The following is a 93871-nucleotide window of genomic DNA, read 5'->3' as shown; positions in this document are numbered from 1 at the left end:
GGGACTGTGGAATTAACGGTGTATCCGGCTCGACACGCCAGGCGGTAAGCCTGGCGGGAAGGAGCCCGATATGGCCGCAACACTTGAGGCTGTGCCGAGTACGAAAACCGCTGAGAAGAAGACAGAAATATCCGAGGTCGATGCTGCCCGCGAACTGGTCAGGATGGCGAAGGAACAGGGCCTGTCCCTGACCGGTCCGGACGGGCTGCTCAAGCAGCTCACGAAGACCGTCATAGAGACCGCGCTCGACGAGGAAATGACCGAGCACCTCGGATATGAAAAGCACGGCGCGGCCGGGAAGCAGACCGCGAACTCCCGCAACGGGGTCCGCCCGAAAACGGTGCTGACGGAGACGACCGGCCCCGTGGAGGTGGACGTGCCGCGGGACCGGGCCGGCACGTTCGAGCCGGTCATCGTCAAGAAGCGCCAGCGCCGCCTGACGGGGGTTGATGAGATGGTCCTCTCGCTCTATGCCAAGGGCCTGACCACCGGGGAAATCAGCGCGCACTTCGCCGAGATCTATGGTGCGTCGGTGTCGAAGGAGACGGTCTCGCGGATCACCGACAGGGTGTTGGACGAGATGGCGGCCTGGCAGAACCGGCCGTTGGACGAGGTCTACGCTGCGATCTTCATCGACGCCATTGTCGTGAAGATCCGCGACGGGCAGGTCGCCAACCGGCCGATCTACGCCGCCATCGGCGTCACCCTGGACGGGGAGAAGGACATCCTGGGCCTGTGGGCCGGGACCGGCGGCGAGGGCGCGAAGTTCTGGATGAGCGTGCTCACCGACATCAAGAACCGCGGCGTGAAGGACACGTTCTTCCTGGTCTGCGACGGACTCAAGGGCCTGCCCGAAGTCGTGACGAATGTGTGGCCGCTGACGACCGTGCAGACATGCATTATCCACCTGATCCGCAACACCTTCCGGCTGGCCTCGAAAAAGGACTGGGACGCGCTCAAACGCGATGTGAAGCCCATCTACACAGCCCCGAACGCCGCGGCCGCCCGGACGGCACTCGAGGAGCTCACGGAGCGGTGGGGCAAGAAATACGGGGCGATCGTCCGGCTCTGGGAGAACGCGTGGGAAGAGTTCAYCCCGTTCCTGGACTACGACGTGGAAATCCGCCGCGTGATCTGCTCGACCAACGCCATCGAATCCCTGAACGCCAGGTACCGGCGCGCCGTCAAGGCCCGGGGTCATTTCCCGACCGAGCAGGCCGCGCTAAAGTGCCTGTATCTGGTCACCCGATCCCTCGATCCGACCGGTGCCGGCAAGACCCGATGGGCTGTGCGTTGGAAGCCCGCTTTGAACGCCTTCGCCATCACTTTCAGCGACCGATTCCCGGCAGCTGAAAACTACTAAAGGAAATTGCCGGATACACCGTTAATGAGACAGTCCTGCATGCGGCCGGACGAAAGACCAGCACCACCTCCCTGGTCGCCCAGTACAAGCTGGACGACGAGCGATTGCCTGTTGTCGGCGACCGCGGTGTGGTCGTGGATTCGGCTGATCGGCTTGTCTGCATCGCAGAAGTAACCGGCCATGGCATCCACCAGGACTGGGCGCCATCCGTCGTGCCCCGCGGTGCTCTTTCGGGTCTGATCATCCGATGGGTGGTTCTGGCGGGTGTATCCGCGGAGGGCTCCCACGGAAAGTATTCCGTGGGAGCCCTCCGGTTCGGATGGGGCGGCTGCTAGCGCTGGGGGAGCGCTTTGGTTCCCTCGATCTGTACGGCCTGGAGTTTGTTCGGGTCCAGGCCGAGAGACTTGAGGATGGTCGGGGCGATCTGAGTGGTTTCGACGGTGGTGTCCACGGTGCGGGCATGTTGGTCATTGCCGCCGGAGACGACGAGGGGGACGTCCCGGTCGTCGGCGGAGGCCCCGCCGTGTTCGGCGATTTTGGATTTGCCGCCGGTATATACGACGCCGGTCTGCGCTATGCCCAGGATGTCAGGGTAGCGTGCGTCGCTGGTCTTCGTGCCGAAGTATCTGGCGACCTCGCTGCCTGCGTAGATTTTGCTGAGCCCGGAGGTCGGCACGTTCCTGGTGGCGCCGTTGATGTCGTTGCCGGCGGCCGGGTGGGATGCGAGGTAGTCCTTGGCGAACTGCGCTGCGCCTTGGGAGTGGTCGGAGAGCCAGAGCTGCATGATGTCGTCATCGGTGGAGAATGCCACCAGATCAGCGGCCGCGGGATGGGCCGCCTTCCAGGCCGCATTGAGTCCGTCGATGACCGCGCCGTCCGGTACCCGGGTCAGTGCAGCGGGATCCATGGGTGACTGGCCATGCTTCGCGGAGAGAATGACGGTCGTGTCCTCGGCGTGTCCGGAGGCAGCCAAGGCCGACTCCAGCTTTCCGACCGACGTGTCTACGTAGTCGAGAGCCTTGCTCAGCAGGGGGCCGGGAACGGTACCGCCGGTGAGGTAGCCGCCGGTGAGGCCGTCCGACGTCGGCAGCTTCTGGGCGGTGGAGACGGATTGGAAGTTCAAGCCGAAGATGGCCGGCACGGCCGCGGATTTGCTCCCGGAGTGGTCTTTGCCGTTGATTTCGTTGAGCACGGCCTGGACCTTGTAACCGTCGTATTGCTGGGTTGCGGCGTTGTCCTGGGTCCAGTCACCGGTGAACGGTGCGGGCGCCTTGCTGTTGATCTCGGGGGTGAAGAGGTCATCCACTCCCTTGCCGGAGGGGCCGTTGAGGATTTCGTACGCCGGGTGTTTGTCTGACCAAGCGGTAGTCAGGCCCGCGTTCTTGGCGACTTCGAAGACGGTGTTGACCTTCAGATATTGATGCGGGTAGACGGGCTTGCAGGTGGCGGGATCCACCGGGAGGGCCGCGGGATTGAGCAGCGATCCCGGCTCGCCGGTCATGTTCATGATGCTGGCGGGCAGGCCATTGAGGCCTTGTCCGGCGTCGAGCGCATTCGGGTCCTTGTCCGCCGCCTCAGTCAGTGCCACCTCGGTTCCGGGGGAAGTGTTCTTGCAGTCGGTGGTGCCGGCGGGCAGGAGCGCCCGGTTGAACGTGTCGTCGTAGTAGATCCCGGTCGTTCCGGGGTTGCCGCCGGTGAATTGCCCGACCATGCCGGGGAAGGAATCGGAAGGCACGGGAGTTTGTGCGTGCGTGTAGCTTGTGCCATGGGTCACCAGCGCGGCCAGCGCCGATTGCGGATGCGACGCTACGTACCCGTCGAGGTCCTTTTGATGCAGGCCGTCCACCGACAGCAGCAGGACATGCTTGGACGTCTCGCCCCTGCCGCCGCGGCCGTCGTTGCCATGCTGCCCGCCGTCGGCCAGCGCCGGCACCACCGCCGAACCCGCAATCATGACTGCGCCGACAGCCGCTGCTGCGGCTATCCCGTTTCTCTTCGCTGACTTCATCAAAATAAGTCCTTTCGCCAAAGTGGATCCCACGTATGATTTTTCTTCCCCTCGTGGATTCTTGCCTGCGGCAGGTCCTGGCCTTCTAGGTTTTCGAGCGATCCGGTGAAGGTTCACCGTAGGTTCAACCCTGCGTCACGAAGCTTTCTGCAAATTCACAGGCTCCGGCCTTGACTCTCACCTCCGGTAGCTGCCGGCCAGGGGCCGGCCATACCGGTCCGCTGGCGGGGGAGTCTTGCGCGGAACGGCCATGCTGCGCCCGAAATGCTAAGTTCACTTTCTGTCTTGGCTCCCTTGGCCTCACGTTAAGTCCGCATGTTGAACATGGCCGGGTGACTTCACCATGCAAAGCCCACGAGGCGAACAATTCCCCCCTGTCCCCATCCCGGCGGGGCTTCCTTGCTGCCGCACTTACCGGCGCGGCCATCACCCTGGCACCCATGAGCTTCGCCGCCGCAGATAACGGCAGCACCAAGACGAAGACCATCACCGGCCACTTCGACCCGGGTGCCGCGGACTTCGTTTACCTGCCCGTTGAGGTTCCGGCCGGTGTCAGTAAGATCAGCGTCTCCTACACGTACAGCAAACCGACGGTTGCCCCGGGACTCCTGAACAACGCCTGCGACATCGGGGTCTTCGATGAAAAGGGAACCGACCTGGCCGGGAAGGGATTCCGTGGCTGGTCGGGCGGATTCCGGACCGAATTCTTCATCTCCGCCGCAGAAGCCACCCCCGGCTACCTGCCCGGCCCGGTCGGAAAGGGCACCTGGAACGTCGCCCTGGGCCCGTACCAGGTCGCTGAACAGGGGATGGACTACACCGTCAACGTCACGCTGGAGTACGGTGCAGACGGCGCGCCTTTCCGCCCGCAGTACCCGGTGCAGCAGATCGCGGGCCGGGGCGCCGGCTGGTATCGCGGCGACGCCCACCTCCACACCGTCTACTCGGACGGCAAGCGCACGCCCGCCGAAGTTGCCGCCGGGGCCCGGGCTGCCCGCCTGGACTTCATGATCAGCACCGACCACAACACGCCAGCGGCCCACGGCATCTGGGGGCCGCTGGCCGGGAACGACCTGCTCATCCTGACCGGTGAGGAAGTGACGACACGCAACGGACACTATCTAGCGCTCGGCCTCGAGGGAGGGGAATGGATTGACTGGCGCTACCGGGCCCGGGACAAAGGCTTCGAACAGGAAGCCCAGCGGATCCACGCCTCCGGAGGTCTCGTGGTCCCCGCACACCCGTACTGCCCGTACGTCGCCTGCCGCTGGAAGTTCGGGTACGACGACGCCGACGCCGTCGAGGTATGGACCGGCCCCTGGACCGCAGACGACGAGTATGCCATCAACTCATGGGACTCGATGCTGGCACACTCAGTGCGGAGCGGCGGCCGCTGGCTGCCGGCAATGGGCAACAGTGACGCTCACAGCGCTCCGCAGGTCATCGGGTTGCCCCACAACGTTGTCAACGCGAAGGCACTGTCCCGGGACGGCATCCTCGAGGGTATCCGCAACGGCCGGAACTGGATCGCTGAATCGGCCGACATAACCGTCGACTTCAGCGTCACCTCCGGCGGCCGGAGCGTCGGCGTCGGGGAACGGCTCGACGTCGGCGCGGATGCCCGGGTCACGGTCACCGCGAAGATCGCCGGGGTTCCCAACGGTGTGGTCCGCTTCATCACCGATGAAGGACAGACTCAGCAAATCACCCTCCCGGCCTCAGGTGCGGGCACCAGCACCTGGATCACCACGCCTCAGCTCGCAGGTTACGTACGCGCCGAGGTACGCCATCCGATGAGCGACGGCACCCCGAGTAACGGCACAGAGATGGGAACGGCCCTTCTCCTGGGCCCGATGGCTGCCCTCACCAACCCGATATTCCTCGGGTCAAAGTAGGGCCGATCCAAAGGGCGGCCCCGCGAAGCTGGCGGGGCCGCCTCGGAATTCGCCAGCGTTCGGCCACTCTCCGCGCGCCAAGACCGTCCTAACTCGCTAGGCTCGGGAGTAAGCCCGGACCCGGGAGGCAGTCTGTAGGGACGATGACGAGGAAAGGCCAGATGAGCAGTGCTAAGGGCACCACAATAACGGGGGTCCGCGGGCTGTTGTTGCGCCGCGGGCTGCGCCTTGAATACGCGACGCTCGGCTGGAACCTGATCGGGCTTGGCGTCCTCGCCATTGCCGCCCTTGGTTCCGGGTCCCCGGCCCTGGCCGGGTTCGGTCTGGATTCCCTGATTGAGGTCTTCGCCTCCCTGGTCGTGGTCTGGCAGCTCAAAGGCGTCCACAAAGCCCGGGAGGGCCGGGCGATGCGGCTGATCGGGGTTGCCTTCGCAGCGCTCGCCGCCTACCTTCTCGTCCAGCTGGTTCTCGTGTTTTTCACAGGTGTCCGCCCCGCGACCTCCGGGTTGGGCATTCTCTGGACGGCCCTGACCTCAGTGGTCATGCTCGGCCTTGCGTGGGGGAAGATCCGCACCGGGCACGCCTTGGGCAACCCGGTGCTGCGCGCCGAAGGGAAAGTGACCCTGGTCGACGCATACCTGGCAGGCGCGGTCCTGGCCGGGTTGGTCCTGAACGCCCTCTTGGGATGGTGGTGGGCCGATCCGCTCGCCGGCGCCGTGATCATCTACTACGCTGTCCGCGAGGCACGCCACGCCTTCAGGCATTCCCCCTGAACGGGTCCGCGTAACCGCTGCCGCGGGGAGCGAACGTGCTTCTCGTTAGGCCGCACGTATTTTGGCTGACGACGATCGGGCGCCCCGGGCCTAGGATGGGCCCGTTAGAGCTGGCGGACCCGAGGCGCCGTCCGGAACGGAGAGTGCCATGGGACCGGCAGCGGTGCAAAGGCCGGCGAAGGCCGCATTGGTCCCAGCAGGGCTTGTGGCCGTGTTGCTGGCGTTCCTAGGTGCCTGCTCGGGTCCGGCGTCGTCGCTGCCGCTGGACCAGACCAGGACATAGCCCTGCCCGGGGCAGCGAGCAGGCTCGATTATCAGGCCCTCGACGCGGATGCGAAGCGGCTGTATATTGCCCACCTCGGCGACGGCACCGTCCACGCCGTCGATCTCGCCAGCGGCGCTGTCGCCGGGACCGTCCAGGGAACACCCTCGGTGCATGGTGTCACCCTCGCGGCCGACCGGCACCTTCTCTTGGCCGCCGTTTCGGGAACCAACGAGGTCGCCATTATCGACACCAACACCTTGACGGTGACCACCCGGATCCAGGCCGGGGACACGCCCGACGGGATCGCCTACGACCCGGTCCACGGCAAGGCGTACGTCTCCAACGAACACGGCCACGCCGAAACGGTCATCGACCTCGCTACAAATACGGCGAAGGCCTCGATCGAGATCGGTGGCGAGGCAGGCAACAGCGCCTACGACCCGGTCAGCAGGACCGTCCTGGTCAACGTCCAGGACCGCAACGAACTGGTCACCATCGACCCGGCCACCGACGCCGTCACCGGAAGGATCCCGATCCCGGACTGCGCCAGCAACCACGGCCTCTACGTCGACGGGGCGAACAAGCTTGCGTTCATCACGTGCGAGGGCAGCGCGAAACTTCTGCTCCTGGACCTGCAAACCAAACAGGTCAGCGCCCGGTTTGACACGGGTTCCGGCCCGGACGTGCTTGCCTTCGATCAGGGCTTTGGCCGCCTCTACGTCGCTTCGGAGTCCGGCGTCGTGAGCGTCTTCGACGAACAGAACCGCGACCTCACGCTCAAAGCATCGGGCAAACTCGCCGACTACGCCCACACCGTCGCCGTGGACCAGGCCACTCATCGGGTCTACTTTCCGCTCCAGGACATCGACGGGCACCCGGTGCTGCGCATCATGGACGCCAGGCAGTGACCCCGACGCCGAAAATCTGATTTATCGGCAGTCGCGGCACTTTACGCGGTCCTCAGGACTTGGCGGTCGCCAGCTTCGACCGAACCCGTACGAGGGGTGCATGCGGATTCTGGGGTTGGGGGATGGCGGCCAAAGCGAACTGGTCGATAACATCGGGCCGGAAGACGAGGCACTCCGTCGAGCCGCCGAACTGGAAGTAGCCCAGCTCGTCGCCCTTATCCACGTGGTGGCCGGGGACGATCTCCGGGCTGATGACGCACGACGAGACCTCGATCATGCCCACGGGGATCACCGCCATGAGACCGATCACGGGATCGTCGGCCTGGATCAGGATGATCGCCCGGGCCGAGACGTGGGCCAAATAGGATTGCGAGAGGGTCGGCTCGACGGCGTCGGCCCCCTCGGATTCCGCTTCGGAGAAGTACGTGCCGTCCTTAAGGTACGCCCGCACGATCGTTCCAGCGACGGGAGCGTGCCACCGGTGATAGTTCAACGCGCTCAAGAAGGCCTGGTAGACCGTTCCGCCGACAAATTGTTCCACCGACTCGTCCCGGGCGAGGAGGTCATCGAGTGAGTAGGGCTGGTTCTTGACCCAGAACCGGCTTTGCCGTTGAACGTCGGAGCTGATCTTGTAGGGGGTCGACTCGCAGGCGCTGACGATGACCTTGTCGTCTGCGGGGGCAGCGACCGGTCTGGACGTCGGCGTGAGGCGACGGGCGAAGAAATCGTTCCACGACGTGAAGCCCCAGTGCTCGGCAAGGGCATCGTGCTGGTAGTCGTCCATCCCGACGACCTGCCGGGCTTTCTCCGACATCCACCCGGACGGCGAGTCGTTTAACACATACAACGAGTCCTCGCTGGTCAAGAACACACACCAAGCATCCAGAATCTTGCGGAACATGCCGATGATCCGCGGATCCCGGTGGGCCGCGAACCCGGCCTCGGTCCCCATGGTCCAGTCGAGGATCGCCGTCAGCGGCGTGGTGACCATGCCGCCTTCGCTGAACTCCGGTGCCGTCGTCAGAATCTCGTTGATCAGCCGGAGCATCTGGTCGACGCTCGTGAGGTGCCGTTTGCGGTAGGGCTTCGACTTCGGAACCTGCTCGATCATCTCCGTCATGTAGAGACGGACAACCGGATCGGCGGCAATCAGTTCCTGGAACTCAACGATTACCGGATGCAGGGGAACATCTGCACCGCGCGCCTCCACCCGTTCCCGATGGCCGGCGATCCACTCCTCGAGGTCGTCCTGTTGCTCGGGCAGCCAGCCACCCAGTCGTCGAATACTGTCGGATGAAGAGTTAATGGTCATGATGCCGAGCCTACTCGCCTCATAGTCGGCGCCAGCGACATATGCACTTCCTCGCTGGCCGGATGGGGCCGTTCTGCTCAATCATCCGGGGGAGTTATGCTCACTCCAATGACCCGGGCGGTGGAAGACCCTTTTTAGGGTGGATTGCGTGGACGGCCGAGGGCACGACCAAGGAGAACCCATGATCACAACGAAGAGCGCCCTTGTACTCGCCGGCGGCGGCGTCGCAGGAATCGCCTGGGAGACCGGCTTTCTCTTTGGTCTCCAGGACGAGGCGCCCGGACTGGTGCAGCGACTCCTGAGACACTCGACGACGTTGGTGGGGACGTCTGCCGGGTCAACAGTCGCCGCCCAGATCGCCACCGGAAACAGTCTCCAACAACTTTTCGACCGACAGGTGGCGGCGATGACGGCAGAGCGGAACGCCACGATAGACCTGGCACAGATCGCCGGCATGATGACGGATGCTACAAAGGATGCAACCTCGCCCGAGCAGGCGCGGCAACGATTGGGTGTCCTCGCTCTCGCAGCGGATACGCCGTCCGCCGCCGTCCGCCGCGCCGTGATCGAAGCGCGTTTGACGACGCACGAGTGGCCTGACTGGCCGCTGCTCGTCCCTGCTGTAGACACGGGTACCGGTGAGATAAGAGTGTTCGACAAGAGGTCTGGAACGAGTCTGGTGGACGTTGTGGCTGCGAGCTGTGCTGTTCCGGCCGTCTGGCCGCCGGTGGACATTGGGGGCCACCTCTACATGGACGGCGGGACGCGATCGATGGCCAATGCTGACCTTGCTGCAGGGGCGGCGCAAGTCCTCATCCTCGTTCCATCAGCCGCGGAGTCACCCTTTGGCACCGCAGTTTCAGACGAGCAGCTGCGTGCTCTGGGCCCTGCCCGCGTCCACATGATCAACGCGGACTGCGCGTCGCTGGAGGCAATGGGGGCAAATCCGCTCGATCCCGAGTCCCGTATCCCCGCCGCTCGAGCTGGCCGAGACCAAGGTCGACGTCTCGCAGCGGAGGTCGACACCTTCTGGAACTGAGAGGTGATGGGGTGGGCAGGATGGGACCGGGGGCGTACAGGCTCGGAGCCGATGACGGCCCCGCTGCCGCCGTCAAGGGGCCGTAACGGCCGCGACGTGGGCGCCGAACCGATCACCACGGCCCCGATGATGCACGGCGTCACCGCCGAAGGGCAGTCGCAACTTATCCTCTTCTGGGCCGGACGACCCTGAGAACACCGGCTGACGGAGCCTTACCGCGCAGGCGTCCGGGAGAGCACCCATTGGACCTCCTCGGCTAGGAGACCGAGGCCGCTCCCGGCGGGTTGAACTCCGAGCTCACGTGCCGCCGTCGAGTCAAGAGTCATTCTCGTCTGCCAAGGGTGTCGTCCTCGGTCGGTTCCGGTGGGGACGCGCTCGATCGTCCCTCCCCAGGCGAGCTCGACGGCGATGGCGCCGACGATTTCCTCGGCTGTCGGCGTGTCCGGATCGGCGGCATTGAGTATGCGGCGCCCGGGACGGGCGGCCACCGTCTCAATCAAGGCGGCGGCATTCCTCGCGGCAGTGAGGTGATCGATCGTGTCGGCGCCGGCGAGCTCGATGGTCCGGTCGCCACGGAGCATCCTCGCGACGATGCCAGCGGTGCGGGCATTCCGGGCCCATCGTCCATGGACTTTCGACGGCCGAATTACCGTGACCGGGAGGCCTGAGTCCAGTGCAGCCAGCTCGGCGGCGACCTTGCAAGGTGCGTATCCCTCCCGGGTGAAAGGGTCGACGTCGTCCGCTGCGGGCGCCAGTGTCGGGCGGTCTTCGCCAAGCGGGCCCGTGAACTGCGGCGGGTCGTCCCCGTTGACGTGCCGGCCGGAATCGTCGACATAGACGGCCCGGCTCGAGACCAGGACCAGGCTTTCCACCGATGCCATGGCCGGCAGAAGTGCCCGCACGCCCGGAGCGTTGTAGGCCACGAGGTCGACAAGCAGATCCGCGCCGGCGCCGAGGAGCCCTTCGACGCCGCTTGTATCGCTGCGTTCAAGCTGGTGGAATCGCACACCGGATTCCGACAGTTCGCCCGGCATCCGGGAAGAATCACGACCGGTGACGTCCACGTCCCAGCCGGCCTGGGCAAGCAGCATCGCAGTCGCACCACCTATGGCGCCGGTCCCGCCCAAAAGAATCGCCCGCATGCCGACCTCCGAATCCTCGGTCAGCCTCGTACTCTACGCGTACCAGGGTGGAATCTCTCACGCCGAATCGCCGGGAAGGCGGGTGCGCGGGCTCTTGCCCGGCAGTGGAAATTCACGTCACCGACTCCTGAAATTCAGCGCCGGCCAATAGCCTCATCCGGGGATCCGGAGATCAATGACGAGGAGAGTTTCATGCGTTCTATGACAAGATTCGCGATCGCAACGGTCGGGGCCGTCTTGCTTTCAACGACGTTGCTGGCCCCGCCGGGGCTGGCGGCCAACAATGGAAACGACGGCGGCCAAACTAAAGGCGACGGCCACCAGGGCAACACCGATGGCTTCAGCTTCGGAGTGATCGGCGATGTGCCCTACGGAAATGCTGAAATCCAAGCATTCCCGTCCTATATCCAGGACCTGAACGCGCACAAGGAATTGAGTTTCGTGGCTCACGTCGGCGACATCAAGAATGGGTCGTCCCAGTGCACGGACCAGTACTTCGAAGACATCAAAAAGAACTTTGACAGTTTCACTGCGCCCTTGGTCTACACGCCGGGGGACAACGAGTGGACAGACTGCCACCGCTCGAATAACGGAGCCTACGACCCCTTGGAAAGGCTGGCCAAAGTTCGTGAGCTCTTCTTTCCCAAGCCGGGGTTCACCCTCGGTGCAGCCATGAAGGTGAAGTCGCAGGCCGAGGACGGCCTCCCGGAGAATGTCAGCTTCCGCAAACATGAGGTCGCCTTCGCTGCCGTCAACATTCCTGGCAGCAACAACTCGACGCTCCCGTGGACCGGGCTCGGCCAAACCCAGCCCACTGCCGCCCAACTGGATGAGGTTCAGCAGCGGACCCGGGCCGATATCGAGGAGTTGAAGGGCACCTTCCAGACCGCCCGGAACAACGGTGACCGGGCCGTCGTCGTGATGACGCAGGCCGATATGTTTGACCCGACCGTGGCGGCTCCGTCCCAGTCTGATTTCAGTGCTTTCAAGCCCCTGGTGCAGACCTTGATCGAAGAATCGAACTCCTTCGGGGGTCCGGTCTACTTGATCAACGGAGACAGCCACGTGTACAACCAGGACCGCCCACTCGCAGCCGGCTCAGCGTGGCTGGCCTTCTACGGCCAGGCCACAGCGGCCAAGAACCTGACGCGTGTCACTGTGGACGGCTCGAACAATGCAAAGGACTGGCTCAAGGTCACCGTCAATTCCGGCGACTCAGCGAACGTGATCTCGTTTGACCGGATTCCGTTCACGCATCCGGCTTCTTAAGCGTTAACGCCAGGAAGGCCACCCGTCCGCTGGACGGGCGGCCTTCCTGGCTTACTGGGGTGCTGCTCGTGAGAGCCGCAGCTTCTCCGCGCTTGTTAGACCCCGGCGTTGTACACGTCGAGCCCGAAGCGGTTTAGCCCCGGGGTCCCGGCGTAGCCAAGGTAGGGCAGCCCGAAGGTGTCTTCGATGCTGGCGAGCAGGCTGTAGTGGTTGTACGGGGTGGTGGACCAGGTGCCGCCCTTGGTGAACGGCGAGAGAACCAGCGCGCCGACCCGGCCGCCGCCCAACCCGGTAATGCCTGGCAGCGGCGAATTCGGCCCGGGACCCTCACCGCAGCACGCGCTGGCATCGGACTGCGGGCCGTCCGATTCGTCGAAGGTGATGACCAGGACGCCGTCCTGTTTGAACGCGGGGGAGGACGTGATCACCGGGACCCATTGTTTGAGCCAATCGTCGGCGCTCTTCAGTCCGCCGGGCTGCCCGTCGACGCAGGGGGAATCGTGACCGTCGTGGCAGAGATTGGGCGTGATCATGGACAGGTTCGGCGTGGTAGCGGCGGAGGCGAGGTCCGTCTTTAGGGCGGACAGGTCGACGTCCTTCTTCGCGCAATCAGGCGAGCCGGTGATCCCGGCGAAGTAGACGAACGGGTTGTGCCGGGCCGCATACTGGTCCCCGACTTTGGCCTTCTGAGTGTCATCCACGGCGCCCGGCGCAGGGTGCCGGCATGGCGTTCCCATGTCCTCCATGTACGCCTTCCAGCTCTTGCCGGCGTCCGTGAGCTGCCCGGCGACGGTCGGGACGCTGGCCGGGAAGACGCACCCGTCCCCGGCGGCCTGGCCCGGGCTGGCGGTTCCGCTGCCCGCGAACGGGGTATAGCTTTGGCAGTCGGCCTGCATTTGCGGGTTCGGCCCCTGCCCGGAAATCTGCGCCACGTAGTTGGGCTGCGAGTTGTGCGCGGTTCCGAAGTACTGGTTCAGCAGTACTCCTTGGCTCCTGAGAGTCTGGGAAAGGTACGGTGCGGCCGATGCCGGGCCCCACGTTTCGTCGTAGCCCTTGTTTTCGAGGTTGATGACGAAGACGTGGTGGGCGCCGGGCAGGTAGCCCTGGCCCGCGACGGCGGCCGCCGCGGCGCCGGGAACGGCGGCCGGGGCCGCGTTGGCCGGCGTTCCCGTCGTGGCGGTCACCGGACCGAAGCTCAGCACGGCGGCGGCCAGCACGGGCAACGCGATGACGGCGAGCCGCTTCGAGGTGCGGCGGTTGCCGCGCCTTTGATGGGCGCCGGCGGTTGCGGGATCCATTGGGGTGGTGGGGTTCATGGGAGTTTCCATCCGTCGGCGAGTGCTTTCTCTTTCAGCCCGGACCATTCCTCGGCCGGCGGCGGGCCTACCGGGGTACAGGCTGGGCCGGCCACGAAGGGCGGGACAAGGTACTTAGGTGCGGCCAGGTTGGCCGGTGTGCCGAAGTCCAGGACTTCGGCGATGTTGCGGGCGGCTTTGTCCCGCGGCGTCAAGGGCGGCAGGTTCCAGCGCCATTCGATCGCTTTCAGGACCGAGGTGTGGTCATAGACGTCGTGGGCGACGTACCGGCGCCGGGCACGGGGCGAGACCACCACGGAGGGAACCCGGAAGCCGCGAAGTGCGGTGTCGGGGCTGGCGTCCGGGGCGGTCGTGGGGGCGACGTGATCGTAGAAGCCGCCCCACTCGTCGTAGTTGATCACCAGCATCGTGTTCGCCCAGCCCGGGCCGGTTGTGACCGCGTCGTAGACCTCGGCGAGGAAGGTTTCGCCGGACCGGATGTCGGCGTGCGGGTGGTCGTCCCCGGAGGTGCCGGAGCCTTCGTCGGTGAACCGCGGGTCCACGAAGGACACTGCGGGCAGCGTTCCGGCGGAGCAGTCGGTGAGGAACTCGGAGTAGTGATGTGACATCCCGAGGTACTTGGTGCCCCAGAGCGCGGTGAAGGGGATGTCGCCGTAGTAGTACTTGCCGGTCACTCCGGCCGCCGCCAGCCGGTCCCAAATCGTTGGCAGGGTGGACGTGACTGTGGAGTTATGGAGCCGGTCGGTCGCGGCGGCGTGCTGGTAGAACCGGTTGGGGTAGGTTTCGGCCATGGTCGCCGCGAAGTACTGGTCACAGACCGTCCAGTCGGGACCGGCCTGCCGCCAGAAGTCCAGGTCGGCGGCGTCGTAGTACCCGACGGCGAATTCGTCGTTCTCGCCGGCCCGGAGCCAGCCGTTGTTCTTGCCGTTGTTGTATTGGATCCGGCCGCCCTCGTAGGAGTGGTCCGGGTCCGGGTGGCCACAGCCCTGGAAATTGGTCAAGTGATGAGTCGAGTGTGGAATACCGTAGCGGTCAATGTAGCTCAGCCCGGACTGCTTGCCGTTGGCCCCCGGCAGCCAGCCCAGGAAGTGGTCGAAGGAGCGGTTCTCCATCATCACCACAATGATGTGGTCAATTCCGGAGGCGCCGGGTGCCGGGAGCGGGGGCGTTGCGGCAGTCGCCGCGCGGAGCGTGCCGCCCGTGGCCAGGGCCGTGGCCGCAGCGGTTCCGGCCACGGCTAGGAAGTTACGTCTTGAAAAGTTCACGTCGAATTCCTTCATCGTCATGGCCGGCTTCCCGCGCCACCGGAGGAGACTCGGCCGGCCCACCCCAGCGGTAATCGCCCGCGGAGCCGGAAAAGTTACTCGTTGGCCGAAATGCAATGTTCACTGCGCGATTTCGGATGGGCCCGGCGCGCAACGCGCAGAGGACCGGCTCTCGGCCGCGCACCGATCGGGCCGGATGCGCGAGCCGGGTCCTGACACGCGAAGAGGGTCCCCCAAGGACCCTCCTACGCGCGGGCCGGTGTTCGGCCTGCCCGATCGCACGGACCAACCATAAGCATGCTGACTTTCGAAAGTCACGCCCTGCCCGGGAAGTTCACCGTCGGTTCACCTGGCCGGTCGGTCCCCCGGCAACATCGGACGATCAGGGGGAGGGCATTGGCCATCAAAGACGGCGGCGTCCCACCCATAGTCCATGCAGCAATGGAACCGCCGATGCGATCATCAGGATGTTGCCGAGCACCGTGTCGTCCGCTCGGACCACCGAACCGGCGATGAGCAAGGCCCCGAACACCAGTGCCGATGCGGACCGCTGTACGGTGCGGTCAAGCCGCGCCACCTGCCGCTCGAGACGAGGGTTGGGCACCGAAAAGGTACCGTCCTCAATTCTGGTGACAAGCCCATCCAGTCGTTTCGGCAGGCCCAGGGCGACGGTGGCGGCGCCGAGCGCCTGTTGTGCCGCGTCTTGGACGATGTTGCCCCGCTCGTCGCGCAGCAGCTGGGCTGCGTAGGGTTCGACCGAGTCCCATAGGTTGAATCGTGCGTCCAGTGAACTGCACACCCCCGACGTCAGTGACATCGCGCGGATGATCAGCAGGAAGTTTTCCGGCAGCTGGAACGGCAACGAGCGGACCACGTCACCGAACTCCACCGCGAAATCACGGAACTCCCGCGGGTCCACCTCGCGAAGCTCGGCAAAGCCCATTCCGCCAAACCGGGCAAAGAGGTGCGTCATCGCCCGCTCAAGCTCGACCGTGTCGGCCGAGGGAGACAGGACTCCCACGTCGCTGATCGCGGTCATCAACCCCTTACCGTCACGCGAGGCGGCCGCGATGAGCAGTTTCCGCAAGCCGCTGCGCGTGCTCGCCGGAACCTCACCCATCATGCCGAAGTCGATGAACGTCAGCTTCCAGGGCCGCTCCGAGGATGATTCGGTGACCGGGGTGACAAAGATGTTGCCCGGGTGCGGATCAGCGTGAAAGAAGCCGTTCGTGAACAGCTGGTCGAACATGACCGACGCGAAAACCGGGGCAACCTTGGACGGATCGATGCCCGCCGCGGCAAGCGCCGCCGCATCCGTGATCTTGATCGCCGTGACATCCTCGAGGGTGAGCACGCGCCGGGTGCTCCGTTCCCAGACGACGTCGGGCACGCCCACCCGGTCGTCGTCGGCAAAGTCAGTGGCGAACCGCCCCGAATTCGCCGCCTCGTTCAGGTAGTCGATCTCCTCGAGGCTGGTTTGCGCGAACTCCTCGACCAGGGCGGGCACATCGGCACGATCGGAGACCGGGCGCACGTGGCTGAGCCAGCCGCCCACTTTGCGCAGCGCCGCCAGATCGGTGTCGACGATGGCGCTGATGCCCGGCCGCTGGACCTTCAGCACGACGCGGTCGAGCCCGGTGTCGGCGGCGTCGCCCGGAAGAAGCTTCGCCCGGTGCGCCTGCCCGAGGGACGCTGCTGCCATCGGCGATTCGTCGACCGAGGCGAACAACTCATCCAACGGCGCGCCCAGCTCCGCCTCGGCGAGGGTACGAATCGCGGCGAAAGAAACGGGCGGCACCTCGTCCTGGAGTCCTTCAAGTTCCTTGGTGATCTCGGGCGGAAGCACGTCCAGCCTGGAGGACAGGAACTGACCAACTTTGATCATGAGACCGCCGAGGTCCACCGCGAGCGCATGGAAGCGCTGCGCAAAGCGCCGCATCCTCTTGGTCCTCGTGCGTTCGGCAATCCTGACCAGCCCGATGCGCGGGAGGAACAGCTCGAACCACCAGGTCAAGGCGAGATGCCATGCGGCGAACCGCAGGATGCGACGGTAACGGGCGCGCGTGTTCCCAACGCCGGGTATCGGATCTGCCCGGCCCCGGCGGACCGACGCCACCCCCGTCAGTCCCGGGCGAGGATTGCGTACAGCCGACGGCGGGCCTCGTCGAGCACCGTCACGGCCTCCTGCACCTGCTTCGCGGAGCCCGTGCGACCCACCAGGGATGCGGCCTGTGCGAGCTCGACGCCGGCCTTGGGAAGTGCCGTAAACCCGGTGCCTGTTGCCGGGCTCGTTGAATCCCAGAGCGTTGACGCATCGGCGCCCGCTACCTCTTCCCGGCCCGCCTCAGTCAACGAGTAAATCTTGCGGCCATTGGATTCCTCGGCACTGACAAGCCCCTCGTCGGCGAGCAGCTGCAGCGCCGGGTAGACCGAGCCGGCGCTGGGCTTCCAGCTGCCATGGCTGCGCTCCTCGATCTCATTGATGATCTGGTAGCCGTGCATCGGCCGCTCCGCGAGCAGGGCCAGGATCGCCGACCGCACCTCGCCACGACCGGCGCGAGCGCCCGAGCGCTTCTCAAATCTGGAACGGAACTCCTCGACGGCCTGCCACATGCCGTCGATGTTGGGGCCGCCAAATCCGCCCGCCGGGTACGAATTACGCATCATGCTCTCCTCTGCGAGTCGTGAACGATAGTCAACGATACATCCGAAATGCGCAGGCCCAACAGGGGAGGGCGGCGGCGCGGCGGCCTGTCACGCGGGCCCCTCCAGATACCCCCAGCGGCCGGGACCTTCGGCACTGTCTTGATGTCCTGGCCCGACGCATCGTGCCCATATGGCCAGCGCCGATCCACGCGCCGGGCGTCCAGGGCTGTCTGGGGGACGCAGGGCGCTTCTCGTCTGCGGAGTTGTTTCTTCGCTGCTTTGGCCTCTCACCAGCGAGGCGCTGGCAGCAGGGCTTTACAAGGGCTCCAGCTCTTTCTCCCAAACCATCAGCGAACTAACTTCCCTGGGGGCGCCGACCCGGACGCCGCTCATTGTGGAGGGCTTCATCTATGAGTCGCTCGTTATCGCGTTCGGCGTCGGGGTCTGGCAGCCAGCGCGGGGAAGGCCTTCCCTGAAGGTGACGGCCGGCCTGCTTATCGCTTACGGTGCGCTCGGACCCCTGTGGCTTCCGTTCCCGATGACGGCACGGACGGAGATCACGCCGACGGCCACGGCGGCTATCACCGATGTCATGCACCTTGTCCTGGGCGCTGTCGACGCGTTGCTCTACCTCGCAATTCTAGGGTTCGGGTCCGTTGCCTCGGCAAGGGTTTTCGCTACTACTCGATCCTGACTCTCGCCGTCGTCCTCACGTTCGGCGTCTGGACAAATTCGTTTGTCCCCCTGGTCGCCGCGGGGCAGCGGACGCCATGGCTGGGGGTTGTGGAACGCGTCATGATTGGGGCAGTCCTGTTGTGGGTGGTGCTGGCCGTTCTCCTGCTTCGTTGAAGCCGGCATGAACACGTGGAGAAGAAGCCAGATGAGCCGGCCGTATCGCATTGACACCCACCAGCACATCGTTCCGCCGGGCTATGCGCGCTGGATCCTTGACAAGGGCATCCGTCCAGACGGCTTGGGCCTGCCGCCGTGGTCAGAGCGCTCGGCGTTGAAGTTCATGGACCGTCACGGCGTCCAGGCAGCCATCCTTTCGCTGTCGACACCCGGCGTGTACTTCGGAGACGCGGCGGAGGCGCGGCAGCGGGCGCGGGAAGTCAACGAGTACAGCGCCGAGGTGGTGGCGGCCCGGCCGGAGCGGTTCGGGTTCGTCGCGACCCTGACGCTGCCGGACGTGGAAGGTGCCCTGGCGGAGGCCCGGTACGGCCTGGACACCCTGCACGCGGACGGGATCGTGTTGCTGGCCAACAACGACGGCCGCTACCTGGGCGATCCGGGCTTTGAACCTCTGCTGGCGTTCCTGCACCGCCGCCGTGCGGTCGTGTTCATCCACCCGGGTGAACTGCCCGCCCCGCCGGTGCCGGGTATCCCCACGTTTGCCGCAGATTTCATGCTTGACACCACCCGCACTGCTATCAGCCTGGTCCTGTCCGGCGCAGTGGAAAAGTACCCGGGCATCAAGTTCATCCTGGCCCACGCGGGCGGCTTCGTGCCGTTCATCGCCTCCCGGATCCTGCTGGCGATACTCAACGACAAGGACCTCGCGGTCGGCGCGCTGGCCGCACTGGCCGACAAAAAGCAGTCCGTCCTCCGGCGGTTCTCCTACGACGTCGCCCTGTCCGCCAGCCCTGCGGCGCTGCCCAGCCTGCTGGAGGTGGCGGACCCCGGCCGCATCGTCTACGGGACAGATCTTCCGTTAGCGCCCGCACCGGCCATCGATATCCTGAACATGCAGTACGAGAATTACCCCCTGGACCCGGGTATGCGCCAGGCGATAGACCGAGGCAATGCCCTGGCACTCTTTGCCCCCTGGCGCGGGATGAAGGCTAGAAGCGGGAGCGTCGGGACCCATCCGGGGGTGTCGGGACCCTCTCAGGATGCAGGGCGCCCAGGCCAGTCCCTGCCCGCCCAGGGGTCGTAGTCAGCGATGAGCTCCTCCTGCGGCGGCCGCATATTTTCGGGAACGTGCTGCAGGTTCACCCGCACCCGGTACCAAAGCGAACTCGATCCGCGCATTCCGTCGACAAGGATGTCGGCGGGGTGCAAGTCCGGGACGACGTCCGCGTGCCGGGTCTTCCATTCCTCGAGCCCTGCGAGCGCCTCGGGTTTTGTCTTGGTGCGTGCCACCTCAATAAGCGGCATCACCGACCGCCGGCGGCCGGAGCTGTCACCGCCGCGCGGCGGCTTCTCGGCCGGACCGAGCTCGGCGGCCAGGCCGAGGAGCCCGTCGAGGGAGCCCGCCGCGCCGTCGATCCCGCGGTGGGGGTCGCCGATGTCTGCGAAGCGCTCAAGCACCGTGGGCACCGTGAACTCTTCCGGCCGGGTGGAGCGGACCTCGTCCCAGCTCAGCGGCGTCGACACCCGGGCATCGGGGAGGGCCCGGATCGAGTATGCCGAAGCAACCGTTCGGTCCTTGGCATTTTGGTTGAAGTCTACGAACACGCTCTCGCCGCGTTCCTCTTTCCACCACCGCGCAGTGGCGAGGCCCGGCGCGCGCTTCTCGACCTCACGGGCGAGGGTCTCGGCGGCGAGCCGCACATCGCGGTAAGACCACCGGGGTGCGATGCGCACGAGGATGTGCAGTCCCCGCGAACCGCTTGTCTTGGGCCATCCCACCAGTCCTACATCGTCGAGCACCTCCCGCGCGACATAGGCGACATCGACGATCTGCGACCAGTCGACGCCCGGCATCGGGTCGAGGTCCACCCGCAGTTCGTCGGGATGTTCAAGGTCCTCCGCGCGCACCGGGTGCGGGTTGAGGTCCAGGCAGCCCAGGTTCACGACCCAGGCCAGGCCCGCGGCATCCCGGATGACGGCCTCTTCTGCCGAAGACCCCGACGCGTAGTGCAGCGTCACCGTGTCGACGAAGTCGGGGTGGTTTTCCGGCACGCGCTTCTGAAAGAACGGCTCTGCCCCGATCCCCTTCGGGAAACGCTTGAGCACCATGGGCCGTCCGCCGGCGCCGCGCAGCGCGCCATCCGCGACGGCCACGTAGTAGCGGACCAGGTCGAGCTTGGTCAGCCCGGGCTCGGGGAACACCACTTTGTCCGGACTCGAGATGCGGACCTCCGCGCCGCCAATGGTGAGAATCTCCGCGGCAGTCTTCGACGGGTTCATGCCGCCACGCTAGCAATGATCCGGGGCGCCAACCAGAGCAGCCGCCCGGCTTGGTCCAGGGATCAGCCAGCGAGAACCCCGCAGAGGGTTCAGGTGCGGGGGCAACAGTATTAGGGTGGGGTCCAAGACGGAAGACCGTCGCCCGACCCGGCGCAAGGGTCAGATGAGGAGGGCCAGCCATGTTGCGCCTGCCTGCTATTGAAAAGCCGCTGAATCCGTTCCCGCACTACGAAATGATGCGCAACACCGAGCCCGTTTTTCAGGACCAGGAGACCGGGCTGTGGCACGTTTTCCGTTACGACGACGTGCAGCGGGTACTTTCCGAGCACGCCACCTATTCGTCCCGGATGTCAGGCGGCAAACCTACCGGGACCGGCCAACTCTTCGCTGCCAGCCTAATCAACACCGATCCGCCGCGTCACCGCCAGCTCCGGTCCCTCGTCACGCAGGCCTTCACACCCCGGGCGGTGGAAGCCCTCGCCCCGCGCATCTCCGAGATCGCGGATGACCTGTTGGCCCCGGCCCTGTCGGTTGGGTCCATGGACCTGATTGAAGGACTGGCCTACCCCTTGCCGGTGATCGTCATTGCTGAACTGCTGGGAATCCCGGCAGCGGACCGGGACCGTTTCAAACAGTGGTCCGACTTCATCGTCAGCCAGACCAGGCCGACGTCGGACGAGTCCGGGCAGAGCGCGCCACCGGACCGCGGCTCTCCCGACGCGGAGATGGCTGAGTATTTCATGGGCATGATCGAAGCGCGTCGGCAGCGTCCCGGCAACGATCTCATCAGCAAGCTGCTGGCGGCGCAGATCGACGGCGAACACCTGAGCGCCGTCGAACTTCTCGGGTTCTGCGCGCTGCTGCTGGTCGCCGGCAACGAAACGACCACGAACCTGATCGGCAATGCGATCCTATGTTTCGCGGAAAATGAGGGAACCACCGAGCGGCTCAGCGCCGACCCGACGTTGCTGCCGCATGCACTGGAGGAAGTCCTCCGCTACCGTTCGCCGGTGCAGTCCATGTACCGAATCGCTGCCGTCGACTCAACGTTGGGTGCCCACCAGATCCCCGCCGGTGCGCCCCTCGTTGCCTGGATCGGATCGGCGAACCGCGACCCGCTGCAGTTCCCAAATCCGGACGCCTTCGACGTCGGACGGTCCCCGAACCGGCATCTCGCCTTCGGTCAGGGCATCCACTTCTGCCTGGGCGCACCGCTGGCCCGGCTGGAGGCCAGCATCGCGCTGCGGGCGGTCATTTCGCGGCTGCCCGGATTGGCGCTTGCCCCCGGCGCCCGGCTGGAGCGCATGGAAAGCTCCATAATTTACGGCCTCAAAGAGCTGCCCGTGATCTGGGCTGGCTGAACCTCGATATCGCGGTGCTGCCCGTGGCAGCTGGGGTCACGCGGCTGCTGTGGTCACGCGGCTGCGCCGGGCATGAAGTAATTGTGTGCGTCCAGATAGGTCACTTTCGGTGGCTCCGGGAACCCTGCTTCGGCCGTGATCGGTCCGATCTGCTCCTTCGCAAAGGTGTCGAAGAGTTCCTTCGTTTGCCAGAGATCGGTGACGATGATCCCCGTGTCGGTGGCCGCCACCCAGTGTCCCAGCGAGCCGGCTGGGCCGGGCTTTTCCGGTGTCAGGCCCATCTTGCCGATAACTTGGTCGTATTGCTCCAAGGTGGCACCAGTGAATTCCATGATGATCGCGACAGCCATGTCCTTCTCCTTACGGCGGCAGGCCGCGAGGCAGCAGCCCGCAATTGGTGATACCGCACGGTCTACGCCCAACCAACAAGCACGTCAACAGGTCGCCGATGCAGGCCGGGATTGTTCGCTCAGCGGCCGGATTTGATCGCTGCGAGGAGGGCAGTGCCGTCCGGGCTGCCGAGGCCGGTGCAGGGATCCCAGCCGGTGGCGGCCTTGTACGTGCCGTTGGTTCCGGTCGTCACGTCGTGGAACCCGGACGTCCGGCTATAGAGCAGCGGCTGGATTTGTCCGAACCGCCTTCCCGTTGCTTGGGCCAACAACGCGATCAGGGCTGCCCACAGGGGCGCGACAGCGCTGGTGCCGCCGATGACCATGTCCTTGCCGTCTACCCGGACCTTGTACCCGGTCTGCGGGTCGGCGACACCGCTGACGTCCGGTACCCCGCGGCCCTGCCCACCGGTCGGGGGCTTCGCTCCGGGCTTGTGGTGCCGTGCGTGGAAAGCCAGGCCGCTCTGCCAGTCCGGACCGGGGAACGTGTCGCTGTAGCCGCCTCCCGTGGCTGAGCGGGGTCCGTCGTTCCAGACAGTTTCCGCCCTGATCGTCCCGGTGGCCGGGTCGGCATCCAGACGGGTGCCGCCGCAGGCCAGCGCGTGCGGGCTCGACGCTGGGAAATCCGCGTGGTCTTTGCCGTCCGTGGCTCCGTCGGCGCTGCCGTTATCCCCGGCCGCAGCGGTGACGGTGACGCCAAGCGCCGAGGCGTCGGCGAGGGCCTGGTCAAATGCGTTGCGGGCCTGTGCCGTCCAGGCGTCCTCGCTTTGGCCCCAACTGATGCTGATGGACGTGGGCGTCGGGGCCGCGTGGGAGGCGTTGATGATCGCATCGAGGAACCCTGCGTCCGTGTTCGGAGCGAAGTAGACGAGAATGTCCGCCTTTGGTACCAGGGCGCCGACCACTTCGATGTCGAGAAGGACTTCGCCGTCGGCCCCGGACGGGTCCTGCCCCGGCTGGTTTGACGCGCCGTCGACCCCTACGGCGGTCACCTTCGGTCCGGCAAGCCCGAGGCCGCCGAAATACGCATCCAAATCGGCCTGACCGAATCCGCCGCCCAGTTCGATGATCGCCACGCTCTGACCGTTACCGTCCATGCCGTGCGGGAACTTGTAGATCGCGGCAAGTTCGGGCGGGGTGTAGCTGATGCCGGCCGTGGCGAGTGGAATCGCATGGAATTGCGCCCGCGCCTGGGGACGGTCGTCGAGGCCCAACACGGCCGTGACGATGCCGTCCAGATTTGCCGGAATCTGCAGGCCTCCGGTCCGTTGCCGGTGTCTGATGTCGTGGCCGTGGGGCCCGCTGCTGGTCACCTCTTCAAGATTCGTGCCAAAGATCCGGCTCAGCCGGTCGACGGTTCCGGCCAGCCGCAACCGGCGGGAGGCAGCGTCTGCGTCGAGCACTTCCGCGCCGAGTCGCGTGAAGGTATCGGTGGCAAGCAACAGGTCCTCGGCGGAGGCTCCGTGGCGTGCCTCCAGCTCCTCACGGGAGATCGGTTCGGCGGCCGTTTCCGGTAGCGGGGCCTGCCTGCGAAGGATCACCGTCACCTCGATCCTGCGGGACGGATCGACGGGCCCGTGCGTGGCCTGGACCTGTGGGGCCGACGGGCGTTCCGAACCGAGGAGGGGGACACTGGGCTCGACGGGATCCGGCGTGATCTTGCTCTGCTTGGACATGACGTGGCTCCGTTCGTAGGACAGGCATCATTCAGTGCACTTTTGTTGCCAGGGCAGTGTCGCTACGTCAGAGACATGTGCCCCACCGCCACGCTACCGCCGGCATGCCGCATCCCCAAGCATGAGCCGGACCGGACGTCAGAGGAAGGGCCGGAGTGGTACCAGGACGGCCTCGCTGAACCGGGCAAGCGGGGACCGGTGCTGCCACTCTTCCAAGGTCAGCACCCGGCAGTTCCGGCTGTCGACGTCGAATATTTGCTGCATGTCGGTGGCGAAATCTTCGTCATGGATTTCCAGATTGATCTCGTAATTGCCGGTCAGGCTCAGCCTGTCGATGTTGGCACTGCCCACGGTCGACCAGCTGCCGTCGATGGTGGCAGTCTTCGCGTGGATCATGGCATTGCGGTACAGCAGGATGGTCACCCCGTCTTGGAGCAGGGAGCGGTAGAATCCGCGTGAGAGCCAGTCAGAGAGGATGTGGTTTGAGTCCTCGGGGAGGATCAGCCGGACATCAACCCCGCGCCGGCTGGCAGCGAGCAGCGCCTTGAGGATCTGCTGGTCCGGGATGAAGTACGCCATGGTGACGAAGATGTGAGCCTGGGCGCGGTTGATCGCGTCGAGGTAGACCCCTCGAATCGGATAGACAAGATTCGCAGGAATGTTATTGACGGCGCGGATCCGGGGTTCCCAAACCTCCGGAGTCGTGTACGGGATTTCCGGAGTGGGCCCTGCGGCGTTGTCGTTCCAGACGTTGGCGAACGCCTGGCGGAGATCCCACACGGACGGGCCGACCAGCCGAAGGTGTGTGTCTCTCCATTCGGTGGCATACAGGGAACCGATGTTGTAGCCGCCCACGAAACCGACATGGTCGTCGACGATGAGGAGCTTGCGATGATCCAGCCCCGTGCTGCGGAGGGTGTTGACGAGCACCGACGGACGGACCACGGGGAAGCGGTAGACATGGATATCCGGATGGAACGCGAAAAACGAGGACGGCACAACGAGGTTGGCGAACTCGTCGTAAATGACGAACACCTCGACGCCGCGGTCTGCGGCCTCGTTCACGGCGTCCCTGAACTGCTGCCCGGTGTCGTCGTCTTTCCAGATGAACGTCTCAATCAGGATGCGCTCTTTCGCGTCCCTGATCGCCTGGAGCATGTCCCGGTATAGGTCGGCTCCATAGGTGTACGTCGTGACGCGGGTATCAGCTACGGCCCGGTCGAAAATGCCGGGGTGCGGAAATCCCTTGCGCTTGCTCCGACCCCGCTTCTTGACCATGTCCAGAACGACGAGCCCCGCGATCACCGCTCCCTGGAGTCCCGCAAAGGCCACTATTGCGCGGCCCACCGTCTTGCGGGCGACTTTGACGACGGGCTCGGGGAGCAGTTCATCCATCCAGCGAGCCTAGCGCGTTACGAAGCGTTCACTGCGGGGGATATGGCTGCACTTGGCGAGCTTTTTGCGGACGCTGTCTGGTACCCGGCCGGCAGCCGGGCCGGGACGAAGCCAGGACGAGATGCTGTCCTGGCCTATTTCGGCGACGTGGGAGCGCGCACCCAGGGCACCTTCCGGGCGACGGTCCAAGACGTCGTCGGCGGAGAGAACCACACCGTGGGGATCCATCAAAGCCATGCCGAAAGCAACGGAAAAACCTTGGACCTGGCAACTGTCATCGCTTTCGGGGTCCGTGACGGAAAGGTCGTAGAGGGCCGCGAGTTCTACGAGGACACCGCCAAGGCAGATGAGTTCTGGACGTAAGTTCGGCCACGGCTCCACAGCGGTGACCGCCCGCCCAACTAGCTGGCACTAGGTGTCGTTTTGAGTCCTCAAAACGACACCTAGTGCGAGTCAGTGCGATTCAGCTGGACTCGGCGGCCAGGTTCCGCTTGAGGATTTTTCCGCTGGGACCCAGCGGGAGCTCCGTGAGCAGCCGGACCAAGCGCGGGTACTTGTACGCGGCGAGTTGCGCGCTGGCGAAGTCGATCAGCTCGGACTCGGTGGCCGTGGCGCCCGCGTCCAGCACGATCGCCGCGGCGATTTCCTGGCCATGGACATCGTGCGGCACGCCGTAGACGGCGGCGCTGACGACTTCCGGGTGGGTGAGGAGGATTTCCTCGACCTCGCGGGGATAGACGTTGTAGCCGTTGCGGATGATCATGTCCTTCTTGCGGTCCACGATGGTGAGATAGCCGTCCTCGTCCTTGGTCCCGAGGTCCCCGCTGCGGAACCAGCCGTCGACGACCGCCTCCGCGGTGGCTTCCGGCCGGTTGAGGTAGCCCTTCATCAGCAGATGCCCGCGGATGACTAGCTCGCCCAGTTCGCCGGCGGGCAGCAGCTCGATGGTTTCAACCGTTTCGGCGCGGGCGATTTCAATATCGACGCCCCAGATCGGTACCCCGATGGTGCCGGGCCGGGGCGGTGTGCCGACGTGGTTGAAGGCAGCCACGGGCGACGTCTCGGTCAGGCCGTAGCCCTCGTGGATGTCCACGCCAAAGACGTCGCGGAACCTGTCCATCACGGCCAGCGGCAGGGACGCCCCGCCGGAGATGCAGTAACGCAGCGCGCCCGGGCGGACGGCGACGGTCTTGGCCGCTTCCAGGAGCGCCACATACATGGTCGGCACGCCGATGAAGATGTTCACCTTGTGACGGTCCAGCAGCGTCAGGGCGCCCTCGCCGCTGAAGCGCGGCATCAGGACGACGGTGGCGCCCGCCCGAAGCCCCGTGTTCAGAACGACGGTCTGGCCGAAGGTGTGGAACAGCGGCAGCCCGCCGAAGAGGACGTCGCCCGGTTTGAAGTCCATCACGCTGGTCAGCAGCACGCTGGTTTGTTCCACCAAAGCGAAATGGGTGCCGAGGGCTCCCTTCGGCTTTCCGGTGGTGCCGGAGGTGTACAGGATCGTGGCCGTGTCGGAGGGGCGGCAAGGGACGTAGCTCAGGATCGGCTCCGCGGCCGCGGCCTCGGCTTCGAGCCGGGGCAGCCCGTCGTCGTCGGGCGCCATCACCGTCAGCAGGTCGACCCCGCTGGCGGCGGCGCCGGCAGCGCCCTCCTTCAGCAGCGGGGCCGCGCAAACCAACAGCCCGGCTCCGCTGTCGTGGAGTACGTACTCGATTTCACGGGCCTTGAGCAGGGCGTGGACCGGGACCACTATGGCTCCCAGGGACAGAACTGCGTAGTACACCCGGGCGAAGTCCGGAACGTTGGGAATCAGGACGGCGACGGCGTCGCCGGGGCCGACGCCGCGTGCCCGCAGCGCCCCGGCGTAGGCGCGCGTCTGGCGCCACAGCTCGCCGTAGCTGGTCTCGTCCTCGCCGACGATCAGGGCGATGCTGTCCGGTGTCCTGCGGGCGGACTCGGCCAGGATGGCTGCGACGGAGATGGTGGCAAAGCCGTCGCCGGAATGGGTGTTGGTCATGGCCTGCTTCTTCGTTGGGATGATCATGCTTTGAGGATGAGGGCGTCGCCCTGTCCGCCGCCGCCGCAGAGGGCAACGACGCCGGTGCCTCCGCCGCGGCGCTTCAGCGCCAGTGCCTGGTGCAGCACCAGGCGCGCGCCCGATGCGCCCACCGGGTGCCCGAGCGCGATGGCACCGCCGTCGGCGTTGACGACGTCGGTCTCGATGCCCAGGTCCTTGGCGGACTGGATGAGGACCGAGGCGAAGGCCTCGTTGATCTCCACGAGATCGAGCTCCTGCACGCTGAGCCCGTCCAGCTTCAGCGCCCGTTCGATGGCCCTGGCGGGCTGGGAGTGCAGGGAACCGTCCGGTCCGGCCGTCTGGCCGTGGGCACCGATTTCGGCGATCCATTCCAACCCTGCGGCTTCGGCTGCCGCCTTGCTGGCGATCACCAGTGCCGCGGCGCCGTCGGAGAGGGGGGAGGCGGATCCTGCGGTGATGGTTGCCGCTTCGTCCTTGGAGAATGCGGGCCGGAGGTGCGCGAGGGATTCGGCGGTGGTCTCCGGGCGGATGCCCTCATCGTGCTCCAGGGTAACCGCGGGGCCCTTGCGCTGGGGCACCTGGATCGGTGCGATCTCTTCCGCCAGCACACCGGCGGCGCGGGCCGCTTCGGCGCGCTGGTGGGAAAGGGCCGCGACGGCGTCCTGCTCGGCGCGGGCGATGCCGCGCTCGGCATTGCCGGCGTCGGTGGCGGCGCCCATCAGCAGGCCGCTTACCGGGTCCTGCAGGCCGTCGTGGTTCAGCGAGTCGAGCATCGGAGCGTCGCCGATGACGACGCCGGCGCGGAGCCCGGGCACGAGGTGCGGGGCGTTGGTCATCGATTCCTGGCCGGCCGCGACGATGAAGTCAGCTTCCCCCGCACGGATCATCCGTGCGGCGTCGATGACGGCCGTGAGGCCGGAGAGGCAGAGCTTGTTGATGGTTACCGTTGGCACGTCCCAGCCGATACCGGCGGCGAGGCTGGCCTGCCGGGCGGGGCCCTGGCCCGCACCGGCCTGGATGACCTGACCGACGATGACGGCGCCGATTTGTTCCGGGGCGACGCCGGTCCGTTCCAGCGCGGCCCGGATCGCGTGGGCGCCCAGTTCGCTGGAAGAGAATGGCGTGAGGCCGCCGCGGAACCGGCCGAAGGGGGTCCGGGCGCCGCCGAGGATGACGGGGATATTTTCGTTCTCGTTCATGAGAAGTCCTTTCGAAAGTGGCGGGTTGGCGCGGATCAGGAGAAGGCGGACGTGCCGGTGATGCCGCGGCCGATGATCAGGGCCTGCATGGTCTCGGTTCCTTCGTACGTGTGGATCGCCTCGATATCGGCGAGGTGCCGGGCAACACGGTTCGCCAGCAGGATGCCGTTGCCGCCGAGCAGGTCCCGGGCATTGGACGCGATGGTCCGGGCAATGCGGGTGCAGGTGAATTTCGCAAGCGAGGCCTGTTCCGGCGTGAGCGAGCCTTCCTCGTCGAGCCTCGTCATCTGAACCACCATCAGCTGCATCGTGGCGAGTTCGCTGAGCATCCTGGCCAGCCGTTCCTGCACGATCTGGGAGGCGGCGAGGGGCCGGCCGAACTGCCGGCGCTGCTTGGCGTACTGGACAGCAGTTTCGTAGCAGGCGGTCGCGTGGCCGACGGCGGACCAGGCGACGCCCAGCCGGGTGGCCAGCAGGACGCGCGCCGTGTCCTTGAAGGTCCGCGCTCCGTGGAGGACGTTCTCGTCCGGAACAAAGACGTTGTCCAGCCGGATGTGCGCCTGCCAGATGGCGCGCAGGGCCAGCTTGCCTTCGATCTTCGTGGCGGTATAGCCGGGGGTGTCCTGCGGGACCAGGAAACCGTGGACCTGGCCGTCCTCGCCCCGGGCCCACACCACGGTGACGCCGCCGACGGAGCCGTTGCCGATCCACTTCTTCTCGCCGTTGAGCAGGAAACCGCCTGCCGTTACGGTGGCGGTGGATTCCAGGGCAACCGCGTCGGAGCCGTGGGTGGGTTCCGTCAGCGCAAACGCGGCGTATTCCGCCCCGGCGGCGATGGCCGGTAGCCAGCGCTGCTGCTGCACGGCAGATCCGCATTCCGCGACGGAGCGCAGGGCCAGGCCGCCCTGGACCGCGATCATCGTCGCCACGGAACCGTCACCGCGGCTGATTTCCATGTTGACGAGTCCGGCAGCCATCCTGCTCATCGCAGGAAAGCCTTCGACCGGGACTCCGTCACGCAGCAGGTCCAGTTCGCCGAGGCGCTTGAGCAGGTGCAGCGGGTAGTCGCCGCGTTCCCAGAAGCCGTCGATGACGGGAAGGACCTCGTCCTGGACGAAGCGCCGGGCGCGGTCCCAGTACGCCCGGTCTGCGGGGCCGACGCCGGCGAAGACCGACGCCGGGTCGGTGCCCAGCGCATCGGTGAGGACGTAGTCCGGTTCCACCGTGCCGGCAGGGAAGTCGCCCGCGGTAGCTGTGGCGGTGAGCCCGGAAACGGGCGACGTCGTCGTCATCTCTTCGTCCTTTAGTTCAGCGGCGGCCCCAGGCCGTCGTATCGCTGTGGCCCACGCCACGTCGACTAAGGATGCAATGAAACCCAGTGCCACGTCAAGAAACTCAGTGTCAGTCCTGCGAGCGGCCGTCAGGAGAGGGCATCGCGGACTGCCTGCGCGATCGCCTCCTTGTCTGCGCCCGCGGTCAGGACGGTTACGACGACGGTTGGCGACTGCTGGGCGGCGAGGGTACCTAGCAGCACGGGCCGGAAGACGCCGGAGAGTGCGTGCAGTTCATTCGCCAGCGCGGCCGCTCTCGCCCGGTCCGCAGCGTCGGTTTCGCCTGCACCAGCGGCGCCGCCCTCAGCGGCGCCGCGGAGCCACTGCCGGAGGAAGGCGTTGTGTACGGCGACCACGGCCGCGGCAAAGGCAACGGCCGAGTGTTCGCGACGGCCGCCGTCAGGTAGTTGGGCCGTGAGGTGCTGCAAAAAGGCCCGCTCGTACCGGTGGGAGGTAACCAGCTCCCGGTCCCGGAGTGCGGGGACGGCCTGCATCAGTTCGTACCGTGCGCGCGATGTTTCGCGGTTCCGCAGGTGGTGGTCGAAAACCAGGAGTGCCGCGTGCTCAATGGCAGCCAGGGGCTCCTGGGTGGATTCTGCGAGCCGGTCGTTTACCTGGCTGAGGATCCGCTCGTGGTCGGCGAAGACCACGTCCTCCTTCGACCCGAACTTCCGGAAGAACGTGCTGCGGCTCATCCCCGCCGCCTCTGCCAGTTCTTCGACGGACGTTGCGTCGAAGCCTTGCCGTGCGAGCAGCCCGATGGCGGCGGCAACAGGCCCGTCGGCATTGCGGTTTGTCGGATGCGTGGTCATGCGCCGAAATCTAGCACAGGCATGGTGCCGCCCCGTTCCGGGAGCCTGCCGCGGGCCGTCAAGCGCCAGGTTCCCGGAGGGATTCAGCCAGCCTGATCCTGTGCGGCCTTGCTAGTCGTAAACGGCAGCACCAGCCTGGAGGGGTGGGTGGCGTCGCGGTAGATCTTATGGGTGACGGGCCGGCCCACAGGCAGGTGGAAGGCGTCCGGCGGGAGCAGGGCGTTGTGCTCGTCGGCGAGCGGTTCGTTGTTGGACAGCTCGACGGTCAGCTTGTGGCCGGGCAGGAAGGTGTTCGCGAACGGGAAGAGCCGCAGCACGTACTCCTCGATCTTGCCTGGTTGGACCGGAACAGAACGGGTGTGCGGGTGGCGCGGGTTGCCCTCCGTGGTCCGCTCGTCGAGCTCACGGTGCGAGGCCTTGAGGTACCCGCTGGTGATGAGCTGGCGTTTGCCGTTCGGCGCGTAGTCCCAGAGCCGCAGGATGAAGTTGGTGTCCGGCTGGTCGATCTCCGCGAAGATATGGGCTGCGCCGGTGCCGATCATCTCGGTAGCCGTCTCGAACGGTGGCGTGGACCAGTTGATGATTTCGACCTGGTCCGTGACCGTCAGCGGCGCCTGGTAGAAGCCGTCCGGTGCCGCGTACTCCGGCCCCATCAGTTCGGGTTCGGCGGACAGGGCGCGGCGCGGCCGCAGGTACAGGGGCTTGTACTCCACGTCCTTCGGCGGCCACGCCTCGGCAGTGACAACCTCGCGGGAGCCCTCCACGAAGACACTGACCGCGGGTTCGTCCATCACGCCGTTGTCGATGCCCTTGATCCAGTAGTCGTACCACCGGAACATCTTGTCGTGTTCCTCGATGAAGGGACGCGACTGCATGGGCGGATAGGGGCCGATGTCCAGCTTCTTGGGACCCTTGAGCTCGTTGAAGAGGTCAATCGTGCCGTCCAGGGTCCAGCCGCGGCCTTGGTCCAGCTGCAGCCACACAGGGATATCGATGTTCGGGGCCAGTGTGATGGGGTTACGTTCTTCGTACCAGTCACCGTCGAGCTCGTTCATGACGATGTCGAACCAGGCCTCGTGGTTTTTCGGGTAGTTCAACACGTGGACCAGGTTCGGCCACGCGGCGACGTCGGGGTCCTCGAGGCGCTTGGCGACGAGGTCTTTCAGTTCCGCGGGGGAGTACTTCTCGATCATGCGGGACTTAACGCCGTCGGTGAACGCCCAGCCGGAGTCGCCGCCCCGGCCCTCGCGCGCCGCCCGCGGCATGAACCACATGACGCCGCCGTGGTAGGTGGTCTCGTAGAAGTCGTAGTGTCCGCCGGAAACGAAGATCGCCTTCAGGTGCGGCGGCCGTTCTGCCGCGGCCAGCACCTGCATGGATCCGAAGTAGGAGATGCCCACCATGCCGACGTTACCGTCGCACCAGGGCTGCTCGGCGACCCACTCGATGAAGTCGTACGCGTCCTGGCCCAGCGACACACCGCCGGCGTTGTAGTTGCCGATGTGTTCGCCGCCGGAATGTCCGGAGCCGCGCAGGTCCCCGATGACGTGGACGTAGTCCTCCTTGACGATGCGGGCGATGTCGCCGGCCTCGATGCAGCCGTCCCACATCGGGCTGGGGCGCCGCTGCGGCGGCGTGGTGAGGGCGAGGGCCTGCAGCTCCTTGCCGTAGGGGCTCAACGCTACGAGGGCGGGGCGCGGCTTGTCGTCGATGCCTTGGTAGGCATCGGCGGCGAGTTCGACGCCGTCGCGCATCGGGACCCGGAGGTCCTTGCGGATGGCAATCTTTTCACCGCCGGCGTTCCAGGTCGTGAAATCAGTCATGGGTGCGAAACTCCTCGTCAGCGTTCGAGTGCCGGTGCAATAGCCGGCAGACAGGCTCTCCAGAGCGTGACGTAAGCATATTATTATAATAAAGTCGCTGTTAGCAAGACCACATCCACGTTGCCATCCCCACCCTTCGCTGAAAGGCTCAATCCATGACGCAAGAAGTGAAAGTCCACCCTCTGGTGTCGCCGTGGGGCCGTTTCGGCCTCTACAGCTTCTTCATTGACGCTCCCGAGCCGGCCATTGTCGACACCGGGATCAGTTCCTCGCCCGCAGAGGGCATGCTCCCGGCACTTCAGAAGCTTGGCCGCCGGATCGAGGACGTGCGCTGGATCCTGCTGACCCATGGCCACATCGACCACCTCGGCGGGGCGCACGCGCTCTGGGAGCTGACTGGGCGGCGTGCCAAAGTGGTGATCCATGAGGCCGACGCGCCGCTGCTGCGGTCCCGGCAGGCGCACGTCGACCAGTACGTCGACGTGCGCCAGCAGTACATCGACAACCCGAACGCCGTCGTCGAGCAAACCCAAGCAGCGAACCAGGTCATCTCCGGTGAAATGGAACCGACCCTGCTCGTGACGGGCGGCGAGACCCTGTCCCTGGGCGGCGGCGCCACCGTGTCCGTGCACCACATCCCGGGCCACACGGCGGGGTCCGTGGCCTACGTCGTGGACGGCCAGCGCTCGGTTTTCGTCGGTGACGCTGTCCAGATCCACGGCGCCGCCAACGGCTTCCCCGGCTACGAGGATCCGGCCGTCTACCGGGCCAGCCTGACCTACCTGCGGGACGAGGTCCGTCCGGAAGACCTGTATCTGGGCCACCCGTACCGCAATGCGGACGGTGTTCCGTATGGCGTCGAGCTGGACCGTGAGGCGRCCAGGGCCGCCTTGCAGGGAAGCCTGGACCTCGAGGCCAGGATCGACGCCGCGGCCGGCCGCTACCTGAGCGGCGGCCTGCAGGAGACGGACTCGGTGTACTCACCGTTTGCCCCGGTGGCCGAGGAGCTCGGCTACACCGGCGACCCCACGCTCGAGCCCTCACCGTTCTTCACCACCATGCACGGCTACCGCCGGCAGTTCGACGGCGCCCGCTGAGCCTCCCAGCACCGGCAAAAGGGGCGGCACACATCAAACGATGTGTGCCGCCCCTTTTTGCCCGCCGGCCTGTGCTGCCTTTCTAGCCTGCGGACGCCGGCCGCCGCCTTAGACTGCGGCGGGAGCGTCGTCCAGTACTGCGGGAGCGCCAGTGCTGTCGTCGTGGCCCTTGCGAGCCGCCGACTTTGCGGCCAGCGGAACGAACAGGAACGCCAGTGCGGCGACGTTGTCATGTTAATTGGTCCAAGTGGCTAACGGTGCCCCGGAAGTGGACACGTTTCGATAGGAAGTTGTCCGGAGACAGCTCGGCGGCACAAATCCGAAGATTCGTGCCGCCGAGGGTGAGGCGGTGGGCGTGGACCCTAATGTGGGCTCACTTCCCGTTCAGGAAGTCGGCCGTCTCCTCGAAGGCACGGTGGAATTCGGGAATCCAGGAGAAGTTCTGGACGAAGCCGTGGTTGGCGCCCGCGTAGCGGCTGACCGTCGTGTCGACGCCGGCCTCCGTCAGGCGCTGGCCGTACAGCTCGCCTTCGTCCCGCAGCGGGTCGAACTCGGCGGTGATGATCAGTGCCGGCGGAAGGCCGGCGAGGTTGTCGCGCTTGATCGGAGAGACCAGCGGATCCGCCGGGTCCGCGCCGCTGTCCAGGTAGAACGAGTTCCATGGCTTCAGGCCGACCGTCTCCAGCCCGTACCCGCGTGCGTTCTCCTGTAGGGAGGCGTACCGGTCGACGTCGAAGTCAAGGTCGACCGACGGGTAGAACAGCACCTGGTGGGTGATGCCCACGAAGCCCTCGTCGTGTGCCATCGCTGCGACGGCCGCGGCGAAGTTCGCGCCCGAGCTGTCCCCGGCGACGGCCAGGGACTTCCCGTTCCATTTGAGGGAACCGCCGTTCTCTGCCACCCAGCGGACCACGCCGTAGCAGTCCTGCAGCCCGGCAGGGAACGCGGCTTCGGGGGCGCGCCGGTAATCCACCGAGACCACCTTGAAGCCGGATTCCCTGGCGAGTGCACGCGCGACGCCGTCGTGGGTTTCGAGGTCGCCGAGGTAGAACGCGCCGCCGTGGAAGTAGACGATCACCCCGTACGAGTCGGCCTCTGCGGGCGTGTAGATCCGGACAGGGACGTCACCGGTTGGCGTCCCGGCCGTTGTGTCTTCGACGGCGGCGAGCGGCAGCCGGTCCGCCACAGCGGGGACCCGCTCCTGTTCGGCGGACCGCATCGCAGCCGGCTCCGGGCGGGTGCCGTCCGAGGGCGGGATGTGGGTGAGGATCTCCGCGATCTGCGGGTGGATTGGCACCGTGGGTTACCGCCTTACTGGTTGGCCGGGAAGGCGGACTCGACCGCGTCGGCGTGCCAGCCTTGGCGCGACACACGCTGCAGCTCATCCGTCAGCGGCTTGCGGGTGGCCTCGAAGAGTGCGAGCGATTCCTTGACGGAGCCGCCCTCCAGGAGCGCGTCGGCGAATCCGCCGGCGTCCAGGATCGCCGAGTTGGCGCCCTGACCCTGATGGTGGAGCATCGCGTGGGCAGCGTCGCCGAGCAGCGTGACGGAGTCGGTGTGCCAGGTGTCGAGGGGATCGATGTCGAACACCGAACGGCTGGTCACCTGGCTCAGGTCGAGTTCCCGGGCCACCTGGACGATCCGCTCGTCGAAGCCTTCGAGGATCTTTTCCAGGTATTCGTGGGTGATTTCCGGCGCCCACGAGGCGTCATCGGACGGGGCCGTGATGTCGTAGGAGAGCTGCCCGCGGTGACGCAACGGCAGGTTGTAGGCGATGGTGCCGTTCTCGCCCATGTAGAAGCGCGGGTTGTCGTCGGTGACCAGTCCGTGGGCATCGTCGATCGAAATGACTGCACGGTAGGCGTGCTCGCCGGAGAACACCGGCTCCTTCTGCGAGAACAGCTGGTTGCGGACGGTGGAGCGGATCCCGTCGGCGCCGATCACGACGTCGGCGGTGATGACCTCGCCGTTTTCAAAGGTCAGGGTCGCGTGGTCGCCGTTGTCCTTGATGGTCGCCAGCTTGTAGCCAAGGTGCACCATGCCCTCCGGCAGGACGCTCAGCAGGGCGTCGATGAAGTCGCCGCGGTGGATCATCCGGTTGTGGTTGACCTGGTCGTAGGCGTTCAGGAAGGGCCATTCCTCGTTGGCGAGGACGTGCTGGCCGTCGGCGCTGAGGATTTCCAGGTGGTCGCTGGGGGAGCTGACCGCGGCGATCGCATCGAAGATGCCCCACTGGCGAAACAGTTCCACCGTTGGCGGGCGCAGCCCGATGCCGGCGCCAACCTGGCCCAGCGCGGGAGCCTGCTCGTAGACGTGGACGTTCTCCGCGCCGATGTTCTGCAGGGCCTTGGCCGCGGCGGCGCCGCCGTAACCGCCGCCGACGATCGCGATCCGGAGGTTCTTGATGTCTGAAGCCTTCATTGGTTTCATCTCTTTCTTGACGCATCCTTGGCCGCGGCCAGGATGCGTGGAACGGGTAAGTTGTGGTGGTCTGTCTTGGTCAGGCGCTCAGTGAGAGGAAGTCGGCCGGGTTCTCCTCGAGCAGGAGTTTGATGGTGGCGTCGTCAATGCCGGCCGCGCGCATGTCCGGGATCATGTCGTCGAAGATGTAGTTGATGGTGTGGCCCTTCACGCCCGGCCAGCCCAGCGGGCTGCAGTTGGCGTCGGCCGAGACGAGGAGCTTGTCCGCGTAGCCCTTGTTGACGAGCTTCACGAAGTGCTCCATCCGCTCGGCGCGCTTCCGGCCCCAGAACGGCGGGTCCGGCAGTTCGAGGTCGTAGCCGAAGGTGTCGAAGCCGATCCGGCCGCCCTGCTCGTAGATCCAGTCGTGCGGGGTGATCGGCGCGTTCAGGCCGTCGTCGGCGTGGCCGAACAGCACCCGGTCCAGCGGCAGGCCCTCCTCGCTGAAGATGTTCACCGCCGGTTCGGGGTCAATGGCCAGGTGGGTCAGGATCGGGGCGCCGGTGACGACGGCGGCCCGTGCCGCGGCCCGGTAGATCCGCTTGTCCAGGTCGGTCATGCGGCCGCCGCGGCTCACGCCGACCTTGATGACGCCGGCCTTGGCGCCGGTGTCACCGATGCCGACGGTGATCTCGTGGATGAAGACCTTCGCCAGGTAGTCGACGGTGGCGCGGGCGAAGTGCGGCAGCGCGGTGTCGCCCCCGACGAAGCCGGTGCAGGCCACGATATGCACCCCGGTCTTCCGGGACAGGGACTTGTAGTAGTCGACGTCGCGGCCGTTGCAGATGCCGGTGGCGTCCACGAAGGTGCCGCCGCCGTTCTCGCGGAACTTCCGCAGCTTCGGCACGGTTTCCTCGTAGGCCTGCTCCGGCGACTTCCACCATTTGGTGTCGAGTTCGGAGCCGGGCATGCCGTAGCCGATGTGTTCGTGGACTGCCACGATTTCCAGTTCTTCGGTCGGGATGGTTCCCAGCACGGTGTTGACCTTGGTCATACGTTCACCTCAGGGGTTCGAAAGCTTGTTGGTGTGGGCGGGGGTGCTTAGCGCACCGACAGCAGGTTGCGCGGGTTTTCCACCAGGATGCGCCGGGCGTCGTCGTCGCTCAGGCCCTGCGCCTTGAGGAACGGCACGAAGGTGGACACGACATGGCTGAACGGCAGGTCGTACTCCGGCTGGCCCTTGGCCACGCCGATCGAGTTGCCCGACAGGATGATCTGGTGGCCGTGGCCGGCCTTGACGAGGTCGATGACCAGGGCCGCGCGCTCGCGGTCACTTACGTATGCCTCGTCATCGTCCAGGCCCACGTGGTCCAGGCCGACGAACGCATCGCGGCGGGCCACCTCCAGGGCGGCGCCGACCGCGACGGCGTCCGTGCGATCCAAGCCGCCGACCAGCACACGGTCGGCGGGGAGCTTTTCGTCCAGGACGACGTCGAGGTCGTGCAGGGCATCGGCGCCATACCGGATGGAGACCGCGACTCCGGTGTTCAGGGCGGTCCGTGCCGCACCCCGGAACAGGCTCTCTTCGGTCGGCGTCATGCCGGCGCGGTCGGCCGTGGTGGTCACCAGTCCGGCGGCACCGCGGCGTTCGACGCGCGGGACCACCATGCCCTCGGTGACCTCTTTGGAGAACAGGTCGGCGAACTTCCCGGCCGGCCACGGCGTGGGCGGGTTGGTCTGCGGGGTCAGGAAGTAGCCGCCGAGCGTCTCCTCCGGGCCCATGCCCGTGGAAGCGACGATGTTCACGCCGGTGGAACGCGAGAGCGCCTCGTAGAGTTTCAGGTCGCGGCCGTGGAACATGCCGGTGCTGTCGACGATCGTGCTGCCGCCGCGTTCGCGGAAGTCCGTCAGTTTCGCTGCCAGGATCTCGAAGATCTCGGCCCGGTCCATGCGGATATCCGGGGCGTACTGGGCACCGGGGACCACGGAGAGGAGGGCTTCGTGGACTGCGACTACCCCCAATTCGGAAGCGGGGAGGGGGCCAAGGACCGTGTTGACGGTTTTACTGGCGACTGTCGTTGTATCCGTCATCGGCACAACCTTTCGTCTTACGTTCCGCCGTCGTTGGCGTAACGCGCTGGGAAGGATCATGCACCGCGCGACCTCTGGAGGGATCCTCGCCGAACTCGGTGCAGCGAGGTAAGCAGAGCGCCCGTGAGTGTGACCTTGCTTACCTGTCTACAAGGTTTACACGCTGTATAGCCAAAGTCAAGAATGCGTCACTGGCTAGTGCTGAACCGGTACTTGAACCTGTCGGCCTGGTGTACCGCGGAGCGCCAGCCCGAGGGCCGGTCGCCGGTCGTGAAAAAGATTGTCTCGATGACCAGCAGCGGGCTTCCCTGGCTCACGCCGAAGGTGGCCGCCTGGCCGGCGGTCGCGGCGGTCGCCCAGGCGTCGTGCTCGGCCCGGACGTGCGCGATGCCGAACTTGCGCTCGAGCAGCCTGAAGGCCGAGCCCTCCTCGTCCAGCTCTGCCTCGGTGGGCCTGAACTCTTCCGGGGCCCGGATGTAAACGTCGGCCTCGACGAGGGGCTCGTCCTCAATCGAGATCAGGCGGCTGAAATGCAGCAACCGCTCGTGTGCATCCAGCCCCAGAAGCTCGCGGATGCGGGCGGGCGGCTCAACGCGCTCGACGCCGGACACCTTGCCGGTGGGATGGAGGCCGCTCTCGGCGAGGTACTGGTACAGGGCCCCGGACCGCACGTCGGCCGGCCGCTGCACCCGGGCGCCCGTTACCGGGAACGTCCCCTTGCCTTGCTTGCGGTAAACATAGCCCTCGCTGGTGAGCTCCTGGAGCGCTTGGCGGATGGGGGCCCGGCTCACGTCGAACCGGGCCAGCAGCTGCGCCTCGGTCATGGGCTTCCCGGAATCCGCGATTCCCTCGGCGACCTCCCGGCGCAGGATCTCCTTGATCTGCCGGTACAGGGGGACCCCGGACGAGGGGTCGAGCTCGCCATATGCCATCAGTCGTTCGTTCCTCCGCGTCGGTGGGCGCCGGGTTGTGCCTGCAGGCAGTCAACCACAAAACAGCCGCAGCACCCGGAGGCCTATGCTTATGCAATGCAAAGTGTTGGCGCAGCAGATGGTCCGGCGCGGGCGGTGGACCACCGGGCCCTGGCGGTCTCGATGATCGACATTTCCGCCGATATCCGCCGGAAGTCGCACAACGACACCGGCGTCCGGCCGCTGTCCAACGGGGTTTTGGAAATCCTCCGGGTGATCGAAAACCACCCGGGCATCACGGTGGCGGAAGTCGCCTCCCGCCTGGGGCGGCAGTTCAGCAACGTCAGCGTCCAGCTGCGCGAGCTGGTTGCCGCCGGCCTTGTCACGCGGGTCCGCGACGCCGCCGACAAGCGCTACGTCGCCCTCCACCCCACGGCCGAGTCCCAGCGGATCAAAACGCTCCTCGAGGGCGCCTGGGCGCAGGCGCTGTCCGCGGCGAGTTCCCGGCTGTCGCCGGAGGAGCACCGGCAGCTCGCGGCCAGCCTGCCCGCCTTGCAGCGCCTCGCATTCCTCCTGGCCGAACCGGAGTAAGCCGGATCACCACTCTCCTAGCCCGCTCACTCGTGGTCTAGTAGTTATACTTGTGTAACTATTACTACTTTGAACGGTGAACGAGCATGGGCATGGCAACGCAGTTAGCAGATCGCGGCGAAAGGCAGGGGAGCGGCCGCAGGGCCGGCTGGTGGGCGCTGGTGTTCCTGGCCCTAGCGCAGTTCATGGTGGTCCTTGACGGCACCATCGTGAACCTCGCGCTCCCGCGCCTGCAGCACGAGATGGGCATCAGCGACGCGACGCGGTCCTGGGTGGTCACGGCGTACGCCCTGGCCTTCGGGGCATTCCTGCTGCTCGGCGGCCGGATCGCGGATTTCTGGGGGCGCAAGCGGACGTTTGTTGTGGCAGCGGCCGGCTTCGCGATCGCCTCCCTGCTGGGCGGCATCGCGCAACAGCCGTGGGAACTGATCGGCGCCCGCGCCCTGCAAGGCATTTTCGCGGCGTTGCTGGCTCCGGCTGCACTCGCGCTGCTGACCGTCGCCTTTCCGGGCGGAAAGGATCGTGGTACCGCGTTCGCCATCTTTGGCTCCATCACGGGCGTCGGCGCCGCCGTCGGCGTCCTGCTTGGCGGTTACCTGACCGAACACGTGACCTGGCGCTGGTGCTTCTTCGTCAACGTGCCGATCGCCATCGTCGCCCTGGCCGGGGTATGGTCCCTGGTCAGCGAAAGCAAGGCCCACGGGTCCGCTAAGTACGACTGGCCCGGTGTCATCCTGGCCGCCCTGGGCCTGGGCTCCCTGGTCTACGGCTTCACCAATGCCGAGCGCGGCTGGGACGCCCCCCAAGCCTGGGGTTTCATCGCCGCCGGCATCGTGCTCCTGACGGTCTTCGTCCTGGTCGAGCGCAGGGCCAAGCACCCGCTGCTGCCGCTGCGCGTGGCCACCGAACGCAACCGCGGGGCGGCCTTCCTGGCCTCTTTCCTGGCCGGTGCCGTCCTGATCGGCGGCATCCTCTTCATCAACTTCTACATCCAGATCGTGCTGGGCTTCGCGCCGTTCCTCGCCGGCCTCGCCTCCCTGCCCATGACTGTGGTGCTGATTATCACCRCCGGCCTGGTCGCCAAGAACCTGCCGAAACTGGGCGCCAAGATCCCGACAGGCGTCGGCCCGGTGTTCATGGCCGCCGCCATGCTCTGGCTCACCCAGGTCAGCGCCCAGGGCAGCTACCTAGTGAACATGCTGCCCGCCCTGCTGCTGCTGGGCATCGGGCTGGGTATGGTGTTTGTGCCGATGCAGAACCTCGCGCTGTTCGGCGTGGACCGGGACGACTCCGGCGTCGCCAGCGCCCTGGTGAACGCCTCCCAGCAGACCGGCGGCTCCCTCGGCATCGCCCTGTTCAGCACCATCGCGGCCGCGGCCACGGCAGGCGGAGTCTCGCCGGCGGCCCTGTCCGCCGGCTACGCAGCGGTGTTCCTCTGGGCGGCGGGGTTCGCGATCCTGATCGCGCCGATCGCCTTAGTCCTGATCAACATCGACCGCCACAAGTTCACCGGCACCGACGGGGACGCCCCGGCCGTCCACCTGGGCTGACAAGCGCAGCAAAAAAAATGACAGCCCCCTCGACTGGAGTTTCAGTCGAGGGGGCTGTTCCTTTGTGTGGAATCTGCGGCTGCGGGGTGCCTAAATCCACTTCGGGGCGGCCGGCACGGTGCCGTTCGCGGCGTCGCTCCCGGGTCCGGCGGCGGTGACGCCGTCGTTGCCCCGGCCGGCGGCCCATGCCACGACGGCGTCCAGGGGGCCGGAGACCACGGTGGACGACGCCGACGCGGTGTCGCCGAACGTGAGGCCGCGGTCCGTCACCTTAACAACCAGGTCCTTGTCCGTGCCGCGGGTCTTCCAGGCACCGGTGATGTCCGCTAGGAGCCGCTCCAGAACCGGGACGGGGATGTCCCGGAAGACGGCCCCGTTGTCCAGGTCCACCGCGTGCATCCACACTTCGCGGGTCCGCATCCAGACGGTTTCGCTGGCGGGGACTTCGCGGCCCTGGATGGTGCGCACCGTGCGGCGCCAGGCATCCTCGGGCAGGTCACGCCATTCGACGTTCAGGTGCACCGCGGAGTGGTCGAACAGGTGCCGCAGCGCGATCGGGCTCAGGGTTGCCCCAAAGTTGATCTCGTGGTCGCGGACATCCGTGGAGGCGTACATCGGGGTTTCCACCCCGGTGGCCGCCCACTCGACCAGCCGGGCAATTGCCCGGGCGTTGTAGCCGATGTGTGCCGTGATGTGGCGGCGGGTCCAGCCGGGCAGCAGCGAGTCGCCGTCGAGCTCCGTGTCAGACAGTTCGTTGAGCTTGCGGGCGAAGAATGCCGTGCCCCGGCGCGCCTGCAGCAGTGCCGCCAGCAGCTCCGGGTCGGTCGTCTGGTCGTGGCGCGCGACCATCAGGCTTCCTTGACTACGCGGTTCTTCAGTTCTCCAAGGCCCTCGATGGTGGTGACCAGGAGCTGGCCCTCCTGCAGGTAGCGCTTCGGGTCCTGCGCGTGGCCGACGCCGCCGGGGGTGCCGGTGGCAATCACATCACCGGGGTTCAGCGTGATGATGGTGGAGATGTAGGAAACCAGGAATTCCGGCGTGAAGACAACGTCGTTGGTCGGGGTCTGCTGCTGGATTTCGCCGTCGACCGCGGTGGTCATCAGGCCGCCGCTGAACTCGTCCTTGGTGACCAGGGCGGGGCCGAACGGGGTGGACTTCTCCCAGGTCTTGCCCTGCAGCCACTGGATGGTGCGGAACTGATAGTCGCGCATGGACACGTCGTTCAGGACGGCGTAGCCGGCGATGTGGTCCGCGGCGTCCGCTTCGCTGATCCGGCGGCCCTTCTTGCCGATCACGACGGCGAGTTCGGACTCCCAGTCGACACTGGACGATTCCTGCGGCAGGGCGAGGTCATCGTTCGGGCCGATCAGGGATTCCTGGTACTTCGCGAACAGGGTGGGGAACTCGGGGACTTCCCGGCCCATTTCCTTGATGTGGTTGCGGTAGTTGTGGCCGACGCAGATGATCTTGCCGGGGACGGGGACGACGGCGTCGAGGTCGGCGCCTTCGAGTTGGTGCTGGGCGCCGTTGGCAGCCCTGGCGGTGGCTTCCCAGTCCGCGGAGAGCAGCAGCTCGCCGACGTTGCTGAAACCGTCGATCTCAGTCAGGGTGTCGCCGTCCTGGCGGACAGCCACGGTGCTCTCGGCGTGGCCGGCAGGGGTGCGGAGGGTGAGGAGTCTCATGCGTTCTTGCGTCCTTCGATGTAGGTGCGGTTGAAGTTCAGTCGTTCAAAAATGGGGGCGTCGCTGAAGCGGAAGAGATCGAATTCCGTCCCGGCCTGCAGGTCCGCCTGAAGGGAAAATGACGCCCAGGACGGGACCACGAAGAGATCGCCCTTCTCGAGAGTCCTGGTTTCGCCGTTCAGGACCGCGGAGCCGCGGCCGTCGAAGACCTGCCAGACGCTTGAGCCGACCTCGCGAACGGTCTCGGTGGAGGCGCCGGCGCGGAGCCGGTGGAATTCGGCCCGGATCGTCGGCATGACGTCGCCGCCGGTGGTGGGGTTGGTGTAGCGCACGGCGGCGTGGCCCTGGGACACAGTGGCCGGGTGGCCCTCGTCCTCGAGCAGCAGCTGCTCGCGCAGCGCGCGGTCGGTGTACTCCCAGCGGTACGCCGCGATCGGCGAGCTGGTGGTGTCGTCCAGGCCGGAGAGCGGGCGCAGGCCCGGGTGGGCCCACAGCCGCTCGGACCGGGAGAGGTCCGGGGTGGCTTCGTCGGTGACGCGTTCGGTGCCGAACTCGAAGAAGCCGGCGTCGGCGTAGTGCACGAACGGGATGTCCAGGCCGTCAATCCAGGCCATCGGCTCGTCGGTGTCGTTGTGGTGGCCGTGGAAGTTCCAGCCCGGGGTCAGCAGGAAGTCGCCGCGGGACATCCGGACCGGGTCGCCGTTCACGACAGTCCAGACGCCTTCGCCCTCAACCACGAAGCGGAAGGCGTTCTGCGAGTGGCGGTGCTCCGGAGCGGTCTCACGGGCACCGAGGTACTGGATAGCTGCCCACAGCGTGGGGGTGGCGTACGGGGTGTTGCCCAGGCCCGGGTTGGCCAGCGCGATGGCGCGGCGTTCGCCGCCGCGGCCCACCGGCACCAGGTCGCCGGCGCGGGCCGCCAACGGGTACAGGTCGCTCCAGCGCCACACGTGGGGCACCGCCTTGGGGGAGGGGACCATCGGCATCAGGTCGGCGATCTCGGTCCAGAGCGGGATCAGGTTCTCGCGGTCGAAATCCCGGTAGAGCTCTTTCAGCTGGGCAGCCTCTTCGGGAGTCGGCTCCGGGGCGGTGTGCCCCGCAGCCACAGATTCATGGGTCGTGTTCTCGGCGCTGATGGACACGTGGGCCTCCTACGTAGGTCAGAACAGTTCTATTTGGCGTCCTTAGACTCTACGTACGCGCCAGTGTGACCTCCAACATATTCTGCTAGTCAGAATTGTCGAGCCGGGGCGGAGGGACCTAGTCCGGATCGGCCGGATTAGCCGCGATGTCGATCTCCAGCTGCCGGCACGTTTCCCGGAGTGCGGGGACGAGCCCGGCGTCGAACACGCGGCGGAAACGGGTCGCCGGGGTGGCGACGCTGAGCGCCCCCACCACGTGCCCGTGCCGGTTGTGCAGCGCCATCCCCAGCGCGCTCACCCCCTCCTCGGTGCCTTCGAAATTTGCGGCAAACCCGTTGCCGCGGATGGACACCAGCTCCCGCAGGAACGCCGGGTACTCCGCGGCCGGGATGGTGTCCCCGCCAATCTCGGCGTTGTTGCTCCGGAACAGCTGCTCGATCATCGGCGGTTCCAGTTCGGCGAGCATCGCCTTGCCGCCCGAGGTCCGGTTCGCCGGCATCACCGTCCCCTGCCGGTCACCCACCCGCAACACGTTGTTCCCCTCGACGGTGGCCAGGAAGCGGACTTTCGTGCCGACCCGCACCATCAGGTTCACGGTCTCGTTCAGCTGCGCGGAGAGCAGCTCCATGTGCGGCTGGGCCAGCGAGCGGAGCCTCCGGGTCCACGCCAGCCCCGCCGGTCCCACGCCCATCGCGGGGCCGGGCACGTAACGGCGGGTTTCGTCCTGTACCGCGAACCCCCGGTAGACCAGCATGGCCAGCAGCCGGTGCGCGGTGGACGGTGCTACCCCCAGTTCCCCCGCGGCGTCCTTGAGCCGCAGGGCGCCGCCATCGCGCAGCAGTTGAAGCAGCTGGAGCGCATTGTCGACCGCTTCGATGGAGTAGGTCGGCCGCTTTTGCAAGGGCTTTCGGGCTGACTTCGCCGATGGTTCTTTCTGCACATCAGAATTGTATTGTGGTTCACCTGCGGCCGCTAGGACAGTAGTGGGATGAATCACACACCATCTGTTGCAACGCCGCAACGGTCCGCTCCCGGGGACTCCACTTTCGCCAGCTCTGGCGGGCCCGCGTCGCGGTTTTCCAAGAGCTCGGCCGCCGCCGTCCTGGTCTGCTGGCTGCTCGTCGTCTTCGACGGCTACGACCTCATCGTTTACGGCACCGTCCAATCCTCCCTGATCTCCGAAACCGGCTGGGGCCTGACCAAGGCCACGGCGGGCACCATCGGGTCCATGGCGTTCGTCGGCATGATGATCGGGGCCATCTTCGCCGGCCGAATGGCCGACTCCTGGGGCCGCCGCCGCACCATCATCGGCTGCGCCGTCGTCTTCTCGATTTTCACCATTTTTTGTGCGTTCGCCCCCAACGCGCCCGTCTTCGGTGTCCTGCGGCTCCTGGCCGGCGTCGGACTCGGCGGCCTGGTGCCGTCGGCCAACGCGCTGGTCGCCGAACTCGTCCCTGCCAAGTGGCGGTCCACCATCGCCACCTTGATGATGTCCGGGGTCCCGATCGGCGGATCGATCGCCGCTCTCGTCGGGATCCAGCTGATCCCCGCCTTCGGTTGGGAATCGATGTTCCTCGTCGCCGTGCTCGCTCTCCTGGTCGTGGTGCCCCTCGGCCTGAAATACCTTCCCGAGACCCTGGCCCGGGCCGGAACCACCGGCAAAGGGCAGGTCGCCAGGGAGCCTGCCGGATTCTCGTCCCTGCTCCGCGTCCCGTACCTGGGCATCAGCATGCTGTTCGCTGTGGCGACGATCGCCACTCTCTTCGCCTGGTACGGGCTGGGCACCTGGCTGCCTAACCTCATGCAGCTGGCCGGCTACAACCTGGGCTCGGCCCTGACCTTCGCCCTGGCCCTCAACCTCGGCGCCGTGGCCGGCTCGGTCCTCACTGCCTGGGCCGGGACCCGCTTCGGCCCGATTCCGACGGCGATCGCGGCGGCCGCCGTCGCCGCCGTCGCCCTGGTGGTCCTCGTGACCGGGCCGCCGGTCAGCGTCGTGTACCTCATGCTGGTGCTCGCCGGCGTCGGAACCCACGGCACCCAGTGCCTCATCATCGCCGCCGTTGCGAGCCACTATCCGGCGCACCTGCGCGGGACCGCGCTGGGCTGGGCGCTGGGGACGGGCCGGATCGGCGCCGTCGCCGCGCCGCAGATCGGTGGCCTCCTGCTCGCCGCGGGGCTGGGCGTCAACTCCAATTTCTTCGCCTTTGCCGGCGCGGCCGCCATCGCGGCGGTCCTGCTGGTCGCGGTGAGCCTCAAGCTCAAATCCAACCTCTCAATTTCTCAAGGAGCAAGCAATGTCTGAGCACGCCACGTCCACCGATGTCCTGGTCGTCGGAGGGGGAATGGCCGGACTGGCCGGGGCCCTCGCGCTGCGTGAAAACGGCGCCAACGTCACCCTGGTGGAGCGCGCCCCCGAATTCGGCGAAGTCGGCGCGGGCCTGCAGATGGCACCAAACGCCTCCCGCGTCCTGCAGCGCTGGGGCCTGCTGGAAAAGGCCCTCGAAATCGGCGTCCAGCCCAAGCACCTGGTCTTCCGCGACGCCGTCACCGGCGAGGAACTGACCCGCCAGACCCTCGGCGGCGAGTTCGCCGCACGCTACGGCGCACCCTACGTCGTGATCCACCGCAGCGACCTGCACCGGGTCCTGCTCGAGGGCTGCGAGGCGGCCGGCGTCAAACTGGTGAACGACGTCATGGTCGAGAGCGTTGAGACCGTCAACGGCCGCGGCGTGGCCCACACCGCCGCCGGCGTCGACTACGAGGCCGACGTCGTAATCGGCGCCGACGGGCTCAAGTCCACGCTGCGTCCGCTCGTGGCCAGTGATGAGCCGGTCCCGTCGGCGTATGTCGCCTACCGCGGCACTGTGCCGATCACCGAGAACACCCCCAAGGCCGACCTGGAGGACGTCATCGTCTACCTCGGCCCGAACTGCCACCTGGTCCAGTACCCGCTGCGGAAGGGCGAACTGCTGAACACTGTGGCCGTGTTCAAGTCGCCGTCCTTCGAACGTGGCGAGGAGCAGTACGGCGGCGTGGACGAGCTCGAGGCAGCCTACAAGGACTGCGTCCCGGCCGTGAAAGAGGCGCTCAAGAACCTTGCCACCGGCATCCGCTGGCCCATGTACGACCGCGACCCGATCGAGAACTGGGTCGCCGGCCGGATGGTCCTGATGGGCGACGCGGCGCACCCGATGCTCCAGTACCTGGCCCAGGGCGCCTGCCAGGCGCTCGAGGACGCCGCCGTGCTGCAGGACGCCAGCAGCGGTACCGTCTTCACCGCGGACGGCGTCAACCCGGACGCGTGGGACGGCGCGATCAAGGAATTCAACAACATCCGCGCCGCCCGCACCGCGCGGGTCCAGCGGACCGCCCGCGTCTGGGGCGAGTCCTGGCACGTTTCGGGCCTCGCCCGCACGCTGCGCAACCTGCTGTTCAAGAGCCGCAAGGACGGGGATTTCCAGTACAACGACTGGCTGTACGGCCAGGACGGCGACGGCGTGCCGGCAGTCCGCGCCGCGCAGGCTGACCGGGTCTCCGCCTGACAGCCCTCCGCCCAACGCGGGGTCATTCAGCGCCGGTCCGAGCACTCGGACCGGCGCCGGGTGGCCCCGCGTTGCGTGTTCTGCTGCAGGACTCCCTCTGGCTCGCCGGCGGGTCCCCGTGCAAGCATGGGGCGTAGCGACAACGCACGGGAGGAACCTGTAGTGAAAACCGAAGATCTGCTGTTGGACGCCTTTGGCCGGATCCGCCAGACCGTGGCCGCCACGCTCGAGGGGGTCGACGCTGCGGCCGCGGCCCGGCGGCCGGCGGGCAACGGAAACTCGATCACCTGGCTCCTCTGGCACCTGGGCCGGGTGGAGGACGTCCAGCTCGCCTCCGCCGCCGGCCTCGAGCAGGTCTGGAGTTCCCAGGGCTTCGCCGACCGTTTCGACCTCCCGCTGTCCCCGCGGGACACCGGCTACGGCCACAGCTCCGGCCAAGTCGACGCTGTACAGGCTGCGCCCGAGCTGCTGCTTGCCTACTACGACGCCGTCCACCGGCAGACGGTTGGATTCCTGAAAACCCTGGATGACGAAGACCTGGACCGGATCGTTGACACCCGCTGGGACCCGCCCGTCAGCCTCGGCGTGCGGCTGGTCAGTACCCTCGCCGATTGCCTGCAACACGTGGGGCAGGCCGCCTACGTCAAAGGCCTGAACGCGGGCCGGCCGCAGGACTAGCGGTCCCGGCCGGCCCGTCTTGCCGGAGCCTACCTCGAGCGGTTCAGCACCATTGCGGAGCCCCCGCCGCGCCGGACCGGCTCGGCCGCGGCGATCATCTTCCCGACCGGCCCGAACTCGATGGCAGTAGCGGCGCCGATCTCGGCTGCGGATGTGAACGCGTCCCCGGACGGCGTCAACTGATGGCCGAACGGCGCGAGCTGCTTTCCGTAGGCTGCGATGAAGTCCGGCTCGGCCATGCTGGCCGTCGGGGTCTTCTCGGTGGTGTGCGCGGGTCGGCGGCCGCGGGACCGGCCACCGCGGCGCCTGTCACGCCTAGAGCCAGCGCCGCCGTGAAGGCGGACAGTCGATGTCCTATCAGATGGCGCATGGTCGCTCCCGATCCGAAGTCCTGTGAAACTGACAGTTCGTTACATTAATCGGGCGTAGTGTGACAATCCATGCTTATCGCTTGTCACGTTCGTGACAAGGACTTATTTCCACCGTCGCCCCGCACGTGCCGGATGAGCGCGTCCAGGACTGGGAGTTGGCCGCGCACCAACTTGGTGCGGGCTTCGGCCTCGGGGACCCACGCGGCGTCGTCAATCTCGGGGTACTCGCGGACAGTGCCGGATCCCCGCGGCCATTCCAGCGGAAAGGTGTTGCTCACAATCCGCTCCGGCTGGAACTCGACTTCTGCCGCGAAGACCGTGATGACTTTGCCCGAGGCCTGCCGGAAGCTTCCCAGCGGGAAGTAATCGGCGGGCGGCGCCGGTGTACCGATTTCCTCCGCGAACTCGCGGTGCGCGGCTGCCAGCGGGTCCTCGTTGCCGGTGAATTCGCCTTTCGGAATGGACCAGGCCGCGGCATCCTTGCGGGCCCAGAACGGGCCGCCCATGTGGGCGATCCACAGCTCCAGCGCCGAGGCTGTCGTGCGGCGGTACAGCAGCAGACCGGCGCTCCGGACTGTCACGACGGCGCCATGTCGCCGGACAGCCGAGCCTTCACCACTGCTGCGGGTCGTTGAGCTCGCAGCTCAGGCTGCTGCACTGTCTGGCGCTTACCTGCCAGTCCGGCTGGCGTTCCGTCCGGGGACGTTCGTCCTTCCAGGTCGGGACCACCCGCGCGCCGCAGGCCGGGCAGGGCGGTTCCATGTGAGCGCGGCGCTGCGCCTTGTTCATACTTCCCCCCGGAATGCTCGATGCGTTGAGTCAAATCTAGCCATATTTCCATCGAAGTTACAAACAAGTCAGGCGCCTTCGGCCCAGTTGAGCACGCGCTGGGCCCGCAAGGTGTTCCAGCGGCCGGGGCGGCCGTCTCCCTCGTCCAGTGGAAAGTGGATCCGTCCCGGATGGCTGTTTTCCAGCAGCCACGTCCCGCCGGGCAGGCGTTTCGAGCGCACCAGGTCAAGGGCCTCGCCGAGCCGTGCGTCCGGAACGCTGCCGGCGGCCCGGAAGTACTCGAGGCCGCGCAGCACGTCGAAGTGCCAGCGGGTCGGGTAGGAGAACCGCAGCCACGCCGGGTCGATCAGTACTCCGTTGCTTTTCGGCCGAAGCAGGCCCCGCTCGAGCAGGTATTCCTCGCCGCGCTGCCGGGCCGCAGCCAGCCCGGGCACGGCCGTACTCCAGTAGCCCCTCGAGGACATTGATCGTGGTGTCGAACGAGGAGCGCGTCGAGCCGCGTTCCGCCTCACAGTTCCAGCCGCCGTCGTCGAGCTGTTCGGCGAGCAGCCGGGTGACGATGCCGTCGACGTTCTCGCCCAAGTAAGCGCCCAGGGCGACAGCCATGCCGTTGACGCAGGGCTCTACCTCGCCCTCGAAGAAGGGTTGGCCATCCTCTTCCCAGCGACTGCGGTCGCGGACGCTCGCGACGGCGGCGCGAGCCTCACCGCTGCCGGGATCGAGTCCGAAGTCGCGGAGCAGCAGCAACGTGTAGGTAGTCGCGGTCCAGGGCTGGCCCCGCTCTGATTCATCGAACGGCCAGGGGTGGTACGTGCCGCCGTCCCACTGCCCGTCTCCGCCCTGCAACGCAAGCAGACGGGCGCCCCAGCCGCGGGCCGCGACCTGCGCCCGTTCGGCTGCCACGACCTGCGCGGGGGCGTCCGTCAGATCGCGCAACACCTGCCAGCGGATTGCGGGATCGGAGTCGAGCAGCCAGTCTAGGACGTCCATCCGCCCAAGCTAGCATCGGCCCGGTCCGGCGCGGAAGGGAACCGGCAGGACCGGGCCGGCCAGGTCTCCGTCTTCGTAGTCGTCGGCCGCACGGCGGAAATCGCGGGACAGGTAGAACGCCAGGGCGGCTGAATTTCCGCTGTCCACCGTGACCGCCACCCTGGAGCGGCCCAGGGTGTACAGCACGTGCAGGCAGTGCCCCAGCAGCTCCTCGGCCAACCCCTGCCGGCGATGCTCGGGGTGGGTAAACAGTTCGGCGATCACCGAATCCCAGTCGCCCGCGCTGCCGGGAACTGGCTCGGTGACGATGATGGCGGCCGCGAGCTGTCCGTCCGGGCCCGCCACCACCGCGGAAGCCTCCGGAACGTGCCGGCCCTCGGCTCCGTCGAGCAGGGCGTTGATCCAGCCGGACGTCCGGTCCGCAGGCTGGGGCAGGCTGTCGGCGTACGAATCCCGGTACATCGCGGACAGCTCATCGAGGTCGGCGGCCCGGATCGGCCGGATTGCCGCGCCGGGCCGGCCGCCATCGCGCGGGGCGGTGACTGCGGTCAGAATGATCAATGGATTCACGGCAACCCTGCTCTCTCACAACGGCGACTCGATCGGGAGTCCTTTCCAGCATGCACCTGCTTTATTGCAAAGGTATTTCCGGACGGTGATTTCAAAGCGTCCGGAAGGCCATGGGAAGGTTAACGTTTCCCGGCCGTTAGGGGTTCCGCACCCCTGAATCGGGCCGGGATAGGGAAACGGTCCGGTACGGCCGTCGGACCTACGCCAGCGTGGCCGTATCGATCACAAAGCGGTAGCGCACGTCGGAGGCGAGCACACGCTCGTAGGCTTCGTTGATCTTCCCGGCCGGGATGACCTCGATCTCGGCGCCGAGGTGGTGTTCGGCGCAGAAGTCCAGCATTTCCTGGGTCTGGCGGATGCCGCCGATCATCGAACCGGCGAAGGAGCGGCGTCCCGCGATCAGCGCGAACGCGTTCACCGGCAGCGGTTCGGCCGGCGCTCCGACGTTGACCAGGGCGCCGTCGAGGGTCAGCAGCTGCAGGTAGGAGCTGATGTCGATCGAGGCGCTGACGGTGTTGATGATCAAATCGAAGCTGCCGGCGAGTTCGCTGAAGGTGTTCTCGTCGCTCGTCGCGAAGTAGTGGTCCGCGCCGAGGCGGAGGCCGTCTTCCTGCTTCTTGAGTGACTGGGAGAGCACCGTAACCTCGGCGCCCATGGCGTGGGCGATCTTGACGGCCATGTGGCCGAGTCCGCCCAGGCCGACAATGGCGACTTTTTTGCCGGGGCCGGCGTTCCAGTGGCGCAGCGGCGAGTAGGTGGTGATGCCGGCGCACAGCAGGGGTGCGGCGACGTCGAGCTCAATGCCGTCGGGAATGCTCACCACGAAGTCCTCGGTCACGACGACGCGGGTGGAGTAGCCGCCCTGGGTGATGGTGCCGTCGCGGTCAACGGCACCGTAGGTGCCGGTGTTGCCCTTGAGGCAGTACTGCTCCTCGCCGGCCTGGCAGTTGGCGCACTCACCGCAGGAGTTAACCATGCAGCCGACGCCGACACGGTCACCGACGGCGTGCTTGGTCACGGCCGAGCCGATCTCGGTGACGATGCCGGCGATCTCGTGGCCGGGAGCGAGCGGGTAGGACTGCGGACCCCAGTCGCCGCGGACGGTGTGGATGTCCGAGTGACAGATGCCGGCGAACTTAATGTCGATGAGGACGTCATGCGGGCCGACATCGCGGCGTTGGATGGTGGTGGGGACGAGGTCCTCGGTGGCAGACGGGGCAGCGTAAGCGTTTACGGTAAGCAATTCTTCTCCAGTATGAGTCGTCGGTCTAGCAGCGGTCGTGGGGGAGAGGGGAGTCGGGGTGAAGCGCGGACAGGCATCTTCAGCGCCTTCCGGTCCACCCGGAGTCCGTGGCCGGCAGACAGGTCGCCCTGGGCCACAGTAGGGGCAAACACACGGCCGGCCCGCTTTGTTCCGGGCAGACCTAATTCCTGCCGGATCGTGTGGAAATGCGGGCGGGTGGATGCCGTTGGTTCCATCAGACCATCCGGTGCCGCGGAGAAGGGAGTGCCTGCTGATCCGGGTACCGGCAGGGACTCCCTCACCGGTCCACATCCCCGGTGGGCTCCGGATGCTGCCGTCAGCCGGCCAGACCCGGATGGACGCGAACGAACTCGACCTTGGTGCCGGCGTCGGTCCTCTTCCTGGGGGCCCGGGAAAAGCCCTTCGCATCCAGGTGGTTGAGTGCGCGGTACTCGGCGACGGCCGCGTCGTAGGCCTCGTTCAGTTGCCGGCCGGTGCATTCCTCAGTGGATCCGTCGGCGAAGCTRATGGTGATCGGAGCGCTGGCCGGGAAGTGCCGGGTCATGCGGATGAAGCCGTCGGCGTCCTGCTGGAGCTTAATCAATGGGGCTGCACCTTCTTCGTCGGGAAGCTCCCAGTCTTCCGTAAATTCGGTCCAACCACGACCGCGGACGCACCGCGTGGTGGGAAGGCGGGAGCGCCGGCAAGAGCCCGCGGTTTTGCCGGACACGCCGCTCCGCGGGGGACAATGGAGGGGTGACCTCAACGCCCGCCGCCCCGGACCCAGCGCACCGGCCGTTCAACCTCGACGCCATCGGTGCCGGCCTGGTGTTCGCCGGTGCACTGGGACGGCTCTCGGACGCGCTGCACGCCGGTGCCGCGGGCGGGGCAGCGGTCGTGGAAGCACCGCCCGGAACGGGGAAAACCACGCTGGTGCCCCCGCTTCTGGCCAACCTTGCCCCGCGCGGCGGCGCTCGGCACATCGTGGTGACCCAGCCGCGCCGCGTGGCCGCACGGTCCGCGGCCCGGCGCCTCGCCGAGCTGGACGGCAGCACGCTGGGCGACCGCGTCGGCTATACGGTCCGCGGGGACCGCAGGGCCGGCCCCGGAACCTGGATTGAATTCGTGACGCCGGGCATCCTGCTGCGCCGGCTGCTGGCCGATCCGGGTCTGGAGGATACCGGCGCGGTGGTGCTCGACGAAGTCCACGAACGCGGCCTGGAAACCGACCTGCTGCTGGGCATGCTCGCCGAGGTCCGCCAGCTCCGCGGCGATCTCACGCTGGTTGCCATGTCAGCGACCCTGGACGCGGCCCGGTTTGCCGCGCTGCTGGCGGAGAACCCGCCGGCTGAATCCCGTACCGGAAGGGCTCCCGTCGACGACGACGGCGGCGCGGCTCCCGTCGTCGGCTGCCCGTCCGCGCTGTACCCGCTGGAGATCCAATGGGCGCCGGCACCAGGTCCCCGGCTGGACCCCCGCGGCGTGACCCACGCTTTCCTGGACCACGTGGCCGCCACTGCGGCCCACGCCCACGCCGCGGCGCTCGCCGCCGGACGGGACAGCGACGCCCTGGTCTTCGTTCCGGGGGCACGGGAGGTCTCTTACGTCGCCGCGCGGCTGCGCGGACGGGTGCATGCGGAGGTGTTGGAGCTGCACGGCCAGGTCGGCCCGGCCCTGCAGGACCGGGCCGTGTCCGGCCGCGGCCCCGGCGAACCGCCGCGGATCATTGTCGCCACGGCGCTCGCCGAATCCTCCCTGACGGTTCCGGGTGTACGTCTGGTGGTCGACTCCGGGCTGTCCCGTGAGCCGCGGCGGGACGCCGGGCGCGGCATGACGGGCCTCGTAACGGTGTCCTGCTCCCGGGCCTCGGCCGAACAGCGCGCTGGCCGCGCCGCCCGGCAAGGTCCGGGCCTTGTGGTGCGCTGCTATGACCAGAAGAGCTACGGCGCCGCCCCGGCGCACCAGACACCGGAGATGGCGGTGGCGGACCTCACCGGCGCGGCCCTGGTTCTGGCCTGCTGGGGATCACCCGGCGGCCGCGGGCTCGCCCTGCCCGACGCCCCGCCCCGAGCGGCGATGGACGAGGCGGTTGAAGTGCTGCGCGAACTGGGCGCCGTGGGCCCGGCCGGACTTGCCACCGAACTGGGCAAGCTGCTGGCCCGGGTGCCCGCCGATCCGCGGCTCGCCCGCGCCTTGCTGGACGGTGCGTCAGTTGTCGGGCACCGCAGCGCGGCGGAGGCCGTCGCCGTCGTCGCCGGCGGCGAGCGGGCCCCCGGCGCCGATCTGACCGGGCTCCTGCACGCCCTGCGGTCCGGCCGGGACCCTGGCTCCGGGCGCTGGGCCGACGACATCCGCCGGATGGAGGCGATTGCGCGCCAATCCGGATCCGGCAGCGGCGCCACGGCGGCGGGCGCGATTGGCGGCCCGGAGGGCGTCGGCTTCGTTGTCGCGCTTGCTTTCCCGGACCGGGTGGCACGCCGGGTCCCGGGCGTGGGGGAGCGGTACTTACTCAGCTCCGGCAGCCGCGCCGGACTCCCGCGGGGCAGCCGGCTCGCGGGCCACGAATGGCTGGCCGTCGCCGAGGTGTCGCGCGCCGAAGGGCAGGACGCCGCCGGTACCGGCGCCGTCATCCGGTCGGCCGCCCCGCTGACGGCGGACGCTGCGGAGGCCGCAGCGGCGCACCTGCTGGTCGAAACGGTGGAGGCCGGATTTGGCCAGGGCCGGGTCACGGCCCGGCGGGAACGCCGCCTCGGCGCGATCGTGCTCTCTTCGACGCCGGTGCGGCCGTCCGCGGCGGAGGGCCGGGCAGCGGTGGCACGGGCTCTGGGGCTTGCCGGGCTGCAGGCCATCGGCTGGTCTCCGGCGGCGGATGCGCTGCGGCGGCGCCTGGCCCTGCTCCACCACGAACTGGGGGACCCGTGGCCCGACGTATCCGAGCCGTCCCTGCTGGCCCGGCTGGATGAGTGGCTGGCACCGGAACTTGAGGCCCTGGCCGCCGGAGCCGCCACAAGCAGCATCGGACTGGCCGAGCCGTTGCGGCGGCTGCTGCCCTGGCCCGAGGCGGCCCGGCTGGGCGAGCTGGCGCCGGAGACGCTGCTGGTGCCGAGCGGCTCGCGGGTGCGCATCGACTACCCGCCGGTGGGGGACGACGGCGCCCGGCCGGTGATCGCGGTCAAGCTGCAGGAGTGCTTCGGCTGGGATCAGACACCGCGGCTGGTGGACGGCCGCGTCCCGGTGCTGTTCCACCTGCTGTCGCCGGCGAGGCGCCAGCTCGCCGTGACCGATGATCTGGCGTCCTTCTGGTCCGGGCCCTACGCGCAGGTCCGGGCCGAGATGCGCGGCCGCTATCCGAAGCATCCCTGGCCGGAGGATCCGTGGACCGCGCGAGCGACCGCCAAGGTCAAAAGCAAGATGTGAAGTTCAGGCCCGGCCCGTGCGGCACAGACTTAGCCTGCCTCCGCCGTCCCAGGCGACGTGGACCCAGCGCTGCCCCTCGCCGTCCCAGGACTCTGAATGGCCCAGCAGGGCCAGGTCCTGGAAGCTGACTTCGATTCCGTCACGCTGGAGGCCGTCGCGCAGTTCCCGGGTGGCCTCGCGGACGGCTGAATCGACCGCCTCGGGGTTGTCGGACTCGACCCGGCGGGAGGCTTCATATGGTTTGCTCATGGGCACCATCTTTCAGGCTGGCAGCCGATATGGGAACCACCGTCCAGCACGGGCCTTCCGGGGGCCTGCCGCGGGCTCAGCCGCCGAGCAGCCGCTCGGCGTTGAACCAGCAGACGGCCCGCAACCAGTCGTCGTCGAGCCTGGGCTCCTTGTCGCGCAGCCGTTCGAGCGACTCAAGCTGGTGCGCGTAGTGGTAGGGGATGTTGGGGAAGTCGCTGCCTAGCACAACCCGGTCCGCGAGTCCGGCGAGCCTGGGCAGCAGCGCGGCGGGGAACGGTGCCACTGCTTCGAAGAAGTCGGTAAAGGCCATGGTGGTGTCCAGATGGACGTTGGGGTACCGCTCGGCCAGGGCCATAAACTCGCGGTATTCCGGCGTGCCCAGGTGCGCGACGACGGCGGTGAGCCCCGGGTGCCGTCGCAGCACTCCCTCGAGTTTGTCCGGGCCGGTGAAGCCGGGCCGCGGCACCGGGCCGCTGCCCACATGCACCACCACGGGCACGGCCGCGTCGGCCAGGAGCCCCCAGACGGCGTCCAGGGCTGGCTCCCGCACGTCGAAACCGCCCACCTGGGCGTGGATCTTAAAGACCCGCGCGCCCCGGTCGAGGGCGGAGGAGACCTGCTGCAGTACGCCGTCCTCGGGGAAGAACGTGGCGCTGGGGACGCAGTCCGGCTCGACCGCGGCGAGGGCCAGCGTGAAGTCGTTGAGGTCGGCGGCCATCCCCGGCCGGTGCGCGTAAGCCAGAGCCGTGAAGCGCCGGACCCCCAGCATGCGGAGCCGCGCCAGCCTGCTGTCTTGGTCCGTCCGGTAGGTGATCGGCCAGGGCCGGCCCACGAGCGGCCCGGCATCGTCGAAATGGGCCCAGACCCTACGCAGCATCCGCTCAGGCAGGAAATGCGTGTGGATATCGATCAGTCCCGGGAGCCCCAGCCGCTGCCACCAGGCCGGGACGTCGTCGTCGTGCAGCGCTCCCGGTCGGCCGGGGCCAGGTGCGCTGCCGGGCGTCCTCACGTGGCACTCCCGGAAGCCGGGCGCGTGCTGTGCTGCCGGAGGAACCCCGCCACCGGAGCCGCCAAGGCAGCACCGACCTCCTCCGGCGGCCGCTTGCTGGCCGCCACGGCGAAGGAATGGTCCCCGCCCTCCAGCCACTGCAGCGTTGCGTTGGGACCGATGCGCGCCACGACCGACTCCAGCAGCCCGCGGGTGGCGAACGTGTCCCTGCTGCCCTGGAGGAAGAGCATGGGCAGCGTCAGGCCGTAGAGATGCTCGTCGCGCAGCTTTTCCGGTTTGCCGGGCGGATGCAGCGGATAACCCAGGAACACCAGTCCCTCCGCGGCCATGCCTTCGGCCACGGCCATTGACGCCATCCGGCCGCCAAAAGACTTGCCAGCGGCCCAGAGCGGTTCGCCCTCGCTGCGGGCAGCGGCGGCGTCCATGGCTGCGCGCCAGGCCGCGATGGCGGCTGGCGGCCGGTCCGGGAACTTCCGGCCCGCCTCCCGGTACGGGAAGTTGAAGCGCAGGGTTGCGACGCCGTCGTCGTTCAGGGCGGCGGTGAAGCCCCGCAGGAACGGGTGCTCCATCCCGGCGCCCGCGCCGTGGGCCACGACCAGCGTTGCGAAGGGGCCGGCGGGACGGCCGTAGACGGCAGAAACGGTGCTGCCGTCGACGTCGAATCCCAGGGGAAGCTCAGCGGCCATGCAGTTTTCCGCGCAGGACGCCGCGCGAGGTCAAGCCGCGCAGTGACAGGCCAATGGCGCACACCAGCGGTGCCAGGCCCATCAGCACGGCGATCGGGTTGGGCCGGAACACGACCCCGCCGCCCCGTCGGCCGGCATACACCCCGAGGGGCAGTACGAAGCCGCCGCCCCCGCCGCCCGAGCCCGCCGGTGCATCGTCGGAAGCCGGGGCACTTCCGCCGCCGAACCCGAAGGACACCAGCGCCACGGGGATAAGTTCCTCGCCGCCGAACTGGACGGGGTCGCCGTAGGCGCGGGACACCCCGACATTCTTGAACGCGTCCACCAGGGACGAAAAACTCTCAGCCATGTGAGCCACCCTAATCACCGCCCGCCGGGAGTACCAGCCCGCCGGGTTTCCCGCTGCCGGCCGCATCGGGGACGTCCGGCCCCTGTTCCGGCGGCCCGGTTGCCAATAGATTGAGGCTGGGATGCCGGCGTCTGAGAGGAATCAAGCATGGCAACAACTGCTGGGGCCGCGACGCGGCTGGCCGGGGCACTGGCCATTGTTCTTGGAACCACCGACATCCCGCTTCGGTTGCGTGCCTGGGATGGTTCGGAGGCAGGACCGGAGGGCGCCCCCCGGGTGGTGTTCCACTCGCGCCGGGCGCTGCGGCGGATCCTCTGGTCACCCGGCCAATTGGGCCTGAGCCGTGCCTACGTAGCCGGCGACATTGAAGCGCCGGATGACATCTTCGCCACCTTCGCCGCCCTCAGTTCGGCGGGCAAGTTCGCTGAACCCGGGCCGTTCCGAAGGCCCACCGTCCGGGAGCTTGTGGCGTTGGCCGCTGCAGCAGTGCGGCTCGGCGCGCTGGGCCCGAATCCGGCGCTGCCTCCGGAAGAAGCCCGGGTGGCCCGCAAGGGGCGCCGACACTCCCGCCGGCGTGACGCCGCCGCCATCTCTCACCATTACGACGTCGGCAACCGGTTCTATGCCCTCGTGCTGGGTCCTACCCTGGTCTACTCCTGCGCGGTCTGGGACAGCCCGGACACCGGCCTGGACGCGGCCCAGGAAGCGAAGCTCGACCTGGTGTGCCGCAAGCTCGGACTGCGTCCCGGAATGCGCGTCCTGGACGTCGGCTGCGGCTGGGGCAGCTTCGCGCTGCACGCCGCCCAACGCTACGGGGCCGACGTCGTGGGCGTCACGCTGTCCGCCGAGCAGGCCGAACTGGCGCGCAAACGGGTTGCCGAAGCGGGGCTGACGGACCGGGTGGAGATCCGCGTCCAGGACTACCGCGACGTGGACGACGGCCCCTTCGACGCCATCAGTTCCATCGGCATGTCTGAACACGTGGGCCGCGAACAGATGGGCCGCTATGTGTCCCGACTGCATGGGCTCCTGCACCCCGGCGGCCGGCTGTTGAACCACGCCATCTCGTGGAACGCCGGGCCAACCGACCCGGATCCCGATTCGTTTATCCCGCGGTACGTTTTTCCGGACGGGGAGATGCTTAGCCTGGCCGAGATGATGGTCGCCCTGGAGGGCGGCGGCTTTGAGGTGCTCGACGTCGAGGCGCTGCGCCAACACTACGCGCTGACCCTGCGGGCCTGGGTGCAGAACCTGGAGAGCCACTGGGACGAGGCGGCCGAGGCCAGCAGCCTCGGCCGGGCCAGGGTCTGGCGCCTTTACATGGCCGCCAGTGCGCTGGGATTCGAAGTCGGCGTGACCGGGGTTAACCAGATTTTGGTGCGGCGCCCAGGCGGCGCCGAACCGCCGCTGCGCAGGACCGCCTGGCTCTGACGGGACCCGGGCGCGGCCGGGGCCGGCGGTGCCTGCCATGGCCTCGCTGCCAGCTCATCGGACCCGGTCTGGCGCTTTCGCTGCGCGTTGCCCCGGGGTAGCTTGTCCTCATGGCGCGCGACGAAGCAATGGTTTCCGTGGAGGGACCGGACGGCAGCAGGGACATCAGGATTTCAAGCCCCAGCAGGCTGCTCTGGCCCGAGGCAGGCCTGACCAAGCTGGACCTTGCGCAGTACATGATCGCCGTGGGGGAGCCCTTTTTGGCGGCCAACGGCGACCGGCCCATCACCTTGCAACGGTTCTCCGGCGGCGTCGACGGTGAGCAGTTCTTCTCGAAGAACCCGCCCAAGGGCGCCCCGGACTTCGTGGATGCCGTCGACGTGGTCTATCCGAGCGGCCGGTCCCATCCCCAGTTGGTGATCAACGATACGGCCGCCGCCGTATGGGCCGTGCAGATGAACACCGTGGTCTTCCACCCGTGGGCGTCGAGAGCCCGAAACCCTGACAACCCGGACCAGCTGCGGATCGACCTTGACCCGCAGCCCGGCACCGGCTTCGGTGATGCCGTGCCCGCGGCCCTGGAATTGCGCAAGGTGCTGGCCGAGGCGGGGTTGACCGCCTTCATCAAGACCTCCGGCAACCGTGGACTGCACGTCTTCGCGCCGATCGAGCCGGAGCATGAGTTCCTCGAGGTGCGGCACGCCGTCATCGCTGCCGCCCGCGAACTCGAGCGGCGGATGCCGGCGGAAGTCACCACGGCGTGGTGGAAGGAGGAACGCGGCGCCAGAGTCTTCGTAGATTTCAACCAGGCCAACCGTGACCGCACCATAGCCGGGGCTTACAGCCCCCGGGCGCTTCCCGCAGCCACCGTGTCCTGCCCGCTGGGCTGGGACGAGCTGGACGGTGCGGACCCGTTGCACTTCACCGTCGCCACGGTCCCGGCGCGGCTCAAGGCCACCGGGGATCCCTGGGCCGACATGCAGTCCCACCCGGGCTCAATCGATGTCCTGCTTGGGTGGTGGGAGCGGGACCTGGCCTCGGGCCTCGGGGAGCTGCCGTTCCCGCCGGATTTCCCGAAGATGCCCGGCGAACCGCCGCGGGTACAGCCCAGTCGGGCCCGGAGCAAGGACTAAGCGCAGCACAGATTCAGCCGACCAGCTCCGGGTGGCGCAGCCGGGCGGAGCGCATCCTCTCCAGGACGGCTACGTCCCGGCCGAATGAGAACAACAGCAGCGCCAGGGCCGCGACGACGGCCAGCGTCGCCGGAGCCGGCGGGACACCGGGTGCAAGGGCAAACAGCAGGGCCACCGGCTGGCAGCCGCCGATGGCCTTGCGCACCGGTGAAGGCGGAAGGGTTTGCTTCAGGCCCGGGCGCCACCGGCCGGCAAGGGTGAACACGTAGTACAGCAGCCCGATCAGGAGCGTCCATAGCCCCACGGTCACAGCGGCGGCACCGGACAGCACGAGGGTGAGCGCGGCATCTGTCTCCGTGTCCAGACGCGCGCCCGCGGCGGTGGCGGAGCCGGTGCGCCGCGCCACCGGACCGTCGACGGCGTCGAGAGCGAAGGCCGCAGCGCCGAGGACGACAGGCAGCGTTCCCGGGAGCTGCCGGCCGAGGACGCCGCTGACGGTGAGGACCGCGCAGCATGCCGCCAGCCCTGCCCGGACCAGGGTGACCCGGTCGGCCGGAGTGCAGATCCGGGGCCTCCGCAGCAGGATGGCGCCGGCAGGGCGGCCCAGCAGGGCGGCACCGGCGCCCACGGCCAGGAAACCGGCGGCAGCATTCGGGGCGGAAACAGACGCCAGCCAAGTGCCCGCTGCCAGGTACGCGGCCGCGGCGACCGTCAGGTCGGCCGTCGCGCGGCGGGGGATTCTATTTTGCATGGACACCTCGCCCCCATGCTAGCAACGCGCCGTTCAGGACATGCGTCGTCGGCTCATCGGTGGACCCGCCCGGTGGCGCCGGCACGCCGCGTGCGGGCCAAGCCGATGCCCGCGAGGACCGCGCCGGCGCCCTCCGCGACGGCGCTGGCAGTCTTCTCGAAGTACCAGACGGGCTCGTACATGGCCGGGAACGGACCGAACGCGGGCAGGTCCACGTAGCGGAAGAACACGACGGCGGCGAAGGCACTCAGCGCCACCAGGAAGGCGAAAGCGTAGGCCGCCCGGCTGCCGCGCAACAGCACAGCCAGCGCGGCGAGCGCAGCCGCGGCGGCTTCGAGCAGGAACAAGTTGCCCTGGCCGATACCCTGCGGCGACCCGGCCTGGTAACCGGGGGCGAGGTGGAAGTGGACGCCGGCGTCGGTCAGCAGGGCAACAGCGGTCAGCCCCCGCAGGGCCAGGTCCAGTCCCCGGGCGCGTCCCCGGGCCAGCGTGCCGCGGCGGATGGGTACGCTCACTTGACCGTCAGCGACCCGTGCATGTTGGGGTGATACTTGCAGTGGAAGGCGTAGGTTCCCGGAGTGGACGGTGCCGTGAAGGTTGCCGTGCCGCCGCTGCCCTTGATTTCGACGTCGAACGCCGAGCCGGTGTCGGCGGTGACCGTATGCTCGGCGCTGTCCATGTTGGTCACGGTCACCGTCGCGCCGGCGGGGACAACCAGCGGCGCGCCGAAGGCAAAGCCGCTGATGGTGATGGCCGCCGTCGAACTTGCCGGCGAATTTGCCGCCGTCGAACCGCTGGTCGGGGTGCCGCTGGAGCTCATGTCCATGCTTCCGGTGGCCGATGCGCTGGGCGGCGGGGCCATGGCCGTGGACGGGGCCGCCGTCCCGCCCCCGGAGGCGCAGCCCGCGGTGCCCAGCAGGACCGCTGTCAGCAGCAGTGTGACGCGTGCTTTCCCGGTGTTCATGGCGCACCCTCTCAATCTGGCCGTGCTTGATCTGGATGTTGCGGTCAAAGTGAAGCAACCTGATTCAATTCTGCCCCCGCCGCGGCCAAATAGCGCCGGGTGCGACGGCGGCCATCCTGGCGGGGTGCTAAGCGGCAGAGCGCGGCGGTACCTGAGGCTGCCCGGTTTTTCCCACTTCCTACTTGGTCAAGGCCCCGGCCACTCGCAACTGCCCTTGGGCGCGTACTCGGCGATGCCTGCGCCCCTACCCGTCTTTCGCAGCTCGACAAATCGGGTAGTTGACTTGCTTGTTGCCACCCGGGCACCGTGTCACGGTGGCCTTGAGGGCCGGATCGAACAGCGGTTTCTTCGTGCACTGTTCTGTCGCATTTTCGGCTCTCGAATGCGCGATTTGAATCGAATTGCCTGGGGAAATCGGAGAACATCGTGGATAACGCACCGGGAGCAGCACTCTCAATATCGGTTCAATTGTTTGGTTCGCTGGAAATCCGGCGGGTGGGGCAGGCCCTCACTGCCGCGGATTTGGGCGGGTGCAAGCCGCGCCACATTCTTGAGGTCCTGCTGCTGAACCTGGGCACGCCTGTCTCCAAGACCCGGCTGGTCGAGATCCTCTGGGGGCCGAGCGCAAGCAACGGGGCGGTGGCGACGCTCGAGAGCTACGTCAGCGGCATCCGCCGCGCAATCCAGCCGGGGCAGACCAAGACGGGGCCGCTCCGGACTGCCAACAGCGGCTACGTGTTAGAACCCCAGCTCGTGGAACTGGACCTCTCACGCTTCCGTGCGTTGCTCGGCGCGGCGCGCCTTGCCTCACCTGCCGATGCCTATCCGCTGCTGATCGAGGCTCTAGAGCTCTCGGCTGAACCCCTGCTCGGCTTCGAACTCGTCGCGGACTGGGCCGACGAGGCCCGTACCCGCCACGCCGCCGAGCGGGTCGCGGCGATGATTTCAGCGGCCGAGGCGGCGACCTTCCTTGAACGGCTTGATGACGCGATCCGCTGGTCCCAGGCGGCAGTCCGGGCGGAGCCGCTGAATGAGAGGGCGTGGACGGTGCTGGTCACAGCGTATGAGCTGGCCGGTCTGCCCGCCGAGGGGCTGTCCGCCTACGACCGCTGCCGCCGCCTCTTTGACCGAGACCTGGCCTGCTCGCCGGGACCGGCCCTCCAAGCGGCGCATCTGCGGCTGCTGCGGCAGCGCGCGGAGGCGAACGCGGAACTCTCCGAGGCCCTCGCGGCCCTGCTCTGCCTCGGTGAACGGCTGCAGCCAGCCGGTCCGGAGCGGCTGGCGGCTGACGACAGGCTGCACGAGAATGCCGGCCGAGTCCTGGATTCCTTCCTGCAGCGGGCCCGCGCGGCGGTGTGACGGCGGCGGAACCTCACGGCGCCGCCGGTGCCTGAGGCGCGAGCAACTGCCGGCCCCGCGGACGGGGACGGGACTTTCGGGAGGGGTGGAGCATGGGAATTGATGTCGGCGGGTTCACCCCGCTGGAAGAGACCGCGCTCTTGACGTTGTACGCCCGGGCACTCGATAGCCGTTCGCGGCAGCCGATTCTGGGGGACACCCGCGCCGCCGAGGTTGTCGCCGGCATCGACTATGACTTCGCCGGCCTGGGGGTGGTGACCAGTGTGGTTTGTCAGGAAGCGTTGCGGACCAAGATGCTCGATGACCGGGTCCGGGCGTTCACAGCCGATCACCCGGACGCCGTCGTGGTGGACCTCGGAGCCGGTCTGGACGACGGCATGTCACGGGTGCGGCCGCCGGCGTCGATCGACTGGTACAGCATTGACTTTCCCGCGGTTATCGCCGTGCGCGACGCCGTCCTGCCGCCGAATGCCCGGGCGCACTCGGTGGCGGCAACGCTCGCCGATGGGCGGTGGCCGGACACGATCCCGTCGCAGCGCCCGGCGCTGCTGATCGCCAACGGGTTGCTGGCGTTCCTCAGCGAGGCGGAGATTACCTCGCTGCTGAAACGGATGACCGGCCATTTCCAGTCGGGTGAACTGGCTTTCAACGATTACGGCCGCATTGGCTGGGCAAGCAGGATCGCCGTCAGGATTGCTCCGCAGCGGATGTTCAACGCCGTCGCCAGTCAGTGGAGCGGCTATCCCGGCTTCAAGGATGCACACCAGCCCGAGAGGTGGGACCAGCAGCTGAAACTGGTCGAGGAGACGAGTCTGGCCCACGCCCCCGAGGTGGAGCTGTTCCCGACGTGGCTACGGTTGGCGACGAGGATTTCCGGACGCATCCCCAGCATGGCCCGAAAGGCCCGGATCCTGCGCTACAGCTTCCAGGGCCGGTCCTAGGGCCGGCGCCTGCCTACTCGAACCGGGACGGGTCGCCCATGCCGTGACGGACCACCTCGGCGACACCGCTTGAGTAGTCGATCACCGTCGTCGGCTCCGCTCCGCAGTCGCCGGAATCAATGACGGCGTCCACCACGTGGTCCAGCCGTTCCTTGATTTCCCAGCCCTGGGTGAGGGGCTCCTCCTCGTCCGGCAGCAGCAGTGTGCTGGAGAGCAGCGGCTCGCCAAGTTCGGCCAGGAGCTCCTGCACCACTTTGTGGTCCGGAATCCGGACGCCGACCGTCTTCTTCTTCGGGTGCAACAGCCGCCGCGGCACCTCCTTGGTGGCCGGCAGGATGAAGGTGTAGCTGCCCGGAGTGACGGCCTTGATGCTGCGGAAGACGTCGTTGTCGATCTGCACAAACTGGCCGAGTTGTGCGAAGTCCTTGCAGACCAGCGTGAAGTGGTGCTTGTCGCTAAGGTGCCGGATGCTGCGGATCCTGTCGAGGGCGTCCTTGTTTCCCAGCTGGGCGCCGAGGGCGTAGCAGGAGTCGGTGGGGTACGCGATCAAGCCGCCGGACTTTAGCAACTCCACCACCTGGGTGACGGAGCGGTGCTGGGGATTGTCGGGGTGCACATCGAAGAATCTCGCCATGGCACGAGCTTACGCCCGGCGCGCCGCGCTTCGGGCGGCGGCTGCGGACCAGCGAGGCGATTGGCGGCCACTCCCGGGCCGTCCGGCCCGGTGGTCAGGCCGGAAGTCGGGATGCGGCCAGGGACACGAACATCAGTGCCATCAGAGCCGCACCGGCGAGTTCCTGGAACGCGCTCCGGCTGCCACCCGGCGCGCGGGAGAGCAGCTGCCGGATCAGCCTCACACTCCACAGGATCGCGGCGAACCCGAAGAACGCCGCCAGCAGGGAGGGCAAAACGACCGCTCCGGCGGTTGCCAGTTCCGGCAGCAGGACCGCCGTCGGGGCGGCCGCAAAGTGATGCGGCGCCACGACGGCGGCCGCGCTAGAGCGGGCAGGGACCGGGCTCGCGCCGGACGTCGCCCCGGCCAGCAGCATGTACGCCATGGCGGCCATTGTCAGCGCGTGGTACAGCAATGTTCCGCGGCCGGTACCCCGCCCGGTATCCCGGGCGCGGCGGCGTCCCGCGGGCAAAGAAGCGGGCTGGGACGTCGGACGCCGGGACGAAGCCCGGAGGACAAACCACCACGCGGCCAGCAGGAAGATCAGGATCTGCGGCAGGACGGGGACCGTCCATGACGGGTGCAGCATCAGAGCCAGGGACGTCAGCATCAATGCGTTGAGTCCCCGGTCGATCCGGAATGCCGGCGGGTACGACGGGGACGGCCAGACCGCCGCCAAGAAGGCGGCGAGGGCCGCGGCGAGCAGCACGGCTGAGGCGGCCCAACGGAAGGCCTCGTTTCCGAGCATGGGTTCCATCTCACAGCGTTTCGTCGTGGTGGATTCGTTGGTCCAGTTGCCGCAGCGGTTCCCCGCTGCCGCTCCACTGCTTGGCGATGATCTCCGCGGCGATGGACACCGCTGTCTCCTCCGGGGTCCGGGCGCCGAGGTCCAGGCCCACGGGGCTGTGCAGCCGGGACAGCGCGGCCGCGTCCAGTCCTTCCTCGCGCAGCCGCCTGATCCGGTCCTCGTGGGTGCGGCGTGAACCCATGGCCCCGACAAACGCCAGCGGACTGCCGCGCAGGGCGACCTTCAACAGGGGTATGTCGAACTTTGGGTCGTGCGTGAGGACGCAGAGCACGGTCCGTTCGTCCACCAGCCCGTGCTCCTGCTGCCCGGCAAGATAGCGGTGCGGCCATTCGTTGACCACCTCGGCGGCCTCGGGGAACCTTGCCGGCGTGGCGAAGACGGCGCGGGCGTCGCAGACGGTGACCCGGTAGCCCAGGAAGCTGCCGAGCCGCGCCAGGGCCGCGGCGAAGTCGATGGCGCCGAAGACGAGCATCCGCGGCGGCGGGGCGTAACTGGTGAAAAAGACCCGCATCCCGCTGTCCAGCCGTTCTCCGTCCGGGCCGTAGCTCAGGATGCCGGTCCGGCCGGCGGCCAAATAGCCTTGGGTGTCGTCGCCGACCGCGAGGTTGGCCCGCTCGGACCCCAGGTTGCCTTTGAAGCCGTCCGGGCGCACCACCAGGTGCCGCCCCAGCCAGCTGCTGTCAGGGTGCTCGATCACCGTGGCCACCCCCACGCGCTTGTCGTCGGCGATGTCCTGCCGGACGGCGTCGAGCTCCGCGAATCGCTCCCGCGAGACCGGCTCGACGAAGATATCGATGATGCCGCCGCRGGTGAGGCCGACGGCGAACGCATCGTCGTCGCTGATCCCGTACCGCACCAGCACCGGGACGCCGTCCTCCTTGACCTGGGTGGCCAGTTCGTAGACGGCACCCTCGACGCAGCCGCCGGAAACCGAGCCCACGGCCTCGCCGCCGGCGGTGACGAGCATCGATGCCCCCGGCAGCCGGGGCGCGGATCTGAACGTGTTCACGACGGTGGCCAGGCCGGCGGTGCTGCCCTGCCGCCAGCCCGGCATGATGGCCGCCAGGACGTCGCGCATGGGGCCCTCCCTAGAGCCTTCCGCAGAGCCGGAGCATCCGGAACGCCGACCGCCGGCCCGCCCAGTAGGAGAGGCAGGCCACCGCTGCGACCACGCCGACGACCTTGCCGGGGCTGGAGAGCTGGTCGACGGCGACGCCCCTGGCGAGGCTGAAGACATCCAGATTGCTCGACGGGGTCGGGACCCGGGTCGACGGGGCAGCGGTCGGCGATGCCGACGGCGTGCCGGTGCCCGTTGTTGCGGGCACGGGTGCGGCGACCGCTGGCGCCGGTGCGGGCGGCGCCGGTTCCCCTGCCGCATCGACCGCCCCGTCCACGGCCGGCGCTGGGGGTTCGGTCAGCATGGACTGCAGATTGTCCGCGAAGAGTCCCATCATCTGCTCGGTGACGCTGCCGATCACGCTCTTGCCCATCGCGGCCGCCTTGCCGGACAGTGCCAAGTTGGCACTGACGGTTCCCTTTGTCGTGGTTCCGTCCTCGGTGAGGGCCATTGTGACCGTGGCTTCCGCGGTGCCCTGGCCGCGGGTTTCCTGGGCCTTGCCGCCCAGCACGGCCCGGTGCTCCGCTGGGTCGCGCTCCAGGACGTTGAGCAGGCCCTTGTACTGCATGTTTACCGGGCCCAGCTTGACGGTCATGCCCACCTGATAGGCATCCTCGGATAGCTTGTTCAGGATCCGGGCGCCCGGAAGGCAGCCAGCCACACGTTCGAAGTCCATCAGGGTGGCCCAGACCGTGCCGATCGGGGCGACCACCGCGAAACTGCTGTCTATCTGCATTAGCTGCTCCCTTAACTTGAGGTGCCTTGTCTTCCGGCTGCTTGTCGTCCGGCTGCTTGTCTGCCAGCGGTCTGCCGTCCAGCTGCGGGCCTTCCGGCTGCTCCGGCTGCGTACGGGCCGCCGCCGCGGACGGCGGCGGCCACCTCCGCCAGCGCCGTGTAGCTGTGTCCGCTCACGAAGGCGTCGCAGTAGGGCAGCGCAGCGGCGATGCCGCCGGCCAGCGGCTGATAGCCCGGCGCGGCCTTGCGCGGATTCACCCAGACCACCCGGTGCGCGAGCCTGCGCAGCCGGGCCATCTGGGCCGCGACTTGTTCCGGGTCCTCCTGCGCCCAGCCGTCGGAGAAGATCACCACGACGGCGCCCCGGGCGAGTCCTCGGCGGCCGTGTTCGTCCACGAAGCGCCGCAGGCTCTCGGCGATCCTGGTGCCGCTGGCCCAGTCCGGTGCGGTGGCGGCGGCCCGGGCGAGTGCCAGATCCGGATTGCGCTGGGCCAGCTGCTTGGTCAGGCGCGTCAGCCGGGTGGAGAACACGAAGGCCTCCGCCCCGGCGGTGGTGACGGCGCCCTGCAGGAGCGCCAGGAAGATCCGCGAATAGGGGTCCATCGAGCCGGAGACGTCGCACAAGAGCACCAGCTTGCGCCGTTGCACTTGGCGTTCGGCGTAGCGGAGCGTGGCAACGTCAGAGCCGGAGCGTCGGGCGGCCCGCACGGTGGCCCGGACGTCCAGCCGCGCGCTGCTGTGGGGCGACTTGCGCGTGCGCCGGCTCAGTCGAACGGGTGTTGCCAACAGGATCCGGGCGGCCAGCCGGCGGATCTCGGCGGCTTCCGCCTCGGTGAGCGCGGCAAAATTCATCCCGTGGAGGTGCTCCTCCGCGGAAGCCATCGCCAGCAGGGCCTCACGCTCCGGGGCGGGCCGGTCCCCAGCGTTTTCCCGTCCCGCTGCCACGGCAGGATGCTGCCGTTCGGCGGTGCGGCCCGGCGCGGTCGCGCGCCCGGTGTCAGCCGCGGGGCGGGTGCGCGCCGCATCCGCGGGCGGCGGGGCTGCCGGGACAGCCACAGGTTCGCCGAACTGGCGGTCCAGCGCGGCGGCCTGATCGAAGCCGCCCCGGAAGACGGCGCCGAACACGGCGTCGAATGCCGGCAGCTGCTCACGGCTGGAGACCAGGACCACCCGCAAGGTCCAGTAAAGCCGTTCCAGGTCCATCGGCGGGACCAGCCGGAGTGCCACCGCCAGCCGGGCCGCCCGGTCGGGGGAGCACGAGACACCGGCGCCGCGCAGCGCTGTGATGAAGGCCGCGGCGAGCGAGGCGGCCTCGACGAACGGCCGCGAGGACTGCGGCTGCAGTGTCGGTTCAGTCATTGGTGCCGCCCACCAGCCAGGCCGCCCCCCGGGAGCCCACCAGTTCCAGGTCGTCGCGGTTTTTCACGATCGACCCCCAGGTCTGTTCGGCCGTCGCGGCGTCGATCTGTTCGATGCCGAGCACTGCGAGCGCCGAGACCCAGTCGATCGCCTCGGAAATCCCGGGCGGCTTGGCCAGGTCCAGGGTCCGCAGCCGAGTGATGACCGCGGCGGCCTGCAACGCCAGCGGGCCGCTGCTGGCCGGCACCCGGCGCCGCACGATCTCGGCGATCCTGGTCGGCCCGGGATAGTCGATCCAGTGGTAGAGGCAGCGGCGGGTCAGTGCGTCGTGGAGGTCCCGGGTGCGGTTGGAGGTCAGCACGACGATGGGCGGATGGGTGGCGCGGATGGTGCCGAGTTCGGGGATGGTGACCGAGGCTTCTGCGAGCAGCTCAAAGGTGAATGCCTCGAACTCCGCATCGGCCCGGTCGATCTCGTCCAGCAGCAGCACGGCCGGACGCGGCCCCGGGTGCTCGATGGCCTGCAGCAGCGGCCGGCGCAGCAGGTACTGGGGGCCGAACAGTTCGGCTTCGCTGACCTGCGCGTCCCGGGCCTCGGCCAGCCGGATGCCCAGCAGCTGGCGTTGGTGGTTCCACTCGTAGAGGGCTTCGCCGGCGTCGATCCCCTCGTAGCACTGCAGCCGGTACAGCGGGGTGTCCAGCAGCCGGGCCAGGGTCTTTGCTGCTTCCGTCTTGCCCACCCCGGCCTCACCCTCCAACAGGATGGGTTGCGGCAGCCGCACCGCGAGGAAGAGTGCGGTGGCGAGCCCGGCATCGGCCAGGTAGTCGTGCTTGTCCAACTCGGTCATCAGGGCGGCCACGTCGGGGATCCGCCGTTGCACCTCTTCTTCGGCTCCCGTCCGGGCGGCCGTGTTCACCCGGCCTCCTGCAAGGCGGCGAGCACCCGCCGGTAGTCATCCTCGGTGTCGACGTCGAGGGGGACCGGACCGGGCGTGGGCACCTCGACGACGTCGTCCGACCGCTGCTCCAATAGCTTCCACACGGCCTTGTCCCCGTGCAGCGAGGACAGTTCCGGCAGCATCCGCCGGCTGAACGCGAGCGGATGGCCCACGCCGTCGTCGTAGCGGCACACGGCGGCCCCGGGACCGTCAGGGCGGAACAGCGCCCGCAGCAACGGGGCAACACTCCCAGCACTGACACCCGGCTGGTCGCCCAGCAGCAGCACCACCGACTGGGTATCCGGCCGCAGGGAACCCAGCGCCGCGGCGATCGAGGACGAGCAGCCCTCGCCGTAGTCAGGGTTGAGCGCCACCTCACAGCCGGTGGTGTCCACGGCGCCGAGTACCTCCTCGGCCGATCCGCCCAGCGTCAGCACGGTCTGGCCGAACCCGCAGCGCCGCGCCGTCGCGAGCACGGCATCCAGCAGCACTCCCTCGCCGTAGGGGAGCAGCTGTTTGGGCCGGCCCAGGCGCCGCGAGCTGCCGGCGGCGAGGATGACGGCCGCGGTACGGGCCAGGCGGGGCGAGTCAGCTGATGAGGGCATAGCGCTCCGGATCCTTACGGAAGGAGGCCCGACAGCCGGGGGAGCAAAAGTACACCGTGGCGCCGTTGTGCTCGAGGTGCAGGGACGCCTCCACCGCTGGCACCGACATGCCACACACCGGGTCCACCGCTGTCTTCGGCTGCGGGGTGGACGGCGCCGGAACGCCGTCGGTTTGTGCATGGGCCCGCGCCGCAGCCCGCTCCTGCACCAGCTGCGCGAGGATGGACAGCGCGATCTCGCCAGGCGTCCGGGCCCCAAGCTGCAGGCCCGCCGGGGTGTAGACCCGTGAGCGGAGCACGTCATCCACCTCAAGCGAGTCCAGCACGGCGGCACCGCGCGTCTCGCTCGCCACGAGGGCCACGTACGGGACCCCGGCGCGCAGCGCGGCCTCGAGGGCGCCCTCCTCGGCTTTGCCGTGTGAGGCCACGATCAGGGCGGCGTCGTCCGGGCGGGGCTCCGCCGCGTCGCCGTCGGCGAGTTCGACGTCGAAACCGACGCCGGCCCCGAGCGCGGCGAGCGCCTGCGCCACCGGCGCGGCCCCGACCACCACCACCCGGGGCGCCGGGATGCGCGGCTGCAGGAAGATCTCGATCGCACCGCCGCTCAGGCACGGGTTGGACACTTCGACGGCGCCCTCCTCGGCCCGGTGCGACGGCTCGCCCGGCAGGACGCGCAGCAACAGCGGTTCCCCGGAGGCGAGCGCCCGCAGGCCGTACTCCCGGACCGAGGACTCGACGCAGCTGCCGCCGACGAAACCGTGGATCTCGCCGCCGGGCAGCACCAGGGCGGTGTCTCCGGCGCGGGCGCTGGTGGGATGCTGGGCGCGTACCACCGTGGCGTGCACGAACGGCTCGCGCCGGGCGGCGAGCTCCGCGGCCCGTGCGGTGGGGGAATCTGCCGTGGTCGTCATCTCACACCGGCGGCCTGGCCCGGCCCTGCATGGCGGCCCAGACCCGGGCCGGCGTGCAGGGCATGTCCATGTGAACCACGCCGAAGGGCGCCAGCGCGTCGACCACCGCGTTGACGATCGCCGGGGGTGAGCCGACCGTGGCGGACTCGCCGATGCCTTTGGCACCGATGGGGTGGTGAGGGGAGGGGGTGACGGTGAACCCGGTCTCCCAGTCCGGCACTTCCATCGCCGTGGGGATCAGGTAGTCCATGAAGGAGCCGCCGAGGTTGTTGCCGTCCGCGTCGAACTCGATGATCTCCATCAGGGCCATCCCGACGCCGTCGGTCAGGCCGCCGTGCACCTGGCCCTCGATGATCATCGGGTTGATCCGGGTCCCGCAGTCGTCCACCGCGATGAAGCGCCGCACCTTGACGTGGCCGGTGCCCGGGTCGACGTCGACGACGCAGATGTAGGCGCCGAACGGGAAGGTCAGGTTGGGCGGGTCGTAGGTGACCTCCGCGTCAAGGTTCCCGTCCACGCCCTCCGGCAGCGTCAGTGTGCCGTGCGCGGCCATGGCGATCTCCTCGATGGTCTTCCCCGCGGTGGGGTCGCCCTTGACGAACCAGCGGCCCTTCTCCCACTCGAGGTCCTCGGGGCGGGTCTCCAGCATGACCGCGGCAATCAGCTTCGCCTTCTCCCGCACCTTGCGGGCCACCAGCGCCACGGCCCCGCCGCTGACCGGCGTCGAGCGGCTCCCGTAGGTGCCCAGCCCGAACGGTGTCTGGTCCGTGTCGCCGTGGACGACGTCGATATTCTCCGGCGGGATGCCGAGCTCCTCCGCGACGATCTGGGCGAAAGTAGTCTCGTGGCCCTGCCCCTGGCTTTGCACTGACAGCCGGACGACGGCCTTGCCGGTGGGGTGCACCCGCAGTTCGGCGCCGTCGGCCATGCCCAGGCCGACAATGTCGAAGTGCTTGCGCGGCCCGGCGCCGACGACTTCGGTGAAGAAGGAGACGCCGATGCCCATCAGCTCGCCGTTGGCGCGTTTGGCCTGCTGCTCACGCCGGAGGTCCTCATAGCCCGCCAGCTCCATGGACAGCCGCATGGCCGCCTCGTAATTGCCGGAGTCGTAGACCCAGCCGGTCTTGTTCGCATACGGGAATTGCTCCGGCTTGATGAAGTTCTTCAGCCGCAGCTCCGCGGGGTCCATTTCCAGCTTCCGGGCCAGCACGTCCACCATCCGCTCCACCAGGTAGACGGCCTCGGTGACGCGGAACGAGCAGGCGTAGGCCACTCCGCCGGGCGCTTTGTTCGTGTAGACGCCGGTCACCTTGCAGTAGGCGGCCTGCAGGTCGTAACTGCCCGTGAAGATGGAGAAGAAGCCGGCGGGGTTCTTGGTGGGCTGGGCGGTGGCGTTGAAGGCGCCGTGGTCGGCCAGGACATTGGTGCGCAGCGCGAGGATCTTGCCGTCCCTGGTCGCAGCGATCTCGCCCTGCATGATGTAGTCGCGGGCGAACGAGGTGGACATCAGGTTTTCGGACCGGTCCTCCACCCACTTCACCGGCCGTCCCGTGACGATCGAGCCGACGACGGCGAGGATGTAGCCGGGGTAAATGCCGACCTTGTTGCCGAAACCGCCGCCGATGTCCGGGGAGACGATCCGGATCTTGTGTTCCGGGATGCCGGCCACGATCGCGAACAGCGTCCGGTGCGCGTGCGGGGCCTGGGTGGTCTCGTAAAGGGTCAGCTTGCCGTCCACCGGGTCAAAATCGGCGACGGCGCCGCAGGTCTCCATCGGGGCCGGGTGCACCCGCGGGTAGACCACCTCCTGGCTCACGACGACGTCGGCGTTCGCGAACACGGCGTCGGTCTCCGCGGCGCTGCCGATCTCCCAGTCGAAGATCTTGTTGTCCGTCCGGCCGGCGATTTCATCCCGGATGACGGGGGCATCGGCGTCCAGGGCCTTGCGTGCGTCCACCAGCGGCGGCAGCACATCGTATTCGACGTCGATCAGTTCCAACGCGTCCCGTGCGGCATAGCGGTCCTCGGCCACCACGAACGCGACCTCCTGCCCCTGGAAGCGGACCTTGTCCGTGACCAGCACCGCCTGCACATCGGCGGAAAGAGTCGGCGCCCAGGCGAGGTTGAGGGCTTCCAGGTCCTTGCCGGTGATGACGGCGAGCACCTTGGGGTGGGCCAGCGCGTTCGTGGTGTCAATCGAGACAAGCCGGGCGTGCGCCATGGGGGCGCGCAGGATCGCGCCGTGCAGCATGCCGGGCAGCACGAGGTCGTCGATGTAGTTGCCCTTCCCGCGGACGAAGCGGGGGTCTTCCTTGCGCTGGATCCGGCCATAGCCGATCGGCCGGTCAGCATCGCCGGCTGCGGGGTTGCTCTCCCGCTCGTGGATGACAGTCATGCCTTCACCTCTGCGTCGTCGGTTTCCGTGGCGACGTCCTGCACCACGGTGTCGGTGCCGTCGAGGACCTCGTCGGCTGCTTCGTCCCCGGCGCCCGCGACGGCTGCCGGATGGGCCGCCGCCCACTGCACCGAGCGGATGATCGTCGCGTATCCGGTGCACCGGCAGATTTGCCCGGAGATGGCCTGCCGGATCTCGCCCGCATCCGGGTGCGGGTTCTTATCCAGCAGGGCACGGGCGGTGAGCATCATGCCCGGGGTGCAGAAGCCGCATTGCAGCCCGTGTTCCTCCATGAACCCTTGCTGGACCGGGTCCAGCGTGGCCCCCGTCGCGAGCCCCTCGACGGTGCGGATGTCGTGCCCGGCGGCCATTGCCGCAAGGACGGTGCAGGACTTCACCGGCTGGCCGTCCATCAGGACAACGCAGGTCCCGCAGTTGCTCGTGTCGCAACCCCAGTGGGTGCCGGTCAAGCCCAGCACCTCGCGGAGGTAATGGACCAGCAGCACACGCGGTTCAATCTCGCTGGATACTTCATTGCCGTTCACGGTCATGCTGATCTGCATGCGCTTCAGCCTTCCTGGGTCTGGGCGGCCGTCTGGGCGGCACGGGCACAGGCCCGCCGCAATACCCGCCGGGTGAGTTCGTCGGCCAGATGCCGTTTGTAGTCGACCGGTCCGCGCTGGTCCGCGACCGGGTTGCTGCCTTCGGCGGCGAGCCGCCCGGCGTCGGCGAACACCTCCTCGGAGGGCCGCATGCCGCCCATCAGCGCGGCAATCCCCTCGACGGTGTGGTCCAGGCCCAGCGCCGTCAGCCCGACGGCGGCGTCGGCGATGCTGCCGTCCTCGGCCAGCGTCACGGCCGCGCCCGCAGCACCCACGGCCCAATCGCCTGTTCGCCGTTCCACCTTCTCGTAGGCGCTCCCGGCGCGCGGACGGACGGGGAAGCGGACTTCGCACAGCAGTTCGTCTTGTCCGACGGCGGTCTGGTAGGGGCCGCGGTGGAAGTCGCGCATAGTCAGGGTGCGCTCGCCGCCGGGACCGCGGACGACGGCCACCGCCCCGAGGACGCTGCAGACAGTGGAGAGGTCTTCGGCCGGGTCGGCCTGGCACAGCGAGCCTCCGATGGTGCCGCGGTTGCGCACCACCGGGTCGGCGATCACTCGCTCGGCGTCCCGGACAATCGGGAACAGCTGCGCGACCTCATCCGATTCCAGCAGCGTGGTGTGGCGGGTCAGGGCACCGACGCGCAACTCGTCCCCGTCGCGCAGGATGTAGTCGAGCTCGTAGAGGTCATTGATATCGATCAGCCACTCCGGCCGGGCGAGCCGGAGCTTCATCATCGGGAGCAGGCTGTGCCCTCCGGCGATGATCCGCGAGTCGGGACCGTGGCGCGCCAGCAGCTCGAGCGCGTTCTCCACTGTGGTGGCCCGGGCGTAATCGAATGGAGCCGGAATCTGCATAGTCCCACCTCACTCCGAGGCGCCGGCAACGTCGCGCGGCGCCGAATTACGGCCAGTCTTGCCCCGCCCCGACGGGGGTGTCAATATCGTGATAAGCGAAAGGTTATGAAGCCGTGCCGATGACGTTGAGCCAGTTGCGGACGTTCGCTCTCGTGGCGCGCCTGGGCTCCCTGCACGCCGCCGCCGCGGCCCTGGGGGTCAGCGAGCCCGCCGTCTCGGCCGCCCTGGCGTCGCTTCGCCAGGACCTGGGTGACCCCCTGTTTATCAGGGCGCCCGGCGGCATCAGCCTGACTCCCGGCGGCCGGGCCCTGGCTGACCACGCACAGAACATCGTCGGGCTGGCGGACCAGGCACGCTGGGAAGTGAACCACGCCAAGAACGACGCCGGGCGGCTGAAGATCGCCGCCACCGCGCCGTTCGCCGAGCACGCGGCCGGCCGCCTGCTGGACCTGTTCACCAAACGCGTGCCCGGCGCCTTGGTGGATGTGGTCGCCGAACCCGCCGAAGACCTGGCTGGCCTCCTGCTCGAACGCGCCTACGACATCGCGCTGGGTGCCCGGCCGCCTGCAGCCGCGGGCACTCCCGGCGTCGAGCCCGGCCTGGAATCCGTGCCGTTCCTGCGCTACCAGCGCGTCTTCGTCGCGGCGGCGACGGACCCGTTGGGGCGGCTGCACGGCCCGCTCCCGGTGGGCCGGCTGCTGCGCAGGCCGTGGTTCGCCGGTCCCGCCGGCATCCTCGACAGTTCGGAGGAGAGCCGTTGGCTCGCGTCGCTGGGGGTCGTGCCGGAGATCATCAGGCTCAGCAGCGAAACCGATGCCTTGGCGGCTGTGCGGGCAGGGGAGGGGGTAATGCTCGCCCTCGGCCATATCGTACGGACCGAACTCGTCAGCGGCGCGCTCCTGCGGGTGCCCGTCGCCGGAACCCCGGTTCCCGGCCTCTGGTGGGCCAGCACGCTGGACCAACACAGGACCACGACCATGGCGCAAACCCTGCAGCGCTTCGTCGGCACCGCAGATGCCACCGCGGCGATGGTCGCCCGCGGCGGTTCGCGCGGGCTGGAGCGCCGCGGCTCAAAGTTCCACGTCGCCCTATGGAGCTAATCGCCGGAGCCTCGGATGCCGGCTGAATTGCCGGGACTCGCGGCTGACGCGTTGCATATCGGCCGGGATCGGTGCTAACCCTTGAGGGACAGCCGATCGAGAAGCCTTTCCCGACGAAGAGGAACAGCACATGACCTTGCCCCGAGATGAAGACAACGCGTTGCGGCACTGGAGTGCCCGCCTGATCCAGGCGCTGCAGATCCTGGACCTGGAGGTGGACCACGAAAAGATCGTCGAAGTTGCGGACGAGTCCTTGAAGGCCGTGGGGCCGCACGCTGATGCCATCAGCGCGTTCATCGTGGGCTACGCCGCAGGTACGGCGTCGACCCACGGCCGGAAGAGCACCCAGGAAGCCGTGCACGCCGCGTCGAACAAGGTCATCGAACTGTGCGAACACGGCGAGACCGGCGGCCCGGACGAGCAGGGCTGGGCCAAGCGCGCCCAGTAGCTCACGCGTCCCCGGCGGGAACCCGTCACGGGGTTCATCCGCCCAGTGACGGGTTCGTTGCACCCCGTGGACAGACCCATCCCTGGCTGCCAGGGATGGGTCTGTTGGCATTATGTCCAGTGGGCGCGGCCGGGGCTCCGCATGCCACGCCGCGCAGCAAAGCCGCTGCCTCAGGCGGGCGTGGTGACTCCCGGGGCCGAGTGGAGCCGGGCCTTGCTGTCCGGGGTCTGGTCCAGGCTTGGCTCGAGGCGGACAATGACGGCCTTCGAGACCGGGGTGTTGCTGCCTTCGGCGGTGTGGTTCAACGGCACCAGCACGTTGGCCTCCGGATAGTAGGCGGCAGCACAGCCGCGCGCCGTCGGGTACGAGACCACCCGGAATTTGCGCAGCACGCGGTCCACGCCGTCGTTGTACTCGCCGTGGATGTCCACGAAGAGTCCGTCGGAGAGGCCCAGTTCGCTGATGTCCTCGGGATTCACAAAGACCACGTGGCGGCCCTTCTTGATGCCCCGGTAGCGGTCATCGTGGCCGTAGATCGTCGTGTTGAACTGGTCGTGTGAGCGCATGGTCTGCAGGATCAGGGTGCCCGCCGGCCGCTCCACGTGTTCGAGTTCGTTGACGGTGAGCACGGCCTTGCCGGTCGGCGTCGGGAAGGTGCGGGAGTCCCGGGGGCCGTTGGCGAGGATAAAGCCGCCCTCCTGGCGGATCCTCTCGTTGTAGTTCTCGCAGCCGCCCACGACACGGGAAATATGGTCCCGGATCAGGTCGTAGTTCTTCTCGTAGCCGTCCCAGTCAGCCTTGATTTTGTCGCCTACCAGCGCCTTGCCCAGGCGGCTGAGAATGGCCGGCTCGGAGAGCAGATGGTGGGAAACAGGTTCCACGCTGCCCCACGAGGGGTGGACCGCGCAGACCGTGTCCTCAACCGAGACAAACTGCTCGCCGGATTCCTGGATGTCGATTTCGGTCCGTCCCATGGTGGGCAGGATCAACGCTTCCGCGCCCGTGACCACATGTGATCGGTTGAGCTTCGTGGAGACCTGGATAGACATTTCCGTCCCGGCCATCGCGGCCTCGACGGCGTTGGTGTCGGAGATGGCGCCGACGAAGTTGCCACCGACGGCCATGAACACCTTGAGTTCTCCTTCCTGCATCTTGTTGACGGTTTCGACCGCGTCAACGCCGTGGTCGCGGGGCGGGTCGAAGTCGAATTCCTTGCCAAGGGCTTCCATGAAGGACTGCGGCATTTGTTCCCAGATACCCATGGTGCGGTCGCCCTGCACGTTGCTGTGGCCGCGGATCGGGGAGGCTCCGGCGCCGGGCTTGCCCATATTGCCGCGCAGCAGGAGCAGGTTGATGATTTCCTTGATGGTTGCGACGCCCTTTTTTTGCTGCGTGATCCCCATCGCCCAGGTGATGATGACCTTCTCGGCCTTCAGGTACCGGGCCGCAAGCTCGTCGATCTCCTCGGTGCGCAGCCCCGTCGCGTCCAGCACCGCCTGCTCATCCAGCAGAGCCAGGTGCTCTTTAAGCTCGTCGAGGCCTTCGCAGTGCTCGTCGAGGAAGGCGTGGTCCAGGACGGTGCCGGGGTTCTTTGCCTCCGCGTCGAGGACACGCTTGGAGACTGCCTGGAGGAGGGCCATGTCCCCGCCGATCCGGACATGCATGAACTGGTCCGCGATGGGCGTGCCGTGCCCGACGATGCCCCTGACCTTCTGCGGGTTCTTATAGCGGTGCAGGCCGGCCTCGGGCAGCGGGTTCACTGCCACGATCTCGCCGCCGTTGCGCTTGCAGTTTTCCAGCTCCGTGAGCATCCGCGGATGGTTGGTGCCGGGGTTCTGGCCCATGATGATGATGAGATCTGCCTCGGCGTAGTCGTCGAAGTTGACCGTGGCCTTGCCGATGCCGATGGTCTGGCCCATGGCCCACCCCGAAGACTCATGGCACATGTTCGAGCAGTCCGGCAGGTTGTTGGTGCCGTAGCCCCGGACGAGGAGCTGGTAGAGGAACGCGGCCTCGTTGGAGGTGCGGCCGCTCGTATAGAAGGCGGCCTCGTCGGGGGAGGCCAGGCCTTTGAGCTTCTCCGTTATGATCCGGATCGCCTCGTCCCAGCTCACCGGCTGGTAATGGTCCGCACCGGCGGGCTTGTAGACAGGTTCCGTCAGCCGGCCCTGCATGCCAAGCCAGTAGTCCGAGCGGTTCCGCAGCTCGCTGACCGAGTTCTCCGCCCAGAACGACGTCGGGATGACCACCGGCGTCGCTTCCCACGTGACCGCCTTGGCGCCGTTTTCGCAGAACTCGAAGGCCTTCCTGTGATGGGGGTCCGGCCAGGCGCAGCTGGGACAGTCAAAGCCGTACTTCTGGTTCATCTTCATGACCGTCTTGCGGGTCCGGTTCACCCCCATATGTTCGAGGGCGGGTTTCATCGAATGGTAGACGCCGGGCACGCCGGCGGCCCAGTGCTTCGGTCCGTCGCCGACCTGAAGGTCCTTTTCGTCGGTTTCCTCCACGCGCGGAGTCTTACGAGTCACGTCAGCTTCCCTTCTGCAGACGCCGCCGGCGTCCGGCGGCGGGCATCCCTACGCTGGGCATACCTACACTGGGCACCCTACCCGCACGGCACGGTGCCCGCACGCCCGTATCAGGATTCTCAGCCCGCCAGCGGCGCAGCAAGCAAGTCGCAGGGTCCGCGAAGACGGCGGCGGCAGCGGCGGTCCCGGCGGTCCCAGATTTTTGCAAGCATCAGCCAGCATTGTGGTTCCACCATCTGCCTCCGGAAGTGGACGTGCGTCGCCCGAGCATCGGCGTCGCCCCGCCGCGGACCGCAAAGGAGCACCGTTGCCCGGAATCGCGCGATGGTACCGCCGGCTGGCGGGTTCCCAGCGACCCGTCAGCCGGCCATCAACGTGTCCTGGATCTCCCGCCGCAGGACCTTGCCGATCAGGGAGCGCGGCAGCACCTCCAGCACCACGACCCGACGGGGAACTTTGTAGGCTGCGAGGTGCCCCCGCCGCCGGTCGGGGCCAAGGCCAGAGCGACCACTGTAGCCTCGGTGCCTCCGGCAGACGCTCCGCGAGTGCGTTCGGTTAGTCGGCGAATACCGGCAGTGCGCAGCTTTGAAGCTTCGCCTGCTCGCTAGGCCATTGGAATGCCCGGAGAGATGGGCGGAACTGATGGCGCAAACAAGGGGTGTAAGAAATCGGGGGACCGCGGAAACTCTGTGTTTGAGGAACGAAATTCTCGCGTGCGGGGCGGTGCGTTCATTCCGTCCAAGCAACATTTACGTCAAGAGGCCGTTTCAACATATGTTGATTGTTTTGGTCTGATAGCCTCCGCAATATCCTGACAGATCTTTCCTGCCAAATCGTCTATTGATTGGGGAGCCTGTCACCAGTTTGGAGGAATCATGCACCAATGGACACCGCTCTTTGGGGGGTGCGCGGTGGGTTTATTAGCCTTGGCCGCTTGTAGTCCGCCAGCGTCCAATCCACCCGTCAACTCTCCGACCTTAGAATCAAATAACTCCTCGGTTTCGGGAACTGCACCACAACCGTCGGGCCCTGTGTCTTCTGTATCGACACTGCCGGCGCCCTCCGCCTTAGCCTCAGACGCACTTAGCGAGGTCGTTTGCGCGGCAGACCCGGCTGGTTCGTGGTCGTTCTCTGGAACGCTGACAAACCACGGTTCCACCGCAGTCAAGTACACGGTCGCAGTTGCCGTCGGCACGACCAGCAGCCCAGCCGGGCACGCCATGATCGAACAGACGGTAGCCCCCGGCGCCAAGGAAACGGTCCGGGTAGAAAACTTCGCCTCGGGCGCGCCGACCGGGTCCACTTGCGAAGCGGTGGTCTCGAAATGAACACGGTTCGTACGAAACCTCGGAACCGTGCCGTTGCTGTGGCGGCGATGGCCACACTGCTGTCGGTCGGGCTTGCCCTTCCTGCCAAGGCGACCACGCCCACCCCGACTCCTGCGACATCCACGACGAGCCAGCAGGCCACGCCTGCACCCCTAGACTCACCTGCTGGCACGGTTCCCATCGTCCAGGTGCCCACACAGACGCCGGTGGCCCCGGCCCCGACGACTAAGCCGACCCCGCAAGTGGACAGCTCCACACCCGCGACTCTGACTCCGGGAAGGCCCGCTCCAACCGCGGAAGCAACGACCCCTGCCGTCCAAGGGGGCGCCGCAGCCACGCTCTACGTTCCGTTCGGGGCCATCGGCGCCAAATGGCAACAGCTCGGGGGCGCCACCGGTCCACTGGGAGAGCCAACCTCCAATGAGAGATGCGACCCGTCCGGCCTCTGTCATGAGACGTTCACGGCGGGCGACATCTACTACACCGCCGCCACCGGAGCCCATGCCGTCCTTCTCGGCCAGGGCAAAACCGGACCGGAGTGGACGACCCGGGGCGGTATGGCTACGCTTGGCTACCCGGTCACAGATGAGAAGTGCGATCCAGCTGGTTGCGCGCAGCGGTACTCGCAAGGCACGGACCTCGCGTGGACGCCGGTCGGCGGCTACCAGCAAGTCTGGACTCGTGGGGCCATCGGCGGCGTGGTCTACGGACTCTACGGCGGGTATGCGGGCACCGGATACCCGACTTCCGCGGAAGCCTGCACGCTCAAGGACCAAGGCTGCGTACAGGAGTTTGGACAGTTCAGGATCATGTGGTCGCCCTCATCCGGGGCCTTCGGAGTATGGGCTCCCGGGGCGATCGGCGCACTGTATGCAAGCGCAGACGCTGAACAGGGGAAGCTCGGCTTCCCCACGTCCAAGGAGATTTGCGGCCTTAAAGGCAGCGGGTGCTACCAGAACTACCAAGGCGGAGCAATCGTTTGGTCGCCTGCAAGCGGCGCGCACATAAGCCAAGGCGACATGCGCAGAGACTGGGCGAGCCGCGGGTACGAGAACGGCGGCCTTGGCTACCCGGTGTCGGAAGAGATTTGCGACGGCCCGAACTCCGGTTGCCGCCAGGAGTACCAGGGCGGGACCATTATGTGGTCGGCGGCCACGGGAGCTCACTCTGTCAACGGCGGAATCAAGGGCAGGTACCAAGAGCAGGGCGGAGTATCCGGCTACCTCGGATATCCGATCGAAAATGAGATCTGCAACCAACCCAGGGGCGGCTGCTATCAGTGGTTCCAGGGCGGACTTATCTTTTGGTCGCCAGCCACAGGCGCCCAGCCCATTCGTGGAGGCATGCAAACCAAGTACGCGTCTATGGGGTGGCACTTGAGCTACCTGGGCTATCCTGCGACGCCTGAGGTGTGCTCAGGCGGGGAATGCGTCCAGGCATTCCAAGGCGGCTACCTTACGTGGACGCCGTCCGCTGCGAGGGACTACGGGCGGTCGGAATGCTCGAATCTCAACGAGGGAGCGATCAAATATCCGACAGCCGGCGCCAAACGAGTACTCCTGACCTACGCAGCCGATTACGGTCAGTCGTACGCTGCCGTCGTGTATTGCCTGCGGGTGGCAGGGACATATGTAATTGATTGGAGGACGGACGGTCGGGTCGGCGCTAGTGGGTTTAAGCCGCCAGGAGTCGCCTCCGGGCCCACACGCAATAATTTCTCGCCCACCGGCTCCTACTCGGTGACCGAAGCGTTTGGACTCGGCAACCCCGGGACTGCGCTCCCGTACCGACTGCTGAACCCGAACTCGCGGTGGGGCGGAAACCCTTGGACTGACACCTATAACAAATACTTCGAGTCCACTTCCTGGGTCGGTTGGGATGAAAACATGTGGTATTTTGCCACAGGCCGCTCCCACGACTATCGGCAGGGGGCGGTGATCAACTACAACAGGCCGCCCGACTCTCAAATTGTGCAGGACGCCGGGTTTGCTATTTTCCTTCACGAACACAAAGTCGCCACGGCCGGTTGTATCTCGCTAGATGACTGGGCCGTCGAGGACTACCTGCGGAAATCTGTTCCCGGGGACAGGATCATCATGGGGGTGGCCCGGGATATATTCTCCTGACCTACTAGGCCAACGCCAACAACCGAGCTGAATGGGACCGCCGGAATTATCAGGACTTCTTGATAGCTCCGGCGGTCTACTTTTCGGCCGGAACTCCCGGGGACCGGGGCACGCGTTGGCGTCCCTGACCTTTGGCCCTATGAGGCGTTATGGCACACGCGGAGCCTTGCATTATTGGGCTCTCGACGTCGATATGCGGGATTCCGGAACGGAAGCACCATGAAGCATGAGCAGCCGACCCTCCGGTTCCTCGGTGCCACGGACACCGTGACCGGTTCCCGCTACCTGCTGGAGGCCGGCGGGCGCCGGGTGCTGGTCGACTGCGGGCTGTTCCAGGGCTACAAACGCAGCCGCGAGCGCAACCGCCTGCCCTTTCCGGTCCCGCCCCGCTCGCTCGACGCTGTCATCCTGACCCATGCGCACCTGGACCACACCGGCTATGTCCCGGCGCTGGTCCGGGACGGCTTCGCCGGGCCGGTCTACGCCACCGAGGGCACCACCGAGCTGTGCAAGCTGATCCTGCCGGACAGCGGCTATCTGCAGGAGGAAGAGGCACGCTACGCGACGCAGCGCGGGTCCACCGGGCACAGCCCGGCGCTGCCGCTCTACACCGCCGAGGATGCAGTGAAGTCCCTGAACAGCTTTAAGATCCGGGACTTCGACGACGCGCTGGACCTTGGTGGCGGAATGGAAATGACGTTCGTGCCGGCCGGACACATCCTGGGGGCGGCGCAGGTGCACGTCCGGTTCGGCTCCGAGTCGGTGCACTTCACCGGCGACCTGGGCCGTGCGGATGATCCCTTCATGTTCCCGCCGCGGGCGCTGGGCGCCGTCGACGTGCTTGTCACGGAGTCCACTTACGGCAACCGGAAGCATTCCGAGCTGGATCCCGAACAACAGCTCGGCGAGATCATCACCCGGGTGGCCAAGCGCGGCGGGGTGGTGCTGTTTGCCGCGTTCGCCGTCGGCCGGGCCGAGACCCTCATGCTGTATCTGTCGAGGCTTCGTCGCAGGAACGCGATTCCGGACATTCCGGTGTACCTCAACAGCCCGATGGCCATCGACGCCTCCGGCATGTACCAGCGGCACCCCGAAGAGCACCGGCTCAAGAAGGACGAATACGTGAACATGTACCGCCTCGCCAAGCTCACCCGGAGCGTGGACGAGTCCAGGCTGCTGAACCTGCGCGGCGGCCCGATGGTCATCATTTCCGCCAGCGGCATGCTGACCGGCGGCAGGATCCTGCACCACGTCGCCGCCTACGGACCCGATGCCAAGAACGCCATCATCCTCAGCGGCTACCAGGCCTGCGGCACCCGGGGCGCCTCGCTCGCCGCGGGGCAGCGCGAGCTCAGGATCTACGGCGAGGACGTCAAGATCCGGGCCGAAGTCATCCAGCTGGAGAACCTGTCTGCGCACGCCGACACGGACGGCCTGATCAATTGGATGAAAGCCGCACCACAGGCTCCGCGGATGACCTACATCACGCACGGCGAACCGGAGTCCTCGGACGCACTCCGGCTTCGGATCAAGCACGAACTCGGCTGGCGCGCCCGGGTTCCGGAGCACTTGGAACGGATCGACCTGGGAGATCCACGGTGACCCCGGAGAGGGTGACAAAGGCCGCCGTCATGGGCGAGATCCATTCCCTCGCCCGGCAACTCCGCAGCGAGCGCGACCTGGATGGACTGGTGGAGCGTGCCGCGGGCTGCCGATTCACGGCGATCGGAGAGGCCTCGCACGGCACCCACGAGTTCTATGCCTGGCGTGCCACGCTCAGCCGGCGGCTGATCATGGAACAGGGCTACAACTGGATCGGCGTCGAGGGGGACTGGCCGGACTGCTGGCGGATCAACCAGTGGGTCCGCGGTCACAGCGCACAAGACCTGGGCGTCCATGCGCTGCTTAGGGGTTTCCAGCGCTGGCCGACCTGGCTGTGGGCGAATGAGGAAGTGGCAGGGTTCCTGGACTGGCTGCGCAGCTGGAACTTGCGCCGGCCGGTGGCGCAGCGGGTCGGCTTCTACGGCCTGGACGTGTACTCGCTCTGGGACTCGCTGCGCGAGATCATCGGGTGGCTCGACCAAAACCTACCTGAGGCCGTGCCCGTGGCGATGCGGGCATGGGAGTGTTTCCCGCCGCACCACGAAGACCCGCACCATTACGCCTGGCGCGCCCGGCTCGTTCCGAAATCCTGCGAGGCGGACGTCGTGGCCTTGCTCAGCGAGGTGCGCAGCCGGGTATTCAGCCCGGGTGACCAGGACGAAGAAGCCTTTGACGCTGTCCAGAACGCCGAGGTGGCGGCGAACGCCGAGCACTACTACCGCAGCATGGTGCGCGCCGACCGGCAGTCCTGGAATGTGCGCGACCACCACATGGCGGACACGGTTGACCGGCTGGCCCGTCTCTGGGGGCCGCGTCCAAGGGCATCATTTGGGAGCACAACACCCACGTCGGGGATGCGCGGGGCACGGAGATGCCGCGGGACGGGCTGGTGAACGTAGGTCAGCTGCTCAGGGAGCGGCACGCGCTGGACGGCGTCCTGCTGGTGGGCTTCGCCGCCCACCGAGGCACAGTCATCGCAGCCGACTCCTGGGGCACGCCGGAGCGGATCATGCCTGTGCCCGGGCAAGGCCAGGCAGCCACGAGGACTTCCTGCATGAGGCGGTCGAGGTGCCGGGGGTGCTGGCGTTCGGCGACGACCGGAGCGGACCGTGGCTCTCGACCTGGCTGGGCCAGCGGGCAATCGGAGTGGCGTACCACCCGGAACGGGAGCAGGGAAACTACGTCCCAACCCGGATGGGGGATCGCTACGATGCGCTGATCTGGCTTGAGCACACGGCGGCGCTTCGCCCGGTGCAGCACGAAGGACCGCCCCGGGAGCCGGAGTTCGAGACGGAGCCGACCGGATTCTGAGCCCGCCGGTGCGGGCCTAAGCCCCGCCGGTGCGGGCCTAAGCCCCGCCGGTGCGGGGCTTAAGGCCCTAACCGGGCGCCGGGGGCGAGGTCACACTGAATTGTCGGTAGAGCCTCGGTGCTTCCGACAAGTCATGCCAGACAGCGGTCACAGAATGGTGCGCTGCCAGGACCATGGACGAGGCTACGGACGCCAGGAAATGGAGCGGGGATCAGTATGAGCAAAGCAGTCGTTGTCGGCATCAACGATTCGGCAGGCAGCGGGGCCGCGCTGGCATGGGCGCTGGAACGCGCTGCCCGGGAGAAGCTTCCGGTCCTGGCCGTGCACGCCGTGGACGACCGCTGGATATCCCCGGATTTCCAATACCACGAGCTGATCCGTCAATCCGGGATGGACCTGCTGGAGAAGGCCAAAGACACCGCGAAAAACCAGTCCCCCGACGTGGACGTCGACGTGCAGTTGCGCCATGGGAGCCCCGGCGCGGCCCTTCGGGAAGCATCCGCGGATGCCGCCCTGGTCGTCGTCGGCGGCCATGACAAGCATTGGATGGACGCCGGACCCCTGACGGACCGGGCCCTGCAGATCGTCTCCGCCTCGGACAGCCCGGTGGCCGTTATCCCGAGCCAGCCCGCCACCGGAACCCACGGCGTGGTGGTCGGCGTGGACGGATCGGAGGAATCGCTCCAGGCCGTGGCCTTCGCCGCAGCAGAAGCGGACCGCGGCCACGACGAGCTGACCGTGGTACTGGCCTTCCGGAGCCCCGCGCGCTGGATTGAAAACCAACTGCCCTCCAGCGGGCTCGCCGAGACCATCGTCGAAGAGAACCGCGTGGTCCTCGCCGAATCGGTGGCAGGCCTCGGTGACAAGTACCCGGATCTCGTTATCCATCAACGCCTCGAAACAGACACTGAGCCAGCCAAGGCACTCGTCGACCTCGCACAGAATGCGAAGCTACTGGTGATCGGCAGCCGCGGGCGCGGGGGCTTTTCCAGACTGCTGCTCGGCTCCACTGCCCATGCGGTGCTGTTGAACGTGCCGTGCCCCACCGTCGTGACCCGGGTGCACAAGGTCAAGCACGAGGCCTGAGTCCGCAGCGGATCGGCCGGAGAGCCCCCACCCGCCGCGAGGGCTTTCCGGCGCGCGGGCCCGGTGGGAGGATGTTGCCGTGGACCCCTTCTTCAATTTCCTCAGCCACAACTGGTGGCTGGTATTTCCGATGAGCGCCSTGCTGGGCAGCTGGGCCCGAACCTGGACCAGGGCCAGCGAACGACGGCACCGGCGCAAGCTTGAGCTGTACCGGCTCAAGAACCAGCAGGCTTCGGTAGACCAGGCCAGCCAGAGCGAGGTGCAGGCCCTCGTCGACGCCCACGACGCCGTTAACCGGCGCTGGCTGGACTACGAACTGGACATCGGAAGGCTGATCGACTTTCCGGTCATGACTGACGTGCGCGAGCCGTTGACGGTGGCGTTCCTGCGGGCCAAGCGCGAGGCGGACGGGCTGCGCCCGGACGCTCCGGCGCAGATCGCGACGGCGGCGCGGCTAGGGGAGTACCGGGCTGCCGTGCGGAGCTTCGAAATCGCTTTCGAGGTCGCCGAACGCGAAGCCCGCCGGATCAAGGACAGCAACTTTACCGGCCCGGAACGCGAGCGGCTGGCCACCGCGCGGAAACTGCTCAGGATTGCCTCCGACGCGGCCGCCACCCCCGCTGAGCGGCAGACGGCGTACAAGCGGGCACGGCGGGAACTCGACGGCCTGATTGTGCTCCCGGAGGCAACCCTGGCCGCCTTGGAGGAAAAAATCGCCGGGATGCTCGACGCCGGTGCGGGCCGCAGCGCCCCACCGGTCTGAGTTGCCCTTCCAGGCCGCTGAGGTTTTGCCCAGCACCCTTTGCCACGTACGATCTGTAAGGTTTCAGGACGGTTTTTGGTGAACCGCGCAGGAGATGTCCGCGTAACAGCAGATGAACACTGACCACCAAGACCTTGCACGGGGCATGAAACCGCTGACCATCGACTCTGCAGATTGGGCAACTGGTGGAAATCACCATAATGGTGGCGCTCGTGATAGCGCTGGCACTGTTCTTCGACTTTACTAACGGGTTTCACGACACCGCCAACGCGATGGCGACGCCAATCGCGACCGGTGCTATCAAGCCGAAGACCGCCGTCGCCCTCGCGGCGGTGCTCAACCTGGTGGGCGCCTTCCTGTCCACCGAAGTGGCGAAAACTGTTTCCGGCGGCATCATCCGGGAAGGCTCGGACGGCGTTCAGATTACCCCGGACATCATTTTCGCCGGCCTGATGGGGGCGATTCTCTGGAACATGATCACCTGGCTGAAGGGTCTCCCCTCCAGTTCCTCACACGCCCTCTTCGGCGGCCTGATCGGCGCGGCCGTCGCCGGCATCGGGCTGCACTCGGTGAACTTCGAGTCGGTGGTCCAGAAGGTGCTCCTCCCGGCCGTCTTCGCGCCGCTCATCGCCGCGGCTGTGGCCTACGTGTGCACCCGGCTCGCCTACGCGCTGACGTCCCGCCACGATCCGGAGACGGGCAGCAAACTCACGCAGAAGCGCGGTGGTTTCCGGACCGGACAGGTATTTACGTCCAGCCTCGTGGCCCTCGCGCACGGCACAAATGATGCGCAGAAGACCATGGGCATCATCACCTTGGTCCTCATTTCCGCCGGCAGCCAGGCGCACGGCACCGGCCCGCAAGTCTGGGTCATCGGGGCGTGTGCGCTGGCCATCGCGGTCGGCACGTATTCCGGCGGCTGGCGGATCATCCGGACCCTGGGCTCCGGCCTCACCGAGGTCAAGCCGGCCCAGGGCTTCGCCGCCGAAACCAGCACCGCAGCCGCGATCCTCGCGTCCTCCCACCTGGGCTTCGCACTCTCCACCACGCATGTCGCCTCGGGCTCGGTGATCGGGTCGGGGATGGGCCGCCGCGGCACCTCCGTGCGCTGGGGAACTGCCGGGAAGATCGCGCTCGGCTGGCTCTTCACCCTCCCGGCCGCCGGTATCGTCGGCGCACTGACGGCGATGCTGGTGCACACCGGCACCGTCGGATTCGTGATCGCCGCGGTCGCCGGCACCGCTGCGGTGGTGTACATGTTCATTGCCTCCGGACGGTCTCCCGTCGGCCACCACAACGCCGTCGAGGTCGAAGAGGCCGGCCAGGCGGTCCAGTTCGCGAAAAAGAAGGCAGCCGCCGTCAGCCGCACCAACAATCGCAAGGGTGGCCAGAATTGAAGTGGCTTGAACTCGTCCTCGTAGCAGGGGCGACCCTGGTCTCCGCCGTCACCGTCGTCGTCCTCTACGCCCTGGGCGTCCGGCTCACCGCCATCGCCGGGGACGTGCGGACCGCCCAGCCCCGCTGGGTGCGGCCACTGTCCTACGCCTGCTTCGGTCTCTGCGGCATCGCGGTGCTCTTCGGGCTGTACCTGATCATTCCGTACTTCACTAAGTAGCGGACACCCGACGACGCCGGGCGCCGCCGCCCGGCGCTGCGGCGCTCAGATTCCGCGCTGCTGCGCGCTGGGAAAGGCATCCGGGAATGGCTACGCTGGGCCCATGCCGAAATTCCAGTACTTCGTGGCGGCTTCCCTGGACGGCTTCATCGCCACCGCGGACGACAAGCTTGACTGGCTGCTGCAGTTCGACGGATTCACCGGCGGCCAGGAAAGCTACGAGGCCTTCATGGCCGACGTCGGCTGCGTGGTGATGGGCGGTGAAACCTACGCCTGGCTCCGGCAGCACGAACCCGACAACTGGCCGTACCCCGGAACCCCGTGCTGGGTCTTCACGCACCACGAACTCGCGGCCCCGAAAGGTACGGACATCACGTTCGCCCGCGGACCGGTGACCGAATTCGTTGAAGACCTGAAGGACAGCGCCGCGGGCCGGAACGTCTGGGTGGTGGGCGGCGGAGACCTCGCTGCCCAGTTCGCCGACGCCGGGTTGCTTGACGAGCTGATCCTCTCGGTCATTCCCGTGGTGCTGGGCGGCGGGAAACCGCTGCTCCCGCTGGCCCGGCCGACGGCGCCGCTGGAGTTGCTCGCCTCGGCCGCGTTGGGACGCGGCGTCGTCGAACTCCGCTACCGCCTCGCCGGCAGCTCCTGAGGCCTCGCGGCCGACCCGCCGGCTGACTACTCGGGGGCGTCGCGGAGCAGGTTGGTGATCCGCGCGGTTGAAAGCCGGCGCCCCTGCTCGTCCGTCATGACGATTTCGTGCGTGGTGAGGGTGCGGCCTAAATGGATGGCGGTGCAGGTTCCTGTCACCGTGCCGGAAGAGACGGCACGGTGGTGGGTCGCGCTGACGTCGATCCCCAGTGCCCGGCGCCCCGGCCCAGCATGCATCCCGGCGGCGAAGGACCCCAGCGTCTCGGCAAGCACCACATGGGCGCCCCCGTGCAGGATTCCGGCCACCTGCGTGTTGCCCTCCACCGGCATGGTGGCGACCATGCGTACCGGGCTCATCTCCAAAAAGTGGATCCCCATCTTCACCACGAGGGCACCGACGCCCATCCGGCCCAGCCAGTCGTGGAGTTCCGCCGGAACGCCGGCGGCCTGCAGTTCGTCGGTGAACGGCGCGGGCGTGAAATTGTCGATCATGGGAACTAGGCTGGCACCTGTGAGCGAAACTACCAAACCGGCCCTTTCCCCTTCCGCAACGGACACCCTCCCGGCGCTTGAGCCGGACTCCGTCTTAGCGGCAAAGCCAGCCGGAAGGTCCAGCCGGGCCGCGGGGTCCGTTTCCGCCACCGACGCCCCCGTGATTCCCATCACGGACCAGCCGCGCCTCCTGGTCCTGGACGGACACTCCATGGCGTTCAGGGCTTTTTTCGCCCTCCCTGCGGACAAGTTCTCCACCGCCACCGGCCAGCACACCAACGCCATCCACGGCTTCACCTCCATGCTGATCAACCTGATCAAGGAACAAAAGCCCACCCACGTGGCCGTGGCCTTCGACGTCTCCGATGAGACCACCCACCGTAAGGCCGAGTACGACGGATACAAGGGTGGCCGCAACGAGACCCCCCGGGAAATGAGCGGCCAGATCGACCTCATCGACAAGGTGATGGGCGCCTGGGGCATCCAGACCATCAAGATGCCCGGTTGGGAAGCCGACGACATCCTGGCCACCCTCGCCGCAATGGGCGAGAAGGCCGGGTACGAGGTGCTGCTGGTCTCCGGCGACCGCGACGCCTTCCAGCTGATTACGGACAACGTGTTCGTGCTCTACCCGAGGAAGGGCGTCAGCGACATCCCCCGGATGGACGCGGACGCCATCCAGGAGAAGTACTTCGTCAGCCCCGCCCAGTACTCGGATCTCGCCGCCTTGGTGGGTGAAACAGCAGACAATCTCCCGGGCGTTCCCGGCGTCGGACCCAAGACGGCAGCCAAATGGATCAACCTCTACGGCGGCCTCGAAGGTGTCCTGGAAAACCTTGACGCGATTGGCGGGAAAGTCGGGGACGCCCTTCGTGAAAACGTCGAGGACGTCAAGCGCAACCGGCGGCTCAACCGGCTCCGCACCGACCTCGCGCTGCCCGTCACGCTCGACGAGCTCGCGGACCCGCGGCCTGACCAGGCCGCCCTTGAGGAGCTGTTCGACGCCCTCGAATTCAAGACCATCCGGACCCGGCTCTTTGCCCTCTACGGCAGCGAAGTGACCGAAGCCGAACGGGAAAGCCTCGATATCCCGGACTTCGTAACCCCGGCGGACGCGGCCGAGCTCGACGCCTTCCTGGCAGCCGGTGCAGGAAAGCGGTCCGCCCTGGCCGTCGACCTGGTGCCCGGACGGATCGGTGCGGACGCCGCCGCGCTGGCGATCGTCCGCGACGACGCCGCCATCTACCTCGACCTGGCCCGTCAGGACGCCGCCGCCGAAAATGTCCTGGCCACCTGGCTTCGGGATGCGAAGTCCGCGAAGGTGGTGCACGGGTTCAAGGATGCCCTGAAGGGACTGTCGGGCCGCGGACTGGAACTCGACGGCGTGGTCGATGACACCTCCATTTCCGGCTACCTCATCCAGCCCGACCGCCGCAGCTATGAGCTCGCCGAGCTCGCGCAGCACCACCTCAACATCGCGGTGTCCACGGAAGCCGCCAAGGAAGGCCAGCTTGAGCTGGCCTTCGACGGCGACGACGCTGCGGCCGCCGGCGCGCTGGTCCACGTGGCCGCCGTCGTCCAGGCCCTGAGCCGCTACTTCGAAGCGGAACTGAAGGAGCGCCAGGCCCAGGACCTGCTGACGACCCTCGAGCTGCCGGTCAGCCGGGTTCTGGCCGACATGGAACTCGCGGGGATCGCCGTGGACCTGACCCGGATGGACGAGCAGCTCTCGGACCTCGCCAAGGTGATCGACAACGCCCAGGAGCAGGCCTTCGCAGCGATCGGCCACGAGGTCAACCTTGGTTCGCCGAAGCAGCTCCAGACGGTGCTCTTCGACGAACTGCAGCTGCCGAAGACCAAGAAGATCAAGTCGGGTTACACCACCGACGCTGCCTCGCTCAAGAACCTGCTGGAAAAGACCGGGCACGAATTCCTGGTCCAGCTGATGGCGCACCGCGAGTCGTCGAAGCTGCGGCAGATGCTGGAGTCGCTGAAGAAATCGGTCGCGGAAGACGGCCGGATCCACACCACGTACGCGCAGAACGTCGCGGCCACGGGACGGATCTCCTCCAACAACCCCAACCTCCAGAACATCCCCATCCGCAGCGAGGAAGGCCGCCGCGTCCGCGGAATCTTTGTGGTCAGCCAGGGGTACGAATGCCTGCTGTCCGCGGACTACTCGCAGATCGAAATGCGCATCATGGCGCACCTCTCGGGCGACGCCGGCCTGATTCAGGCCTACAAGGACGGCGAGGACCTCCACCGGTTCGTCGGCTCCAACATTTTCCACGTGCCCACTGACCAGGTGACCAGCGCCATGCGCTCCAAGGTCAAGGCGATGTCCTATGGCCTCGCGTACGGCCTGACCTCCTTTGGGCTGTCCAAGCAGCTGGAAATTTCCGTGGACGAGGCGCGGACCCTGATGAAGGACTACTTCGACCGGTTCGGCGCCGTCCGCGATTACCTCCGCGGCGTCGTCGACCAGGCCCGGATCGACGGATACACCTCGACCATCGAGGGGCGCCGCCGGTACCTCCCGGACCTGACCAGCACAGACCGCCAGTTGCGCGAAAACGCGGAGCGCATCGCCCTGAACTCGCCGATCCAGGGGTCCGCGGCGGACATCATCAAACGGGCCATGCTGGGCGTCTCCGGCGCACTGGCCGAGCAGGGCCTCAAATCACGCCTGCTGTTGCAGGTCCATGATGAACTGGTCCTCGAAGTCGCCAAGGGCGAACGCGACGCCGTCGAAAAACTGGTCACGGAACAGATGGGCGCCGCGGCGCAGCTGTCCGTTCCGCTCGACGTCCAGATCGGCGTCGGCACCAGCTGGTTCGAGGCCGGGCACTAGGCCGGCGTTTCGGTTCTTTTCAAGGTTCCAAGACTTCCAGCGGGAGAAACACGTGGCAAAGCAATACGAAATCCGGCGGTTCCGTGCGGCCCGGAAGGACTCAGCCGAGTATGCCCGGGGCGTTTCCTGGCTCCGCGGCGTCGGCATCGGTTTCTACGACGAACAGCACAAAGACGAGTTCATCGACAAGGTCATGGCGATGTACCAGGTGGACAACCGGGAAATGACGGGCGTCTTCCAGACCGGTGCGGTGGCCCCGCATTCCCTGCCCGCCGACGTGCCGGTGGCCACTTTCGCCACCCTGCGTAAAGACCTGAACATCGGCTACGGGCGGCAGCTTGCGGCCCAGCTGGTCACCGCCGTCACCGTGCGAGGAACGCACCGCCGGCAGGGACTGCTGCGGCGGATGATGACCGAGGACCTCGCCGCGGCGAAGGCCGACGGCGTCCCCCTCGCGGCCCTCACCGCCTCGGAGGCGTCAATCTACGGCCGCTTCGGCTTCGGCGTGGCCACCTTTGAACGCGACATCAAGGTGGAGACCGGCGCGCGCTTCCGGCTGCGCCACGAGGCCAGCGGGTCGGTGGAACTCGCCGATCGGAAGGTCCTGCTGGAACTGGCGCCGGCGGTGTTCGAACGCACCCACCGCGTCACGCCCGGCTCGATCATGCGGCAGGAG

Annotated in this window: 86 protein-coding genes and 4 pseudogenes (1 of these 90 running past the window's edge); 37 read left to right on the top strand and 53 right to left on the bottom strand. The window is 67.4% G+C overall.

Annotated elements, in window-relative coordinates; translation table 11 throughout:
- Positions 1–70 precede the first annotated feature (70 nt).
- Together AC1DGI_RS11540 and AC1DGI_RS11535 are read left to right on the top strand one after the other, a co-directional pair.
- The gene (locus AC1DGI_RS11540) at positions 71–1363 is read left to right on the top strand and encodes an IS256 family transposase (protein ID WP_476898905.1); all 1293 of its coding nucleotides are present in this window, start codon (positions 71–73) and stop codon (positions 1361–1363) included.
- A 5-nt stretch (positions 1364–1368) separates the two neighbouring features.
- Entirely contained in the window at positions 1369–1698 is a 330-nt protein-coding gene (locus AC1DGI_RS11535; protein ID WP_476898915.1) for an ASCH domain-containing protein, read from the top strand.
- On the opposite strand, the gene AC1DGI_RS11530 is transcribed toward AC1DGI_RS11535, so the two are convergent.
- Complete coding sequence (locus AC1DGI_RS11530) at positions 1695–3371, bottom strand: alkaline phosphatase family protein (RefSeq protein WP_476898904.1); 1677 nt, start codon at positions 3369–3371, stop codon at positions 1695–1697. The genes AC1DGI_RS11535 and AC1DGI_RS11530 overlap by 4 nt on opposite strands.
- A 332-nt stretch (positions 3372–3703) precedes the next feature.
- On the opposite strand from AC1DGI_RS11530, the gene AC1DGI_RS11525 reads away from it, so the two are divergent.
- Together AC1DGI_RS11525 and AC1DGI_RS11520 are read left to right on the top strand one after the other, a co-directional pair.
- Positions 3704–5266: a CehA/McbA family metallohydrolase gene (locus AC1DGI_RS11525; RefSeq protein WP_476898903.1), complete on the top strand. Its 1563-nt coding sequence runs from the start codon at positions 3704–3706 to the stop codon at positions 5264–5266.
- Positions 5267–5427: 161 nt separating this feature from the next.
- Positions 5428–6039 carry a cation efflux transmembrane domain-containing protein gene (locus AC1DGI_RS11520; RefSeq protein ID WP_476898902.1) on the top strand — a complete coding sequence of 204 codons (612 nt, stop codon included), beginning with the start codon at positions 5428–5430 and terminating at the stop codon, positions 6037–6039.
- Positions 6040–6129: 90 nt separating this feature from the next.
- Here the strand turns inward: AC1DGI_RS11520 and AC1DGI_RS11515 are convergent, their stop codons facing one another.
- A complete protein-coding gene (locus AC1DGI_RS11515; protein WP_476898901.1) occupies positions 6130–6477 on the bottom strand; it encodes a hypothetical protein in 348 nt (115 codons plus the stop codon).
- Here AC1DGI_RS11515 and AC1DGI_RS11510 point away from each other — a divergent pair.
- A complete protein-coding gene (locus AC1DGI_RS11510; RefSeq protein WP_476898900.1) occupies positions 6472–7212 on the top strand; it encodes a YncE family protein in 741 nt (246 codons plus the stop codon). The two genes, AC1DGI_RS11515 and AC1DGI_RS11510, sit on opposite strands and share 6 nt — an antisense overlap.
- A 52-nt stretch (positions 7213–7264) precedes the next feature.
- Here the strand turns inward: AC1DGI_RS11510 and AC1DGI_RS11505 are convergent, their stop codons facing one another.
- Positions 7265–8524, bottom strand: coding sequence for a phophatidylserine decarboxylase associated domain-containing protein (locus AC1DGI_RS11505; protein WP_476898899.1), 1260 nt, complete (start codon positions 8522–8524; stop codon positions 7265–7267).
- 181 nt (positions 8525–8705) lie between these two features.
- On the opposite strand from AC1DGI_RS11505, the gene AC1DGI_RS11500 reads away from it, so the two are divergent.
- Together AC1DGI_RS11500 and AC1DGI_RS11495 are read left to right on the top strand one after the other, a co-directional pair.
- Entirely contained in the window at positions 8706–9563 is an 858-nt protein-coding gene (locus AC1DGI_RS11500) for a patatin-like phospholipase family protein (protein WP_476898898.1), read from the top strand.
- Between the two features lie 51 nt (positions 9564–9614).
- A complete protein-coding gene (locus AC1DGI_RS11495; protein WP_476898897.1) occupies positions 9615–9755 on the top strand; it encodes a hypothetical protein in 141 nt (46 codons plus the stop codon).
- Positions 9756–9775: 20 nt separating this feature from the next.
- Here the strand turns inward: AC1DGI_RS11495 and AC1DGI_RS11490 are convergent, their stop codons facing one another.
- Positions 9776–10705: an NAD-dependent epimerase/dehydratase family protein gene (locus AC1DGI_RS11490; RefSeq protein ID WP_476898896.1), complete on the bottom strand. Its 930-nt coding sequence runs from the start codon at positions 10703–10705 to the stop codon at positions 9776–9778.
- A gap of 192 nt (positions 10706–10897) precedes the next feature.
- Between AC1DGI_RS11490 and AC1DGI_RS11485 the strand changes: the two genes are divergently transcribed.
- A complete protein-coding gene (locus AC1DGI_RS11485) occupies positions 10898–11974 on the top strand; it encodes a hypothetical protein (protein ID WP_476898895.1) in 1077 nt (358 codons plus the stop codon).
- Between the two features lie 95 nt (positions 11975–12069).
- Here AC1DGI_RS11485 and AC1DGI_RS11480 read toward each other — a convergent pair whose 3' ends face one another.
- The 4 genes from AC1DGI_RS11480 to AC1DGI_RS11465 form a co-directional block, all read right to left on the bottom strand.
- Complete coding sequence (locus tag AC1DGI_RS11480) at positions 12070–13290, bottom strand: alkaline phosphatase family protein (protein WP_476898894.1); 1221 nt, start codon at positions 13288–13290, stop codon at positions 12070–12072.
- Positions 13287–14555, bottom strand: a complete 1269-nt coding sequence (locus AC1DGI_RS11475) for an alkaline phosphatase family protein (protein ID WP_476898893.1) — start codon at positions 14553–14555, stop codon at positions 13287–13289. Before AC1DGI_RS11475 ends, AC1DGI_RS11480 begins: the two co-directional genes overlap by 4 nt.
- A 403-nt stretch (positions 14556–14958) precedes the next feature.
- Complete coding sequence (locus tag AC1DGI_RS11470; protein WP_476898892.1) at positions 14959–16671, bottom strand: ABC1 kinase family protein; 1713 nt, start codon at positions 16669–16671, stop codon at positions 14959–14961.
- Between the two features lie 5 nt (positions 16672–16676).
- Positions 16677–17219 (bottom strand): PadR family transcriptional regulator, encoded by a 543-nt coding sequence (locus AC1DGI_RS11465; RefSeq protein WP_476898914.1) that lies wholly within the window; start codon positions 17217–17219, stop codon positions 16677–16679.
- 172 nt (positions 17220–17391) lie between these two features.
- Between AC1DGI_RS11465 and AC1DGI_RS11460 the strand changes: the two genes are divergently transcribed.
- Together AC1DGI_RS11460 and AC1DGI_RS11455 are read left to right on the top strand one after the other, a co-directional pair.
- Positions 17392–17895, top strand: coding sequence for a hypothetical protein (locus tag AC1DGI_RS11460; RefSeq protein ID WP_476898891.1), 504 nt, complete (start codon positions 17392–17394; stop codon positions 17893–17895).
- A 186-nt stretch (positions 17896–18081) separates the two neighbouring features.
- Positions 18082–19137, top strand: a complete 1056-nt coding sequence (locus AC1DGI_RS11455) for an amidohydrolase family protein (RefSeq protein ID WP_476898890.1) — start codon at positions 18082–18084, stop codon at positions 19135–19137.
- Here AC1DGI_RS11455 and ligD (AC1DGI_RS11450) read toward each other — a convergent pair.
- Positions 19089–20333 (bottom strand): non-homologous end-joining DNA ligase, encoded by a 1245-nt coding sequence (gene ligD / locus AC1DGI_RS11450; protein ID WP_476898889.1) that lies wholly within the window; start codon positions 20331–20333, stop codon positions 19089–19091. The two genes, AC1DGI_RS11455 and ligD (AC1DGI_RS11450), sit on opposite strands and share 49 nt — an antisense overlap.
- Positions 20334–20512: 179 nt before the next feature.
- Here ligD (AC1DGI_RS11450) and AC1DGI_RS11445 point away from each other — a divergent pair, with 179 nt between their 5' ends.
- Positions 20513–21694, top strand: coding sequence for a cytochrome P450 (locus AC1DGI_RS11445; RefSeq protein ID WP_476898888.1), 1182 nt, complete (start codon positions 20513–20515; stop codon positions 21692–21694).
- A gap of 53 nt (positions 21695–21747) precedes the next feature.
- On the opposite strand, the gene AC1DGI_RS11440 is transcribed toward AC1DGI_RS11445, so the two are convergent.
- From AC1DGI_RS11440 to AC1DGI_RS11430, 3 genes are all read right to left on the bottom strand, one after another.
- A complete protein-coding gene (locus tag AC1DGI_RS11440) occupies positions 21748–22044 on the bottom strand; it encodes a hypothetical protein (RefSeq protein ID WP_441399922.1) in 297 nt (98 codons plus the stop codon).
- Positions 22045–22163: 119 nt separating this feature from the next.
- On the bottom strand, positions 22164–23759 hold the full coding sequence (locus AC1DGI_RS11435) for a S53 family peptidase (protein WP_476898887.1): 1596 nt from the start codon (positions 23757–23759) through the stop codon (positions 22164–22166).
- Positions 23760–23897: 138 nt separating this feature from the next.
- A complete protein-coding gene (locus AC1DGI_RS11430; protein ID WP_476898886.1) occupies positions 23898–25154 on the bottom strand; it encodes a phospholipase D-like domain-containing protein in 1257 nt (418 codons plus the stop codon).
- On the opposite strand from AC1DGI_RS11430, the gene AC1DGI_RS11425 reads away from it, so the two are divergent.
- Positions 25149–25517, top strand: coding sequence for a nuclear transport factor 2 family protein (locus AC1DGI_RS11425; RefSeq protein ID WP_476898913.1), 369 nt, complete (start codon positions 25149–25151; stop codon positions 25515–25517). The two genes, AC1DGI_RS11430 and AC1DGI_RS11425, sit on opposite strands and share 6 nt — an antisense overlap.
- Positions 25518–25617: 100 nt before the next feature.
- Here AC1DGI_RS11425 and AC1DGI_RS11420 read toward each other — a convergent pair whose 3' ends face one another.
- The 5 genes from AC1DGI_RS11420 to AC1DGI_RS11400 all read right to left on the bottom strand — a co-directional run bounded on the left by AC1DGI_RS11420 (position 25618) and on the right by AC1DGI_RS11400 (position 32360).
- Positions 25618–27174: a long-chain-fatty-acid--CoA ligase gene (locus AC1DGI_RS11420; RefSeq protein WP_476898912.1), complete on the bottom strand. Its 1557-nt coding sequence runs from the start codon at positions 27172–27174 to the stop codon at positions 25618–25620.
- Between the two features lie 23 nt (positions 27175–27197).
- Complete coding sequence (locus tag AC1DGI_RS11415) at positions 27198–28394, bottom strand: acetyl-CoA C-acetyltransferase (RefSeq protein ID WP_476898885.1); 1197 nt, start codon at positions 28392–28394, stop codon at positions 27198–27200.
- Positions 28395–28429: 35 nt separating this feature from the next.
- On the bottom strand, positions 28430–29686 hold the full coding sequence (locus AC1DGI_RS11410) for an acyl-CoA dehydrogenase family protein (RefSeq protein WP_476898884.1): 1257 nt from the start codon (positions 29684–29686) through the stop codon (positions 28430–28432).
- Between the two features lie 128 nt (positions 29687–29814).
- On the bottom strand, positions 29815–30537 hold the full coding sequence (locus AC1DGI_RS11405) for a TetR/AcrR family transcriptional regulator (RefSeq protein ID WP_476898883.1): 723 nt from the start codon (positions 30535–30537) through the stop codon (positions 29815–29817).
- 83 nt (positions 30538–30620) lie between these two features.
- Complete coding sequence (locus tag AC1DGI_RS11400; RefSeq protein WP_476898882.1) at positions 30621–32360, bottom strand: CocE/NonD family hydrolase; 1740 nt, start codon at positions 32358–32360, stop codon at positions 30621–30623.
- Positions 32361–32515: 155 nt separating this feature from the next.
- Between AC1DGI_RS11400 and AC1DGI_RS11395 the strand changes: the two genes are divergently transcribed.
- Positions 32516–33457 (top strand): MBL fold metallo-hydrolase, encoded by a 942-nt coding sequence (locus AC1DGI_RS11395; RefSeq protein ID WP_476898881.1) that lies wholly within the window; start codon positions 32516–32518, stop codon positions 33455–33457.
- A 373-nt stretch (positions 33458–33830) separates the two neighbouring features.
- On the opposite strand, the gene AC1DGI_RS11390 is transcribed toward AC1DGI_RS11395, so the two are convergent.
- The 5 genes from AC1DGI_RS11390 to AC1DGI_RS11370 form a co-directional block, all read right to left on the bottom strand.
- Positions 33831–34754, bottom strand: coding sequence for an alpha/beta hydrolase (locus AC1DGI_RS11390; RefSeq protein WP_476898880.1), 924 nt, complete (start codon positions 34752–34754; stop codon positions 33831–33833).
- A 14-nt stretch (positions 34755–34768) separates the two neighbouring features.
- Complete coding sequence (locus tag AC1DGI_RS11385; RefSeq protein WP_476898879.1) at positions 34769–35878, bottom strand: FAD-dependent monooxygenase; 1110 nt, start codon at positions 35876–35878, stop codon at positions 34769–34771.
- Between the two features lie 79 nt (positions 35879–35957).
- Positions 35958–36911, bottom strand: coding sequence for a phosphotriesterase family protein (locus AC1DGI_RS11380; protein ID WP_476898878.1), 954 nt, complete (start codon positions 36909–36911; stop codon positions 35958–35960).
- Positions 36912–36958: 47 nt separating this feature from the next.
- A complete protein-coding gene (locus AC1DGI_RS11375; protein WP_476898877.1) occupies positions 36959–37948 on the bottom strand; it encodes a phosphotriesterase family protein in 990 nt (329 codons plus the stop codon).
- A 188-nt stretch (positions 37949–38136) separates the two neighbouring features.
- Positions 38137–38880 carry a GntR family transcriptional regulator gene (locus tag AC1DGI_RS11370; protein ID WP_476898876.1) on the bottom strand — a complete coding sequence of 248 codons (744 nt, stop codon included), beginning with the start codon at positions 38878–38880 and terminating at the stop codon, positions 38137–38139.
- A gap of 96 nt (positions 38881–38976) precedes the next feature.
- Here AC1DGI_RS11370 and AC1DGI_RS11365 point away from each other — a divergent pair, with 96 nt between their 5' ends.
- Both AC1DGI_RS11365 and AC1DGI_RS11360 read left to right on the top strand, forming a co-directional pair.
- A complete protein-coding gene (locus AC1DGI_RS11365) occupies positions 38977–39450 on the top strand; it encodes a MarR family winged helix-turn-helix transcriptional regulator (protein ID WP_476898875.1) in 474 nt (157 codons plus the stop codon).
- 92 nt (positions 39451–39542) lie between these two features.
- On the top strand, positions 39543–41000 hold the full coding sequence (locus tag AC1DGI_RS11360) for an MFS transporter (protein ID WP_476898874.1): 1458 nt from the start codon (positions 39543–39545) through the stop codon (positions 40998–41000).
- Between the two features lie 90 nt (positions 41001–41090).
- Here AC1DGI_RS11360 and AC1DGI_RS11355 read toward each other — a convergent pair whose 3' ends face one another.
- The 4 genes from AC1DGI_RS11355 to AC1DGI_RS11340 form a co-directional block, all read right to left on the bottom strand.
- Entirely contained in the window at positions 41091–41849 is a 759-nt protein-coding gene (locus AC1DGI_RS11355) for a maleylpyruvate isomerase family mycothiol-dependent enzyme (RefSeq protein ID WP_476898873.1), read from the bottom strand.
- Entirely contained in the window at positions 41849–42682 is an 834-nt protein-coding gene (locus AC1DGI_RS11350; RefSeq protein WP_476898872.1) for a fumarylacetoacetate hydrolase family protein, read from the bottom strand. The genes AC1DGI_RS11355 and AC1DGI_RS11350 overlap by 1 nt, the downstream gene beginning before the upstream one ends.
- Positions 42679–43824: a cupin domain-containing protein gene (locus tag AC1DGI_RS11345; protein WP_476898871.1), complete on the bottom strand. Its 1146-nt coding sequence runs from the start codon at positions 43822–43824 to the stop codon at positions 42679–42681. The genes AC1DGI_RS11350 and AC1DGI_RS11345 overlap by 4 nt, the downstream gene beginning before the upstream one ends.
- Before the next feature lie 118 nt (positions 43825–43942).
- A complete protein-coding gene (locus AC1DGI_RS11340; RefSeq protein ID WP_476898870.1) occupies positions 43943–44764 on the bottom strand; it encodes an IclR family transcriptional regulator in 822 nt (273 codons plus the stop codon).
- A gap of 48 nt (positions 44765–44812) precedes the next feature.
- On the opposite strand from AC1DGI_RS11340, the gene AC1DGI_RS11335 reads away from it, so the two are divergent.
- From AC1DGI_RS11335 to AC1DGI_RS11325, 3 genes are all read left to right on the top strand, one after another.
- Positions 44813–46126 carry an MFS transporter gene (locus AC1DGI_RS11335; protein WP_476898869.1) on the top strand — a complete coding sequence of 438 codons (1314 nt, stop codon included), beginning with the start codon at positions 44813–44815 and terminating at the stop codon, positions 46124–46126.
- The gene (locus AC1DGI_RS11330) at positions 46119–47366 is read left to right on the top strand and encodes an FAD-dependent oxidoreductase (RefSeq protein WP_476898868.1); all 1248 of its coding nucleotides are present in this window, start codon (positions 46119–46121) and stop codon (positions 47364–47366) included. Before AC1DGI_RS11335 ends, AC1DGI_RS11330 begins: the two co-directional genes overlap by 8 nt.
- Before the next feature lie 162 nt (positions 47367–47528).
- A complete protein-coding gene (locus AC1DGI_RS11325) occupies positions 47529–48044 on the top strand; it encodes a mycothiol transferase (RefSeq protein ID WP_441402836.1) in 516 nt (171 codons plus the stop codon).
- A 29-nt stretch (positions 48045–48073) separates the two neighbouring features.
- On the opposite strand, the pseudogene AC1DGI_RS11320 reads toward AC1DGI_RS11325, so the two are convergent.
- The 7 genes and pseudogenes from AC1DGI_RS11320 to AC1DGI_RS11290 all read right to left on the bottom strand — a co-directional run.
- A pseudogene (locus AC1DGI_RS11320) lies at positions 48074–48280 on the bottom strand (gamma-glutamyltransferase); the annotation flags it as partial.
- Positions 48281–48498: 218 nt separating this feature from the next.
- Positions 48499–48996: an NUDIX hydrolase gene (locus AC1DGI_RS11315; protein ID WP_476898867.1), complete on the bottom strand. Its 498-nt coding sequence runs from the start codon at positions 48994–48996 to the stop codon at positions 48499–48501.
- 31 nt (positions 48997–49027) lie between these two features.
- Complete coding sequence (locus AC1DGI_RS11310) at positions 49028–49177, bottom strand: DUF7340 domain-containing protein (protein WP_476898911.1); 150 nt, start codon at positions 49175–49177, stop codon at positions 49028–49030.
- Between the two features lie 95 nt (positions 49178–49272).
- Positions 49273–50194 (bottom strand): annotated as a pseudogene (locus AC1DGI_RS11305) (hypothetical protein).
- 9 nt (positions 50195–50203) lie between these two features.
- Positions 50204–50764 carry an N-acetyltransferase family protein gene (locus AC1DGI_RS11300; RefSeq protein ID WP_476898866.1) on the bottom strand — a complete coding sequence of 187 codons (561 nt, stop codon included), beginning with the start codon at positions 50762–50764 and terminating at the stop codon, positions 50204–50206.
- A 199-nt stretch (positions 50765–50963) separates the two neighbouring features.
- Positions 50964–52007 carry an NAD(P)-dependent alcohol dehydrogenase gene (locus AC1DGI_RS11295; RefSeq protein ID WP_476898865.1) on the bottom strand — a complete coding sequence of 348 codons (1044 nt, stop codon included), beginning with the start codon at positions 52005–52007 and terminating at the stop codon, positions 50964–50966.
- 337 nt (positions 52008–52344) lie between these two features.
- Positions 52345–52611, bottom strand: a complete 267-nt coding sequence (locus AC1DGI_RS11290) for a hypothetical protein (RefSeq protein ID WP_441403682.1) — start codon at positions 52609–52611, stop codon at positions 52345–52347.
- Positions 52612–52763: 152 nt separating this feature from the next.
- On the opposite strand from AC1DGI_RS11290, the gene hrpB reads away from it, so the two are divergent.
- Positions 52764–55424 (top strand): ATP-dependent helicase HrpB, encoded by a 2661-nt coding sequence (gene hrpB / locus AC1DGI_RS11285; protein WP_476898864.1) that lies wholly within the window; start codon positions 52764–52766, stop codon positions 55422–55424.
- 3 nt (positions 55425–55427) lie between these two features.
- Here the strand turns inward: hrpB and AC1DGI_RS11280 are convergent, their stop codons facing one another.
- The 4 genes from AC1DGI_RS11280 to AC1DGI_RS11265 all read right to left on the bottom strand — a co-directional run bounded on the left by AC1DGI_RS11280 (position 55428) and on the right by AC1DGI_RS11265 (position 57717).
- Positions 55428–55673 (bottom strand): hypothetical protein, encoded by a 246-nt coding sequence (locus tag AC1DGI_RS11280; protein WP_476898863.1) that lies wholly within the window; start codon positions 55671–55673, stop codon positions 55428–55430.
- A 76-nt stretch (positions 55674–55749) separates the two neighbouring features.
- Positions 55750–56682, bottom strand: coding sequence for an amidohydrolase family protein (locus tag AC1DGI_RS11275; RefSeq protein WP_476898862.1), 933 nt, complete (start codon positions 56680–56682; stop codon positions 55750–55752).
- Entirely contained in the window at positions 56679–57368 is a 690-nt protein-coding gene (locus tag AC1DGI_RS11270) for an alpha/beta hydrolase family protein (RefSeq protein ID WP_476898861.1), read from the bottom strand. The genes AC1DGI_RS11275 and AC1DGI_RS11270 overlap by 4 nt, the downstream gene beginning before the upstream one ends.
- The gene (locus tag AC1DGI_RS11265; RefSeq protein WP_476898860.1) at positions 57358–57717 is read right to left on the bottom strand and encodes a hypothetical protein; all 360 of its coding nucleotides are present in this window, start codon (positions 57715–57717) and stop codon (positions 57358–57360) included. The genes AC1DGI_RS11270 and AC1DGI_RS11265 overlap by 11 nt, the downstream gene beginning before the upstream one ends.
- 147 nt (positions 57718–57864) lie before the next feature.
- Between AC1DGI_RS11265 and AC1DGI_RS11260 the strand changes: the two genes are divergently transcribed.
- Both AC1DGI_RS11260 and ligD (AC1DGI_RS11255) read left to right on the top strand, forming a co-directional pair.
- Positions 57865–59148, top strand: a complete 1284-nt coding sequence (locus AC1DGI_RS11260) for a class I SAM-dependent methyltransferase (protein WP_476898859.1) — start codon at positions 57865–57867, stop codon at positions 59146–59148.
- Positions 59149–59258: 110 nt separating this feature from the next.
- The gene (gene ligD, locus AC1DGI_RS11255) at positions 59259–60281 is read left to right on the top strand and encodes a non-homologous end-joining DNA ligase (protein WP_441402579.1); all 1023 of its coding nucleotides are present in this window, start codon (positions 59259–59261) and stop codon (positions 60279–60281) included.
- A gap of 13 nt (positions 60282–60294) precedes the next feature.
- Here ligD (AC1DGI_RS11255) and AC1DGI_RS11250 read toward each other — a convergent pair whose 3' ends face one another.
- From AC1DGI_RS11250 to AC1DGI_RS11240, 3 genes are read right to left on the bottom strand one after another with little or no spacing between them, the layout of a single operon-like run.
- On the bottom strand, positions 60295–61032 hold the full coding sequence (locus tag AC1DGI_RS11250; protein ID WP_476898858.1) for a CDP-alcohol phosphatidyltransferase family protein: 738 nt from the start codon (positions 61030–61032) through the stop codon (positions 60295–60297).
- 53 nt (positions 61033–61085) lie between these two features.
- Complete coding sequence (locus AC1DGI_RS11245) at positions 61086–61547, bottom strand: hypothetical protein (protein WP_441402581.1); 462 nt, start codon at positions 61545–61547, stop codon at positions 61086–61088.
- Positions 61544–61996, bottom strand: coding sequence for a cupredoxin domain-containing protein (locus tag AC1DGI_RS11240; protein WP_476898857.1), 453 nt, complete (start codon positions 61994–61996; stop codon positions 61544–61546). Before AC1DGI_RS11240 ends, AC1DGI_RS11245 begins: the two co-directional genes overlap by 4 nt.
- A 426-nt stretch (positions 61997–62422) precedes the next feature.
- Between AC1DGI_RS11240 and AC1DGI_RS11235 the strand changes: the two genes are divergently transcribed.
- Positions 62423–63355, top strand: coding sequence for an AfsR/SARP family transcriptional regulator (locus AC1DGI_RS11235; RefSeq protein ID WP_476898856.1), 933 nt, complete (start codon positions 62423–62425; stop codon positions 63353–63355).
- Between the two features lie 92 nt (positions 63356–63447).
- Complete coding sequence (locus AC1DGI_RS11230) at positions 63448–64296, top strand: class I SAM-dependent methyltransferase (protein WP_441401943.1); 849 nt, start codon at positions 63448–63450, stop codon at positions 64294–64296.
- 13 nt (positions 64297–64309) lie between these two features.
- Here AC1DGI_RS11230 and AC1DGI_RS11225 read toward each other — a convergent pair whose 3' ends face one another.
- The 11 genes from AC1DGI_RS11225 to AC1DGI_RS11175 all read right to left on the bottom strand — a co-directional run bounded on the left by AC1DGI_RS11225 (position 64310) and on the right by AC1DGI_RS11175 (position 75294).
- Positions 64310–64930, bottom strand: coding sequence for an L-threonylcarbamoyladenylate synthase (locus AC1DGI_RS11225; protein WP_476898855.1), 621 nt, complete (start codon positions 64928–64930; stop codon positions 64310–64312).
- A gap of 94 nt (positions 64931–65024) precedes the next feature.
- Positions 65025–65717 (bottom strand): DUF5134 domain-containing protein, encoded by a 693-nt coding sequence (locus AC1DGI_RS11220; RefSeq protein ID WP_476898854.1) that lies wholly within the window; start codon positions 65715–65717, stop codon positions 65025–65027.
- A gap of 10 nt (positions 65718–65727) precedes the next feature.
- Positions 65728–66855, bottom strand: a complete 1128-nt coding sequence (locus tag AC1DGI_RS11215; RefSeq protein WP_476898853.1) for an XdhC family protein — start codon at positions 66853–66855, stop codon at positions 65728–65730.
- Between the two features lie 10 nt (positions 66856–66865).
- Complete coding sequence (locus AC1DGI_RS11210) at positions 66866–67630, bottom strand: SRPBCC family protein (protein WP_476898852.1); 765 nt, start codon at positions 67628–67630, stop codon at positions 66866–66868.
- 11 nt (positions 67631–67641) lie between these two features.
- Positions 67642–68988 carry a vWA domain-containing protein gene (locus tag AC1DGI_RS11205; protein ID WP_476898851.1) on the bottom strand — a complete coding sequence of 449 codons (1347 nt, stop codon included), beginning with the start codon at positions 68986–68988 and terminating at the stop codon, positions 67642–67644.
- Positions 68981–69904 carry an AAA family ATPase gene (locus AC1DGI_RS11200; protein ID WP_476898850.1) on the bottom strand — a complete coding sequence of 308 codons (924 nt, stop codon included), beginning with the start codon at positions 69902–69904 and terminating at the stop codon, positions 68981–68983. Before AC1DGI_RS11200 ends, AC1DGI_RS11205 begins: the two co-directional genes overlap by 8 nt.
- Positions 69901–70530 (bottom strand): nucleotidyltransferase family protein, encoded by a 630-nt coding sequence (locus AC1DGI_RS11195; RefSeq protein WP_476898849.1) that lies wholly within the window; start codon positions 70528–70530, stop codon positions 69901–69903. Before AC1DGI_RS11195 ends, AC1DGI_RS11200 begins: the two co-directional genes overlap by 4 nt.
- Positions 70514–71440 (bottom strand): XdhC family protein, encoded by a 927-nt coding sequence (locus AC1DGI_RS11190; RefSeq protein WP_476898848.1) that lies wholly within the window; start codon positions 71438–71440, stop codon positions 70514–70516. The genes AC1DGI_RS11195 and AC1DGI_RS11190 overlap by 17 nt, the downstream gene beginning before the upstream one ends.
- A 1-nt stretch (position 71441) precedes the next feature.
- Positions 71442–73835 (bottom strand): aerobic carbon-monoxide dehydrogenase large subunit, encoded by a 2394-nt coding sequence (locus AC1DGI_RS11185; protein ID WP_476898847.1) that lies wholly within the window; start codon positions 73833–73835, stop codon positions 71442–71444.
- Entirely contained in the window at positions 73832–74398 is a 567-nt protein-coding gene (locus tag AC1DGI_RS11180) for a (2Fe-2S)-binding protein (RefSeq protein ID WP_476898846.1), read from the bottom strand. The genes AC1DGI_RS11185 and AC1DGI_RS11180 overlap by 4 nt, the downstream gene beginning before the upstream one ends.
- Before the next feature lie 5 nt (positions 74399–74403).
- Positions 74404–75294, bottom strand: coding sequence for an FAD binding domain-containing protein (locus AC1DGI_RS11175; protein WP_476898845.1), 891 nt, complete (start codon positions 75292–75294; stop codon positions 74404–74406).
- 119 nt (positions 75295–75413) lie between these two features.
- Between AC1DGI_RS11175 and AC1DGI_RS11170 the strand changes: the two genes are divergently transcribed.
- Positions 75414–76394: a LysR family transcriptional regulator gene (locus AC1DGI_RS11170; RefSeq protein ID WP_441399840.1), complete on the top strand. Its 981-nt coding sequence runs from the start codon at positions 75414–75416 to the stop codon at positions 76392–76394.
- 130 nt (positions 76395–76524) lie between these two features.
- On the top strand, positions 76525–76842 hold the full coding sequence (locus AC1DGI_RS11165; protein ID WP_476898844.1) for a DUF6457 domain-containing protein: 318 nt from the start codon (positions 76525–76527) through the stop codon (positions 76840–76842).
- Between the two features lie 170 nt (positions 76843–77012).
- Here the strand turns inward: AC1DGI_RS11165 and AC1DGI_RS11160 are convergent, their stop codons facing one another.
- Entirely contained in the window at positions 77013–79370 is a 2358-nt protein-coding gene (locus AC1DGI_RS11160; RefSeq protein WP_476898843.1) for an FdhF/YdeP family oxidoreductase, read from the bottom strand.
- A 1324-nt stretch (positions 79371–80694) separates the two neighbouring features.
- Between AC1DGI_RS11160 and AC1DGI_RS11155 the strand changes: the two are divergent.
- The 10 genes and pseudogenes from AC1DGI_RS11155 to AC1DGI_RS11110 all read left to right on the top strand — a co-directional run.
- Positions 80695–81243: pseudogene (locus AC1DGI_RS11155) on the top strand (LGFP repeat-containing protein); the annotation flags it as partial.
- A gap of 12 nt (positions 81244–81255) precedes the next feature.
- Positions 81256–82824 carry a L,D-transpeptidase family protein gene (locus AC1DGI_RS11150; protein WP_476898910.1) on the top strand — a complete coding sequence of 523 codons (1569 nt, stop codon included), beginning with the start codon at positions 81256–81258 and terminating at the stop codon, positions 82822–82824.
- Between the two features lie 219 nt (positions 82825–83043).
- Positions 83044–84426 (top strand): MBL fold metallo-hydrolase, encoded by a 1383-nt coding sequence (locus AC1DGI_RS11145; protein WP_476898842.1) that lies wholly within the window; start codon positions 83044–83046, stop codon positions 84424–84426.
- A gap of 29 nt (positions 84427–84455) precedes the next feature.
- Positions 84456–85319, top strand: coding sequence for an erythromycin esterase family protein (locus AC1DGI_RS11140; protein ID WP_476898841.1), 864 nt, complete (start codon positions 84456–84458; stop codon positions 85317–85319).
- Positions 85298–85737 (top strand): annotated as a pseudogene (locus AC1DGI_RS11135) (erythromycin esterase family protein). Before AC1DGI_RS11140 ends, AC1DGI_RS11135 begins: the two are co-directional and overlap by 22 nt.
- Before the next feature lie 216 nt (positions 85738–85953).
- A complete protein-coding gene (locus AC1DGI_RS11130) occupies positions 85954–86823 on the top strand; it encodes a universal stress protein (protein WP_476898840.1) in 870 nt (289 codons plus the stop codon).
- Positions 86824–86902: 79 nt separating this feature from the next.
- Positions 86903–87586 (top strand): hypothetical protein, encoded by a 684-nt coding sequence (locus tag AC1DGI_RS11125; protein ID WP_476898839.1) that lies wholly within the window; start codon positions 86903–86905, stop codon positions 87584–87586.
- A 185-nt stretch (positions 87587–87771) separates the two neighbouring features.
- The gene (locus AC1DGI_RS11120; RefSeq protein WP_476898838.1) at positions 87772–88983 is read left to right on the top strand and encodes an inorganic phosphate transporter; all 1212 of its coding nucleotides are present in this window, start codon (positions 87772–87774) and stop codon (positions 88981–88983) included.
- Positions 88980–89201, top strand: a complete 222-nt coding sequence (locus tag AC1DGI_RS11115; protein WP_441400528.1) for a hypothetical protein — start codon at positions 88980–88982, stop codon at positions 89199–89201. Before AC1DGI_RS11120 ends, AC1DGI_RS11115 begins: the two co-directional genes overlap by 4 nt.
- 103 nt (positions 89202–89304) lie before the next feature.
- Entirely contained in the window at positions 89305–89853 is a 549-nt protein-coding gene (locus tag AC1DGI_RS11110; protein WP_476898837.1) for a dihydrofolate reductase family protein, read from the top strand.
- Positions 89854–89879: 26 nt separating this feature from the next.
- Here AC1DGI_RS11110 and AC1DGI_RS11105 read toward each other — a convergent pair whose 3' ends face one another.
- Entirely contained in the window at positions 89880–90344 is a 465-nt protein-coding gene (locus tag AC1DGI_RS11105; RefSeq protein ID WP_476898836.1) for a hotdog fold thioesterase, read from the bottom strand.
- A 19-nt stretch (positions 90345–90363) separates the two neighbouring features.
- Here AC1DGI_RS11105 and polA point away from each other — a divergent pair, with 19 nt between their 5' ends.
- Both polA and AC1DGI_RS11095 read left to right on the top strand, forming a co-directional pair.
- On the top strand, positions 90364–93195 hold the full coding sequence (gene polA / locus AC1DGI_RS11100) for a DNA polymerase I (RefSeq protein WP_476898835.1): 2832 nt from the start codon (positions 90364–90366) through the stop codon (positions 93193–93195).
- A 52-nt stretch (positions 93196–93247) separates the two neighbouring features.
- Positions 93248–93871: the 5' portion of a GNAT family N-acetyltransferase gene (locus AC1DGI_RS11095; RefSeq protein ID WP_476898834.1), read on the top strand. The gene runs 663 nt beyond the window's last position; the window shows 624 of its 1287 coding nt (coding positions 1–624); the start codon lies at positions 93248–93250; its stop codon lies beyond the right edge, outside the window.

This window comes from Arthrobacter sp. 05N428_2 (assembly GCF_056397065.1).
Note: the sequence above shows the minus strand (reverse complement) of the source record. Positions and strands in the feature narration are given on the sequence as shown.

Bases quoted from the DNA above. Each gene is read 5' to 3' on its own strand.
- AC1DGI_RS11530 (WP_476898904.1), bottom strand. From the start codon at position 3,371: ATGAAGTCAGCGAAGAGAAACGGGATAGCCGCAGCAGCGGCTGTCGGC.
- AC1DGI_RS11520 (WP_476898902.1), top strand. From the start codon at position 5,428: ATGAGCAGTGCTAAGGGCACCACAATAACGGGGGTCCGCGGGCTGTTG.
- AC1DGI_RS11515 (WP_476898901.1), bottom strand. From the start codon at position 6,477: ATGCACCGAGGGTGTTCCCTGGACGGTCCCGGCGACAGCGCCGCTGGC.
- AC1DGI_RS11505 (WP_476898899.1), bottom strand. From the start codon at position 8,524: ATGACCATTAACTCTTCATCCGACAGTATTCGACGACTGGGTGGCTGG.
- AC1DGI_RS11500 (WP_476898898.1), top strand. From the start codon at position 8,706: ATGATCACAACGAAGAGCGCCCTTGTACTCGCCGGCGGCGGCGTCGCA.
- AC1DGI_RS11495 (WP_476898897.1), top strand. From the start codon at position 9,615: ATGACGGCCCCGCTGCCGCCGTCAAGGGGCCGTAACGGCCGCGACGTG.
- AC1DGI_RS11490 (WP_476898896.1), bottom strand. From the start codon at position 10,705: ATGCGGGCGATTCTTTTGGGCGGGACCGGCGCCATAGGTGGTGCGACT.
- AC1DGI_RS11485 (WP_476898895.1), top strand. From the start codon at position 10,898: ATGCGTTCTATGACAAGATTCGCGATCGCAACGGTCGGGGCCGTCTTG.
- AC1DGI_RS11480 (WP_476898894.1), bottom strand. From the start codon at position 13,290: ATGAACCCCACCACCCCAATGGATCCCGCAACCGCCGGCGCCCATCAA.
- AC1DGI_RS11465 (WP_476898914.1), bottom strand. From the start codon at position 17,219: ATGCGTAATTCGTACCCGGCGGGCGGATTTGGCGGCCCCAACATCGAC.
- AC1DGI_RS11460 (WP_476898891.1), top strand. From the start codon at position 17,392: ATGGCCAGCGCCGATCCACGCGCCGGGCGTCCAGGGCTGTCTGGGGGA.
- AC1DGI_RS11455 (WP_476898890.1), top strand. From the start codon at position 18,082: ATGAGCCGGCCGTATCGCATTGACACCCACCAGCACATCGTTCCGCCG.
- ligD (WP_476898889.1), bottom strand. From the start codon at position 20,333: ATGAACCCGTCGAAGACTGCCGCGGAGATTCTCACCATTGGCGGCGCG.
- AC1DGI_RS11445 (WP_476898888.1), top strand. From the start codon at position 20,513: ATGTTGCGCCTGCCTGCTATTGAAAAGCCGCTGAATCCGTTCCCGCAC.
- AC1DGI_RS11440 (WP_441399922.1), bottom strand. From the start codon at position 22,044: ATGGCTGTCGCGATCATCATGGAATTCACTGGTGCCACCTTGGAGCAA.
- AC1DGI_RS11435 (WP_476898887.1), bottom strand. From the start codon at position 23,759: ATGTCCAAGCAGAGCAAGATCACGCCGGATCCCGTCGAGCCCAGTGTC.
- AC1DGI_RS11430 (WP_476898886.1), bottom strand. From the start codon at position 25,154: ATGGATGAACTGCTCCCCGAGCCCGTCGTCAAAGTCGCCCGCAAGACG.
- AC1DGI_RS11420 (WP_476898912.1), bottom strand. From the start codon at position 27,174: ATGACCAACACCCATTCCGGCGACGGCTTTGCCACCATCTCCGTCGCA.
- AC1DGI_RS11415 (WP_476898885.1), bottom strand. From the start codon at position 28,394: ATGAACGAGAACGAAAATATCCCCGTCATCCTCGGCGGCGCCCGGACC.
- AC1DGI_RS11410 (WP_476898884.1), bottom strand. From the start codon at position 29,686: ATGACGACGACGTCGCCCGTTTCCGGGCTCACCGCCACAGCTACCGCG.
- AC1DGI_RS11405 (WP_476898883.1), bottom strand. From the start codon at position 30,537: ATGACCACGCATCCGACAAACCGCAATGCCGACGGGCCTGTTGCCGCC.
- AC1DGI_RS11400 (WP_476898882.1), bottom strand. From the start codon at position 32,360: ATGACTGATTTCACGACCTGGAACGCCGGCGGTGAAAAGATTGCCATC.
- AC1DGI_RS11385 (WP_476898879.1), bottom strand. From the start codon at position 35,878: ATGAAGGCTTCAGACATCAAGAACCTCCGGATCGCGATCGTCGGCGGC.
- AC1DGI_RS11380 (WP_476898878.1), bottom strand. From the start codon at position 36,911: ATGACCAAGGTCAACACCGTGCTGGGAACCATCCCGACCGAAGAACTG.
- AC1DGI_RS11375 (WP_476898877.1), bottom strand. From the start codon at position 37,948: ATGACGGATACAACGACAGTCGCCAGTAAAACCGTCAACACGGTCCTT.
- AC1DGI_RS11370 (WP_476898876.1), bottom strand. From the start codon at position 38,880: ATGGCATATGGCGAGCTCGACCCCTCGTCCGGGGTCCCCCTGTACCGG.
- AC1DGI_RS11365 (WP_476898875.1), top strand. From the start codon at position 38,977: ATGCAAAGTGTTGGCGCAGCAGATGGTCCGGCGCGGGCGGTGGACCAC.
- AC1DGI_RS11355 (WP_476898873.1), bottom strand. From the start codon at position 41,849: ATGGTCGCGCGCCACGACCAGACGACCGACCCGGAGCTGCTGGCGGCA.
- AC1DGI_RS11350 (WP_476898872.1), bottom strand. From the start codon at position 42,682: ATGAGACTCCTCACCCTCCGCACCCCTGCCGGCCACGCCGAGAGCACC.
- AC1DGI_RS11335 (WP_476898869.1), top strand. From the start codon at position 44,813: ATGAATCACACACCATCTGTTGCAACGCCGCAACGGTCCGCTCCCGGG.
- AC1DGI_RS11330 (WP_476898868.1), top strand. From the start codon at position 46,119: ATGTCTGAGCACGCCACGTCCACCGATGTCCTGGTCGTCGGAGGGGGA.
- AC1DGI_RS11310 (WP_476898911.1), bottom strand. From the start codon at position 49,177: ATGGAACCGCCCTGCCCGGCCTGCGGCGCGCGGGTGGTCCCGACCTGG.
- AC1DGI_RS11280 (WP_476898863.1), bottom strand. From the start codon at position 55,673: ATGAGCAAACCATATGAAGCCTCCCGCCGGGTCGAGTCCGACAACCCC.
- AC1DGI_RS11270 (WP_476898861.1), bottom strand. From the start codon at position 57,368: ATGGCCGCTGAGCTTCCCCTGGGATTCGACGTCGACGGCAGCACCGTT.
- AC1DGI_RS11265 (WP_476898860.1), bottom strand. From the start codon at position 57,717: ATGGCTGAGAGTTTTTCGTCCCTGGTGGACGCGTTCAAGAATGTCGGG.
- AC1DGI_RS11260 (WP_476898859.1), top strand. From the start codon at position 57,865: ATGGCAACAACTGCTGGGGCCGCGACGCGGCTGGCCGGGGCACTGGCC.
- ligD (WP_441402579.1), top strand. From the start codon at position 59,259: ATGGCGCGCGACGAAGCAATGGTTTCCGTGGAGGGACCGGACGGCAGC.
- AC1DGI_RS11250 (WP_476898858.1), bottom strand. From the start codon at position 61,032: ATGCAAAATAGAATCCCCCGCCGCGCGACGGCCGACCTGACGGTCGCC.
- AC1DGI_RS11240 (WP_476898857.1), bottom strand. From the start codon at position 61,996: ATGAACACCGGGAAAGCACGCGTCACACTGCTGCTGACAGCGGTCCTG.
- AC1DGI_RS11230 (WP_441401943.1), top strand. From the start codon at position 63,448: ATGGGAATTGATGTCGGCGGGTTCACCCCGCTGGAAGAGACCGCGCTC.
- AC1DGI_RS11225 (WP_476898855.1), bottom strand. From the start codon at position 64,930: ATGGCGAGATTCTTCGATGTGCACCCCGACAATCCCCAGCACCGCTCC.
- AC1DGI_RS11220 (WP_476898854.1), bottom strand. From the start codon at position 65,717: ATGCTCGGAAACGAGGCCTTCCGTTGGGCCGCCTCAGCCGTGCTGCTC.
- AC1DGI_RS11210 (WP_476898852.1), bottom strand. From the start codon at position 67,630: ATGCAGATAGACAGCAGTTTCGCGGTGGTCGCCCCGATCGGCACGGTC.
- AC1DGI_RS11205 (WP_476898851.1), bottom strand. From the start codon at position 68,988: ATGACTGAACCGACACTGCAGCCGCAGTCCTCGCGGCCGTTCGTCGAG.
- AC1DGI_RS11195 (WP_476898849.1), bottom strand. From the start codon at position 70,530: ATGCCCTCATCAGCTGACTCGCCCCGCCTGGCCCGTACCGCGGCCGTC.
- AC1DGI_RS11190 (WP_476898848.1), bottom strand. From the start codon at position 71,440: ATGACGACCACGGCAGATTCCCCCACCGCACGGGCCGCGGAGCTCGCC.
- AC1DGI_RS11185 (WP_476898847.1), bottom strand. From the start codon at position 73,835: ATGACTGTCATCCACGAGCGGGAGAGCAACCCCGCAGCCGGCGATGCT.
- AC1DGI_RS11180 (WP_476898846.1), bottom strand. From the start codon at position 74,398: ATGCAGATCAGCATGACCGTGAACGGCAATGAAGTATCCAGCGAGATT.
- AC1DGI_RS11175 (WP_476898845.1), bottom strand. From the start codon at position 75,294: ATGCAGATTCCGGCTCCATTCGATTACGCCCGGGCCACCACAGTGGAG.
- AC1DGI_RS11170 (WP_441399840.1), top strand. From the start codon at position 75,414: ATGACGTTGAGCCAGTTGCGGACGTTCGCTCTCGTGGCGCGCCTGGGC.
- AC1DGI_RS11165 (WP_476898844.1), top strand. From the start codon at position 76,525: ATGACCTTGCCCCGAGATGAAGACAACGCGTTGCGGCACTGGAGTGCC.
- AC1DGI_RS11150 (WP_476898910.1), top strand. From the start codon at position 81,256: ATGGCTACGCTTGGCTACCCGGTCACAGATGAGAAGTGCGATCCAGCT.
- AC1DGI_RS11145 (WP_476898842.1), top strand. From the start codon at position 83,044: ATGAAGCATGAGCAGCCGACCCTCCGGTTCCTCGGTGCCACGGACACC.
- AC1DGI_RS11140 (WP_476898841.1), top strand. From the start codon at position 84,456: ATGGGCGAGATCCATTCCCTCGCCCGGCAACTCCGCAGCGAGCGCGAC.
- AC1DGI_RS11130 (WP_476898840.1), top strand. From the start codon at position 85,954: ATGAGCAAAGCAGTCGTTGTCGGCATCAACGATTCGGCAGGCAGCGGG.
- AC1DGI_RS11110 (WP_476898837.1), top strand. From the start codon at position 89,305: ATGCCGAAATTCCAGTACTTCGTGGCGGCTTCCCTGGACGGCTTCATC.
- AC1DGI_RS11105 (WP_476898836.1), bottom strand. From the start codon at position 90,344: ATGATCGACAATTTCACGCCCGCGCCGTTCACCGACGAACTGCAGGCC.